Below are 113666 nucleotides of genomic sequence, written 5' to 3'. Positions count from 1 at the left end.
GGTTGCCGTTCTTCTCCTCGGACTGAGCTGCCCGGCAGCATCGCTCCTGGCCGGAGGCGGGTCTCATACCGACCTGATGATATCCGCCGCGCAAGCCGCGGAAGAAACGCCCAAGGATGAGCTCGCTGCACAGATCCGCATACAGGGTTTTGCCTGTGATCAAGCGCTACGCGCGACAAGAGATGCGAAGCGCTCCAGGCCCGATCATGCCGTCTGGGTTCTGAAATGCGGGAACGCGACCTACAGGGTCAGCCGCGCTCCAGATATGGCAGCAAAAGTGCAACGGTTGGAATAGCCGATATGAGCGACGTCCTGGACCGGACACCATCGATCGAGCAACGCGCGAGATGAGCAAGTCCGTATGGGACGCCGCGGCGGCGTGACCGCACGGCAACACGGCGACGCGATTTCCGCAGCTCACTACTTTAGGGCGAGACATCCAGAAGCCCGCTGGTATATTTATTGCGGACGGATAAAGGAGCGGAGCTGATGATGCGCTGCAAATCCGAACGGACGTCTGGTCGTCGGTTGATCTACCCAGCCATCGGCATGGCCATGGCGATGTCCGCGGCCTTGTCCGACACCGCATACGCCGACGAAAGCGGCGTTTCGTATTGGCTCCCCGGACGTTTCAGCAGCCTTGCGGCAACACCCGAGGTGCCGGGATGGTCGATGGCCGAGGTTTACTATCACACCTCCGTATCGGCGTTCGGCGCCGCGGCCGCGTCAAGAGAAATTCAGATCGGCAGATTTCCGGCGGCCGTCAACGTCAGCCTGGATCTGCATCTGAACGCGCAGGCCGATCTGGTGCTGCTCAACCCCACCTACACCTTCGCGACGCCGGTGCTGGGCGGACAATTGGCTGTTGGCGTCACTGGCCTGTTCGGGCGGTCGGCCGCCGACCTGAACGGGACGCTCACAACGGGGTTCGGACCGTTAGCAACAACGCGCATCGGAAGCATCGGCGACTCCGTCACTTCCGTGGGCGACCTCTACCCGCAGGTGACGTTGAAATGGAACCAAGGCGTCCACAACTTCATGACCTATGCGACGGGAGATATTCCCGTCGGGGCCTACGATCCAAACCGCCTGGCCAATCTCGGCATCGGTCACGGCGCCATCGATGGCGGCGGCGGCTATACCTATTTCAACCCGCAGGCGGGACACGAATTTTCGGCGGTCGCTGGATTTACCTACAATTTCAAGAATCCGGACACGCAGTACCAGAGCGGCGTCGACTTCCATGTCGATTGGGGTGCTTCCCAGTTTCTCTCGAAGCAGCTCTTTGTCGGCCTCGTCGGATATGCGTATCAGCAGATCACCGACGATTCCGGGCAGCACCCCATCCTCGGCGGTTTCCGCTCACGTGTCGTTGGCGTCGGTCCGCAGATCGGATTTCTGTTTCCGGTTGGCGACATGCAGGGCTATCTGAATCTGAAAGGATACGGCGAATTCGCTGCGGAAAATCGGCCAGCAGGCTGGAATACCTGGCTGACGTTCTCGATCTCGCCGATGGCGCCTACCAGCACGGTGACGCCAACACGACGGATCGTGACGAAATAGCAGGCCATGGCCCCCGCAAGGGCATGATCCGGAAAAGTGTGCAGCGGTTTTTCCAAAAAGATCATGCTCAAACAACAACCTAAAGCGCGATGACGATTCATCCCAATCTCATCTGGCCTTAAGGGCGGCGAAATTCGAGAACCTCAATCACCGGTGCGCTGCGAGCTGCGGAGCACCGTTCGACGCTGCTGCATCAAATAGTGAAGCCTTTGAGCTGCGAGACCCAGTGCGGCCATCTCGCCATCTGCGCCCTCCCCGCCCGCGCTCCTGGCAAGCTCCTCCCTTAGAATGTCGTCGATCCGCCTTTCCGTTTGCTCCAGCTCGGCCTCGCTCCGCGCATTCCTGATCTCGCTGCCAAGCTCGTAGAGCGGCTCGAGCTTGCTTTTCGACCCGCCCCCGGAGTTCGCGAAGCGCCATGCTGCCAGAATGACTGATATCAGCGACCCCAGCAGCAACGAGCCGTAATAGAGCTTGTCGTCGTATTTATCGAGGAAGCTCTGCTGGTTTCCATTGTAATAGGTGGCGGCTCCCGGATGAATTGGAATCAATGCGTTGGCATCCGTGCTCGGAGCTGCGGCTTGCGCCAGTATCGGGTATTGCGACAACAGATCCCTGCGGACGTCGACGAGGGATTGCGTCAGGTCCGTGATGGTGTCGGCGTCCACCGACTTGTTGGCGACCAGAAAGAATGATACCCGCAGCGACGTCAGGTCGTCCGAAGGAATGGGCGGCGATCCCCGCAAAGTGCCTTTTGGAATATCATAGCTTTCATAATACTGCGCGACATTGGCGACGGCGCCGGCCGATTCGATTTCAATCAGCTTTGGAGCCTCTCCTTTTGCGCCGGCCGGCTGAAAGAATTGCCTGACCTTTGCCAGATACTTCTCGGTAAGAGGCACGACGGCAAGAAGCGCCTGTACCTGTCCGGACGACAGCGCCGCCGCGCCTTCAGTGATCGCAACGTCCTGGAATCGAACCTTGGCGCGGTCGAATTGATAGACCTGCTTCAGGGCATCTACGGTTGGCCGGTTGACGGGTCCCCCGACGACCCCGATTGTCGCGTCGCGAAGGTCGCCAAGACTGTCGGCTCTCGTGGTCGAGGGCGACATGATCAGGACCACGCCATGCGTCAGGAGAAGTACACTTCTTGCATCCGCGAGGCCGCCGGTATCGCCGCGAACGACGGCAAGATCCGCGTTACCCGATGCCAACAATTCCGATGCCTTGGCCGACGTACGGCTATCGACGACCTTCAACCGTGTATGCGCGTTCGATGCCGCCAGGCGCGCCGAGATCGCCGAGATCAGCGACAACGCCTCGCCGTCGAGCGAGCCGGCGGCCACGGTGAGGTAAACGGGCTTGGCAAAATAGCGATAGGCAAGCCATCCGCCGGATATGACGGCGGCAGTTGCGATCCCGACCACCGTTATGCGCAGCCATCGGGGCCACTGATTGACTGCAGGGCTCGGCATCACGTTCTCCCTGGCCTGAAGCGAGCCGGGCGTGCTCGCGCCGTCGCGATTTTACATAGGAGATCGCGCAAGGCGAGCGTAAACTGCGTGGGACTACTCCGATGCCCGGGCCGTCACCTGATGATACGAACAAGCTATTCCGACGTAGGCCGCTAAACCCAGATTAAGAACCGATGTTGCCAGACACTCCAACGGTCAGCCAGCTCGCGCATGTCATCTCTCAGGCCGCTGCACCTGCGTTTCTTCTGGGTGCATTGGCCGCCTTCATCGCCTTGCTGATATCTCGCCAAAACAGAATCGTTGACAGAACAATCTACCTGAACGGAATCGCCGACGACGATGCAGCGAGGTCCAGGCTCAAGGCCGATCTGCCCCGCCTGATGCGACGCGCAGCCATGCTCAACCGCGCGATCTTCTGGTCGGTGCTGGGCAGCATCTCGATCAGCATTCTGATAGTCGTGGCGTTCGTGAGCGCGTTCCTTCAGATTCCGCATGAGCGCGGCGTTGCGATCCTCTTTATTGTCTCCGTTGCAGCCTTCACAGTATCGCTGGTTGATTTTGCACGCGAGGTTCGAATTGCGCTGAGTGAATTCGATCATTACGGCTGACACTCGGCACCGCACCAGCTTCGCACCAGGAACGATCTCGTCGAAGCGTAACGAGCGCGATCGAACGGTGACGGAACGCCGGTAAAATCAACGAAACCGACCGTTATCCCGTCGCTCATAACGGTCTGGTTGCAGGTTCGAGTCCTGCCGGGCCCACCAGCCTTCGCTCGCTTCGCGAGCTTCGGCTTGGCAAGCCGGCGCCACGAACTCCAAGCGAAGTGAGCGAAGGCTGTCACGCCGAAGCCCGCAGGGCGAAGGCGGACTGAGAGCGGGCCACGCCAAGACCGAAGGGCGAAGCGTGTCCGGCGGAGCTGGAGTGCAGCGGAAGCGAAGACGGACTGCTGCCGCGAGCTACGGCTCGGCAGGCCACCGCACCAGAAACGCCCCACTACGATCGAACGGCCCACCAGCAGCCGGCGTGTTTCGAATTACAGTGACTCAATTGGACTGCACCCCTGAAGTGAGACACGGTAATTGCAGTGACAGTGCGACTGCACGAAGCAGTCAAGCGCCGCGTCGGAGCGGTTTGCCGCGGCGAGGCAAATCTGACTCAGTTCCTGAATGTGAAGCGGAAGCAGCGCTGTCTCACTGGGCGTCACGATCCCCTAACGAACGTGTGACCCGGCGCCAGTAAGCCATCTCACATACAGAAAGCCCGAGCGTCGCCTAAATCGGCGAACGTATTCTTCCGTCTATGAACCACTCTCGTCGGCGGTGAAGAATGTTTGGACCAAATTATTTTGGTGAGCCCATGAGCATCGATCGTGCAGCCAACCGCAATGACTTTTCGACCATCTCCAATGCTGGACGCGCTGGATCAAGAGTCACGAAAGGGCTGATTTTCTCCTTGTGTCTGGTGGTCAACTTCATCTCCATGACCGGCGCCGCATCGGCTCATGTGAAGTGGTTCGTGCCATGCGTCGTCTCCGACGATCCGCTGCCCGTTCAGGCGGTATTGACGACGACGTTCTTTCTGTTCGTGGCGCTGTTCCTTGCGCTGTTCTATCTCGCTTGCGCGGCCGAGCAGACCAGGTTCGGCGCCATGGTCTCGAAATTTCTGGATCAATTGACCGAGCCTCTGCGCCATCGCGTCGACGACCTTTTGCGTGCGGCGGCTGCGGTGTTCTTTGCCTTGCTGTGGGCTCATGGAGGGCTCATTCTCACCCCGGAACTCGAAGCAAACAGTGTCTGGCTCTCGGCCATTCAGTTGCTGATCCCGCTTTTCCTGGGCGCGCGGGCCACGCTCCCCGCAGCAGGGGCCGGCATCGTGCTGCTCTATGTCTATGGTGCCGCCAGCTATGGCCTGTTCCACATGCTGGACTACCCGGTCTTTCCAGGGCTCGGGGTCTGGTTCGCGCTATCCTTGTCGCGCAATGCCAAGCTGCTTGCTTTTCGATCCGATTTCCTGCGCTGGACTGTCGCCCTGTCCCTGTTATGGCCGGCGATGGAAAAATTCGTGTACCCGGCCTGGGTCGCGCCGATCGCGGTCGCTCATCCGGAGCTGACCCTGGGCTTCGATGTCCCGACCGTCGTGACCGCCGCAGGGGTCGTGGAATTCGGCCTGGCCTTCGCGCTGTTCTGGACACCGCTGGTCCGGCGTCTCGCCGCCCTCGCCCTGGTGCTGGTGCTGACCGCGGCAACTCTCGATTTTGGCAAGGTGGACGGCATAGGTCATTTGATGATGATCGCCATACTTATCGCGGTGTTCGCCGATCGGGACGACAAGCCTGCCCGGTATCGTCCCGCGCTCGCACCGCTTGTCGGCAGCATGGCTTTGCCGGCCACACTCCTTCTCTATACCGGCGCTCACACGCTCTCCTACACATCCTTGACCACCCCGATCGAGCCGCTCGCGGGCGGCATGGCATTGCTGCTCCTCGTCTTCCTTTGCCTGCGCCGGTTCGCGGAAGGTCCGGGCAACATTCGCCACGAGAGCGGGCAGGACCTCGTGCGCCAAATCCCGCGTCAAGTCCCGCGCCAGATCCCGCGCCAAATCCCGCGTCAGGTCTCGCTCCGCGCAAGCATCCTGGCGGCGTCCTCGGACGCTGCGCCCGAAGTCGCGGTCGGCGGTGTCGCTCTGACGGCTGTCGTGTTGATCGCGTTCCTGGGCCTGCGCGGCCATGAGTTGCAGGTTCCGCCCTCGGCCGCAAGCGCACCACCTCGGCAACAGCACTCCGACATGAGTCCCCCGGGAGTGATCCGGACGACCTAGCCGAGGTTCTGAAGTCTGGCGAGGGATTACGGCCCGGGAGTACGGTGAGAGTGAATTCAATAACTGCATCCGAGTCCTAACGGGCCCACCAGCGAATCAATCAAGACGCGCAATCGCGATTGTCAGGTGGTATCAAATCGACCTTCGGCAGGCGCAACCGAGCTTACGGATTTTCATTGGGCGAGCTGGCCAAGCAAGTTACGCGCAGCAAGCAGATCAACCGTTTCGAAGCCTTCGGTGAACCTGTTGTAAACCGTTTCCAGCAACTCTATCGCCTCCCTTTGGCGGCCGTGATCGGCCTTCAATCTGGCGAGATTCATCGCCGCCCGCAGCTCCCAGGCCAGCGCACCCTGCTTGCGTGCCATCACCGCCGATTGCAGAAAGAGAGTGGCTGCCGCGTCGGCGTCACCATCCGATTGCGCCAACAGTCCTTTCACCCGCAGGACCTCGGCCGTGCACCAATGTTCTCCGTTACGATCCCTGCTTGCCAGCTGCGCCATCAGGGACACAGCATCAACGTATCGGTCCGCCGCAATTGCGGATTCACTGAGGTGAGCCAGGATCAGAGGAACGAACACTTCGTATTGCATTTCGGCCAATAGCCGTAGCCCTTCGGCCGCCAGCGGCATCGCCGCATCGAACTGATTCCGCCTCGTCTGGCACAGCGCCAAAAGGCAATTCCCAATCCCCACCTGGGGCTTGATCGAATGGGTTCTGGCGTGCTCGATCAGTTCGACAATGTCGTGCTCGACGGAATCGATGTCGGTATCGGACAAGTACCGATGGAAGCTGGCCCATGTCATCGCCACGCTGAGCGGCATTGCGAATTGAAGCGGCCTTGCCGCCGCCAGCACGCGCGCCCCCAACAACTGGGCCTGCTCGGGAAACCCCTGCATCCACACCGTGCTCGCGAGATTGCCGAGCGCATCCACGCGACGGTCATAGCCGATCGCGTTGACCTGCGCGAGCCGCGCCTTTTCCGTATCGATGTCGAGCGAGCGCAGGAGATGCGTTCGCGCCTCCGCAAGCTTGCCGAGATGATGCAGCGAATGGCCCAGCATCCATTCCGCCAGAGCTGTCGGACCTGGATCAGACAGCTTCTTCGCATCCTCAGCACAACGTTGAGCAAGCTCGAGCGCCTCATCATAGCGGGTACGGATGCTGCTCCCCCAGGACGCCAGGTAGCGCAGTATCAACTGCCCTTGCGTTTCGCGAACGGTTTTTTCCAGCGTCTTGGTCCAGGCGACCATTGCCTCCACCGAGAAGCTCGTCGTGAACAACTGGGAACTCGCGAGCGCCAGATGGATCACGATCTGCTGATCTGTCGCCTTGCCATCCTCGCGGCCTGGCGCAACCGCGCCGGCCAGGGTCGTCCATTCACGGCATTCGGCAAACAACGCCTTGCTCAGCCAGATCGAGCTCGCATAGCTCGTCAGGTTGACACCGATGCCTGGATCGCCGTCGCGTCCAAACGCCCAATGCAGCGCGGCGCGGATGTCGTCGAGATGCGAGACCAAGGCGCGCCGCTCATCTGTCGGCAAATCCGCCTCATTCGCCATCTTCAACAATGCGCAATAGTATTCGGCGTGCGCGCGCCGGAATTGGCCGAACTCTCCGGCATCGGCCAATTTCAGCGCGGCATAAGTGCGGGTCGTGTCAAGGAGCCGATAGCGCGCTATCGATCCCGTGGTGTCGGCAGAGGCAAGCGATTTCATCAGCAGCCCGCCGACCGCGTCGAACACCTCTTCCGCCCCGACCCCCGGACCTCCGGCGACCTGGTGCGCGGCTTCGAGCGTGAAGCCTGTGACGAATACGGACAGGCGCCGTAGAATCGTGCGCTCGACCTCCGACAACAGGTTGTAACTCCAGTCAAGCGTCGCGCCCAGTGTTTGATGACGCGGCGGAGCAGTCCGCCGTCCGGGCCAACGCAAGGCAAATTCGGTGTCGAGCAGCCTTGCAATCTCTTGCAGACCATAGGCTTCGACGCGCCCCGCCGCCAACTCGATGGCGAGTGCGTTGCCGCCAAGCTTGCGGCAGATGTTGCCGGCGATCTTGACGTCCTGATCCGTCAGATTGATCTGTCCGCCGCTCGTCGTCGCGCGCTGCAAGAAGAGTTTCACGGCCGGGAAGTCGAGCAACTCGGCGGCCGTCAAACTGGGGCCATCAGGCGGAGTCTCGAGGGGAGACAGCCGGTAGACATTTTCGCCGCCGACGCGCAGGACTTCTCGGCTGGTCACGAGCAAATGAAGCTGCGGCAGCTCGGCAAAAAGCCTCTCCGCCAGCACCGCCGCCTCCGAAATAAGATGTTCGGAGCCGTCGAGAATCAGCAGGACCGGCCTGCCACGCAAATGACCGACCAATCCCGGAATCGGGTCGCCGGACTGAACCGGCAGGCCGAACGCGGAGACGACGGCTGGTGCCAGCAGGCGCGGATCGGAGACTGGGCTCAGTTCCACAAAGCAGACGGCACCAAAAAATTCCGGCAGCAATGTATGCGCGACGGAAAGCACGACCGTCGTCTTGCCCAATCCGCCTGGTCCGACGATGGTCACGAACCGCTCGGTTGTCAGCTTGTGACAGATTCCGCTAACGATCTTGTCGCGCCCAACCATTTGTACGAGCAGCGGTGGCAGAGGGTAGTGAGCTTCAGGAAAATCATCGGCAGTCGGCAAACCTGCCGTGTCCCGCGACGTCGGCGCAACGAAGCAATAACCGCGGCCCGGCACATTGGTGAGGTATCGCTCGCCGCCTTCGCCAGTTTCGAGGGCTTTGCGCAAGGCCGTGATATGGACCCGAAGAGTGACCTCTTCGACGAAAACCCCGGGCCAAACCTTGGCGATCAGCTCCCTTTGGCCAACCACTTCCCCTGCATGCTCGACCAGAACAAGCAGGATATCGAACGCACGGCTGCCAAGCTTGACCGCCTCATCGACTTTCTTGAGAACGCGCTCGGAGGGAAACAACTGAAACGGACCGAAGGAGACGACCTCCTGGGTACGTGGGCTGCTCGTTGGAATAGCCGTCTGCAAGCCAAATTCTTCTTCAAGATGAAGCAACGATCGAGTGGAAGGCTAGGTCTTGGCCCGGACCGCCGCGGAGATGGTGCACTTCCCTCGATCTTAATGGCTAAGCCTCAGGGATAAAAGCGGAAAGGCTCAACCTGAGCAGATAACTTCCGCTTCCTATCCGATGGCGAAGCTCCCGATCGCGGCTGAAGATGCACAGACGAGTACCGACACTTGCGCGTGTCATGGGCGCCCCATCTCTCAGGCCAGACCACCCCCTCAACCCAGGACCCCCATCATGGCCAAGCTCGACGGCAAGATCGCTCTCATCAGCGGAGGCACTACCGGCATCGGCGCTGAGACCGCAAAACTCTTTCAATCGCAGGGCGCGACGGTCGTCGTCACCGGCTCCAGCGAGCGCTCGGTGGACGCTGCCAAGGCGGCGCTGCCCGAGATCGAGGTGCTGCTCTCGGACGCCGGCAACGTGGCGGCCACGAAGGCTCTGGTCGACCAGGTCAAGGCCAGGCACGGCCGTATCGACGTGCTGTTCGTCAACGCCGGCATCGCCAAGTTCGCGCCGATCGCGGACGTCGATGAGGCGCTTTACGACAGCCAGTTCAACATCAATGTGAAGGGCGCGTTCTTCCTGATCAAGCATGCCATTCCGATCATTCCGAACGGCGGCGCGATCATTCTGACCGCATCGGTGGCGGGCGCGAACGGCGGCCTGGGAGGCAGCACCATTTACGGCTCGACCAAGGCGGCGCTGCGTTCGTTCGGTCGCACCATCGCCAAGGAGCTGACGCCGCGCGGCATTCGGGTCAACACCATCAGCCCGGGCCCGATCATCACCCCGATCCTGGACAAAGGTGGCCTCGACCCCGCCCAGAAGGACAACTTCATCGAAGGCGCCAAGACGCGCATCCCGCTTGGCCGCACCGGTACGGTCGCCGAAGTGGCCGCAGCCGCCCTCTATCTTGCTGCCGACGCCACCTACACCACCGGTGCCGAGCTGTTCGTCGATGGCGGCCTGGTCGACCTGTAGCGTCCTTGCGAAGGTGCGATGCGGCGCTGCTCGCACACGCCGAGGGATCACTATCGCGCCCCTAAGGTCATCGTCGACCAGCCTTCTTGCGGGGATGGCGGATCACGCGGACTGCGCTGACCGTGCACTCATTGCGAGGGTTCGAAAGCCCATCAATTAAGTGCACTGTCACCGCTGCTCCTGTTTTCGATCAGGCGATCGACTGATGTGACGGGTGGTCCATCGAGATGCGCAGGCCTGCCGTGCCGTTCGGCAGGTTGCGGCTCGCGAGGTCGCGTAAGGACGATGTCGCGGCAATCGAAGCCCAACCTTCGGGCGTGAATGTCTCTTCCTTGAAAACGTGCGGAGAGAGCAAAGGATTGGTGAGAGCATGCGAAAAGGCATCCAGCGCGACCATGCGTCCGATTAGCGGCGGGACCGCCGAACGCTCCGGCGGATCTTCAGCGAAGAGACCGACAAAGAACTCGATCCGCTCGACATCATCCGCGTAGAGGCGCTTCAGGGCGGCGACGACCTGGGGATCCCCACTGATCTGTTCGAAACGGGTCACGCGCGGGTACTGCATTCTTTGGCGGTAGTCGTTGTAGGTCGCCAGGCGGTTGTCGCGCCCCTGCGTCAGGCTGGCGCGCTCGACCGGCCGAAGAAACTCCGCCGTATTGAACAATCCGAGGCGCCAGACCTGCGACTTGCTGGCGCTGTCGAGCGCAATTCCTAGCCCGTCTCGCAACAAGGGCTCATTGCCGAAGCGAGCTTCGCCAATTGGCATGAGAGCGCCTTTCCAGGTCGCGGTCTCCGGCACCAGGCTGTGCCAGCGATAGAGCAGGTTGAACTCGACAGGAATCCTGTTCTCGCGATTCCAGCGAGCCGTGTAGCACGGCGTGGGATCGCTCAGCAGCTTGAACCAGTAGGGCGAGATGTGATTGATGTATTCTTCGACGACAATCTTGATCAACTGAACCACGTTGACGTTTCTGGCCGTCTGAAAGACGCGCTCATCGTCCCACCCGGGGTTCGCGGCCTCGATCAGGCCACACAGGCGATTGTGCTCGCGCAGAAAGAGGGTGTTGATCGATGCCGTGAACAGGGTCGAGTTTGCCCGTTCACCGCCAAATGCAAACAGCGTCGCCTTCCGGTCGGCCGGAAGTTCGTTCGGCATCTTCATGGGCACAGGCAGAGCCTCGAACCTCGGGTTGCGAACGCCCTGTTCGTCAAACAGGCGAGGCGCCCACTCCTCGCCATTACGAATCTCGGAGAGCAACTTACCGCGCTTGCCGGGTTCCTGGTCGAGGAGGCGCAGAGCTTGCTGCACCGTATCGGTAAGTCCGTAGAGCTGACCCAAATCGATCTGATGGCTGGTGGTGGTCCGGCGGGTGTTCGTGGCGGACGTCATCAAGAAGCCGTCGGTGAACCACTGTGCAAAGGTCGGGAACAGCAACGTCGACCGATCAGACAGGCGCGGACCCGATGCCCTGGTCACATAGAGATGATCGAAAGCCTCGACCGGTGGCAGGTTCGGAATGTCTTTGGGCGGCAGGTAGCGGGAGAACCAGCCCCGATCAGTCAGCGACGACCACGAGGCATAGTCATACATCGTGCTCAAAAGCAGCGGCCGAAACGGCGCCTTGCCGACGGCCTGGTTCACGACCACGCGATTGACGATCCTGCTGAGCCAGGGGAGTCGGTTGACGAATCCCCAAAAAGGCCGGCCGTGCGTGAGGACAAAACTCTCAATCTTGTTGCGCAGACCATCTCTGCTCGTATCGCGCTTCGCAATCGTTTCCGGCTCGGATCCCATCCCAGCACCCGTTTGAATGAAGCCTGGTTTGAATGAAGCCTGGTTTGAACAAGCCCGAGGGTAGCTCGGTGAGTGAATAAAAAATGCAAACCATTGTTGCAGCTCTTTACAACCTTGGAAAGGTCCCCTTGATAAAAAAAATCTAAGGGTGCTCTGGCGTCGGATTACGGTGGAGATTCCGGTGCCAGTGCACTCAATAGCTCCGCCCGCGTTCGCGGGTTCGAAGGCTCATGAACTCAAGTGTCTGGTCACCGCAACACCCGCGAGCTCCGCGTCAGCATATCATCGGGTCATCCCCGTGGTCGCAAACGCCATCCGGTTGATCCGAGGGCACTGGCGCGAACGCGTGGTGGGCCGGCACCGCGAACGACCGATCGTGCGCGATGCGAGGGATGGTCGACCCCATGCTCTGTTCGGTTTGCCCATCGCCGGCGCGGCTCTCGCGCGCCTGCAGCGGCGTCGTAAAGATTGCGGTGACGACCAGTCCGGCCAACAAGACTTTGGATAGGACTGGCCCGATCAATTTTCCGAATGTCGTCATCGTGGCGGCTCCTTATCGATTGGGACGATCCCTCGCGAAGCGAGAGATCCGATCCACTATCCTAGACGCGCCTGCCACGCGGCCTGTTACCACATGAAGAAAAGTTTAGTTGGCCGAGAACCAGACATGTCCAATTCGCACGAGGCCAGTCTTTCGAGGCTGCGACAGTGCGATCGAGGCCAGCACATGCGCATGGACCCACCGCGCGTATCAGCCCATACTCCCCAGGCATCACTTTGTTCGACGAGCAAAGGAGCCACCGCATGTACACCAACATTCTCTTGAGCACGGATGGATCTGACGTCGCGAGAAAAGGCGTTGAGCATGGCATTGCCTTGGCGAAGGCCCTGAACGCCAGGCTGACCATCATCACCGTGACGGAAGCGCTGCCGGTCGACTATGGGGGCGGACACACCTCGGGATGGATTCCGACGCAGGAGGAGATCGATAGCTTTGACGCAGCCTGCAAGGCCCGTGCAGGCAAGGTGCTCGATGAAGCGCGCGCCATGTCGGAGAAGATCGGCACGTCTGCAGAATTCCTGCATGTTCCGAATGCGCACCCGGCCACTGCGATCATCGAAACGGCAAAGTCGAGGGGATGCGACCTGATCGTCATGGCCTCTCATGGGCGCCGCGGCCTCAGGAAGCTGTTTTTGGGCAGCCAGACATCCGAGGTGCTGGTCGACGGGAGCATTCCGGTGTTGGTGGTGCCGAAGCCGGCTTAGGTGTAGGGCTTACCCCACGCCGCTCGATTGTTCCGCTGAGCGAACCCAATCCATACAGAGCCCCAGTTGACCGCTCTCGCGGCAGGAGACTTTCATGGTCAGTGAAAAAGGCCCGAACATCAAGAAGAAGCAGAAATGCAAGAATTGCGAGGGCAAAGGTCTGCTCAAGAAGGGCGACAAGGTGGTGAAGTGCCAGCGCTGCAAGGGCACGGGGGTGCGGTGAGGTTGAGCTGATGAACTCTAGAGCACGATGGAGTCAGGTTCGATCGGCGTCCGGGATCACCTCTCCCCGACGGGGAGAGGTCGGATTGCGTAGCAATCCGGGTGAGGGGCTGCGGCAACCAGTGAGAGCAGAACCCCTCACCCGGACCGCATCTTCGATGCGATCCGACCTCTCCCTACGGGAGAGGTGACCTGAGCTCTCGGTCCGCATCGATTCAACCAAAACACACTCCGCTTTAGTGGAAGGCCCACTCACCCTCCATCCACCACGCACTCGGCACCATCGATGACGTAGGCGGCGTGACGAAAATCCCTGATGGTGGCGAGCTTGTCGGCGGACCAGTTCAGCAGCATGAAATATTTCGCCCGCCCGTTCGGCTCGTTCGGATCGAACACCAGGATCGCGGGCCGTCCCTCGACCTGCCCCGTCACCAGGTGCCAGTCGCTGATCTTCGAATAATTGCCGAAGTAATTCGACACCTCGGCCCTGCCTTTCAGCCTGGTGCGGTTGACGAGCTCGAGCCTGACGTCGTCGGCGATCATGGCGCGGATCGCGTCGAAGTCGCGGGCATTGAAATGGCCGACATAGGCGTTGAGCCGCGTGCGATCGGCGTCCGACAAGCCCGGCTGCGGCACATCGTCGGGCTCTCCGGCGAACTCACGCAGCTGCGTGCGCCCGCGATGCAGCGCGGCCTTCACCGCCGGCAGGCTGAAATCCATGATGTCGCAGACCTCGGCCAGCGAGCAGCCGAGCACGTCCATCAGGATCACGCTGGACCGCTGCGTCACCGGCAGCCGCATGAAGGTGCGCAGGCTGGTCGCAGCGATCTGGCGGCTTTCCACTTCATCGAGCTGGTCGGCAATCATCTCCACCTCCTCAGCCGAATGCAGCGCCTCCTGCCGGTTGCGGCGGCGCAGGAAATCCAGCGCGGTGTTGTGCGCGATGCGGAACAGCCAGCCCTCGGGATTGACGATGGGCGCGGCCGATTGCAGCGCTTCCATCGCCTTGATCAGCGCGTCCTGCAGCACATCCTCACCGTCGATGACCGAGCCGACCATGCGGGCGCAGTAGCGATGCAGTTTCGGTCGCAGCCGCGCCAGCAGGGCCTCGATATCGACGGTGGCCAGCGGGTCTGGCGCCATTGCTTCTCCGCCTCGCCTGTTCAGGTCTCGTCCAGCATACGATAGTTGCCGACGATCCTCACGTCACGAACCAGCGGCGGCTCCGCGCAGCGGTCGCGGATGCCGTCCTGGAATGCCTGAAACGCCTTGAGCTTCGGGATCGGGCTCGAGCCGTCCTCGGCCGCGGCCTCGACAAAATGGATGAAGGTGTCGTCCTCCAGCCGCAGCGTCAGATAGCGCACGCCGTCGGGCCCGGCCGCCTTTAATTCGGCAAATACGGCCGAGACCAGCTCGGCATTCCGATCGGCCAGCTCCGGCCTGGTCTTGTACCTGATCAACGTCCTTCTCATCGCGCGCTCCTCAGCTCATGTCGCGACCTGGCTCGCACATCGCGCGCCATTTCCATTCTAGCACGACCTTGGCCGGAAAACCGGTGCCCCGCTTGTCCGGATCAAGGTCGCGCAAACGGCCGCATCACCCCCAGGACGTTTGCCGGCCGGCGAAGGATGCGGCCCGGAACAAATTATTTTTGGGCGCATCCTTTACCGCTCCGGCCTCGTCTCACCCGCAGAACGCGCCGCGACAGGGCGGCCGCGACACACGGAGACAGGGCGATGCAGACCCCGACCAACCGCGCCGCGCAGAACTGGGTGCTCGGCGTCACCGCGCTGGCATCCTTCATGATGGCGCTGGACGCCATGATCATCACGACGGCATTCGCGGCCATCCGCGCCGAATTCGGCAGCCCGGTCGAGACGCTGCAATGGACCGTCAACGCCTTCAACCTGACCTTCGCCGTGCTGCTCCTGACCGGCGCCGCGCTCGGCGACCGCTTCGGTCGCCGCCGCATGTTCGCCGCCGGTATCGCCCTGTTCGTCGTTGCATCGGCGGCCTGCGCGCTCGCAGGCAACGCGACCGCGCTGATCGCCGCCCGCGCGCTCCAGGGCGCCGGCGCCGCGCTGGTGATGCCGCTGGCGATGGCGATCCTGAGCGGCACGTTCGGCCGCGAGGAACGCGCCCGCGCGCTCGGCATTTTCAGCAGCATCACCGGCTGCGCGCTGATCATCGGCCCCGCCATCGGCGGCTTCATCACCGAACATTTCGGCTGGCGCTTTGTGTTCTGGATCAACCTGCCGATCGGCCTGATCGCGATCGCCCTGGTGCTGGCGCGGTTGCGCGAAAGCTTTGGACCTGCTGCCGCATTGGACATCCCCGGCCTTGCGCTCGTGGCGCTCGCGGCGCTGGCGCTGGTCTGGAGCCTGTTGCGCGGCAACGCCGTGGGGTGGGCAAGCGCCGAGGTCATGGCCACGCTGATGTCAGGCCTGGTGTTCACCGCCGGCTTCATGCTGTGGGAGTTGCGCGCGGCAGCACCAATGGTGCCGATGCGGCTGTTTGCATCGCGCGCGCTTGCCTCCGGCATGTCCGCAAGCGTGCTGTTCTACGCCGCGATGTATGGGGTGTTGTTCCTGCTGCCGCAGTTCCTGCAGACCACGCTGGGCTTCGACGCCTTCGGCGCCGGACTTCGCCTGCTCCCCTGGACGGCGACGCTGTTCGTCACCGCCCCGATCGCGGGCTCAGTCGTCAACAGGTTCGGCGAGCGGCCGCTGGTGGTGACGGGATTGCTGATGCAGGCGATCGGCCTTGGCTGGATCGCCGAGATCGTCAGCCCGGCCGTGCCCTACTCCGCACTGGTCGCGCCGCTGGTGCTGGCCGGCGTCGGCGTCTCGATGGCGATGCCGGCTGCGCAGAACGCCATCCTGAGCTCGGTCGCGGTGGCCGAAATGGGCAAGGCGTCCGGCATCTTCAACATGGGCCGCTTCCTCGGCGGCATGTTCGGCATCGCCGCGCTGGTGGCGACCTTCTCAGCCCATGGCGGGGCCTACTCGGCCACGCATTTCGACAGCGGATTTGCCGCGGCGATGAGCCTTGCCGCAACGCTGTCGCTGGCCGGCGCGATTGCGGGGCTTTTCCTGCCGGCACGCCGACGGACCGCCGTCGCAGCCGCGCCGCAAGATGCGTGACGCCGACAATGCGCCCGCTACTTCCGAATTGCTCTCGAACTACAGCATTCAGCAGGGCACGTCGTTTGATCCACCCGATTCGAGCTATCGCGCGTTGTCAGACGCAGGTTCGTCGGTCGATCCCCCGACGCGATCATCGATGTAGCGCCTGAGCGCCGCAGCGGCATTCAACATGTGCGCGCGCATTCTGCGCGCGGCCGTATCGCCATCCCCTTCGGCAATTGCCTGCATGATGGCGTCATGCTCGTCGCGGGATTTGCGAATGCGATCGCCCTGCCGCAACTGGGTGCGGCGGAAGGCGCTCAGCCGCGAGCGGACATCCTGCGCCTGTTCGGCCATGAACGAGTTGTGCGTCGCGCTGTAGATGCCTTCGTGGAACTGGCGGTTGAAGGCATCATAGGCATCGACATCATTGGCCTCGACCATCTTCAGCGAGGCATCATGCAGCTCGATGAGATGGCTGCGCTCGAGCGGGGTCATCCGATAGGTCGCAAGCCGGACGCACATCGCCTCGACCTCGGCGCTGGTCTCGAACATGTCCATGATCCGCTCCGGCGTCATCCGCGCAACGACGAGGCCGCGGCGGCCGCGCACCTCGACGAGGCCGCTGACCACGAGCTGGCGAAGCGCCTCCCGCACCGGTGTGCGGGAAGCGCCGAAAAGATCGGCCAGCTGCTGCTCTTCCAGGGCAGAGCCGGCGACGCGCGCGCCTGAGGCGATCTCGTCGGTCAGCGCGTTCCGGATGCGATCGGACAGCAGTCCCGCATCCTCTTCCGGATCAGTTGCGACCTTGAGCAAACCCGCCATTCAGCCTCCTGTGATCGCACGCACTGCGAAGTAAAGGATGGATGGTGCGACCAGGCATCCTAATCCCGTATGGAATGTCGCAGTCAACGCCCCGTAAGGCACCAGTCGCCGGTCGGTCGCGGCAAGGCCTCCGGAAACACCGCTGACAGTCCCCATCAATCCCCCGAACACCATTGCGCTGCGCGGATTGTCGAGGCCGATCATTTTCGCCACGAAGGGCGTGCCGATCATCACGATCACCGCCTTGAACACACCGGTCGCGATCGAGAGCGCAATGACCGGTGAGGATGCACCGATTGCCGCGCCCGTGACCGGCCCCACAATGTAGGTGACCGCGCCGGCACCGATCGTCGTCAATGATTCGGCATCAGTGTAGCCAAACGCCGCGGCAACGAACACGCCGAGGACGAACGGCACCACCGTTCCCAATCCAAGCGCGACCGCACCGATCAGTCCGGCCTTGCGCGCATGGACGACATCGACCTCGAAAGCCGTGGCCACGATGGCAAAGTCCCGCAGCATCGCGCCTCCCATCAGGCCGATCCCGGTCAGCGCCGGCAGATCGGCGACGCCCTTTTCACCGCCGGTGGCGATGCCGCCGAAAAAGGCCAGCACGAGACCCAGCATGATCGCGATCGCCGAGCCGTGGATGCGTCCGAAGGTAAGGTATTTCGAGATCGCGCCGGAAATCCACATCAGGATTCCGACCGCGGCAAAGGCGGTGATCAGCGAATTTGCAGCGAGAATGTGAGATATCATGGTCATGCGATCCTCCCGGACTTGAAGTGAGGCACGCTCGCCTCGAACGCCTCTCGGGCCTCGATCTCGTCCATGGTCTCGACGGGGCCACTGAACCGGCCGATCAAGGCCACCATCGCGAAACACACCGCGACCGCGCCGGCGCCAGCAATGACGACGATCGGACCGCCTTTTGCCGCGGCGACGACGTTCTGCTGCGCGGCCATGGCGACCACGATCGGGATGTAGAAGCTGCCCCAGAACTCGACGCCGGTATTGAGCCCGCGGCTGAGCAGGCCCCACCGCACCAGCCAGAGCCGGGCCGCGATCAGGAACATCATCGCAATGCCGACGCCGCCGACATTGGCCTTCACACCGAGGGCGACGCCGAGCAGGTCGCCAAGCAGGCTCCCCAGCAGCGTGCAGATCGCGAGGAGCGCTACGCCGGAAATGGTCACGGGCGCCTCCCCTCTTCGAGCGGAGCAAGATCCCCAGGACTTGGATTATCTGCATGCATTCGCATCGTAAATTCCCTCCTGTGTATGCGAATATCCATCGCTTATGGGTTTGCGTATACACTAATTGACTTTTGAAGGCAATACGCATACATTAAACGCCATCGAAGCCCACCCCGCATGCCAAGGAGCCGAAATGAGCGATTGGGGTATGCAAAAGGTCGCCCTCGGCGAGCGCCTGGCGGCCGGCCGACAGCACGCCAGGGGAAAGGTCGTCCCGATCCCGAGCCTGGGCGCGTTTCTGACGGCGGTGATCCGGTCAGGCGACCGGGTCTGCCTGGAGGGCGACAATCAGAAGCAGGCCGACATCCTTGCTTCGGCGCTTGCCAACCTGGACCCCCAGGACGTGCACGACCTGCACATGGTGCAATCGGGCGTGGTGCTGCCCGCCCACCTCGACATCTTCGAGAAGGGCATCGCGCGGCGGCTCGACTTCTCCTATTCGGGCCCGCAAGCGGCGCGCATCGCGAAGATGCTGTTCGGCCGCAAGATCGAGCTCGGGGCGGTTCACACTTATCTCGAGCTGTTCGCGCGCTATTTCGTCGACCTCACGCCGAACGTCGCATTGATCGCGGCGGTCAGCGCCGACAAGGACGGCAATCTCTATACCGGGCCGAACACCGAGGACACGCCGACCGTGGTCGAGGCGACGAGCTACAAGAACGGTCTCGTCGTGGCGCAGGTCACCGAGATCGTCGACAAGGTGCCGCGCGTCGACATCCCCGGCGACCTCGTGCATTTCGTGGTCGAGGCCGGCCGCCCCTTCTATGTCGAGCCGCTGTTTACGCGCGATCCCGCCGCCATCACCGAGACCCAGATCCTTACGGCGATGCTCGCCATCAAGGGCATCTACGCGCCCTATGGCGTGTGCCGGCTCAATCATGGCATCGGTTTCAATACGGCCGCGATCGAGCTGCTGCTGCCGACCTATGGCGAGAAGCTCGGCCTCAAGGGCAAGGTCTGCACGCACTTTGCGCTCAATCCACATCCGACGATGATTCCCGCGATCGAAGCCGGCTGGGTCGAGCAGATCCACTGTTTTGGATCGGAAGTCGGCATGGAGGACTACGTCGCGGCGCGTTCCGATGTGTTCTTCACCGGGCCCGACGGCTCGCTGCGATCGAACCGCGCGTTCTGCCAGACAGCAGGCCTCTATGCCTGCGACATGTTCATCGGATCGACGCTCCAGATCGATCTCGAAGGCCACAGCTCGACGGTGACGACCAGCCGCATCGCCGGCTTCGGCGGCGCGCCCAACATGGGCTCCGATCCGCGCGGCCGTCGTCATCCGAGCGAGCCCTGGCTCAAGGCCGGAGCCGAGGCCGCGCCCGACGCGGCCGCGGCGCTGCGCCGCGGCCGCAAGCTGGTGGTCCAGATCGGCGAGACTTTTGGCGATCGCAACGCCCCGCTGTTCGTCGAGCGGCTGGACGCGCTCGAGCTGGCGCGCGCGCTCAAACTCGATCTCGCGCCGGTGATGGTCTACTCGGACGACGTCACCCACATCGTCACCGAGGAAGGCATCGCCAACCTCCTGATGTGCCGCAGCAAGGACGAGCGCGAGCAGGCGATCCGCGGTGTTGCCGGATACACCGACATCGGCCGCGCGCGTGACGCAAAACTGGTCGAGCAGCTCAGGCAGCGCGGCGTGATCCGGCGCCCCGAGGACCTCGGCATCGATCCGCTCGATGCCGACCGGCGGCTGCTCGCAGCCCGCTCGATCAAGGATCTCATGCTGGCGTCCGGCGGACTCTACCGCCCGCCCAGCCGCTTCCGCAACTGGTGAGGTGTTTTGCATGGAAAAGCTCAGCTTCAGACTGACTGCATCCAGGTCTGCCGGCGGCACCCGCGCGCAGGCGATCGTCGGCGTCGTCGCCTCCGGCAATCTCGAAGTGCTGCTGGAACGCAATCTCCCGGCGGATGTCTGCACCATCGACATCGCAACGGCCGCCCATGGCTTCGGCATGGTGTGGGACGCCGTGGTCCGCGACTTCGTCGCTCGCCGCCCGGCCGGGGGCCTGCGCATCTCCATCAATGACGGCGGCGCCCGGCCCGACACGGTCGCACTGCGCCTCGCGCAAGGCGTCCGCAAGATCGAGGAGCCGGAGAGATGACAGAGGTCGCAGCCAACACTATTTCGCTGAGCTGGTACGAGGCGAGCGCCCGGCAGCGTATCGACGCGCTGGTCGATTCCGGCAGTTTTGCCGAATTCATCGGCCCCGAGTTGCGCGAGATGAGCCCGCATCTGGCGATCTTCGACCTGCCGGAGCAGTTCGACGACGGCATCGTCGTCGGCCACGGCCGGCTCGATGGCTCGCCGGTGCTCGTTGCAGCACAGGAGGGACGCTTCATGGGCGGCGCCTTCGGCGAAGTCCACGGCGCCAAGCTCACCGGGCTGCTGCGCGCAGCGCTCGCGCTCAAGCAAGACATTCTGATCCTGTTCGACACCGGCGGCGTGCGGCTTCAGGAAGCCAATGCCGGCGAGCTCGCGATCGCCGAGATCATGCGCGCGATCATCGAGGCGCGGCGCGCCGGGCTCAACGTCGTCGGCCTGATCGGCGGGCGCGCCGGCTGCTATGGCGGCGGCAGCCTGATCGCCGGCACCTGCTCGCGCCTGATCATCTCCGAACAGGGCCGGCTCAGCGTCAGCGGCCCCGAAGTGATCGAGACCAACAAGGGCATCGAGGAATTCGACTCGCGCGACCGTGCGCTGGTCTGGCGCACCATGGGCGGCAAGCACCGCTACCTCATCGGCGGCGCCGATGCGTTCGTCGACGACGAGGCGCTGGCTTTTCGTGGGGCCGCGATCGACGCGCTCAGGGACGGCAGACGATGCGACGTGGCCGTGCTCGAAGCCGAGCAGACGCGCCTGGAGCGACGGCTTCAGCGTTTCGGCGAGGCCGAGGACGCCGTCGATATCTGGCAGACGCTTGGCATCGACCAGCCGACGGAGATCCCTTCGCTTTCCACGGAGGCATTTCTTCGCGCGGCCAACAACAGGGAGAACGCCGATGACGCTCGATGACATCCTGGCCGGCCTGTTCCCGAACGGCAGCAGGATCGAAACCACCGGCGCGATGATCGCGGGCCAAGCGATCCTGCCTGACGGTGGACCGATCCACGTGCTCGGCATCACCCAGGGACAGCCGCTCGGCGTGGACGAAGCGCTCGTGCTCGCGGGACGCGTCATCGAGATCGTCAAATCGGGTGTTCGCGCGCCGATCCTGATGTTGGTGGATTCCGCCAGCCAGCGCATGAGCAAGCGCGACGAGCTGCTGGGTCTCAGCGAATATCTGTCGCATCTCGCCAAGGCGCTGCTGCTGGCCGAAGCCGAAGGGCACCGCACCGTCGGTCTCCTCTACGGCGGCAGCGCGGCCGGTGCGTTCATCGCAACGGCGCTGGCCACCGGCACGCTGGTGGCGCTGCCCGGCGCCCATCCTGCGGTGATGGATCTGCCGTCGATGGCGCGGGTCACCAAGCTGTCGATCGATGTGTTGAAAGCCAAGGCCGAAGCAACGCCGGTGTTCGCGCCCGGGCTCGACAACATGGTGCTGACCGGCGGCATTGATGTCGTCTGGAATGACAATGCGCCTTTGGCGCCGCAGCTTGCGGCCGTGCTGCAACGGCCGCAAGGACAGGACGATCGCGGCCAGCTCGGCGCCGAGCGTGGCGGCCGGCGCAAGGCCGCCGAGATCGCCGATCGCGTTGTCGCGCTCGCGGCGGCCTCGCATCAGGATGCGCAACATGGCTGACGCCCTCGCCCGCCACAGCATGGTGAAGGTCTCGACCGCCGGTTGGTCCGCGGCGATGGGCCGCTATCCCGAGCTCGCCAGCGAGTCGATCGTCGCAGGCTGGGCGCAGGCCGGCCGTCCCCTCATCGTTCGCCGGCCAACATGCAGCGACGTCGCCGGAATGATTCCGCTCGGCCTGCCACTGCCGCCCAGCCACGGCAAACGACGCATTGCGGTCTCACTCGCCGCGACCGATATCGTCGCATCCGCTCCGCCCCCCTTATTGGCCGATGCTGCTGCCGTGGCGCCTGCGCACTGGCGTGCGACGATCGACCTGCTGCTTCAGCTTCTGCCGGAGACGCGCACGTTCGGCAGTCTGGCCTGGCAGCATCTCACCGGGCTTCGCTATCTTTCGGGCGGTTCGGATCTCGATCTGCTTTGGACGCTGTCGTCGGCAGAGCAGGCGAGAACCCTGCCGTCCGGGATCGCAGCGATTGCGCGGCAGGCGCCGATGCGGCTGGACGGTGAGATCGTCGGTCCGGCAGGAGGCGTTCAATGGCGAGAACTGACCGGCACTGACGAGGACGAAGTCCTTGTGAAGGGCCCGGCCGGCGTCACCAGCGCGACGCGCGCAGCCTTTCTCGCCGGTTACGTGCCATGAACGTTGCACTCCGATGGCAATCACAGCCGGGACGCGCGCTTCATGCGGAACAGCTCGGTCATCTCGCATCGCTTTGCCTGAAGCTCGAGGTCGAGAGCTATCCGAAGCCGGGGCTTGTCAGCCATATCGACAACGGCGCGCATCGCGACATGGACGCCGGCCTCTTGTGCCGCAGCGCCGACGCCTTGACGCCGTTCTTCTGCGATCTCGCGGCCGCGGGTGCCGAAGGCGCCGGCATGAACCGGTTGCGCGCCATCGGCGTTGCCGCGGAGCGCGCGATGCTGGCCGCGACCTTTGGCATCAACACACATCGGGGCGCGATCTTCGGACTGGGTCTGCTTTGCGCCGCGGCCGGATATCGCAACGCCGTCGGCATCCGCAAGTCGCTCGGCAGGCTGGTTTCCGAGCGTTGGGGCGAAGACATCCTGTCAGGCCCCGTATCGCTTCGCAGCCATGGCGCGGTGGCGGCGCGGCGCTACGGCGCCGGCGGCGCCAGAGGGGAAGCCGCCCATGGCTTTCCGTCGGTCTATGATCTCGCCCTGCCCGCACTGCATGCAGCGCGCAAGCTTGCGCCACATGATGAGGAGGCCGTGCGTATTCAGACGTGCATGACGCTGATCGCCGATGTCAACGACACCAATCTCCTGCATCGGGGCGGGTCCGAGGGATTGCGCTTCGCGCAAGCCAGCGCCTCCGCATTCCTCGGCGCCGGAGGCGTCGGATCCCCGGGATGGCGCAGCCGCGCCGCCGACATTCATCAGGCCTTCGTCGCGCGCAATCTCAGCCCCGGCGGCTCCGCCGATCTGCTCGCGATGACCCTGTTCGTCGATCGGCTGGAGGTCTGATGCTGGCCCTGCTCTGCGGCGGACAAGGTACGCTTTCGGACAAGGTCTTCGATCTTGTCGCGGACCAGCCTGCCGCGGAGCCCGTTTTTGCCGCGGCGAGCGCTTGTCTCGGCGAAGACCCGCGGAAGCTCGTCGGAATGCGGAACGCCGATGAATTATCCGTCAACCATGTCAGCCAGATCCTGACCGTCGCATCGGCCCTCACGATCTACGCCTGCATTGCCGATCTCCTCACCGGGACGACAGCCGTGACGGGCTACAGCGCCGGCGAGATGACCGCCTGGAGCATCGCAGGAATATGGACCGCCGACGAAGCCCTGCGACTGACGGCTGTTCGCGCGCGCCTGATGGACAGCGTGGCTGGGCCCGATGGCCGGCTTGGCTATGTCCGCGGGCTCGACCCGGCCGTACTCGAACGCCTGCTCACGAACCATCGCTGCGAAATCGCGATCAGGAACCCCGATCGTCTCGTCGTCGTCGGAGGTGCCGAGCCGGACGTCATCGCTCTCTGCCATGAGGCGGCAACACAAGGTGCCGCGCGCACCGGTCTTCTCGCCGTCAAGATCGCTTCGCACACGTCGCAACTTGAACAGGCCTGCGAGCCTCTGCAACAGGCGATCGAGGCGAGCACGCGAGCGCCCGTCGCAGACCAGCGGATTCTCCTCGCCGGAGGCGACGGCGAGCGCATCTTTTCCGTATCCGATGCGACGGCGAAGCTCGCATGCCAGGTCGCGCGCCCGATCGACTGGGCGGCGACGCTGGAGGCGGTCGCGGAGCTCGGGGTCGATCGCGTGCTGGACCTCGGTCCAGGACATGCGCTGGCCGAGATGATGCAGTCCTTCCTTCCCTCGATCCGTTGCTACGCAGCGGACGGATTTCGGAGTATGGACGGTTTGCGCAATTGGATTGCTTCTCTATAGCGACGGCCCCTGCCTCGCGTGCAGCCGCGCGAATACATGGCGCGCAGGGGAAGCGGCGACGGACAGCCTGCGGCCGCCTCAGCAAATCGCGAATCTTCTTCGCGTCATCGCTGCGGCGCGGTCGCCGGTCCCGGGCGCCAGCCGCGATATTTCGGATGCTCCTTGCCGATCGGCAGCGCCACCGCCGTGCCGGTTTCCGCGGCGTGATAGAGCGCGGTGATCAGCTCCAGCGAACGCCGCGCGTCCTTGAGCGTCACCGGAAACGGCCCGTTGGTTTCCAGCGCCTGATGATAGGCCGCCATCAAGCCTTCGAACCGCGACGGCACGAATTTGAAACCTTCCAGCGCCTTGGCGATACGCGCCTCGGCTTCCGGCGAGGTCGCGATGATCTGCCAGGGATCGTCGCCGGGGGCATAAGGCGCAAGCGAGCTCTCAAAGGTGGCGTGCTCGAAGCACAGCCGAAGGCGGCTGATCTCCTGCGCCGAACCCAGCGTCGCCGCCAACGAGGCCAGCGCGCCGCTTTCCATCACGAGGCTCGCCACCGCGCAATCTTCGACCTCGATTGTGTTCACGCGCGTTGTGGTGCGCGCAAACACCTCAGCGACGTCGCCCATCAGCCAGGTCAGGATGTCGTGGGCGTGGATGGCATGGGTGAGCAGCGCCCCGCCCAATTCGGTCTCGAAGCGGCCGCGCCAGGGCACCGAATAATATTTGGCGCCGCGCAGCCAGGCGGTCTCGACGGTCGCGAGATACGGCTTGCCGGCGAGGCCGAGTTCGATGATGCGCCGCGCCTTCTGCAGGCCGTTGCCGAAACGATACTGAAACACCGGCATGATGCGTCCGCGCGCCCCGGCCTCGGCGGTGGTGAGCTGGTCGATCTCGTGCAGCGAGCCGACCAGCGGCTTTTCGCAGACCACCTGCTTGCCGGCGGCGAGCGCCGCCATGACCTGCGGAAAGTGCAACGTTGGCGGCGTGCAGATATCGACGATGTCGATGTTATCAATGGCCAGCACCTCGTCGAACGAGGTGGTCCGGCGCGCGACCTCGAACTCATCGCCGACGGTAGCAAGGCGCTCCTCGCTGAGGTCGCAGATCACCTGCAGATCGAACCGATCGCGCAAGCGCGCATAGCCCTCGGCGATGTGGCTGCGGCCGATGCCGCAGCCGACAACGGCGACCGTTTTGGGTTTCGACATGGCTTACGCCCTTCCTTCCGCCATCGCCTGCGCGGTGAGCGCCAGCTCCATGGCCTTGAAGCAGCGCGCCTGCGGAATTGCCGTCTCGGTGCGATCGAGCACGTCGGCGATGAGCTGGCGGCCATAGGGCAATTCGACATTGGAACAGTCCATGCGATGGACACCCTTGCGGTCGACCATGATGAGATGGTCGATGCCGGGTTGGCCTGCGACATCGATATATTTGCGCAGCTCCATGTAGCCCTCGGTGCCGAGAATGGTGATGCGGCCGTCACCCCAATTGGGCAGACCGTCGGGGGTGAACCAGTCGACGCGGACGTAGCCGGTGACATCACCGGTCCGCAGCAACATTTCGCCGAAATCCTGCAATTCCGGCCGGTCCGGATTGGCGCGGTTGGCAACGGTCGCGCTGACGACCTTGGCATCGAGCGCGTCGGCGAAAAACAGGAACTGTTCGCATTGATGGGAGGCGATGTCGGTCAAGACGCCGCCGGTGCGTTCGCGCGAATAAAACCAATCGGGTCGCGGCAGGTTTTTCAGTTTGTGCGGGCCGAGGCCAACGGTGTTGATGACCTTGCCGATGGCGCCGGCCGCGATCAGCTCGCCGGCTTTCACGGTGCAGCGGGTCTCGAAATGCTCGGAGTAGCAGATCGAATAGATACGATTCGTCTCGGCCTGGACCCGGCGCACCTCGGCCAATTGCTCCAGCGAGGTCATGCCGGGCTTGTCACTCATATAGTCCTTGCCGTGGCGCATCACCTCGAGGCCGAGCGGCGCGCGGTCGGCCGGGATGCCCGACGAGAGGATCAGTGCGACGGTCTTGTCCTCGAGCAATCTCGCCCGCTCGGCCACGCGCGGCGCTTGCGGATATTTCGCCGCGAAAGCCTGGGCGAGGTCGTCCTCAACGGCATGAAAGCCAACCAGTTCGGCGCCGGCACGCAGCAGGCAATCGACCTGGCCATAGATGTGGGCGTGATTGATGCCGATTGCGGCGAAACGCAGTTTGCTCATGACTTTTTTGTCCTTGGTTGGCAGTCCATGCAGGGATGCGTCCGATGTCGTCAGCCCTTCAACCCGGTGGTGGCGATGCCGTCGATCAAGAGACGCTGGAACAGCAGGAAGAACACGAACAGCGGCAGCAGCGTCAGTGTCGACATGGCGAACAGGGCGCTCCAGTCGGATTTGCCGGTGGAATCGACGAAGCTGCGCAAGCCGAGCTGCACGGTGTAGGAATTCATGTCGTTGAGATAGATCAGCGGCCCGAAGAAATCGTCCCAGGTCCAGATGAAGGTGAAGACCGCGGCCGTGGCAAGCGCCGGTACCGACAGCGGCAGAATCACGATCCAGTAGATGCGCCACGGCCCGCAGCCGTCGATCATCGCGGCCTCGTCGAGCTCGCGCGGGATCGAGCGGAAGAACTGCACCAGCAGGAAGATGAAGAAGGCGTCCACCGCCAGGAATTTCGGCACGATCAGCGGCAGGAAGGTGTCGACCCAGTCGAGATTGAGGAACAGGATGTATTGCGGGATCAATGTCACGTGGTACGGCAGCATCAAGGTGCCGAGCATCAGCGCGAACCAGAATTTTTGGCCGCGAAATTTCAGCCGGGCGAACGCGTAGGCCGCAAGCGAGCACGACATCACATTGCCGACCACGCTGCACAGCGAGACCACGAGCGAGTTCAGGAAGAACTTTCCAAAGGTCACCTGCAGCCCGGACCAGCCGCGCCAGTAGGCGGCGAGGCTGAAATTGCGCGGCCATAGCGAGGTGTTGCCGAAGATGTCGCTGTCCGGCTTGAACGAGCTCGCCAGCATCCACAGCAGCGGATACAGCATGGCAATCGAGGCGAGACACAGCACGACATGGTAGATCAGCGCGCGGCGGCGCCCATCGCGAGGGTGCGGAGCCTCATCCAATGTTGCGAGATCAACCATCGTAGTGCACCCAATAGCGCGATGACAGGAAGGACAGCGCGGTGAAGGCCGCGATGATCACCACCAGCACCCAGGCCAGCGCGGAGGCATAGCCCATGCGGAAATAGGCAAAGGCCTCCTGGTAAAGATAGAGCGTATAGAACAGCGTCGCGTCGATCGGGCCGCCGGTGCCCCCGCTGATGATGAAGGCCGGCGTAAACGCCTTGAAGGCGTCGATGGTTTGCACCACGACGTTGAAGAAAACCACCGGCGTCAGCAGCGGCAGCGTGATCCGCCAGAATTGCTGGTTGCGGCTGGCGCCATCGATCTCGGCAGCCTCATAGACGTCCTTCGGAATCTGGCGCAGGCCGGCGAGAAAGATGATCATCGGCGAACCGAACTGCCACACGCTCAGCGCCACCAGCGTATAGAGGGCGGTGTCGGGATTGGAGATCCAGCTTGGTCCATGAATGCCCACGAGCTTCAGCGCCTGGTTGAGCAGGCCGTCGCCGGCGAACAACTGGCGCCACAGCACCGAGACGGCAACGCTGGCACCGATCAGCGACGGCAAATAGAAGATCGCCCGGTACAGCGGCAGGCCGCGCAGGCCGCGGTTCAGCATCATGGCCACCAGCAGTGCGAAGGCGAGCTTGAGCGGCACCGCCAGTGCCACATAGAGGAAGGTGACGCGCATCGCCGCGCTGAACTTGGGATCGGTGGTGGCGATGCGCACATAGTTGGCGGCGCCGACCCAGCGCGGGTTGCTCAACAGGTCGTAATCCGTGAACGACAGATACAGTGAAACCAGCGCCGGCCCCAGCGTGAGTCCGAAAAACCCGATGAGCCAGGGCGCGAGAAACAGATAGCCCGTCGCATTGTCGCGCCAGGACAATTCAGGCGCTCGTGCGTCTGGCTGGGCCTGCCGGGGCGTCGCAACGTCGATCAGCGTATCCGCCACCGCTTCTATCCGCGGGCCAGCACGGCGGAAGCATCGGCGACAAACTGCTTCGCACCGTCGGCGGGCGTCAGGCGGCCAAAGCCGACCTGCTCATTGACACGCCGAAGCACGCTCTGGATCTCGCCGGCGCCCCGCGGTGGCGGAGGCGGCAATGACCCAACCTTGTCGCTGATCAGGCTGATGTAGTCGACCATGGCGCGGCCGAGGTCGTCGAGCGTCGGCGTCAAGAGGTTGCGCACCGCGGACGACGGCGGCACGCCGCGCTCGACACCGAGCAGCTTGCCGGCCTCAGCGTCGGCAACGAAGTAACTGACCAGCTGAACCGCCGCCTCGGCCTGTTTCGACTGCGCCGAGACGCTCCACATCATGGCCGGCTTCAGATACTGCCCGGGTTTCGCGCCTTTTCCGCCGTCGGGAAACGTGGAGAGGCCGAGCTTGCTCTTGTTGATGGCCTGGAACCCGACCAACTGGTTGGAGTGGGCAAAGGCCATGGCAACCTTGCCGAGCGACAACAGGTTCGAGTCGATCTCGCCGCGGTCGAGCGCCTGGGTATCCGGCGCGGCGCTGGCACCGCGCTTTCGCAGTTCACTCCAGAACGCGAACCACTCGGTCATGTCCTTTTCGTCGTAGCCGACCTTGCCTTCGCCCGTGTAGAGCGACTTGCCGCGTTGGGTGAGCCAGACTTCGAGGACCGGCTCGTTGCTGCCGCCGTCCTCCATGCCCGTAAAGCCGTCGCGCTTGGCGGCCTTGGTGATCTCGGCGGCGAGATCGCCAATCTCGCTCCATGTCATGTTCCAGACCGGCTCTTTCAGGCCAAGACTCTGGATCAGTGCCTTGTCGTAGACCATCGCCGTTGAGTTGAGGCCGAGGCTGACGCCGTAGATCTTGCCGTCGACCTTGCCGCTGTCGATCGCGGCCGGGCTGAAATCCGTGAGGTTGAGGGCTTTCGGCACGTAGTTGTCGAGCGGCAACAGGGCACCCCGGCGGGCGTATTCGAAGATGTAGCGGTAATCCATCTGCAGCACGTCGGCTGCATTGCGACCGGCCGTTTGCGTCGCAAGCCGCGCCCAGTAGTCGGTCCAGCCCAGCGACTCGCCGGCGATCGTCACCTCCGGATGGCTACTCAGGTAGAGCTGATTGACCTTGTCGGTTCGCTCTGCCCGTTCCTTGGCGCCCCACCAGAACATGCGCAGCCGCAACTCCCGCGCCACAGCGGGCAAATCGCCGAGACCAGCCAGTGCTGCACCGCCGATACCGGCTCGAATCAATGAACGACGCGAAAGCGCAAAGCCGCTCATGACTTGTCCTCCCTGACCTCGTGTCGATCAAGGCGCGTGTGACGGCCCGGCCGATGACACCAGTTAACCGCTTGCCAATGCACGAGTTGCGTAACGTGCTTCTTTTTTGCAAGCGACCGAAAGTAGCGGCGCACTGTCGGCTTTGTCAAACCCGAGCTCGCGGGCTCCGACTTGAAGCATGGAATGTTCACCCCGCGCCAGCTTCGCACCAGCCTCGCACCAGAAACTGCCTCAACGGGACCCTCCGATCGCGCTCGGTAGCCCCCTCAAGCACAGCTTTTCCGGTCCCTTCATGAACCGCCAAGAACGCCGGGCCGCGGCCAAACAATCCCAGACCGTCGCGCCGCAGAATATGGCGGTGGCCAAAAGTCTGGAGGCTGCGAAACAGGGCCAGGCGCTGTTCAATCTCGGCCGGTATGCCGAAGCCCTGGACTGCTTCAACGTATTCGCGAAGCTCAATCCGAATGTCGCGCCGCTGTATCAGACGCGCGGGCTCTGCCTGCAGCGGCTGGGCCGGTTGGAGGAGGCGCAGGCCGATTTCGAGAGGTCGATTGCGCTGAACCCCAGCGAGGCCGAGACGCACAAGAACCTCGGCACGCTGCATTCGCGGTTTGGCCGGATGGAGCAGGCCTTCGCGAGCTTCGATCGCGCGCTCGCGCTTCGTCCGAATTTTTCCGCAGCGCTCAACGAAAAGGCGCGGGCGCTGTGGAGCGTGCAACTGCTGGACGAGGCTTTCGCGGCCTTTCGCCAGTCACTGGCGATCGAGCCTAGCAATGCCGACACGATCTGGAATCTCGCGCTGCTGCAGATGCTGACCGGAGATTTCGAGCGCGGCCTGTCGGGGCGCGAGGCGCGCTGGAAGGCGTCGTCTCTCGGCCTCGTCGATCGCGGATTCTCGCAGGCCCTTTGGCTACGTGACCAGCCGCTCGAAGGCAAGACCATCCTGCTTCATGCCGACGAGGCGCTCGGCGACTCCATCCAGTTTGCACGCTATGTGCCCTTCGTGGCCGCGCTCGGGGCCAGGGTCATCCTGGAGGTCAAGCCGGCAGTCCAGCGGCTTCTGGCCGGCGTGCCCGGCGTCGCACATTGCGTCGATCGATCGTCGACGCCGTCGCTGGCGTTCGACCTGCACTGTCCGCTTGGCAGCCTGCCGCTGGCGTTCGGGACGCGGCTCGACACCATCCCGTTCGCGCAAGGTTTTGTTCCCGCGCCGGCGGCGGAGCGCGTGAAGGCGTGGGAGAACCGGCTTGGTCCCCGCACGCGCTTGCGCGTCGGTCTGGTCTGGTCGGGAGATCCCGGCCACAACAACGACCACAACCGGTCGATAGCGCTGCGCGCGCTCGCGCCGCTGCTGGATTGCGACGTCCAGTTCGTCTCCTTGCAAAAGGGTCTCCGGGATCAGGACCGCGCCTTCCTCGACGAGCGTCCTGATATCCTCGACCTGACGGAGCAGCTCACGGATTTCAGCGACACGGCAGCGCTGGTGTCCTGTCTCGATCTGGTGATCTCGGTCGACACCAGCGTCGTTCACCTCACAGGCGCACTTGGCGTGCCGGTCTGGACGATGCTGCCTTTGAACCCGGACTGGCGCTGGCTGCTCAATCGCGACGATAGCCCGTGGTATTCGTCGATGCGGTTGTTCAGGCAGCCGAAGCGAGGCGACTGGGCCAGTGTCGTGGACAGCGTTCGCGGCGAGCTGGAGGCTATGGTTTCGGCATGGCGGGCGGACACACGGCCGCACCGAAGCGAGGCCTTGTCCCTCAAAGAGGATGCGCTCGTCTCGAATTACCTCGGCGATCAGCTCCGGCAACTCAAGCGCACGGACGAGGCTCTGCTGCACTTTCAGCAGGCGCTACAACTGAATCCGCGATATTTCGAGGCCGCGGAGAATTGCGGCAGGCTGCTGCTCGATCTCGGCAGGCCAGCGGAAGCCCTGGACTATCTGGACGCAGCCGAGAGATTGAATCCGAATTCCGCAAGCCTGTATCGGATCCGCGGCATTTGCCTCCAGGAGGCGAACCGGCTCGCGGAGGCGGAGGCCGACTTCGCGAGGTCCATTGCGCTTGCACCCGACGTCGCGGAAACGCACAACAATCTCGGCCTGCTGCATTGGAAGCTTGGCCGAACCGATCAGGCGTTTGCGTGCATCGATCGCGCGATCGCACTTCGTCCGGATTTTGCCGCAGCGCTTGCCAACAAAGCCTGGATGCTGCTGGATCTGCAATTGCTGGATCAGGCGTCCGCGGCCTTCCGCAGATCGCTCGCGATCGACCCGAACCGGGCGTCGACGGTTTTCAGTTTCGCGCTGCTTCAGTTGCTGACCGGAGATTTCGAGCGCGGCTGGGCGGGACGCGAGGCCCGCTGGAAGGCGTCGTCTCTCGGCCTCGCCGATCTCGGCTTTGCCCAACCGCTTTGGCGTGGCGAGCAGCCGATCGAAGGCAAGACCATCTTGCTTTATTGCGACGAGGGATTGGGCGACTCCATCCAGTTTGCGCGCTATGTGCCGATGGTGGCCGCGCTCGGGGCGCGAGTCGTCCTGGGGGTGCGGCCTGCGATCCGAGAGCTTCTGGCTGGGATCGCCGGGGTCGCGGAATGTACCAGCCGGGAAGCTGCGGCATCGCTGGCGTTCGACCTGCACTGCCCGCTTGGCAGCCTGCCGCTGGCGTTCAGGACGCGGCTCGACACCATCCCGCTCGCGCAAGGCTACCTTCCCGCGCTCGCGGCGACGCGCGTGACGGAGTGGGAGAATCGGCTTGGCCCCCGCACGCGCTTCCGCGTCGGTCTGGTCTGGTCGGGGGATCCGGGTCACAAGAACGATTACAACCGGTCGATCGCGCTGCGCGCGCTCGCGCCGCTGCTGGATTGCGACGTCCAGTTCGTCTCCTTGCAAAAGGGTGTCCGGGATCAGGACCGCGCCTTCCTCGACGAGCGTCCTGATATCCTCGACCTGACGGAACAGCTCACGGATTTCAGCGACACGGCAGCGCTGGTGTCCTGTCTCGATCTGGTGATCTCGGTCGACACCAGCGTCGTTCACCTCACAGGCGCACTTGGCGTGCCGGTCTGGACGATGTTGCCCTTCAATCCTGACTGGCGCTGGCTGCTCAATCGCGACGACAGCCCGTGGTATCAGTCGATGAAACTGTTCAGGCAGCCGAAGCGAGGCGACTGGGCCGGCGTCGTGGAGAACGTTCGGCGCGAACTGGGGGCTCTGGTGTCCGCGTGGCGGCAGGGGCAGGAGCCGTCTTTGCTCCTGCCTGCCGAGTGATCGTCACGCTTATTGTCCCGCGGCTTCGAGAATGAGACGCGCGATCTCTTCGGGGTGCGAGATCAGCGCGAGATGGCTCGCCTTTACCTCGATTGTCTTGGCCCCCATGCGCTTGGCCATGAAGCGCTCGAGGTCGGGATTGATGGTGCGGTCTTCGGTCGAAACGGCGTAATAGCTCGGCTTGGACCGCCAGGCGGCGTTGGCGGTCTTGCCCGCCAGCAACGCCTTGTGGAACGGTTCCTGCACCGCGTAGAGCACCTTGGCTTTCGCGGCCGGCAGATCGCCGGCGAAGTCGCGCAGGAAGGCTTCCTCGGAGAGGCGGCCCTCATCGCCGTCGAAGACGATGCCCGCGCTCGCCGGCGGCGTCGGAAAGGTCTTTGCGAGCGCCGTATAATCCTCGCCCGCGTCAGGCGCGCGTGCCGCAACATAAACCAGCGCGGACACGTTCGGATGCACGCCGGCCTCAGTCACGATCATGCCGGAGAAGGAATGGCCGACCAGGACCGTAGGGCCGTCCTGCCGCGCCAGCACGCGCTCGGCGGATGCGACGGCTTCAGGCAGCGTCGTCAGCGGATTCTGCACCGCTGTGACGTTGAGCCCGGCCGCCTGCAGGCGCGGGATCACCTCCGACCAGCAGGAGCCGTCGGCGAACAAGCCGTGCACCAGCACGACGTTGCGTGCCTTGATGGGAGCGGCGACAGCTGCGGACGCGCGTGTCGACATCAGCGAAGCTGTCGCACCGGCAGCGAGGATGGTGGCAAAGGTACGTCTGGTCATGGTCATGGCTGATCTCCTGGTTGAGGGGTCATGGATGGGAAGTGCGGTCGCGTGCGGCTCAATGGGCTTGCAGCAGGGCATCGACCTCGGGCGAACGGACGATGGTGACGTCGCGGGCAAAGACCTCGTGGTTGGCCTCGATGCCGTCGTGGTCATAGAGATGGTTGACCATGATGCCGAAGGATTTCCCGATCCCACGAATAGTTGTGTTGCCGAGCCAATTGATCCGCTCGAGCCGCGCGCCGTTGCCAGGATGAAACCGTGCCAGCCGGGCTGCACGATCCGTTCCCTGTGACCCCACTGACATGTTCGACCTCCTTCACCTGAATGCTCTCTTCGCAACAGAAGGTAGGGTCGGCACATTGATTATATAAACGATATTTTATAGTATGATTGATCGATAAATTGGATCAATCGAATGCTCGATTTCGAACTGCTGCGTGCCTTTGTCACCGTCGCCGATTGCGGCGGCTTCCATCGCGCCGCCGAGCAGCTGCATCTGACGCAATCGACCGTCAGTCAGCAGATCAAGCGGCTGGAGCAGGAAACCAAGCGCCCCTTGTTCCGGCGCACGACCCGCAGCGTGGCGCTGACCGACGACGGCGAGATGCTGCTCGGCGATGCCCGCCGCCTGCTGCAACTCGAGGAGGCTGCGCGCCATCGCCTGACCACACCGCGCCTGTCCGGAATGGTGCGTCTCGGCGTGGTCGAGGAAATTGCCGGCGGCTCGCTGCCTTCGGCACTCGGTCGTTTCGCGGCGCTGCATCCCGGCGTGAAGCTCGAGGTGCAGATCGGGGTCAGCGCGGAATTGATCGCGCAGCTCGATGCAGGCCGGCTCGACGTCGTGTTCGCCAAGCGCCCGCTCGGCACGTCGCGCGGACGGCTGGTGTGGCGCGAGCCGCTGGTCTGGGTCGCGGCCGAGAGTTTCGATCTCGTTCCCGGCGCAACATTGCCGCTCGCGCTTTATCGCGAGAACTCAGTCTCGCGCGAGGCGGCACTTGCTGCGCTCGACCGAAGCGATCTGATCTGGGACATCATCTATACAAGTCCCAGCCTGACGGGCGTGCGCGCGGCTTCGCTTGCGGGTCTTGCGATCACGCCGCTTCCAGTGAGCGCAGTCGTCACAGGCCTGCGCGTTCTGGGATTGGAAGAAGGGCTGCCTCGCCTGCCGGACCTTGAATTCGCGATCTATGAGAAGGCACGGCCCGAAACGGCTGCAGCTGCACTCGCCGCAGCTCTCCTGGCGCTCGGACAATCGCCGGCACGCCCGACGATTTGAGAAAGCACAATCCCGCGTCGGCAACACCGCTGACAGCCGCCAGAACAAGTCCGCTCTAACTCTCGACCCGATACAGCCGCCACCGCGCGGGCACGCCCTTGAGCTGGTGGCTGCCGTGATCCCTGAGGCTGATCTCGGATTGCGCCGCGAGCAGATCCTTCACCGCACGCGAGACCAGGACTTCGCCGGCGCGCGCCTTGGCGGCGACGCGGGTACAGATGTGTAAGGCAAGGCCGACCATCTCGCCGCCGCTGATGGTGTATTCGCCTGCGTGAAGGCCAACCCTGATATCAAGGCCGAGGGTGCGCACTGCCTCGCGAATCGCGGTCGCGCAATTGATGCCGGCGGCCGGCGCTTTGAAGGTCGCGAGCACGCCGTCGCCGGTCGTCACGACTTCCTTGCCGCGCGAAGATTTCAGCTCCTTGCGGACCGCCGCGTAATACAGGCCCATCACCTTGGTCCAGCGCGCATCGCCGAGCTTTGCGGCTTTTGCCGTGGAGCCGACGATGTCGACGATCAGGATCGTCGCCAGCGCCTGCTTGAGGTCGGCACTGCCATTGGCGGATTTGCGCCGGGTCGCAATCGCTCCTCGCAGCGGTTCATAGTCATGGCTGCGCCGGCGAGCGATCGCGGATTTGGTGTAGTCCTGGGCGCGCTGCGCCGTGCCGCAGCGGATCGTTTTCTCCTGCGGTAGGTGCGTCCAGTAAACCTTGCGTCCCTTGCCGGCGCCCTGCACCTCCACGGCACCCCATTTCAGGAACACCGCCGAGCCGACCCGCCGCACGCACCACGCCTTCGACGTGTACCCTGACACGTTCGACTGATGCAGGCCGATGCGAAGAAATTTGGGCATAAACGAGCGGCCAATCGATGGACCATCTGGGCGGACCTGAGATGGAGCGTAATTGGACGTTCCCGTGTTGGCAACAGGACTCCCGATCCAAGACTTGCTGAAGCGAAGACTTGCTGAAGCGAAGACTTGTTCAAGCGAAGGCTTGCCACAGAGAAGTGCGCCTTCGGACGCTTGGCTATCTAGCCGATCCTAGATCGAGCGCCGCGACTGTTGAAATGAGCCGCCAAAAGCCTCTTCCTTGCGCGTTCGATAGATGATGAGGACCTCGCGGCAGGCCTTGACGTTCAACCGGTGGAAATCGAGCTTCAACCGCTCCAGCTCACCCGCGGTGATCCGGAAGTTGGCCGCTCCCAGGAACAGTAGCGCCATCGTGGTCGGCCACGAGAAATCGAGGGATTTGGCCAGAATCAACGCCGGCTCGCGATCCTTCTCGATCAATGCCCGTTCCGCGACATCGGTCGGCAACCCGCAGAGTAACGACAGCGCGACCGTCGTCTCGTTGAACTTGAGAGAATGAGCAAGCTCGAAGATCTTGTCTTCCGTCAGCTCACCTCTCTCGTGCAGCTTCGCGACCGTACGTTTCGCCGTAAAATAATCCTTCGATGTCGGGCCAAACCGGGCGTGAATGGCCCCGGTGATGTCGACGACGACTTTATGGATCTGGGTTTCGATATCCGGGCGTTCCTTCTGGAGCTTCTGCCGCACCTCTTCGGAGGCTTTGGCGATCAGCTGGTGGAAGAGGTGTCGGGGAATGTCCTTTCGAAGCCCCACCGACTCCGCAAGGATCGAATCGCCTTCCGACCGCCGCACCAGATGGAGAAACCCGGATCTTGAAAAATTCGCGCCGGTGTTCGATGCGACCGAGGTGACGACCTCGGGCGATCCGCGCACCACCAGCACATCGGTGACTGCTTCCGGGACCGCCTGCCGTTTGGAGATGGCAAGCAAATGCTGCTGGCTCTTGCCCTTTGCGCACGCGATCAATGTCTCGGTGTCAAGGCGCTGCGACTGACTGAGGACAGGCCATGCGACGTCGATGCAATCATCGCTGGCCATCTGCCGGGTTAGCGCAATGGGCGCGTTCGGGCTGCAGGCGAGCTTGCCGGCGAGCTTCGCGCGCGCGCTCGTCTCGATCTCCTGCGCGAGACGACCGATGACCTCGCCAAAAGTCCAGATCTGTTCCTCGGAATAGGTGCCGGCGATCAGAATGTCTGCCGCATGCCACAGCGCCCGCAGACAGCTCTCGGGATTTCCTCTCTCAACCGCTTCGTCCAACTCGACCAGGAAGGATGCAGTGACAGCCATTGATGCGCTCGCAGCTTGAAAACGATCAAACGACAGAAATAGGACTTCGAAGTAATGGCGCATAACATCACCACAGACTTCAACGCGCGGTAAAACCTCCCTAGTCACGTTGGGACGGACTTAAGGTCCACATAATCAGATCGCTTGGATTTTAGGTATTGACGGAGCCGGCAGAGGCGCGGAGCAAAAGAAGCGCCGGCGAGTCGGGCCAGGCCCCCATCCGCCTCATCCGTGAAACGCGAACAGCTCGATCGGCTCGCTGAAACCGCGCACGGCATGCTGACCGACCCGTTCGAGCTCGAACTCCGGCATCACCAGCTCGGCAAAATCGCGCGACAGCAACACCGGCTTGCCGACCTGCTTGGTGAGCGCCTCGAGCCGCGAGGCCATGTTGACGGCGGGACCGATCACGGTGAAGTCGAGCCGGCTGGTCGAGCCGATATTGCCGTACATGACGTCGCCGACATGGACGCCGATGCCGTAGTTCAGCGGCGCGCGGCCTGTGCCCTTGTTGCGCTCGTTCAGCGCCGCCATGGCCTGGCGCGCCTCGGTCACCGCGCGCAGCAGATTGGCGCAGGCGTTGGGCTGGCTCAGCGGAAAAATGGCGAGCAGTCCGTCGCCGATGAATTTCAGGATCTCGCCGCCATGCCGCGCGATCGGCTCGGACATCGCGTCGAAATAATCGTTGAGGAGATCGATGACGTCGTCGCGCGGCCAGTTGTCGGAGATTTTCGTGAAATCGCGCAGGTCGCAGATCATGATCGCGGCGCGCACCGTCGTGCCGGTGCCGCGACGCGTGGCGCCGGCGAGGATCAGCTCGCCGGCATGGGCGCCGACATAGGTCTCCAGCAGCGTTCGCGCCAGGCGGTTCTTGACACGGATCTCGCTGACCAGCGCCAGCACCGGCAGCACTTTCTTCAACGCGGCGACATGGGCGTCGTCGAAGCCGCCGCGGCGGTCGGTCGAGAACGTGATGAGATGGCGCTTGCCGAGCGTATGATAGAGCGGCCACGCCACATAGTCGGTCAGGCCCTTGGCCCGCATCTCGTCATAGAGCGCGTGCTTGCGACCGAGCGAAGGATCCCGTTCGAGATTCTCACGCACTTCGGTTGCCCCGTCGAACATTTCGTTGGCCGGGCTGCCGATATATTCGGAGCGTCCCATGACATCGAAATCGACCCGCCCGATCTCGGCCTCACGCATGCCGTCGGACCACATGAAACGCGCCCCCAGCCATTGCGGATGCTGGATCCGGACGTGGAGCGTCGACCGCTTGAGCGGAATGCCGGCCTCCTGGAGGCGGATGCACATCTCGGCAAAGATGTTGTCGATGAAGCGCTGGTCGCGCGTGCCGTTGGTCAGCCAGTCGACGACGGCGTCGGCTTGCGTGGCAGCTTGTGTCTTGTCTGGCGCGTTCATATCTTGCCCTGGGCGGCGATCTGCATCTCCGCACATATCGTGTTCCGGCGCGGCCGCGTCAACCTAGCCAGTTGCATGGATTGTGCGCATCCGCGCGATCGCCGTCTAGCCGACGAGCCGGATCGATCCCAACACGGCCAGCCCCGAGACGAACGTCAACCTGGACGTCCCGCTCAGCTCGACCTTCAGCGTGCTGCCACGGGGGATGGCAAATTCCTCGCTATTGAGACGAATGCTGCAATCGCCGGAAACCGCGTAAACCAGATGCGTTCCGGCGGGCAATGGCTGATCGCCGGGCTCCCTGAGCGCGAGGAGCTCGATCTCCGCCGCACCGCGCCGTGCCATCAGGTTGACGACCTCGACCGGGCCGGCCTCGAGCGCGGTGACGATCTCCATTTCGCCGGTGAAACGCACGGTGGTGAACGGCTCGCGCTCGTCGAATTCCTGCCCCTGCGCTTTCAGCACCAGCCCGCGCCCGCTGATCACCATCTGCAGGCGGTCGATGCCCGGCATGTAAGAGAACGGCCCGGGCGCCACAATCGGCGTGGAGGCGAAGCGCCACAGCAGGCTGTCCCAGTCCTTCACCGCCGCATCGGTGCGATGCGCATCCGCGATATCGGTAAAGACGCCGCCGCCGTTCTTCCAGGGCGAGCGGGTGTAGTCTTCGGATTGCAGCAGCGTGGTTTTCATGGGTTTCAGCTCGTCCGGAAAAGGCGCGCAGACCGATATCACAATTGCCGCGGGCCTCAAATCGCGCCATCGTCCAGGTGAAAGCCAGGACGACGTTGGGCAAATGCCGCGCGCCTCACTCGCTCTTGCCGCCGTTCAGCTTCGGCAGCGTCTCGACGATCTTCTGCTTGCCATCGACGATCTCCGCGAGAAAGCTGGCGCGATCGATGTCGCCGTTCTGGTCCCAGCTTGCTTCCATCAGCATGCCCGGCGCCTTGTCGGGCGTCAGCGTCAGGCCTTTCATCGCCGCGCCAAACGCCTTGCTGTCGAACTTGCCGATTTTTTCGGTGACGTATTTCACGAGATAGACCGCGGTGTAGCCCTTGATGCCGTTGTGATCCGGCCGGTACTTGAAACGGTCGCTGAACTTTTTGGTGAACGCGTCGATCGCCGGCACCGGCGCGTCCGCACTTAGGCCAACATGGCCGCGTACGCCGTTGGCGGCGGGGCCGGCGAGCTCGACCACCTTCTGGCTGAGCAGCGTGGTCTCGCCGAACAGCGGCGTCGAGAGGCCCTGGCGCTTGGCTTCGATCAGGAATCGCGCGCTCTCCTCCTCGTTGGTGTAGACGAACACGGCATCCGGCTTGGCGCTCTTGAGCTTGATGACGTCGGAGCCGAAATCGACCTGCCCCTGCTCGGTGGAGATATCGGCCGCGATCTCGATGTTGCGCGTCTTCATCTCCTTCACGAAATTGTCGTGGCCGCCCTTGCCGAAATCATTGTTGACCCAGACCACCGCGACGCTCTTCACCTTCAGCTTATCGAGCAGATAGTTGGCGATCTTCGGCATGGAGAATTGCTGGCCGAAGGCGGTGCGGAACACCCAGGGATTGCCCTGCGTCGTGATGTCGGCGGCCTCGGCGCCGACGATCTGCGGGATCTCGGCCTGTTGCGTCAGAGCCATATTGACCTTGACCGAACCGGAATAGATCGGCCCGAGCACGACATAGGGATCCTTGTCCAAAACCTTCTGCACCTGCGCGCGCGAGATGCCGGGGTTGCTCTGGGTGTCCAGATGCTCGGTCTGGATTTTGCGGCCCAAAATGCCGCCGGCGGCGTTGATCTCGTCGACCGCGAGCGCGACGCCGTCGCGCCAGTTGGTGCCGGAGACGGCGCCGGGGCCGGAGAGCTCGATGACATCGGGGATGTAGACGGTGCTCTGCGCGCGGGCCGCGCCCGTCGAAAGCGATGCCGCCAAGGCAATGACGAGCGTTCCTGCAAGATGCCTCATGATGTCCTCCCCTTACTTTCTTTTTTATGATCCGTCGAAGCCGAGCAGCTTTGCCGGCGTTCGCCACAGCAGGCGATGCCGGTCGCTGGAGTCCGGAAACAGTTTTGTCAGCACCGCCAGCAGCGGCCCGTAGTCGAGCCGTTCAGGTGCGCGCAGGAACGGATAGTCCGAGCCCCAGACGCAGCGATCGAGCGTGAAGGCCTCGACCAGCGCGTCGATGAACGGCCAGCTGTCCTCATAGGGATGCGGCTGCTGCGAGAATTTATAGTAGCCGGAGAGTTTGATATGCGCGTCGCGTTCGCGACCGATCGCGAGCAGCGCCTGGAAGGCCTTGCCTTGCACGCCCTGCGCGACCGAGGGCCGGCCGCAATGGTCGAACACCAGACGTACCGGCGATTTGCCGATCAGCGGCACCAGGTCGAGCAATTGATCCTGCTCGACCTGGATCTGGAGAAACAGGCCGAGGCTCGTCAGCTTCTCCAGCAGCGGCGCGGTGTTGCGATAATAGCCGGCGCCGTGGAACGGTAAGTTGAAGGCGACGCCGATCACGCCGGCCGCCTTCAGACATTCAAGCTCCTTGATGTCGACGTCGTTCTCAACGACAGCAACGCCTCTGAAGCGACCACCGCCCTGCCTCAGCGTATCAAGCAGGATGCGACTGTCGCTGCCATAGCCGGTGTTGGTGGCGACCACGAGCCCGTGACGGACATCGAAGGCGTCGAACACGCGGATGAGCTGCGCGGCCGGTGCGATTTCCTGCCCGCTCGGCCGATACGGCGTATCGGCGCCGTAGGGAAAACGAACGGGATCGAGCGCGTGGATGTGGCAGTCGATCTTGGGGCCAGCCGGCAAGGTCATGGCGCAAAGCTCCCTGCGCGATTCAGAACGTGGCCTCGACGGTCTTGATCAGCTCAGGCGTCACATCGGGCATCACGCCGAACCAGGCCTTGAAGGCAAGCCGCGCCTGATTGAGCAACAGGCCGAGCCCGTTCACGGTGACGCAGCCGCGCGCGCGGGCATCGGCCAGAAACGGCGTCTCGAGCGGCGTGTAGATGAGATCGGCGGTGAGCGTTGAGGGCTTCAACCGCGACAGGTCGATCTCGAGCGCGCTTTTGCCGACCATGCCGCGATCGGTGCAGTTGACGAGCAGCGCGACATCGCCCAGCGCCGCGGCGCGATCGTCCCACGGAACGGTGCTGACGGCGGAGCCGAATTCGGTCGCGATCGCCTGCGCCTTCTCCGCCGTGCGGTTGGTGATGCGGATCTCGCGCGCGCCGTTCTCGAGCAGCGCCACGACCACCGCGCGCGAGGCGCCGCCCGCGCCGAGCAGCAGGATCGGCCCGGCATCGCCGCGCCAGTCGGCCCTGGCGTCGCGCAGGCTCTGGACAAAACCGTTGCCGTCATTGTTGAAGCCGGACAGCGTACCGTCCGCCTCGACGACGATGGTGTTGACGGCGCCGATGCGCCTGGCGGTCTCGTTGACGCGGTCGAGCATCGGCGTCGCCGTCTGCTTGTGCGGCATGGTGACGTTGCAACCGCGGAACCCGAGCGCGATCAGCCCGTCGAGCGCATCCTCGAGCCGCTCGGGCTTCACCGCGAGCGGGACGTAGGAGCCGCGGATGCCGTGCGCCTTCAGCCAGTAATTGTGAATGACCGGCGAGCGCGAATGCGCGACCGGCATGCCGATGACCCCCGCCAGCCCAAAACCATCCCGCGACATACCGCGATTCCCGTCCCTGACACGCGCCCTTCGGCGCGCGACCATGTTATTTGGTCATTTGTCCAAGACAATTAGAGGGAATGGCTAGCCGGTGCAATGTGAATCTGGGGAACGCGAGACGCGGGCCGTCGCTATTTCGATGTCAGTGCCTCTACCGGCCGCCAGCCGGCGTCGGGCGCGGACGCAGCGAGCTGCCGACAACGGTCGCGCATCAGCTCGGCCGGGCGATCGTGGCTGCGCTGCTTCAGCACGGCTTCGAAATCGGCGAGTGCCGCAGCAAACCGGCGATCGCGATAGTTGGCAAGGCCGCGCGCGTAGTCCGCGATCCAGCCGATCGGTTCACCGTCGATTGCGCTTTCGTTCGCGATGCCGATCAGCTCGTGGACGGAGAGCCCCTCCTCCCGTCCGTAAACCGCGATACTGTCGACCTCACGCGTGACGACCGCACCGCGCGCCAGACGTTCGGTCGTCTCACCGATCAGGATTTGCGTTCCATAGGATTTGTTGGCGCCTTCGAGCCGGCTCGCGACGTTCACGGCATCGCCGATCACGGTGTAGTTCAGCCGCAGCTCGGAGCCGATATTGCCGACCAGCATGCGGCCGGAATTGATGCCGATCCGGATCTGCAGCCGCTGGCCGAGATCGTCGGCCAGGCCGGACTGCTCGATCGCCCCGCGGCAGGCGAGTGCCGCGCGGCAGCACCGCACCGCGTGATCCGCCTGCGGCTGCGGCGCCCCCCAAAACGCCATCACGGCATCGCCGATGAACTTGTCGATGGTGCCGCCATTGGCGACGATGATCTCAGAGGTGATGTCGAGATAGCGCGACAGCAGCGGCACGACCCGGTCGCCGAGCCGCTCGGACAATCCGGTGAAGCCGGCGATGTCGATGAACATCACGCTGAGCTCCTGGATGCTTCCGCCGGGTTTTGCCTCCACGCCCTGGCGCAGCAGGGCGCGGACGAGATCGGCCGGGATGAACTTGCGGAAGGCTGACAGTCCGGATGCCATCTCGGCGATCGCGCCCGACAGGCTCGCGATCTCCTTGAGTCGCGACGGATGACGACGGACCAGCTCCAGCGCGAAGGCTTCGACATGACGAAGCTCGCCCACCACGCGCGACAGAGGCGCGGCAATGACCGAACGCGCCAGCGCCGCCGACACCAGCGCCGCGAGCACCGCGCCGATGGCAAGGCCGAGGATCAGGTGCCGCAGCGTGGTCTCGACCGGACCGAGGAATTCGGCCTCGGGGATCACCGTTGCCAGTGACCAGCCGGGAAACGGCAATGGCGTGAGCGCGACTTCATAGGCCGCGCCTTGCGAGGTGAGCCGGCTTCGCCAGGCTTCCTTGCGGCCGGCCTCACCTGCTTTCACGCGCGCCATCCGCGCGAGCGGCAACAGCGCAATGTCGCCCTTGGCGGAATGCAGCTCATCGGCATCCCTGTCCGGTGCGGCGACAAGCTCTCCGCTGTCGTCGAGGATGAAAGCCGTTCCCGTGCGCCCGACTTCGAGCTGCGACAGGAAGCGCGCAAGCCTTGTGTATTCGATGATGACGGCAAGAACGCCCTGCCGCTCCTGATAGACGTCGATCGGTCCCGCAAAGGCGATCGACGGCCGCTGCCCGGTCGGATGATCCATCACCCTGAACCATTGCGGGTCGTCCGCGGTGAGCCCGGCCTTGAACCAGGCCTGATCGGCGACGCGGAATTCCGTCGGCTCGAAGCGGCGATTGGCGAATTCGATATCACCGGGCACGACGTCATATTCGTCGACGCGGCGCTCGCCCGGATGATCGGTCAAAGAAATCTCCATCATCTCCAGGCGCCGGTCGCCGAGCTTGTGCGCGGCGAAGAACGAGCCATCGGGCCAGCCAAAGGCCACCCAGGAGATCGTCGCCTGCGATTGCAGTTGCGACAGGAACACGAATTCGCGCTTGTCCGCTTCGCGGGTGTCGAGCACGTTCTGGAGGAACAGTGTGCGGATCGCGGTGTGCGCGGCGCGCGCCTCGTCGACGATGGCCGCAACCTCCTTGCGGACCGCCGCCACGATCTGCTCGTTGATGGTGGAGGCGAGCTGCCGGCTGGTCGCCTCCGCCGTTCGCCACCACAACAGGCTGGAAAGGGCGGCCGTCAGCAGGATCGCCGTCAGGACCAGTGCGGACACGGCGAGGCGAATGCTGACCGTCAATCTGGCGATCGCCTGAAGCTGCTGCCCGGGTAAGCCCTTCATCGTGGTTTCCGCCCTAGGTCACTGGTCGCTTGATAGCTCTACGGCGCGCGGGCGCCTTCGTTACTGCCTGCAAGGATCGCCTGCCGTCTCCAATGCCCTCCGGCTAACGTCTCGATAGCGCCCAGGCATTGGATTTGCGTCGGCTCTTGCCGCTTTAGTCCCGGCCGAGCGCATCAGTGTATGCGCCTCACCCAACTGTCTCACGGACTCGTGAGCCGCCCAATCGGTAACGTGGGCCGCTCGCGAGGCGAACGGGACAATGCGCCTTCGCTTTGCCAAGCGATGCAATCTTGAAAAGGAGAACTCGATGTCTGCCAAACATGTCGTCACGTCACTCGCTCTCGCCGGCGCCCTCTCGACCGCACTCGCGACCCTTGCCGCCGCCGCTCCCCTGACCAAAGCCGAGGCCGATGCCGCAGTCGCCGCCAAGAAGGAAAAGTGCTTCGGCGTCGCGCTGAAGGGCCAGAACGATTGCGCCGCCGGACCGGGCACCACCTGCCAGGGCACCTCGACCACCGACTTCCAGGGCAATGCGTGGAAGTTCGTCCAAGGCGGCACCTGCGCCAGCATCGACCTGCCCAACGGCAAGAAGGGCTCGCTGAAGCCGGTCTAACGCACTCGAGCCGACACATCACCCACACCAAGGAAGCGGAGCAGCATCATGATCACGGCCACCAAACCAGCCGCCGTGCCGGTCGTGCCGCTCCGCTTTTCGCTGCCAATCGGCGGCGTCGCCGGCACCAGCTTCAAGCACGAGCACCTTGCGGCCATCCTCGCCGCTGGTCCGCAACGCGGCTTCTTCGAGGTCCACGCCGAGAATTACATGGGCGCAGGCGGACCGCCCCACCGCGCGCTCGAAGCAATCCGCCGCGACCATCCGCTCTCGCTACACGGCGTCTGCATGTCGATCGGAGGACCGCAGCCGCTCGACAAGGCGCATCTGGCGCGTTTCCGCAGCCTCGTGGCGCGCTATCAGCCGGCCATGGTGTCCGAGCATCTCGCCTGGTCGACGCATGAGACGAGCTTCTTCAACGATCTTTTGCCGCTGCCTTACACCGAGGCGACGCTGCGCCATGTCTGCGATCACATCGACCAGATGCAGGAGGTGATCCGGCGCCCGATCCTGCTGGAGAATCCGTCGACCTATCTGGCTTTCACCGGAACGACGATCAGCGAGACAGACTTCATCCGCAGTGTTGCGGAGCGCACGGGATGCGGCTTGCTGCTCGACGTCAACAATGTCTTCGTATCCGCGACCAATCACGGCTTTTCGGCGCTCGATTATCTCGCCGATTTTCCGCTGGCGCGCATTGGCGAGATTCATATTGCAGGGCACGACGAGCAGGCGGACGACGACGGCGAACCACTCCTGATCGACAGCCATGACGGCCCGGTCGCGGACGCCGTGTGGAAGCTGTTCGAGATCGTGGTGCAGCGCCGCGGCCCGGTGCCGACGCTGATCGAATGGGACTCCAAAATTCCCGATTGGCCGGTCCTGCAGGCGGAGGCCGCCGCGGCACAGGCCATCCTCGATCGCTGCGGAACCGCCGCGGCTGCGGAGGACCGTCATGCCGCCTGAGCCACTCTCCTTTGCCGCGGCCTTCGCACCGGCGCTGCTGGATCCCCTGCGTGCGGCGCCGGCGGTCGTGACCGGCCCGAACGGCAGGACGGCGGGAAAGCGCTACGATGTCTATCGCAACAACGTTACGGTGAGCCTGATCGACGCGCTCGCCGCAATCTATCCGGCGGTGCAGCGCATCACCGGCGCTGACTTCTTCCGCGCGATGGCGCGCTTCCATGTTCGCGAGAGCCCGCCGGCCTCGCCGCTGCTGTTCGAATATGGCCGTGATTTTCCGGATTTCGTTGCACGGTATGAGCACGCGCAGACCATGCCATGGCTCGCCGATGTCGCCCGGCTGGAGCGAGCCTGGCTCGACGCCTACCACGCACGCGATGCAGCGCCGCTGGCGCCGGCGCAGCTTGCAGCGATCGGGCCGGAGCGGTTGGCCGATCTGGTTTTCACACCGCACCCGGCAGCGCAAATCGTGCGCTCCGACTTTTCCGCGGTGACGATCTTTGCCGCCAACCGTGACGGCGCGCCCGTGGACAGCATCGACGCCTCTACGCCGGAAGACGCGCTGATCACGCGGCCCGGTTTCGACATCATCGTGCAGCACCTGCCTCCCGGCGGCGCCGTCTTCGCGATCTGCCTGACGGAGGGTCGGCCGCTCGGCGAGGCCGCGGCATCCGCGCTGGACGCATCATCCGACTTCGACATCGCCGCCAACATTGCCGGCTTGATCGAGGCCGGCGCATTCACCTCAATTGCCTTCGGAGACGCATGATGATCACGGACCAACGCATGCCGGCAGATGGAAGCCTGCCGCCGCTTAGGCTTCTCGTCGAGAAAGCCGGTCGGCTGGTGCAGACGATCGCCGCTCCCTCGCTGGTCCAGCTCGTGCTGCGGCTGGCGCTGGCCGTGCCGTTCTGGCGCTCCGGCATTCTCAAATGGGGCGGCTTCCTCAAGCTGAACGACACCGCGGTGACCCTGTTCACCGACGAATTCATGTTGCACCTGCCCGGGGGGCCCTATCACTATCCCGCACCGGCAGTGATGGCCTTCCTGTCCGGGTGCGGCGAGATCATGTTTCCAATCCTGCTGGTGCTGGGCCTCGGCACGCGGTTCGCTGCGCTTGGGCTGCTGTTCATGACAGTGATCGTCGAACTCACGGTGCCCGACGGCTGGCCGGTGCATATCACCTGGGCGGCGATGGCTCTGGGCATCATGGCCTATGGACCGGGTCGCGTCTCGCTCGACCATCTGATCGGGCGAGCTTTGTCATCCGAGCGATAGGTGCGCTCCATCCCGGGCTGCGGATCGCCGATTGGACGACGTCGTTCCGTGCTGGTCGATCCGTGCTATTTTGCCCGTGATAGCCAAACCTTCAGCGAGGCAAGCATGTCCAGCACTGACAAGGTTTTCGCAGGCTCGGTCCCAAAACTCTACGACGAATATCTGGTGCCGCTGATCTTTTCGGTCTATGCCGACGACCTTGCCAGGCGCATCGCCGCGCTGTCGCCCTCGGCCCTGCTCGAGATCGCCGCCGGCACCGGCGCCGTCACGCGGGCCGTAGCGGCGCTGCTGCCTGCCGGCGTCCGCTATGTCGCGACCGACCTCAACGAGCCCATGCTCGCGGTGGCGAAGCAGCGTCAGGGCGATGACCCGCGCATGACCTGGCGTCAGGCCGATGCGTTGACGCTGCCCTTCGACGACGCGGCGTTCGACGTCGTCTGCTGCCAGTTCGGCGCGATGTTCTTTCCGGATCGCAGCCAAGGTTATGCGGAAACGAAGCGGGTGTTGCGGCCTGATGGCACGTACCTGTTCAGCGTCTGGGACCATATCGAGGACAACGTATTCGCGAATGACGCGACGATCGCGCTCGGCAAGATGTTTCCCGACAATCCGCCGCTGTTCATGGCGCGGACGCCGCACGGCTATCACGACAAGGCCGTCATCAAGGCCGACCTCGAACGCGCGGGCTTCCGGGACATCTCGATCGAGACGCTGACAGCGATGAGCCGCGGGCCCTCCGCGGACTATGTAGCGACCGCGTACTGCCAGGGAACGCCGCTGCGCGGCGAGATCGAGGCCAGGGATGCGAGCAAGCTTCAGGCCGCAACCGATGCCGTTGCCCAAGCCATCCGGAAACGGCACGGCTCCGGGCCGGTGGAAGCGAAGATTCAGGCCCTGGTGATCACGGCCCGGCCGTAGCGGCAGGAGCCGCTACGCTCCGGCCCCGCGCTTACCAAAAGCTCCGCTGCACCGGCTGCGTCGATTGATAGTACTGGTACTGGCCGCCGCGGCGGCGCGGATTGACCGGCTGCGGAGCGGGATCGCGCTGTCCAAAGAAGAAGAAGCCATTGCCACCAAAACCGCCGCCATTGCCCCAGCCATCGTCGCTGGCCATTTCCACCGGCGGCGCGGTCGGCTTGCGGGTGATGAAGCCGCCTTGCGGATGGTTGCTCAGGACCGCAACGAATTCGGTGCGGTAGTTGGTCTCGGCGCTCAGCGGCTCGTCCGAGATGATGATCGACGAGCGCGGCAATGCCGTCGGCCCGATGCGATCCCACACCTCCTGCGGGATGGTGACGCGGTCGAGCGCGTCCTTGGCGTTGTCGCCCTCGTCGATGGTGACGACGCTCCAGCGCAGGCCCGTGTCGTTCTTCGCCATCGCCGTGAAGATGTGGGTGCCAAGCGGCTGGTCGGGATTGCGGATGGTAACGGGAACTTCGATGCTGGTGTCGAACACCTCACCGCCGCCGTCGGGCGCCGGCTTGTGGGTATTGCGCCGGACATAGAGCTTCTGCGTCGAGCGGCTGACGTAGACCGAGACCGGCTCGGACGCGAGCTTTGCGTCGGTCGCAGCCTTCACGGCTTCGGCCTTCCTGGTCGCGGCCGCCTTGGCGGCGTCCTTTGTCGCGGCCACGGCGTCGCGCTTCGGCTGCGCCGCGGCCTTGGCGGCGTCCAGCTGAGTTGCCGCATCAGCAGCCTTGGTGGCAGCCTTCTGCTTCAGCTCGTCGGCCTTTGCCTTGGCCTGGTCGGTCTTGGCGTTGGCAACCAGCTTGTCGGCATAGGCATTCTCGGCGTCGGCGCGGACCTTCTGCTGCTCGAGCTTGCGCAGCGACGCCGGAAGCGATTGCGCGTCCTTCGCGGCCGCTGCCGCGGCCTTCTTGGCTTCATCAGCCGCGCTCACCGCCACCTCCGCCTCGGCCGAGAGCTTGTCGGCACGCGCGGGCGCCGCCGCGATGGCCTCCTTGCTCGGCACGAACAGCGAGGGATGCGAGAAATCGACCGGAGCGGCGTCGTTCGGCGAGATGATCACCCGCATGCCGATATTGGTCTTGTCGAACAGGCCCTCGGCGAAGGGAAAGGGCATGCGCACGCAGCCATGCGAGGCGGCATAGCCGGGCAGCGGCCCGCCATGCAGCGCGATGCCGTTCCAGGTGATGCGCTGCATGTTCGGCATCCAGGCATCGTCATACATCGAGGAGTGGTGGTCCTTGTCCTTTTCGATGACGGCGAAGACGCCGGCGGGCGTCTCGCGCCCGGTCGTGCCGGTCGAGACCGGCGCACGGAGGATCCAGCCCTCGGAATCGTAGAACGTGACCTGCTGGCTCTTGATCGACACGATCGCCATGATCGGCTCGCCGGCCTCGCGCTGCGCTACCGCCTCGGCGGTCTGGCGCGGCTGCTTGGCGGCAAGGGCTGCGCTCGGGGCGGCCAGCGCGACCGCCGCCGCGAACATCACAATTCCGGAAGCCCCCCAACGCCGCATCACTCCATTAGATTGCGCCGTCGTCATCAGGTCTTTCATGCCATTCCCCGGTTGCCTGTCCGCACTTGCGTCGATCATCGATCAGATTGCGATCTTTGGATTAAGAAATCGCAGCCACCATCTGTTCCGTTTCCGGCGATATTCGGTCCGTTCCGGCGACGAAACTCTCATATACGACGGCCCGCGCGGGCGGAAGGGCGGTCCGCCGCCGGGGCTGGCCTGGAGCTGGCCGGCGCGCTGCGGCAGAATGTCAGCCCTCGGAGGCGGCGGGACGGGATGTGACCGGAATCACAGAGAATTGCGTCAAGCCGCAGGAACGTTGGCGATAAATTCGCCAAACACCGTATCGAAGGATGAACAGGTGTCCTCAAATCTCTCGCAGATTGCGGCGACCGTGGCCGGGCTGGCGCTCCTCGCCACCGGCTTCGTCGTCTTTTCCAAAAGCCCGACCAGGAGTCTGGTTAAAAGCCTCGCGGTCTCGATGTCGCTGGCCGTGCTTGCGGCCGTCCTGATCAGCGTTGCCCGCAATCTCGGATCGTGAGCCCGGCGTTTTTTCAGTTGCTCTGGGCTCCACATCACGTTGCAGCCGAACCAGATGCTTTTCATTTCCATTACATTTTTGTGACATAAACCACAGAGGCTCGCCGGGCGCGCTGCTAGCTTCGCGCCCATGATGAAACATCTCAGGCTCCCGATCGTCCTCACCGCCCTCGTCGTCGCAACGCAGAGCTTCGCTGCCGACACCACGGGCGCAGGTTCAACCTTCGTTTCGCCCGTGATGGCGAAATGGATCGACGCCTACAAGGCGAAGACCGGCAACACCGTGACCTATCAGGCGGTGGGATCGAGCATCGGCATTGGCTTGATCAAGAAGGCTACCGTCGATTTCGGCGCCACCGACATGCCGCTCGATCCCATCGAACTCGAGAAGCTCGGCATGATCCAGTTTCCGATCGTGATCGGCGGCGTCGTTCCGGTCGTCAACATCGACGGCGTCAAGCCCGGCCAGATGCATTTTTCGGGCGAGGTGCTCGCGGGCATCTATCTCGGCAGGATCAAGAGCTGGAACGATCCGGCCATTCGCGCCATCAACCCTGACGTGAGGTTGCCGAACGCGCCGATCACCGTCGTGCATCGCATCGACGGCTCCGGCACGACGTTCAACTGGTCGAACTATCTCTCCAAGGTCAGCCCGCAATGGAAGACATCCGTCGGTGAAGGCACTGCCATCGAATGGCCGGTCGGCCTCGGCGGACGAGGCAATGACGGTGTCGCCTCGCTTGTCGGCCTGGTGCCCGGCTCGATCGGCTACCTCGAATATGCCTACGCGCTGCAACGGCTCGACAAGATCTCGTTCGGCGCGGTGCAGAACAGCGCCGGCAATTTCGTCGTCCCCGACGCCGCGTCGTTCCAGGCGGCGGCTTCGAGCGCGGACTGGACGGCGGACAGGGATTTCCACCTCGTCCTCACCAACGCGCCGGGCGAGGATGCCTATCCGATCACGGCAACGACGTTCGTGGTGATGCCGAAGCAGCCGAAGTCGCCAGAGCGATCGGCTGCGGTCATCGCCTTCGTGCGCTGGTCGCTGGAGAGCGGCAAGACGCAGGCCGAAACGCTCAACTATGTTCCGCTGCCGCAGACCCTGGTCCAGCAGGTCGAAATGTACTGGCAGCAGAGCTTTGGACCGGCGACCATGACCGCGTCGGCCAGCAGCGAGCGATAACACTCCGCGTCAGTTGGCGCGCCAGGTTTACGGCGCGCCGACTGCCTTGTTCGCAACGAGCGTTTCGATCTCGGCATCGCTCAGGCCTGCTTCGCGCAACACCTCGCGCGAATGCTCGCCAAGGCGCGGCGCCATACGATGGATGCCGGCCGGGCTTTCGGAGAACTTTGTCGCGGGGCGGGCCTGGCGGATCCGCCCTTCCGTGGGATGATCGATATCCGCGAACAAGCCGACCGCCGCAAGATGCGGCTGGTCGCCGATCTCGGTGAGCCGGGCAAAGGCGGTGTGCGGCACGTCCAGCCGCAGCAACAGCTCCTCCCACTCCGCCGTGGTGCGGGTCGGCCCGATCTCGCTCATGCGGTCGTAGACCTTGTCGATGTTCTGCGAGCGCAGCACGGGATCGCGCACGCCGAGCTCGTCACTCAATTCGGGGCGGCCGACGGCCTCGAAGAAGGCGCACCAATTGTCGCCCGAATAGGGCAGCATCGTCAGCCAGCCATCCCTGGTCTTCACCGGACGCCGGTTCTTCATCCGCTTGTAGCCGGTCGGGCCGATCGGCGGATCGAACGCGTGGCCGCCGAGCATCTCGATGCTGTTGAAGCCCGCGATCGTCTCCAGCATCGGCACTTCCACCATCTGACCCTGACCGGTGCGCTCGCGCCGGAACAAGGCTGCCGACACCGCGCCAACCATCGCCATGGCGCAGATCTTGTCGCCGATCAGGCTCGGGACGAATTGCGGCTCCTCGTCCGATCCGATCGATGATGCCAGGCCCGACGCCGCCTGGATGATCTCGTCGAAGGCGGGCCGTGCCGCCCACGGGCCGTCCTGGCCAAAACCGGTCGCGGCGGCATAAATGAGCCGCGGATTGAGCCTTGCGCAGTCCCCATAACCGAAGCCGAGCCGCGCCATGGCTGCGGGGCGCACATTGGTGACGAGCGCGTCGACCGTCGGGATCAGCCTGGCCAGCGCCGCCTTGCCGTCCGGATGCTTCAGGTCGAGCGCGAGGCTGCGCTTGTTGCGGTTGACCGCCATGAACTGGCCGCTCATGCCGCGGTTCCGGAACACGCCGGTGTAGCGCCAGGTGTCGCCCGACGGCGGCTCGATCTTGATGACGTCAGCGCCCCAATCACCGAGCATCTGCGCGGCATAGGGTCCGAACAGAACGCTCGTCAGATCGAGAACGCGGGTGCCGCTGAGAGGGCCGGTTGGTGTCGTCATGTCTTCACTGCAGTTGGAGGAAGCGATCACGGTGAGCCTATTCGCCGAGGACGTCGCCGAACAGCTCCCAGGATTTTCCGTTGAAGCGCGCCATCTGCAATTGGCGGATCGGCGTCACCTGCTCGGCCGAGGTGTTGAGCTTGATGCCGGGCAGCAGCATCGGCAGCTCGACATCCTTGAAGGACTGCGCCTGCTTCATCAAATTGGCACGCGTGAGATCATTGCCGGCGCGCTGCAGCACCATCTCCATCATCTGCGCCATGGTGTAGCCGGTGACGTTGAAGATGTCGGCGGGATCAGCGCCGGAATTATAGGTCTTCATCCATTCGCGCCAGGCCTTCATGCCGGCATCGTTCTCCCAGCGCGGATCGCCGGGATCCTTCAGGAAGGCACCGGTGACGATGCCGACGGAATTCTCGAGCCCGGCCGGCGCCAGCACGGAGCCGACGGAATTGGAGACGGCGGGAACGATGATCTGCGGCTTCCAGCCGAGCTCGGCGACCTTCTTGATCGCTTGCGCTGCGAATTTCGGCGTGCACTCGTTGAAGAGAACGTCGGCGCCGGCGGCCTTGAACTGGACGATCTGCGAGTCGACGGTCGCGTCGGTCGTCTCGTACACCGCTTCCGACACGATCTGGTTGACGTGCTCGCCTAAGCCCTCCTTGAAGCCGGCGAGATAGTCGCGGCCGGGATCCTCGTTCGGCGTGATGACGGCAATCCTGGCGTCGGGCTTGTTCGCGAGAATCCACCTGGCGTAGATTCGCCCTTCAGTCCGGTAGGTCGGCTGCGAACCGGTGGTCCAGGGAAAATGCTGCGGATCGTTCCAGCGGCTGGCGCCGCTCGACGGGAACAGCTGCGGGACCTTCTTGACGTTGAGATATTTTTGCGCGGCGATGTTCGGGCCGGTACCGAGCATCGAGAACATCGCCAGGACCTCGTCGCTCTCGACGAGCCGGCGCGTCTGCTCGACCGTCTTCGCCGGCGAATAAGCGTCGTCCATGCTGAGAAGATCGACCTTGCGGCCATTGATGCCGCCCTTCTCGTTGAGCATCTTGAAATAGGCGATTTCGGCGCGGCCGATCGCCGAATAGGCCGAGGCCGGTCCCGAATAGGGCATGGTCTGGCCGAGCGTGATGCCCGTGTCAGTCGCGCCGGTGTCGTAGTTTCCGGCGGTCGCGGCGGAGGCAGCGCCCAGGACGGCAAGCAGAGCGACGGCTCCGCCGATGAACTTGAATGTGTGGCCGGGCATGCGCGGCATCTCCTTCCCTGGCAGAGTGCATCGACGCGCGGTCTCGCGAGGCCCCGGTCAACGTCCTCCACTTCTGTTCTTGGTTATCGTCGGCCGCATCGCTCGCGATGTCGGCGGCCGCGACGATACCTTGATTATCGGGCGTGAGATGTAGCGCAGAATACAGATGCGTATGCGCAGGCCGCAGCCGTCAGACTTCGAGCCATTCCTGCCGTACGGCGGCATTGGCCTTGAGCTCGTCCGGCGTGCCTTCGAACACCACGCGGCCGTGGCCCATGATGTAGACGCGCTTGGAGATGCGCATCGCGATCGACAGTTTTTGCTCGACGAGGAGGATGGCGACTCCGGCTTGCGCGATCCGCGCGATGAGATCGCCGACTTGCTGGACGATCAGCGGCGCGAGGCCTTCGGTGGGCTCGTCGATCATGATCAGATCGGGATCGCCCATCAGCGTCCGGCACGTCGTGAGCATCTGCTTCTCGCCGCCGGACAGCACGCCCGCGGCCGTGTCGGCGCGCGCGGCGAGATTGGGGAACATGTCGAGCATGTCCTGCAGCCGCCATTTGCCGGGACGGCGCGTGTCCTTGATGCCGAGCAGCAGGTTCTGCCGCACCGTCAGACTCGGGAAGATGTCGCGATGCTCGGGCACATAGCCGAGCCCGAGGTGCGCGATCTTGTAGCTGGGCAGGCCTGCGATGTCGTTGCCCTTGAAGCGGATCGTGCCTTGCGGGGCGACCTCGCCCATGATCGCCTTGACCGTGGTCGAGCGGCCGACGCCGTTGCGGCCGAGCAGGCTCACGACCTCGCCGGCGCCGACGTCGAGATCGACGCCCTGGAGGATATGGCTCTTGCCGTAATAAGCGTGGAGATCCCTGACCTCGAGCATCAGTGCGCTTCCTCGCCGAGATAGGCTTCCTTGACCTTCGGATCGCGCCGGATCTCTTCCGGCGTGCCCGAGGCGATGATGTGGCCGTAAACCAGCACCGAGATGCGGTCGGCGAGGCCGAACACGACGCTCATGTCGTGCTCGACGATCACGAGCGTCTTGCCCTCGGTCAAGCGCCGGATCAGCGACACCGCGCGGTCGGTTTCGGCGTGGCTCATGCCGGCGGTGGGCTCATCGAGCATGACGACGGTGGCGCCGCTCGCAATGGTGATGCCGATTTCCAGCTCGCGCTGCTCGGCATAGGTCAGGAGACCCGCCGGAACGTCGCGCCGATGGGTCAGATGGATGTCGTCGAGGATCTGGGCCGTGCGCTCGCGTACCTCGGGCAGGCTGTCGACATTCTTCCAGAACGCGTAGCGATGTCCCGTGGCCCACAGCACGGCACAGCGCACGTTCTCCCAGACGGTCATGCGCGCGAACACGTTGGTGACCTGGAACGAGCGCGACAGGCCGCGTCGGTTGATCTCGAATGGCCGCAGGCCCGAGATCAGGTCGCCATTCAGCTTCACCTCGCCCGAGGTCGGCGCAATGTGGCCGCTGATCAAGTTGAACGTCGTGGATTTGCCGGCGCCGTTCGGGCCGATGATCGCGTGGCGCTCACCCTTGGCGACGCTGAGATTGAGGTCGCGGATGATGCCGACATTGCCAAAACGCTTCTCGACGGCGCGGACTTCGATGGCTGCGGCCTTATTAGAATTCGCTCCGCTCATGCGAGATACCCCCGGTCACGCGCCACCGTGGCGGCGCGGTCCCACGCGTCCGCAATCCGCCGCCAGGTCAGCCGCGCGGCGAAAGCGCCACCGACAACAAGAACCGCGGCCGCGATCCATGTCACCGGCGATGTCGGATTGAAGGCAATGCCGAACAGGTTGATTGCGTCGCCGCCGGAGAAACGCGCGACGGTCTCGATCGTCAGGATCACGCCACAAGCCAGGGCAATCGTCGGCACGATCGCGACGAAATAGGACGGGATCACCGTCCACAGCGTGCCGGCGCGGATCAGCGGGCGATGCATCATCAAGAGGCCGGCAATGCCGCCCGGCGCATACATCACGATGCCGATGAAGATGATGCCGAAATAGAGCTGCCAGGCCGTGGTGAGGTTGGTCAGCCCGAGCTGGAGATAAGTGACAAGGATCGCACCTAAGATCGGGCCGAAGAAAAACGCGGTACCGCCGATGAAGGTGGAGAACAGCACCAAACCGGACTGGATCGCCCCAAGCAGCGCGGAGTTCGCGATCTCGAAATTGATCGCGGTCAGGCCGCCGGCGACGCCAGCGAAAAACCCGGCAAAGCAATAGGCGATGTAACGGACGACGTGAGGATCGTAGCCGATGAACTGGACACGCTCGGGATTGTCGCGGACGGCATTGCTGATCCGTCCCATCGGCGTGCGCGTCAGCGCGTACATCGCGATTGCCGACAGCACCAGCCAGAAGGCGATGAGATAATAGACCTGAAGCTGCGGCCCGAACGACCAGCCAAGCATTTTCGGCAGCGCGGTGCGGTCCGTGGTGATGCCGGACTCGCCGCCAAACACCGAACGCAGGATCAGCGACGAGGACGCCACCAATTCGCCGATGCCGAGCGAGATCATCGCAAACACCGTGCCGGCGCGCTTGGTCATGACCCAGCCGATGATGATCGCAAACACGAGGCCACCGAGGCCGCCGAACAGCGGAATGAACGGCAGCGGGATCGGCCAGCCATGCGAGACCACGGCATTCATCATGTGGCAGGCGGCGAAGCCGCCGAGGCCGTAATGCACGGCGTGCCCGAACGACAGCAGGCCGGTCTGGCCGAGCAGGATGTTGTAGGACAGCGCGAACACGATCGCGATGCCGATCAGGCTGAAGGATGTGAGCGAGCCGCCCGACGAGAAGATCATCGGCAGCACGATCAGCAGGACGATGCCGATCAGCCAGACGCCGTAGAAGCGCAAGGCTCCGCCGGCAGGATCCGCCGCCACCTTGGAGGTCGTTGTCGTCGCCGTGGTCATGATTCGCGCGTCCCCATCAGGCCCATGGGGCGAACGATCAGAATGAGCACCAACAGCATATAGGGCACGATCGGCGCGACCTGGGCGATCGTGACGTTCCAGATGTCGGTGAGGACGGACGGTCCCGTCGACGGATCGAGCGGCCCGAAGGCGCTCGCCAACGAGCCATCGAGCGCCACCGCGAAGGTCTGGACCAATCCGATGACGAGCGACGCGATGAAGGCCCCCGGCAAGGAGCCGAGGCCGCCGAACACGATGACGACGAACAGGATGGGCCCGAGCGAAGCAGCCATGTCGGACTGGGTCACCAAAGCGGGACCTGCAATGACGCCGGCCAGGGCGGCCAGCGCGCTACCGACCCCGAACACCGCCATGAAGACGCGCCCGACATTGTGGCCGAGATGCCCGACCATGTGCGGATGCGTCAGCGCCGCCTGGACGATGAGGCCGACGCGGGTACGTTTCAGCACGATCAGCAGCGCCACGAAAATGATGACCGACACGGCCAGCATGAAGATCTTGTAGGCGGGATAGTTGGTCGAGAAGATCGTGAAGGCCGGGAAATCCAGCAGCGCCGGCACGCGATAATCGAGCGGGCTCTTGCCCCAGATCATCGAGACGATCTCTTCGATCGCAAAAGCAAGACCGAAGGTCAGCAGCAGCTCGGCGACATGGCCGTGCTTGTGGGTGTTGCGCAGACCGTAGCGCTCCACGGCCATGCCGATCGCGCCGACCAGCAGCGGCGCCAGCACCAGCGCCGGCCAGAAGCCGATCCACTTGGTGAGCTGGAAGCCGAAGAAGGCACCGAGCATGTAGAAGCTGGCATGGGCGAAGTTGAGCACGCCCATCATGCTGAAGATGACGGTTAAGCCGCTCGACAGCAGGAAGAGCAGCATGCCGAACAGCACACCGTTCAGGGTCGAAATGACAATGAGTTCAAGCACAGCGCACTCATGAATATCCGGGGCCTGATGGCCCCGGTGAACATCGCCCAATCAAAAAACGTCCGGCTGCCGTCACCCGCGGCCAATGATGGCTACGGGACAACGACAGGCTTCGTGATTACGGCCGCGCCATCTTGCAGGTCGTGGAGACCATGGCCTGCGGCGTGTCGATCCTCGAGACCAGGTGCCAACCCCAGCCGGTGCTCTCCTCGTCGAACGGCTCACTCTCGGTCAGCTTGCCGAAGGAGGAGATGTAGATCGGCTGCAAGAACTGATGATCGTCCTTGCGCATGATGCCCTGGCCACCATCGAGAACCTCGAACTTCAGGTCCTCGAGCGCCGCCGCCACCTTCACGGGGTCGATCGAGTTGGCCTTCTCGGCTGCCGCCTTGAACATCCGCATCTCATTGACCGCGCGCGGATACCACAGCGACAGATTGACCTTGGCGCGGAACGCCTTCTCGTAGTCCATCGCAGCCTTGTTGCCCGAATTCGCAAAGCCTTCGGTGATCTGGAAGACCTGCCCATCGAGACCGGTCTGCTTGATCGCGGTCGGGCCACCGGCGCCGCCGGCATAATAAGTGTACCAGTTGACCTTCAGTCCGGCATCGGCCGCGGCCTTGAGCAGCAGCGCAAAATCCTGGCCCCAATTGCCGGTGACGACGCTGTCGGCGCCGGACGCCTTGATCTTGGCGATGTAGGGCGAGAAGTCCGTGACCTTCAGCAGCGGATGCAGCTCGTCGCCGACGATCTGGATGTCGGGCCGCTTGGCTCCGAGCATCTTGCGCGCATCGGTGCGGACGGACTGACCGAACGAATAGTCCTGGTTGATCAGGTACACCTTCTTGATGGAGGCGGTGTCCTTCATGTAGTTGGTGAGCGCTTCCATCTTGATGTCGGAGCTCGCATCCCAGCGGAAATGCCAATAGCTGCACTTCTCGTTGGTCAGGCTCGGATCGACGGCGGCGTAGTTGAAGTACAGGACTTCCTTGCCGGGATTGCGCGAATTGTTCTTGGTGACGAAATCCGACAGCGCCGCGCCGACCGACGAGCCATTGCCCTGGGTGATGTAGTGAACCCCGGCGTCGATCGCCTTCTGGGCCTGCACCAGGCTCTCCTGCGGATTGGTCTTGTTGTCGAGCGGGACGACCTCGATCTTGTGGCCGAGAATGCCGCCCTTGGCGTTGAGCTCGTCGGCCAGATACTGGAATGTCTTCAAACCACCCTCGCCGACGCTGGCGCCGCCGCCGGAGAGCGGATCGATATAGCCGATCTTGAGAGTGTCCTCGGCCGACGCTGCATGACCGAGCATCGGGGCGATCACGGCAATGGCCAAAGTGAGCTTGCGCATTATGTGTTTCCTCGCTGGCTATCGACTTTAGTCGATGGGCTCTTTTGCGCATGTTGCAGCGCAATTTCAGCCCTCTTATGAGCAGAACGAACTTTGCTTTTCAAGCGCAACAGGACATGGCTCCAGCCGCCGCTATGAAATGTGATGCGGCTGCCCATCTCGTCCGCAGCATTCCGCGACAAGGAATAGAACGCAAGGGGGAATTTTTGCGCGGCGGGTGTTGCCTTACGAGGCGCCTCGTCAGGCGGTCAGACGCCGAGCGCCTTGCGGTTGAACGTCCGCAGGAAGCGCAGCGACAGCGTCCGCACGTTGGCAACATTCAGCAGCCAGGCTGCGGCGACATAGGCGAGGCCGCCCGCAACGCTCACGATGATCAGCGCCACAAACCCGGTGCCGTTGACCTGCGACCGCGCGACAAGGATGGCGCCCGCCATCGCCGCGGCCGACGCCGCAACACCGGCGAGCCGGTTGACGTCGAACGGCACGGGATGGGCACGGTGCATCAGCACGACGGCGACGACGAAGCCGATCGCCTCGGTCGCGAGAGTCGCCAGCGCCGCACCGTAGATGCCGTAGCCCGCGACCAGCGCGAACATCAGCGCCACGCTCACGACCAGCGTGAGGAACGACTGCGCCGCCAGCATGAACGGCCGCTCGGCAAGCTGGAAGCTGATCTGCACGTAGAATTGGTTGGCGATGCCGAAGAAGCGGGCGAGCACCAGCGTCGGCAGCAGCGCCGACACGCCGGCGCGGAAATCGACACCGACAAGCGTGCCGGCGACCTGATCCGCCGCGAGCGCAAGCCAGACCGCGACGGGCGCGACGACGACGAGCAGCAGTTCGAGGCTCTCGGTCAACCGCTCCCGCGTCGTGTCGTTGTTCTTCTCCGACAGCGAGCGGAACACCAGCGGCACGGTGGCCGCGGCAACGCTGCCGGCGATCATGACCATGAACTGACGCGGCAGGTCGGCGGCGACACCGAAAATGCCGGCGGCATCCTTGCCGAGCAGCCAGGCGACCATGAGCCGGTCGCTGGTCGAGTAAAGCGCGACAGAAAGGCCTGCCAGCGTCAGCGGCAGGCCATAGCGCGCGAGTTGCGTGAACTGGCTGCGTGAAAAGCGCGCAATCCTGGTGTGATCGCCGACGAGATTGAGAACGATGCCGGTGAGCGAGCCGAGGCCGAACGCCGCGAGCAGGCCCATGCCGCCCCAGCCGAGCCAGATCCCGAGCAGGCCGAAGCCGACGCTCGACACGCTGCGCACGATCGAGATCGCCGCGAAGCGATAGGGGCGCAGCTTGGCGCGCTCGAACTCCTGGCCGACATCGACCGCATTCGACATGATCGCGACGAACATGCTGGCGAGCACCAGCTCGACACTGACGTCGCTGCGGAACAGGAACACCAGCGGGGTCGCGGCGCACATGGCCACGACCGTCAGCGCGAAGGCGACCATCGCCGTGCCGCGAAAATCGACCTCCGACGACATCGCCTGGTAGCGAGACACCGACAGCTTGATCCAGACGAAGAAGATCGCCCCCAGAATGCCGGCAATGCTGGTGCCGACGACATAGACGCCATACTCCGCCGGCGTCAGCAGCCGCGTGTAGGCGGTGACCGCGAAGAAGCCCACCGCCGCAGGCAGGATATGGGCGACGAGATAGATGGAGAAATGGCGATTCAGCATGCGTGCACGGGACCGGCGGCCTTGAAATCGAACGGCCGTTAATCAGTTGGACCTTGGCTTGACGATCAAAGGCTTGACGTTCAAGGCTTGGCGATCGGACTGCGCCGCAGCATCTCCCAACATAGTCATTTAAGTCTGCAGATCGGCCGCCGAATGGGGCGGGCCCACCGGTTTCGCGCGTTAGCGTTAAATTTGCCCTGTCCTTGAACGGGCCGCCGCGATCACCGAAAAGAAACCATGATTTCAAGACGTCGCCCGACGTTTGGTTAATGCGTGGACGTGACTAAGATGGACGTTGTCGAACGTATAAGGGCCAACCCGAGCTCCCTGCCCCATGGTGGGACGGATGCGTCCCTGGTCCCGGCCGCCCCGGCGGACGGGGGCAAGCGGATGACGCTCAATTTGTTCTTCGAGGAGCGTGACGACCGCTGGTTTCCGGGCGATCGCCACGTCCGGCCGCTGGTGCGGCGGATGTTGCTCGGCAAATCCTGGATCAGCGGCCAGCGCCGCGTGTTCCTCAATCTCTGCGCCGGTTTAGACCGGGTCGGCATCCCTTACCGCGTCAACGATTACGGCTACATCCGCGAGCACCCGGAGGAGCTCGCCTGCATCATCGGGCGCCCGTTCGTGCTCGACTGGTTCGCGTGGAAGAACCCGCTCCTGCTCGGCGTTGTCATGTACAACCATCCGATTGAAGTGCCCGAGCGTCACCGGGACCTGCACGAGAAGACGATCCTGGTGCCCTGCAACTGGTATGCGGAGATGTGCCGGCCATACTGGCCGCATGTCGAGGTCTGGCCGGTCGGCATCGAAACCGATTTGTGGACGCCCACGCCGGCAGCGCAAAAGAGCGTCGACGTGCTGCTCTACGACAAGGTGCGCTGGGAGCATGACCGCTACGCGAGCGAGCTGATCGAACCGATCCGCCGGCATCTCGAAGCGAGCGGCCGCTCGGTCGAAGTGATCCGCTACGGCCATTACAAGGAAGACGACTACAAGGCGGCGCTGGCGCGCTGCCGCAGCATGGTGTTCCTGTGCGAGCACGAGAGCCAGGGCATCGCCTGCCAGCAGGCGCTGTCCAGCGGCGTGCCCGTATTCGCGTGGAATCGCGGCGGGCCGTGGCGGGATCCGGAGTATTTTCCGGACAGGGTGAGATACGAAGGCGGCGTGTCCTCGGTGCCCTATTTCGACGCACGTTGCGGCCGCATGTTCATCGACGCGGCCGGCTTCGTCTCCGGCTGGAGCGACTTCTGGTCGCAGGTCAGCGCGGGCGACTTCGCACCTCGCGATTATGTGATGGACAATCTGACGCTCGAAAAGGGCGCGCTTCACTATTACGGGATCGCTGAAGCGGTGATGCAGCGTCACGCGCGCTGACAAGACGGTTCGCGAAAGTTAACCCAACAGCAGGAAACCGCGGCGTCGCAAGGCGCCGCTTGGTACATTGGCGCGTTGGTTCCGAAAGGACGGCCGCCACGTGATGAAGCTCGACAGACGCGAATTTCTCCTCGGCAGCGCCGCAACGCTCGCAGCGGGCGCATCGGCGTCAGCACTGCCGGCGTCGAAACTTGCGCAGCGCCGTCCTGGCTATGGCGCCGCCGCCACGCTCTGGGACCTGCAGGCTGATCCGCGGCTCGGCGAGGCCATCAGCACCTATTGTACCCAGGTGGTGCCGGTGCTCGAGCTGAAATGGCCGATGCTGCGGCCGGATGCGCACACCTTCGCCTTCGAGCGCGCCGACGCCATCTATGATTTCGCAGTGAAGAATGACCTGACCATGCGCGGACACACGCTCGCCTGGTATCACGACATTCCGGACTGGACCAAGCAGATCAGGGATTCGAAAGGCGTCGAGCGCGCCTATGTCGACCACATCAACACCGTCGTGTCCTATTACAAGGACAAGCTGACCTCGTGGGACGTCGTCAACGAGCCCATTCCTGACAATCCCAAAGGCGTCACCGACCGGCGCGACACGTTCTGGACGCAGCATCTCGGCGATCGCTGGATTCCGCTCGCCTTCCGCACCGCGGCCGCGGCCGATCCGTACGTCAAGCTCGCGATCAACGAATACGACATCGAGTCGGCGAAGGACTCGTTCATCGCCAAGCGCGCCGCCTACCGCAACCTCATCATGAGTCTGCTCGACCAGGGCGTGCCGCTGCACGCGGTCGGACTGCAATCGCACCTGCATGCCGAGCTCGAGATCGATACCCACGGGCTCGCCGAATTCGTCACCGAGCTCCGCGCATGGGGCCTGGAGGTCTACGTCACCGAGCTCGACGTCGACGATCAGAAGCTGACGGGAAGTCCGGCGGAGCGCGATGCCATCGTCGCCAAGCGTGTCGACGATCTCTTGACGGCGATCGCGACCAGCGGACCGGTGCGCTCGATCCTGACCTGGGGCATTTCCGATCGTTACAGCTGGATCAATGGCTTCGTCAAGCGCCCGGACAAGCAGCCGAACCGCCCGCTGCCGCTCGACGGCGAGTTCAAGCCGAAGCCGTTCATGGACGTGATCAGCAAATTCACGAAGGACCTGTGAGGGCTGAGAGCCCTAATCCGACGGCAGCCCCTGCGCGATACCGCGAAAGCGCAGCGGCGCCAGTGACGATGCCCGCTGCCACCAATCGGCGACGCGATCGTCGAGCGCCGTCACCCCGCGGCCCCGGCCGGGAAAGATCCGGATCTGCTGCACAGCTTCGGCCTCGAATCCCTTGCCCTTGCGCGTGATCTTGAGGGCAGCACCTTCGCGGTCCCGCTGCGTCAATGGCACCAGCAAGCGGCCCCGCGCGCGGAGCGATTGAAGCCAGAGCGGATGCGGATGCGAGAATCCGGCATGCACGATGATCACATCGGCCGGCTCGCTGATATCCAGGCAGCCGTCGCCGTTGATGATTTCGACATTCCGATAGGCGCGAAGGTAAGCCGCGGCACGCGCCGCGAGCCGCTCGTCGCATTCGATCGCCTGCACCCTGCCCTTCGGGCCGACGATCTCCGATAGAATCGCCGAGAAATAGCCGAGCCCGGAGCCGATCTGGACCACGCGGTCCTTCTCCCCGACGCCGAGCAGATCGATGAAATGCGCCCACAGGCTCGGCAGTCCAGTATCGAGCTTGCGGCGCGCATCGATCGCGACCAGCACATTGTCATAGAGATGGACGGGGTCGGCGTCAGGAGTCAGACGATAGCTGCGCGCCGCCTCGCTCTTGATACGCCAGGGTCCCTTCGCCAGAAAATTTTCGCGCGGGACGGCTGCGAGCGCTGCAAGCAGACGCTGCGAGGAAAGACGTTCCCGCCTCGCAATCAGCTCGACGTAGCGCCCACGCGCGGCGGGAAGATCGCTCATTTCACCGGATCGGCCTGCTGACGGACGGGCGTGTCCCCACCGATCTCATGCACGAGCTGCATGGCCTGCTTCAGGTCCGGCGTCAAAAATCCCTCGTTGAACTTGCCGACGATCGGCACGAGCAACAGATTGGCGTGTTCGCGCTTGCCGGTTTCGTGCGACAGCCTTGCGAGGCTGACGGCAGTTCTGAGCTCCCAGGACAGCGCACCCTGCTTGCGCGCCGTCTCCAGCGACAGGCCGAACAGATCCTCCGCCTCCTGCACCGAGGCCGGATTGCCGTCCGACAAGGTGATCTCACCCTGCAGGCGATAGACCTCGGCCAGGTAGGAGTGATCGCCTGTCCGTCTTGCGGTCGCGAGCGCACCGTCCAGCGCGCGCAAGGCGGCATCACGCATGCCGACCTTGGCATAGGCCTCCGCCAGCAGGCAGCGGAACCAGCAGCCGGCGAGCCAGGAATCCATCGCCTCGTATTCGTCGAGGCCGAAGCGCATCTGGCTGATGCCTTCGTCAGCCTCGCCGAGCTGCGCCAGCGCCCAACCGCGCAGGATCGCAGCCTGCTGCTTCCAGTGCAGGAAATTGTGCTCGGTGGCGATGATCATGGCGCGGTTGGCGTGGTCGCGCGTGCCCTCGATATCGCGCAGATGCTGGCAGAGGTAGGCGCCGAACACCAACGCGAAGGCGAGCGAGAAAGGATGGCGGATCTTCTCTGCATGCAGGATCGCCTGCTCGCTGTGCTGCCGCGCCGCGTCGGGCTGGCCGAGGAACCAGAGGAGATAGCCGAGATAGGACAGCGAAACGACTCCGGGATCGGTGCCGTGCCGCTCCATCAGGTCGGAGTGCAAATCGGGGCTGTAGAGATTGATGCAGCGGTGCAGATGATGCTGCGCGGCGGCGAAGCGCCCGCGATAGAGCATGGTCATCGCGATCGAGCGGTGCGCCTCGATCAGATAGCCGGTCTGCTGCGCGGGCTGCGCCTGCTCGTTCAGCCGCTCGCGCTTGGCGAATTTCAGCAGCTCGACGCTGAGATCGTGCGCGCGGGTGAGATCGGCGCGGATGAAATGGCAGACCCAGAGCCCGCGGGTGGCGGCAAAGGCCTTTTCGTCGTCGTCGAGCTGCTGGCCAAGCTCGAGGGCGCGGATGTAGTTCTCCTCGACCTCCTGCACGGCATAGCCCTTGGCGGCGATCAGCGCGTTGCCGAGCGCGATCCGCAGCTCGAGCTCCATCTCGTCGGCGCCCTGCATACGCGCATTGGCCTGCACCACGCTCAGGCCCCGGCGCAGATGGCCGATCGCCTCGAGATTGGCGCCGCTCTTGGCCGCCTGCTTGCCGGCCTTGAGCCAAAAGCTCGCCGCGCCCTCGCTCTGGCCGGATTCGGTCAGATGGTGGGCGAGCAACTCCGGCTCGCGCTCGGTCTTCTCCGGATACATCTCGGCGAGCACCTGGGCGATGCTGGCATGCAGCTTGCGCCGCTCGCTGTGCAACAGGCTCGCATGCGCCGCGTTCTGGATCATCACGTGCTTGAAGGAATAGAGCGCGTCCGGCGGATGGCCGCGCCGCATGATCAGGCCCGCCTCCTCAAGGTGCGTCAGCGCCGCCTCGATCTGCTCCGCCGGCGTGTTGGCGACCGCGTGCAGGGTCTCGTAGGAGAACTCGCGGCCGATCGTGGCGCCGATCTGCGCGATCCGCTTGAACGGCCCCATCCGGTCGAGACGCGCCATCAGCGAGTCCGTCAGCGTCGCCGGGATCGCCAGCTGCCGCCACGGGCCCGACAGCACGTAGCGGCCATGCCGCTCGGTCAGGAGGTTGGATTCGAGAACCGTCTTGGTCAGCTCCTCCAGGAACAACGGCACGCCGTCGGTCTTGACGATGATCTCCTCGACGACCTCCTTGGGCAGCTCGCGCCCCGCGACGCGCTCGACCAGCATGGTGCGCAACGGCCGGCTGAGCCGGTTCAGCACGAGGGTGGTGATATGTGAATGTGCGTTCCAGCTCGGCTGGAATTCGGTGCGCGCGGTGATGATGGCGAGGATCGGCCGGTTCTGCACCCGTTCGACCAGAAGATCGACCACCTCGCGGGAGGTCGGATCGATCCAGTGCAGATCCTCAAAGACCATCACCAGCGACATCTCGCGGGCGAGGCCCAGGAAGTGGTTGACCAGCGCTGCGACGGTCGCGTCCTTCTGCTGCTGGGGCGACAAATCGAGCGGCGGATAGCGTTCCCCCGTCGGGATCGACAACAGCGCGGCAAACAGTGGTGCCACCTGCTCGATATCGCCTTGGGCGGCGGCAATCGCATTCTCCAGGCTGGTCAGCGACAGCGCGGACGCGTCTTCGCGGTCGAGACCGAGGGAGAATTTGAGCTGCTCGGAGAACGGATAGAACGCGGTGGAGGTGTAGTAGGGCGAGCACTGGAACGAAACCTGTCCGTGCCGGTCGCCTGCGATCCGCTCGAAGATTTCCTGGGTGATGCGCGACTTGCCGATGCCGGGCTCGCCGAACTTGACGACGACCTGGCCGTCGCCCTCCTTGACCTGCTGCCAGCGCCCCATCAGCAGCGCGATTTCCTCCTCGCGGTTGACGAGCGGGGTCAGCCGCGTGCCCATGGCAGCCGCAAAGCGGGTCTCCACGCGCGTGGCGCGCACCACATGCCAGGCCTGGGTCTTTTCAGAGATGCCCTTCAGCGCATGGGCGCCGAGATTGCGATAATCGAACTTCCCCTTCAGCAGCGATTGCGTCGAGGCGGAGATCACCACGCCATTGGGCGGTGCCAGCGCCTGCAGGCGCGCGGCCAGATTGACGGTCTCGCCGACCGCGGAATCGCGCTCTTCGGTGCCCTGGCCGACGAGATCGCCGACCACGACGAGGCCGGTCGCAATCCCGATGCGGACGGCGGGCGCGTGGCTGAGCGCGCCGCGCGGCTCGATCGCGCGCGCCGTCGACAGCACCCGCACGATCTCTAGCCCTGCGCGCACCGAGCGCTCGGCGTCGTCCTCGTGCGCAGTCGGGTAGCCGAAATAAACCAGAATGCCGTCCCCGACGAAGCGGGCGGCGAAGCCCTCGTAATGCTTGACCACGCGCACGCAGGTCTCGCGGAAGCTTGCGATCATGTCGCGCACGTCTTCCGGATCGAACTGGGCGGAGAGCGCGGTGGAATCGACCATGTCGCAGAACATGGTGGTGAGCTGACGCCGCTCGGCGCCGACCTCCGTGCGGGTCGGCGGGTGCGCCGGCGCGACCGGCGCCTCCGCCGTCTCGGCCTGGAATAGCGCGGCCATCGCCCGCTGCAGCCGCTTGCGATCGCCGAGCGGCAATCCGAGTTCGGCAAGATCAGCCTCGGTCAGGTCTCCCATGACGTCGAGATCGAGGCGGTGCTGCGCGAACAGATCGGTGTAGTGACCTAGACCGATGCCTTCGAGCCAGCGCTTCAACCCGACTTCAGTCCCCGGCTCTTTCTCCAGCATGGTGATCCCGCCCGACACTCCCCCCGCCGAAAGGCTTAAGGTCCCTCAACCACAGATTTTGGGGCCAAAACTTCACCTCAGACTGGACGCGTTCCCTAACTCTTGGGAAGAATAGCCCAATCAGATCAAAAGGGAATGGCGTTGTCGGAGATTGCATCCGAGGCGGGAGAGGGATCGGCAGGCGCGGGCGCCGAAACCAAGACGTTTGCCGATATCGGCGGTCTTCTCGCCTTCCACGCGCGAACGATGCCGGCGGCGCCCGCCCTGCTCGCCCCCGGGCGGCCGCCGCTGACTTACGGCGCGCTCGGCGCTGGGATCGCGCATCTCATCCAAACGCTGCGCGGGCTCGGCATTGCACCTGCCGACCGCATAGCTGTTGCACTGCCGCGCGGTGCCGACAGCGCACTGGCTCTCATCGCGGTCGCATCAAGCTGTGCCTGCGTCCCCGTCAACCCGGACCTGACGGCGGATGAACTGCAACGCTATTTCAGCGAATTGAAGCTGACGGCGCTCGTCACCCGGGCCGACATGAACTCACCAAGTCGTGACGTCGCCAGGACGCTCGATATCGCGGTGATCGACTTCGTGCCCGGACCGGAGACGGACCTTGGCGGCTGCGAGTTCGTGGGCCCGACAATTGGTCCGGCCTGTACGAACGGCGCTGCCCGCGCCGAGGACGACGCGTTCATCCTGTTGACGTCGGGCACGGCGGCGCGACCGAAAATGGTGCCGCTGACGCATCGCAATGTGTGCCTCTCCGCGCAAAATGCCGGCCGCGTGCTGTCGCTCACGTCGCAGGATCGCCTGCTGAATGCCCTGCCGCTGTTTCACGCCCATGGCTTGATCTCCGGACTGCTCACGGCACTGGCCGCCGGCTCCAGCGTGATCGTGACCGGCGGTTTCGACGCACCGTCCTTCTTCGGCTGGATGCGGGATCTGCAGCCGACCTGGTACACGGCGGTGCCGACCATTCATCGCGCGCTGCTGACAGCCGCGGAAGCCAACCCGGAACGCGTCCGCGCGTCATCGCTGCGCGTGATCCGCTCGGCCTCGTCCTCGCTTGCGCCCGCGATCCTGAACGGACTGGAGACGATGTTCGGCGTGCCCGTGCTGGAAACCTACGGCATGACGGAAGCGGCCTCGCAGATTGCCGCCAATCCGTTCGACCTGCGCAAGATCGGATCGGTCGGCCGTGCCGCTGGTCCTGAGATCGCCATCATGGACGAGACCGGCCGCGTGCTTGCAAGCGGCGAGCGTGGCGAGATCATGCTGCGCGGGCCGAACATGAGCCGCGGCTATTATAATGACGAGGCTGCGACGCAGGCCGCATTTCGCGACGGCTGGTTCCGGACCGGCGATCTCGGCTATCTCGATGCCGACGGCTATCTGTTCATCGTCGGCCGCATCAAGGACGTCATCAACCGTGGCGGCCAGAAGGTGTCGCCGCTGGAGGTGGAAGAGGTGCTGCTGGCCCACCCCGCGGTGCTGGAAGCCGGCGTCTTTGCCATTCCCCATGCAAAACTCGGCGAGAACGTCGCCGCCGTCGTGGCGCTGCGGGAAAATTCCGAGGCGACCTCAGATCAGCTGCGCCAGTTCGCACGCAAACGTCTGGCCGCCTACAAGGTGCCAAGCCTGATCCGCAACGTGACGGCGCTGCCGAAAGGTGCCAGCGGCAAGGTCAGGCGCAACGCGCTGGCTGACCTGATTTCAGCGGCTCATGATGACGACGAGACGCAGCTGCCGCGCAACGATCTGGAGACCCAGCTCGCGGAGATTTGGGCCAACCTTCTGGAGCTTCCGAGAATAGGCGTCGATCAGGACGTCTTTGCGCTCGGCGCGGACTCGCTCGCGGTCACGCAGATGCGCTCGCGCCTGCGCGAGCGTTTCAACGTCGATTTCTCGTTCGAGGACATCTTTGATTGCGCCACGGTCGGCGCTCTCGCGGCCCGGCTCGAGACCACGGCGCATCGCGATCCGACGCTGCCGGCATGGCGCCCGGAGGCTTCCGAAGGGGACGCGCCGCTGTCGTTCCAGCAGCAGCGGATGTATGTGCTCTCGCGGCTCGATCCGACGCGCTACAATTATAACGTGGTCGAAGTCGCGCTGCTCAAGGGGCAGGTCGATATCGCTGCGCTACAGGCGAGCTTGGCTTCGATCTGCGCGCGCCACGAGGCGCTGCGCTCGGTCTTCGTCGAACGCGAGGGCGAGCCCGTGCAGCGTGTGCTTCAGGCGCCACCGCAGTTCGAACGGATCAAGCTAAGACCCTGCCCTCCGCACCGACGGGCTGCGGTCGTCAGGCGCGAGGCGCTCAAGCTGGCGCAATATCCGTTTGATCTCGCCCGCGAGCCGCCGCTGAAGGTCACGCTGCTCTCGTTCGACAAATCCAGCCATGCGCTGGTGGTCAACGTCCATCACCTCGTCACCGATGGCTGGTCACAGCGGCTGTTCTGGGAGACGCTCGCCGCGGAATATTCCGCCGCGCGCAAGGGAAGCGTGACGGCGCTGCCTTCGCCCGGCTTCCAGTACCGCGATTTTGCACGCTGGCAGCAGAGCTGGGCGCAAACGCCGGCGGCAAGGGAGCAGCTCGATTATTGGCGAACACAGCTCGACGGCGTCACCACACTACCGCTGCGGACCGACCGGCCACGGCCGGAAGTCTGGAGCGGACACGGCGCCCGTCACTATTTCGAATTCTCAAAGACCCTTTCGGCCGACATGCGCGCGCTGAGCCAGGACCAGGGCGTGACACCGTTCATGGCGCTGCTCGCGGTGTTCCAGTGCCTGCTGTTCCGCCATACCGGGCATGAGGATGTCGCGACGGGCTCGCTGATCGCGAACCGCAACCAGATCGAGAGCGAGCGGCTGATCGGGCTGTTTGCCAATACGCTGATCCTGCGCAACGATTTCGGTGGTGATCCGACCTTTGGCGAGCTGCTGCGGCGGGTGCGCCAGGTCACGCTCGATGCCTATCGCAACCAGGACCTTCCGATCGAGGAAGTCCTGCGCGCGTTGCAAATCGCGCGAAGGAGCGACGGCAATCCGCTGTTCCGGATCATGTTCATCCTCCAGAACGCATCGATCGAGGCCGCGCACTTCCCCGGCCTGTCGACGCGCCGGCTGGAGATCGACCCAGAAGTCGCGCGCTTCGACATTACGCTCGAGCTGGTCGAGGCCGAGGGCCGCTTCAGCGGCTTCTTCGAATACGCGACCGATCTGTTCGACGCAGGTACGATCGAGGGCATGGTGGGTCAGTTCAAGACCCTGCTCAAGGCCGCCATCGCCAATCCCGAGCAGCGCATCTCGCGCCTGCCGCTGCTCACCGACGCCGAACGCCGGCTGCTGCCGACGAAAGGCCGGCCGGCCAATTTCACCACGCGCGGCAATCTCTGCGAACGCTTCGAGCGGCAGGCGAAGAAGACGCCGAACGCCGTGGCGATCTCAGACGGTCGTCTGTCCCTGAGCTATCGCGAACTGGCACGCCGCAGCCAGGCGATCGCGCGCTGGCTCACGCGCGAAGGCGTTGGCGCCGAGAGCGTCGTCGCCTTGTTAGCGGAGCGTGGGCCCGACCTGCTCGCCGCAATGATTGCGGTTCAGCGCGTGGGCGCGGCCTTCCTGAACCTCGATCCCGAGCAGCCACCGGCAAGGCTCGCAACCATCCTCGGATCCAGCTGCGCAACCGTGCTGCTGACAGGGCGCGCGCAGTCCGCCATGGTCGACGCGCTGCTCGAGCCGCTGGTCGCGCGCATCCAGGTCGCCGAGATCGAGGACGCAATCGCGCTGGACTCGACCAAGCCGGCCCGCGCGGCGCGGCGCGCAAGCGCGAGCCTTGCCTATCTCATCTATACGTCCGGCTCTTCCGGCGCGCCGAAGGGCGTCATGATCGAGCAGCGCGGGCTGTCGAACCATCTAGCGTCGCTGATCGCCGAGCTCGGCCTCACGGCCAGGGACGTGATCGCGCAGACCGCTCCGCAGAGCTTCGTGATCTCGGTCTGGCAGTTCCTCGCCGGTCCCATGGTCGGCGCACGCGTCCATGTCTGCGGCAATTCGGTCGTGCAGGACCCTATGCTGCTGGCGCGGGAGATCGACCGCGAGGGCAGCACCGTGCTCGAGATCGTCCCCTCGCTGCTCCGGGTCATCCTCGAACGTCTCGACGAAGCGCCGATACTGCGCGCCTTTGCGAAGTTGCGGCTGCTGATCTCGACCGGCGAGCCGCTGCCGGTCGAGCTCTGCCGCGCCTGGTTTGCCCGCTGTCCGAAGGTGCCGCTGATCAACGCGTATGGCGCCTCGGAATGTTCTGACGACGTCTCCCTGCACCGGCTGACCAGAGCGCCGGACACGGCGACGACCAATGTCCCGATCGGAGCGCCGCTACCCAACACCCAGCTCCATGTGCTCGATCCCAATCTGGAGCCGCAGCCGACCGGCGTGGTCGGCGAGCTCTGCATCGGCGGCGCCGGCGTCGGCCGCGGCTATGTCAACGATCCCGCCCAGAGCCGGCAGCGCTTCATCCCCGATCCGTTCGTACACCGGCAAGGCGCGCGGCTGTACCGCACCGGCGACCTCGCCCGCCGCCGCGCCGACGGGACGATCGAATGCCTCGGCCGCGCCGACCTTCAGGTCAAGGTCCGCGGCTATCGCATCGAGCTCAAGGAGATCGAGGCTGCGCTTGGCGACCACGCAAGCGTGCGCGCCGGCATCGTCGAACCGCGCCGCGACGCCAATGGCGATGTCAGGCTGATCGCCCATGTCATTGCCGGGGCCGATAGCCAGATCAGCGCCAGCGAATTGCGCGACTTCCTCAAGAGCCGGCTGCCTGTTCATGCGATCCCGTCGGCCTTCCTGTTCCTGGATCAGGTCCCGCTCAATGCTCATGGCAAGCTCGATCGCTCCGCGCTGCTGGCGCCCGCGCAACAGGAGACCGCCGGGACGGAGGCCGCCGTGCCGGCCCGCCGCTTCACCGAAAAGGTGCTGTCCGACATCTGGATCGATCTGCTGAAGGTCGAGAGCCTCGGCGTCACCGACAATTTCTTCGACCTCGGCGGCCATTCGCTGCTCGCCGGCCAGGCGATGGCGCGCGTGGCCCGTGCGCTCGGGGTGTCGCTGCCGATCAAGACCATCTTCGAGGCGCCGACGATCGAAGAGCTCGCCCGGCGGGTCGACGAGGCCGTGGCCGCGAAACTGCAAAAGCCCGCGGCCGGCGTGCCACGTCTGGCCGACAGCGGACCGCCCACACTGTCGATCGCGCAGGACCAGATGATGCGGATCGAGCAGAACCTGCCCGATCTGCCGCTGTTCAACCTGCCCTTCGCTTTCCACCTCGAAGGCCCGATTGATCCGCGCATGCTGGCGCAGGCCATCGATGACATTGTGCGCCGCCACGAATCGCTGCGGACGGCGTTCGGCTGGAATGGCGAGGAGCCGGTCAGCCGCATCATCGCGCCCGCCGCGCTCGGTCCGGTCCTGACCGTCGAGACCATCGGCGACGGGCGGCCCCACAACAACAAGCGCCGCAAGGTGCTCGAGCGCAGGAAGATCGAGCTCCTGATCGCGCAGGAGACCTATACCCCGGTCGATGCCGCGCGGGCGCCGCTGCTACGGGCTCGGCTGCTGCGGCTGCACGCCGAGGATCACATCCTGCTGCTGACATTGCATCATGCCATCGCCGATGGCTGGTCGATCGGCGTCCTGTTCGAGGAATTGTCCGCCCGCTACGCCGCGCTGGCGGGCCATCCGTCGGCGCCCCTGCCAAAGATGCCGCTCGCGTTCTCCGACGTCGCACGCTGGCAGCGCTGGTGGTGCGGCACCGAGGCGGCCCGCCGCCAGGCCGCCGACTGGACCGAGACTTTGCGCGGTTCAGCTCCCCTGTTTGACGGCGAAGCGCGGCCGGGCGCTTCGACCGGCCATCATCCGCTCGGCCTGGAGCGCGACCTGGTCGCCCGGCTCACGGCCTATGCGCGACAGCACAACGCCACGCTGTTCATGTGCCTGCTCACCGGCCTCAAGGCTCTGCTGCTGGCGCGGACCGGACGCACGGACATCTCGGTCGCGACCGCCATGGCCAATCGCGCCCAGCCGGACACCGAGGGGATCGTGGGTCCGTTCGAAAACACCGTGATCGTCCGCAGCCGAATCACGCCGGATCTGTCGTTCACGCAGGCCTTGGGCCGCGTGCGCCAAAGCGTGCTCGAGGCGCATGCCCGGCAGGAGCTGCCGTTCAACATCCTGGCCGACCATCTGGAGCAGGAAGGCATCGATCCGGCTTCGCTGCTCCAAGTCTATTTCACTCTGCAAAATCCGCTGCGCCAGCCGCTTGACCTGCCCAATGTCGCGCTGCGATCGATCGGAAACGTCGCGCGCGAGGGCCAGCCGGTGCTGCCGGTCGACCAGACCTGGCTGTCGCTGATGCTCAAGGAGCGCCCGACCGGAATCACAGGTTCGTGCAATTACAAGGGCGAGCTGTTCGACGGAGCCGTGGTCGGCGCGTGGATGGAGGATCTGGTTGCGCTGCTGGGAGCCGCCATGACGCAGCCGAATACGCCGCTCGATCGGCTGCTCGCCCGCCGGGCGGCATGACCCGCTGTACAAGCCGGGCGAACAGGAGTTCGCTCGCCAAAGCTGTGAATGATCAAGTTGCATCTTGATTCTTTGGCGCTTGCCGCGCAAGATTATTCTCGTGTTTTGATTTGGACGATTATTTTCAACCGGGGGAGTGTCATTATGGGTTTCATCAAATTTACCAAGGGTACCTCGCTGAGCGACAAGGACCGCAAGGCCCTGCAAAAGCTTCTCTCCGACGAGAAGAAGAAGCTTCAGGCCGCTCTGAAGGACGTCGACGCCAGCCTTTCGATGCTGGGCGGCAAAAAGGCCAAGAAGAAAAAGTAAGACTCGTCGGCCGGGACGCCGCACGAATCTTCAATTTCATTTCCAAATTTAGGCCGCTCGCCTGTCGAGTTGGGGTCTCGCACAAGCTTGCGCCTGTAAACCGGCCAGCAATCGACAAGAATTTGCCTGGGTGGGCCGCTAGAAGCGGCCTGCTCGGTTGCTTCCTGCTCGGTTGATTCTTCGGTCAGGGTCGGATTTGGCCTCCGCCTGACGCTATGGGCCCAATTGATGGCAAACGACGAAATTGAACTGTTTGTCGGACTGATCGAGAGCATTGACACGCCGGGCGCGGTCGAGGCGTGCCGGCGTCTGCTCTCGGTCGACGAACGAATCCGCGCAGACCGCTTCATGTTCGAGCGGCATCAGCGGCAATATATCTTCGCGCACGCGATGTTGCGCATGGCGCTCTCGCACGCGGCCCCCGAGGTCGAACCGACCGATTGGTCGTTTTCGACCGGCCGCTACGGGCGACCCTTTGTCGCGTTGCCCTCGACTTCGACGGCACTGCATTTCAGCCTGTCCCATGCCGACGGCTGCGTCGCATGCGTCGTGTCGAAGCACGAGACCGTCGGCGTCGACGTCGAAACGGTGTCGCGGCGCGTCGCGCCGCTCTCCACCGCGCTTCGCTTCTTCGCGCCGGAAGAGGTCGAAACGCTCCGCACATTGCCGGAGCCGGCCGCGATCGAGCGCTTCTTCGACTATTGGACGCTGAAGGAGGCCTATCTGAAAGCCAGAGGTTTCGGGCTCAATTTGCCGCTCGACGCATTCGCGATGCAGGTGTCGCGGGAGGCGATCGAGATCAGCTTCAAGCCCGATATCTCCGACGATCCCGCAGGCTGGCGATTCTCGCTGTGCTCGCCCTCGCCCTCGCATCGCCTCGCGATCGCCGACGGCTCCCGCGCGGCCGGCGGACTTCGCATCACCCGCAACGCCTGGCCGCTCCAGGAAGCGGCGGAATGAGTCCGGCGCGGCTGCGCGTCTTTCCCGCGATCTCGCGCAACCGCGATCCCAAAAAATATGTCGGCGAGCTGATGCGGGTTGCGGAGTTCGCCGACCGCAACGGCTTCGAAGGCATCCTGCTGTTCGAAGGCAATGACGTGTTCGTCGAGCCCTGGGCGATGGCTCAGCACATCCTGGCGGCGACGACGCGAAGCTCGCCGCTGATTGCGGTCAATCCGGTCTACATGCACCCGTTCACGGCGGCAAAATTCGTGTCGTCCTTTGCGCAGCTCTACGGCCGCAAGATCTATCTCAACATGATCGCGGGGACCGCGATCAGCGACTTGCAGGGGCTGGGCGACGACAAATCGCATGCCGACCGCTACGTCCGCCTTGGCGAGTTCGTCGCGATCGTGCGCCAATTGCTTTCGAGTTCACGACCAGTGAATGTCGAAGGCCAATTCTATCGCACCAGCAATCTGCAACTGCGGCCGCGCCTGCCGGCCGAGCTGATGCCGGAATTTTTGATCGCAGGCCAGTCGGAGGCGGCGCAGCGCATCGCAGAGGAGACCGGCTGCATCAAGATGCAGATGCTGCCGCCCGATCTCGATCGCGGCCTCAACGCGCCCGGAATGAATTTTGGCATCTTCGCGCGCGAGAGCAGCGAGGAGGCGCGGCAGGCGGCGAAGGTTCGCTTCCGCGACAACCCTGATGACCGCGAGCTGCTCGCGCTGACGGTCGAGAATTCAGATTCCGTCTGGAAGCGACGGCTGTACGAAGGCCAGAGCGGCGAGCTCCAGGACAACGGCTATTGGCTGCTGCCGTACCTGACCTTCCAGGCCGATTGCCCCTATCTCGTCGGCAGCTATGCCGAGATCGGCGCGAAGCTGAAGGAATTTACCGCGAAGGGCCTGACCACGATCATGCTCGACATGGTCGCGGACGAGACCGAGATGCAGCACGTCTGCAAGGCGCTCAAGGCGAGCGGGATGTTCTAGCCACCGAAGACGCGGACCTTGTCATCCGGTCGTCATTGCGAGCGCAGCGAAGCAATCCAGAGTCCCTCCGCGGAAAGATTCTGGATTGCTTCGCTTCGCTCGCAATGACGGAGAATGACGGCGCCTCACCGCGCCTCTTCGAACCCTGCCAGCACCGAAGTCAGGTTCGCACCCAAAATATCCGAGAGATAGCCGCCCTCCTGCACGAACACGGTCGGCAGACGCATCTTCGCGATGGCCTGGCCGATGCGGCGGAAGCCGGGCGTGGTGACGGCGAGGCCCTTCAACGGATCGTGCTCGGAGGCATCGAGGCCGAGTGCGATCACGAGCGCGCCGGGCGCGAAGGATTCGATCGCCTTGCGCGCGACATCCATCGCCTGGATGTAGCCGTCATCGCCCGTGCCGATCGCCAGTGGAATGTTGAGATTGGTGCCGAGGCCGGGGCCCTCGCCGCGCTCATGCGCATAGCCCCATACATAGGGATAATACGCGACCGGGTCGGCGTGGATCGAGATCGTGTAAACGTCCGGCCGCGCGTAGAAGATGCCCTGCGTGCCGTTGCCGTGGTGGACATCGACATCGAGCACCACGACGCGCTCGTGCTTGAGCCGCAGATGTGCCGCGGCAATCGCGCTGTTGTTGAGGAAGCAGAAGCCGCCGGCCATGTCGCGATAGGCGTGATGACCGGGCGGACGGCAGAGCGCGTAGGTCGCATCTTCACCGTCCATCACCATCTGCGCGGCCGTGACCGCAACATCTGTCGCCGCGCAGGCCGCGGCCCAGGTGCCTGGGCCGATCGGCGCGGCGGTATCGGCAGTGTGCCAGCCGAGCTTGCCGACGATATGCGTCGGATAACTTGCGGCATGGCGCACGGGATGGATGTTGCCGATCATCTCCGGACCGGAATCGCCGAGCGCCGTCCAGGCGTCCCAGGCTTCGCTCAGGAACGACAGATATTCCGGGCTGTGGATGCGTGCGCGGGGGCCCTGGCCGAATGTCGTCGGCTCGACCAGTTGATGCTTGCCGTCCTTCACGCCCTTGAGCAGGCGGTCTGCGCGCTCAGGCTGCTCGGTGGTACGCTTGACCACGCCGCGGACCAGGAAGAATTGCGGATCGTGGCTGCGGTGCAGTTCGGTATGGACGGCTTTCACTCAACACTCCGTGGTCGCTTCTTGACGATGCCACAGATGTCTAAATGCCTGCGGTGGCCAGATGCAAGCAAGAAGAATGCCGCCTTCGCGCCGCGGCCCCGCGTCAAGAGCAGAGCGCCTTTGACGAACCTAGCAGCGTCCGCGCTGGAGACAGTGCTCGCGGCCCTGCTGGTCGGTGCGAAAGGATTCGATAAAGCCACCCTGACGCTGGGTAACGAAGACAGTCTTGCCGTCGCTGCCGCCGAAAGCGAGATTGGTTGGCTCTTTGCCCTTCAGCGCGATCTCGCGCTCGACCGCGCCATTGGGCTTCATCAGCGCGATCGTCCCCTTGAGTATACGCGCGACGTAGAGACGGCCGCTGATATCGGTGCGCAGGCCGTCGATGGTGTCGGGCTGGAATGCCTTGACGAGCTTTGCGTCGGTGAGCTCATTGCCGTGGATCGCGTAGGACCAGACCTGGCCATTGTTGGACTCACCGACATAGAGCGTGTTGCCGTCGGGGCTGAGATCGATGCCGTTGGTGGTGCCCATCGCGCGTGGCGCCGACATGATCTGACCCTGCACCGTACCATCGGCGGCTTTCGCAATGCGCCAGATGTGGCCTTCCCGGCCCTTCCAGTTCGGATCGCTCGCATAGATCGTGCCGTCGCGGGCGATGGTGATGTCGTTGGGCTGGTTCATCTCGTCGGAGTGAAACCAGACACCGGGCTCGGAGCTACCCTTGGGGATCGCAAAAATGTTGTGCTTCTTGTAGTCGGCGATGAACATCGTGCCGTTGCGATCGAAGCGGATGGCGTTGCCGACGCTGCCCTCGGGAAGCGCCGTGAAGGCCTCCGACGCCGTACCGCCTGCGGGCAATCGGCCGATGGTGCCGGGCTTGCCGAAATTGACGACGAAGAGGTTGCCGTCGAGATCGGCGGCGGGCCCTTCGATGCCGAAGGTGTATTCGCTGGCGGGCGTAATCTGCACGCTTTCGAACAGTTTTGTTTCGGCTGCCGCCAGCGGCGTCGCGACGACGAGCAGGATGCTACTGCACAGGCACCAAAAATTCCTGCCGGATGAAATAGCCATCGTCGTCGCTGCACTCGCCATTCAAATATGGATCGGCCGGCCGGAAGAAGCGGCTGAAGCCCGGTTTGTCTACAGCGTTCCTTTGTGTCACGACAACGACCTTGGCGACCGGTATTTCGCCGCATTCCTTGTTCGCCTTGCCATAGAACTTGCGCTGCGGCAGGCCGAGCTTGATGCGCATCCGCGTTCCCGGAACCATCCTGGCGACGAGCAGATCCGCAGTCGTGAGCAGAGCCGCATAACCGGGCTCGGTCTTCGGCAGGCTCTCGCCGCCCGGCGGCATCAGCTTCTCCGCGTCAATGCCGCGCAGCCGCGTGCGCAGCTTGCCGGACTGCGGATCGCCTGGATAGATCCAGCCATCCTGCGACAGCATGAAACGGAGCACGGTCGCGTCCTTGTCGGCATCCGACTGCCCCGCCTTGATACCGAAATCGGAGTGACAGCCGACGCAGTGCTTTTCGACGAGGTTTTTGCGCAGCGTGGTGAGCCGGATCTTGTTTTGCGCATCCTTGGCGACGAAGGCGGCAAGCTGGTCGATCAGCGCCTGGCTGCGCGTGTCGCACGGCAGCGGCGGCGGTGGATCGCCGGCGGCCCGATCGATGCGGATGATCGTCTGGTTCTTGTCCTCGACCAGCCAGATAGCACCGTCCTCTGCGACCGTCATGCCGACCGGCGCGCCTTGCGGCCGCGCACCGTTGACGCGGTGCCAGCCGGCGATCAGCTCCTCGAACTGCGCGGCGGCGACATCTCCGGCGTCGGTCTGAAAATTGTGGGTCGGATCGGCTGCACAACTGACGTGGTAGCGGACTGGCGCCGGCGCGGGTTTTGGGAAACCGTGGTCGTCGACTTCGTAGATGACGACGCGGCTGCCGGTCGGGCGATAACCGTGCAGGCCGACCAGCAGCTTGCCTTCGAGCTCCGGAAATTTGGCGCCGTGATAATACAGCATCGCGAGCGGCGCACCGTGGGGCGGCAGCAGCGAGAACGGCTGCTTGTAAAGCGCATTCGCCGTGCAAAGCGATTTATAGATTCCGGATTGCAGCACGAGCTTGAACTCGGGACTCGGCGTCGACAGGTCAAAACAATAGGGCCAGCCGTAATGCCTGCCCTGCTCGATCGCGTTGATCTCCTCGTTCGGCTTGAAGATATCGGGCAGATCGCGGCCGTTCTCGGCTTGCAGGAAGGCGTAGCCGGCATCGGGAAAATTCGGGTGCAGTGCCAATGCCATCGAGTTACGCAAACCCCGCGCGAAAACCGTGTGCGGCGGATCGGGATCGTTCGGCTTCAAGGCCGGAAAGATCCCGCCTGACGGCGGCGTGAATAGCCAGATCGCGGCCATGGCCGAGGCGCCCTCGGCCGCCGCGCAAGGCTTTGTGATCGGCGCCGGCGTGACGCAATCGTCGCTGTGGGCGCCGACATTGACGAACAGCCGGCCGTTCCTGTCGAAGACGAACTGTTTGAGCGGATGCGCGCTCTCGTCGAGCTTCGTCCCGTCCGGCAGCGTGATGCGGCGGCCCGGCATGTGACGAATGATGGTCTCGACCGTGCCGCGCGGATTGTCCGCGAGCGGATCGAAGCGGAAGATGGTCTCGGCGGTCGAAGCGTAGAGCTTCTTGTCCGGACCGATCACGAGTCCGAACGGATATTCGACCCCAGTCAGCAGCTCCTTGAACCGCTGGCCGCTGGCGGCGTGGGGGTCGAGCAGCAGCAGGCGTCCATCGGTATGGCCCCAGCCTCCCATGTCGGCGACCACGAACAGGTCGTGCCCGGGCACTTGGATGATCGACCGCGGAAATTTCAGATGATCCTCTTCGCTGGCGACGAGGCCCGCGCAAAAGCCGGCCTTCATGTCGATCTGGACCTTGGGAAAGGCGAGATCGCCGCTGCCGCAGCTCTCCGTTCGTACCGCGTAGCCGCTTTTCCTCACGGGATCGGACGCGGCCAGTGAGCCAAAGCCGAGCAGGAGCGCCGCGAAGGCAACGACACCTACGCACAAGCTTCGGCATCCAACCTGAAATGTGAGCTGATTCACAGCGGTCTCCCCAGCTTTCGGCCGAAGGTTGTTCCATGCTCGCCAGGCGCCGTCCAGTTGAACATCACCCGCCTGTGATCAAACCCGCAAGGTGCGTGGTGCCGACCAATCTCCGTAGATTCCCTTACCGGGCTCGGCCCGAATATTTTTCCCATCTTTCGGATGGTATCGATATGCCGTCCAAATCGCTTTCCAGAGGAGGCGCGTATGGTTCAGATGTATTTCCACTGCTCGAATGCCGAAGGCACGCTGATCGATCACTACGGCACGGCAGTCGCCAACCTGACCGAAGCGCGCGACCGCGCCGCCCAGATCATGCGCTCGATGATCGAGACGCCCGGCGCCGAGGATTGGCGCGATTGGGTGATCCATATCAGTGACGATGACGGCGAGGAGATCTTCGATCTCCCCTTCACCGCCATGCTCGGCAAGCCGCATTGAGGTGATGCCATGCTGTTCGCTTCCTTGACCCTGTTCCGCCAGCCCTTCACCTTCGTCGCCACCAAATGGCAGAAGCTGGTGCGGATTGCAGGCAACCCCTACCGTCCCGAGCTCCACTACATGCGCGGCCCTGGCCCGAAATGGCACGCCAAATATCAGGCCAGCCGGCTGAACCGCGGGCTGTGAGCGTAGCCCGCTCCTTCTCCCCTACTTCCCCGTAAATTTCGCCTTGCGCTTCTCGACGAAGGCCTTGCGGCCTTCGATCGCATCGGCGCTTGTGCGGATCGTGGCTTGAAGCTCGATCTCGCGGCGGAACTGCGCCCCGTAGCTCGCATGCTCGCTCTCCTCGATCAGCGCACGGGTCGCGACCAGGGCGCGGGTCGGGCCATCGGCGAGACGGCGCGCCAAGGTCAACGCCTCCTCCATCAGCCGCTCATCGTCGACCACCTGCCGCACCAGGCCGATCTCCTGGGCACGCTCGGCCGTGAGCGGCTCGTTCAACAGCATCAGCTCGAGCGCACGCTGCCGGCCGACCAGCCGCGGCAGCAGCCAGGTCGAGCCGAGGTCAGGCACCAGCGCGATGCGGCTGAACACCTGGATGAAGCTCGCCGACCGCGCCGCAACAATGATGTCACCGGCCATCGCGAGGCTGAAACCGCCGCCGGCCGCGACACCGTTGACGGCAACGACGACAGGCACGCGGCATTCGCGCAACGCCTTGAAGGCCGGCCAGTAGAAGCGCATCACGCCGGCTGCGAGGTCCTCGCCCAACGCTCCGGCTGCCTTCAAATTCTGTCCTGAGCAAAAACCACGCCCCGCGCCGGTGAGGACCAGCGCACGGACATCCTCATCCGCACTCATCTCGGCGACGGCGGCAGCGAGCGCGCCGAGCAGGTCCGGCGTCATTGCGTTGAGGCTTGCCGGCTCGTCGAGCGTCAAAATCCCGACGGCGCCATCCCGCGCCTGTTTCACACCTGCCATGCCGCGTCTCCCTTTCGATGTCCACGTTGCCGGCAATGTGCCATTCTTCGCGCGCTCCGCCAATTGCGGAGCTTTGACGTCAGCGCAACGAAGCCAGACAGAGTTCAAGACGACATCATGCCTCATCAGTTCAGCCTCAACCAAACCGTCCGCAAACCCGCCGTCACATCCAAGGGCGGCATTGTCGCCTCACAATCGCGGCGGGCGGCCGAGGTGGGAGCGCAGGTGCTGGCAGCGGGCGGCGATTGCGTCGACGCGATCGTGGCGACCACCTTTGCACTGAACGTTCTGGAGCCCTGGAACAGCGGCATCGGCGGCGGCGGCGCGATGGTGCTCTACCGCGCCAAGGAAAATCGCTACGAGGTGATCGACTACGGCATGTGCGCGCCGCAGAGCATCCGCGCTTCCGATTATCCCATCACCGGAGACCGCACCGCCTCCGACCTGTTTCCGTGGCCGCGTGTCAAGGACGACCGCAACGTTCACGGTCCCGGCGCGATCGCCGTGCCAGGTGTCGTCGCCGGCATGGAGGAGGCGCATCGCCGACACGCGAGGATGCCGTGGAAGGACCTGGTCGAGCCGGCCGCGAAGATCGCCGGCGAAGGCCTGCTGGTCGACTGGTGGACCGAGCTGACGATCGCGGGCTCGGCGGCAGATCTTCGGCGCTATCCCGCGAGCGCGGCAATGTTTTTGAAGGACGGCCTGCCTCCGAGCCCGCCCTGGAGCATCGAGGCCGAGATCCGGCTGCCGCAGCACAATCTGAAGGCGACGCTTTTGCACCTCGCCGCGGCCGGGCCGCGCGATTTCTATCAGGGCGATCTCGCCAAGAGCATCGCGTCCGACATCAGGGCCGATGGCGGCTCGCTGTCGGTCGAGGATCTCGCCGCGTTCCGCAGCCATCTGCGCGAGCCGCTGGCGATCCCCTATCGCGGCGGCAAGGTATATGCCACGCCCGAGCTCACCGCCGGGCCGACCATGGCGCACGCGCTGCGCCTGTTGCAGCAGAACCTGAAGCCGGCAGGCACGCCGGATGCGGCCGCCTATGCCGAATATGCCGTTGCCCTGCAAGCGGCCTATCGCGAGCGGCTCAAGGACATGGGCGATGCCGACGGCAAGCGCTCGCTCGGCGCCGAATATCTGGCGCCGGCCTGCACCACGCATTTCTCCGTGGTCGACCGGGACGGCAATATCGCAGCGGTGACGCAGACGCTGCTCTCGTCCTTTGGCTCGAAATATGTGACGCCGCACACCGGCATTCCCATGAACAACGGCATCATGTGGTTCGATCCGACCCCGGGCACCACCAACTCGCTCGCGCCCGGCAAGCGCTGCCTGACCAACTACACGCCTGTTATCGCCGAGACCAGGGATGGCAAGCGCCTCGCGGTCGGTGCCTCCGGCGGCCGCCGCATCCTGCCTTCGGTGATGCAACTCGTGTCCTTTGCGATGGATTTCGACATGGACCTCGATGCCGCCATCCATCAGCCCCGCATCGATTGCAGTGAAGGCGCGATCGTGCTCGGCGACACGCGGCTGCCGACGGACGCACGCAAGGCGCTTGCCGCACGCTTCGACTACAAGGAAGCGCCGGTGCAGACCCTGCCGATGAAGTTCGCCTGCCCGAGCGTGGTAATGCGCGACGGCGACATCAACTCCGGCGCGGTCGAGATCTTCCAGCCCTGGGCCGACGCGGTCGCGGAGGGCTAGATCCCCAGCCGGTCGCGGACACGGCCGGTGATCACGGCAGTCGTCACCCCGACCGGCCAGAACGCGTGCATCGGGATCGGATTGATGCCAGTGACGGGCATGTCGATCTCGGCCTTGGCGCCGCCGATCAGCCGGCGTGCGAGCTGCGCGCCCATCGCTGTCGAGAGCGCGACGCCGCGGCCGTTGCAGCCGAGCGAGATCAGGACGCTCTCCGCGGGCTCGTGCACGTGCGGATAATGGTCCTTGGTGATGGCGAGCCGGCTGTTCCAGCCATGGGTCCAGGCGACGCCCTCGAGCTGCGGCCACAGCCGTTCGGCGTAGCGAATGAGATAGGCGACGTCGTTCGGTGAGTTGATCCAGCGCATTGGGCCGCGACCGCCCATCAGCAGCCGGTTGTTCTGATCGATGCGGTAATAGACGGTGATGTGGCCGCTTTCGTAGAGGACCGGACGCGTCGGCATGGTCGCGCGCGCGACCTCGTCGGAGAGCGGCGCGGTGGCGGCGATCGAGGAGAATACCGGGACGATGGTGCGGCGAAGCGCTGGCCAGAGATCGTCAGTGAAACCATTGGTGGCGAGCAACACCTTGTCGGCATGCACGACCGCGCGCGGCGTCTCGATGCGCCAGCGGCTGCCGTCGCGCCGGAGCGACAGCGCCGGCGTCTCGCCATGAACTTTCGCGCCGGCGGAGATCGCGGCGCGCGCGAGGCCGCGGGCGTAGCTGAGCGGATGCACGTCGCCGCCGCGGGTATCCAGCATAGCGCCGATGTAGCGATCGGTGCCAGTCATCTCGCGCAACTGCTCGCGGTTCAGATACGACACCGGCATACCGCGGCGGATGCATTGCTGCGCGGTCTTTTCGATCGCGGCGGCGCTGGCCTCGTTATAGGCCGCGCGCAGCGTGCCGTTCTGCCGCGCCTCGCAGGGGATCTGGTAGCGGCGGATCAGATCGTGGGTGAAATTCGTCGTGCCGTAGGAGAACTCGATCATACGGCGGCCGAGTTCGGCGCCGAAATCGGCCTCGATCTGATCGGGATCGTGCTTCAGGCCCGGATTGGTGTGGCCGCCATTGTTGCCCGACGCGCCCCAGCCCGGCTCCTGCGCTTCCAGCACCAGCGCCTCGACCCCCCGCTCCGCCAGATGCAGCGCCGTGGAGAGGCCGGTATAGCCACCGCCGACGATCGCGACGGAGACGGTCTTGTCGGTGTCGAGCGGCGGTGTGGCCACCGGCGCAACGGCGGTGTCGGCATAGAGCGAGGGCGGCAGGGGCAGGCGCGTCATTATAAGAGTCCGGTCAGAGCGGATGCAGCACGCGGCGCAAAAAGTCCTGGGTGCGCGGATGCTGGGGTTGGTTGAGCAAAGCCTTGGCCGGCCCCTGCTCGACGATGATTCCGCCATCGATGAACAGCACGCGATCGGCAACGTCGCGGGCAAAGCCCATCTCGTGGGTGACGACGACCATGGTCATGCCGTCGTCAGCGAGCTTGCGCATCACGCCGAGCACGTCGCCGACGAGCTCGGGATCGAGCGCCGAGGTCGGCTCGTCGAACAGGATGGCCTTGGGCTGCATGGCGAGCGCACGCGCAATCGCGACGCGCTGCTGCTGGCCGCCGGAGAGCTGCGGCGGATGCGCGTCGGCTTTTTCAGCGAGGCCCACCTGGGCAAGCAGCGCGCGGCCGCGCTCGAGCACCTGGGCACGCGGCTCCTTCTTCACGAAGAGCGGTCCCTCGACGACGTTCTCCAGCACCGTGCGATGCGGGAACAGGTTGAAGCGCTGGAACACCATCGAGACCTGGGTGCGGACTTTCACGATGGAGGATGCATCGCGGTCGACCTTCAGGCCCTCGACGCTGATCTCGCCGCGGTCGTAGCTTTCAAGCCCGTTGATACAACGGAGGATCGTCGACTTGCCCGAACCTGAGGGGCCGATGATGCAGACCACCTCGCCCTTTTCGACGTTCGCGGTGATGCCCTTGAGCACCTCGTTCTCGCCAAAGCTCTTGTGAACGTCGTTGAGCTCGATCATTTCTTGCCCGCCCGCTTCTCGAAGTGGCGGACCAGCAGGATCAGCGGGATGCTCATGGTGAGGTACATCAGCGCCACCATCGTGAACACGTTGGTGTTCTTGAACGTCGAGGACGCGATCAGCTTGCCCTGAAGGGCAAGCTCGGCGACCGTGATGGTAGACGCCTGCGAGGAATCCTTCAGCATCATGATCATGACGTTGCCGTAGGGCGGCAGCACGATGCGCACGGCCTGCGGCAGCACCACGCGGCGCATGGTGAGCCACCAGCCCATGCCGATCGACTGCGCCGCTTCGATCTGGCCTTTGTCGATCGCCTCGATGCCGGCGCGGAAGTTTTCGGCCTGATAGGCCGAATAGGCGATGCCGAGCCCGAGGATCGCGGCCTGCAAAGCGCTGAGCGTGACGCCGAGATCGGGCATCACGAAATAGAGGTAGAACAGCAGCACGATGATCGGGATGCCGCGGATCACGTTGATCAGGCTGGCGCTGAGCATCGACAGCACCTTGATGCCGGAGACCCGCATCATCGCCCAGATCAGGCCGAGCACCGTCGAGAGCAGCAGCGAGCCGATGGTGACGATGATCGTCAGCGCGACGCCGCTCATCAGGATCGGGAAGAACTCGGCGGCGTCGTGCCAGAAGCCTTTCATCGGGCAGCCTTCAATGAGCCTCTATCAGCCCTGTGCCTTCTGGCCCCATTTTTCGAGGATCTTGTCGATGGTGCCGTTGGCTTTCAGCTTCGCTAGCGACGCGTTGATCTTGCCGAGCAGCGCACTCTCGCCCTTGCGCACGCCGATGCCGACTGAGCCGACGGTGACGGGCTTGTAGCCGTCGACGAGCCGCACCTCAGGGAAGCCGCCCTGCTTAAGATTATAGGCCAGGATCGGATAATCGGCGTAGCCGGCCTTGAGGCGGCCGGTGTTCACGTCGCGCAGGATATCGGGGATGGTGTCGTAGGCCTTGACGTCGGCGAACAGGCCGGACTTCTTCAACGCATCGACGAAGGCGGTGCCGACCTGTGCGCCGACCGTCTCGCCCTTCAGATCGTCCTGCGTGGCATAAGTCTTGGTGTCGGTCTTCGGCACGACCAGACCTTCGCCATAGGTGTAGATCGGATCGGAGAAATCGACGACCTCCTTGCGCGGCGCGGTGATGAACATCGCGGCCGCGATGATGTCGATCTTGCTGGAGGTCAGCGACGGGATCAGCGCCGAGAACGACATCGGCTCGATCTGCACGCTGAGGCCTGCGTCCTTGCCGATCTCCGTGACGAGATCGACCATGATGCCCTGGATGGTGTTTGTCTTGGTGTCGAGGAAGGTGAAGGGAATGCCGGTCGGCGTCGAGCCGACCTTCAGCACCTGCTGCGCCGAAGCCGGCACGATTGCGGCCAGTGCGAATGCCCCAACCGCGGCCTGGACAAAACGCTTCATCGCATTCCCCTTTGGGTCTGGCCGATGCGGCGCCCGCAAATGTCGTCATCGCAGACGTTGCGGGCCGAGCCGTTTCGGCCTATTTTCACCAATATGAAAATTTGGTCACACTTTCGCGAATGACGCAAGCGGTTTTCATGCACATGAAGGAAGCGGTTTGACGTGAGCGGTGGCAAAAGAATGCGCAAACCGGCCGCCGCAAAGCCGGCCAGGAAGGCCCGCAGCGGCAAGAAGGTGACCCCGAAGCCGACGGAGCCTGCCATGGACGTCGCGGTCGGCCGCCGCATCCGCGATCTCCGGCGCGTCAGGCAATTCTCGCTCGAGGCGGTTGCCGCGCGCACGGATCTGTCGATCGGCTTCCTCAGCCAGATCGAGCGCGGCCTGTCGTCGCCGTCGCTACGCGTGCTGGCCACGCTCGCCGACGTGCTCGGCGTCGGCATCGCTGCGTTGTTCGGCGCAAGCCCGAGCGCCGACGGCGCATCCGATCAGATCGTCACGCGCGGATCGCAACGGCCTGAGCTCAAACTCTGGCGTACCGGCGTCTCAAAACAATTGCTCAGCCCCGCGAGCGCCGACAACAAGCTCAATCTGTTCCTGGTGCATCTGGAGCCCGGCGGCTCCACGGGCGACGAACTCTACACCCATGACGGCGAGGAGGCCGGCCTGGTGCTCGAAGGCGAGATGATGCTGACGGTCGACAGCGAGATATGGTCGCTGAAGACAGGCGACAGCTTTCGGTTCGCGAGCCGAAGGCCGCACCGGTTTTCCAATCCAGCGCAGGATGCGAAGGCTGTGGTGCTGTGGGTGAATTGTGTGACGGCGGCGGGGTGAATTCTTTGCTTCCGTCATTGCGAGCGCAGCGAAGCAATCCAGAAATGCGGCCGCGGAGACAGTCTGGATTGCTTCGTCGCTTCGCTCCTCGCAATGACGAGGGGATAGAGTCTTAGCCAAACCGGTGTTCGTATCGATCTACCGTCAGCGCACTCACATCCACATCCGGCTTCTTGCCCGACAGCATGTCCGCGAGCACGCGGCCGGAACCGCAGGACATGGTCCAGCCGAGCGTGCCGTGACCGGTGTTGAGGTGAAGGTTGGCGTATTGCGTCGGGCCGATCACGGGCGGGCCGTCCGGCGTCATCGGGCGCAGGCCGCTCCAGAACGTGGCCTTGGAGAGATCGCCGCCGCGCGGGAACAGATCGGTCAGGGAGTGATCGAGCGTGGCGCGGCGGGCATCATAAAGCTTGGTCGAGAAGCCCGAGATCTCGGCGGTGCCGCCGACGCGGATACGATTGCCGAGGCGGGTGATCGCGACCTTATAGCTCTCGTCCATCACGGTCGATTCCGGCGCGCCGGAGGCATCCTTGATCGGAACCGTGATCGAATAGCCCTTTACCGGATAGACCGGCAGCGAAATGCCAAGCGGCGCGACGAGCCGCGACGACCAGCTTCCAAGCGCGAGAACATAAGCGTCCGCCTGCAACATCCCGGCGCTGGTCGCGACACCGCTGACGCGCGTGCCATCGGTGACGATGCGGTCGATGCCGGTATTGAACATGAAGCGCACGCCGAGCGCTTCGGCATGTTTGGCCAGCGCCTGCGTGAACATGTGGCAGTCGCCGGTCTCGTCCTGTGGCAGACGAAGCCCGCCGGCGAACTTTTCCTTGACGCCTGCAAGCGCCGGCTCGACCGCGATGCAGCCCTCGCGGCTCAGCGTCTCGTAAGGCACGCCGTACTGCTTGAGCACCGCAACGTCTTCGCCGGTGCCGTCGAGCTGTGCCTGGTAGCGAAACAGCTGGAGCGTGCCCTGCGAGCGCTCGTCATATTGAATGCCGATGTCGCGTCGCAGATCGCGCAGGCAATCGCGACTGTATTCCGCGATCGGGATCATCCGGCTCTTGTTGACCGCATAGCGTGCGCTGGTGCAGTTGCGCAGCATCTTGAGCAGCCAGACCCACATCACGGGGTCGAGCTTCGGCCGGATCACCAGCGGGCCGTGCTTCATCAGCAGCCACTTAACCGCCTTCACCGGCACGCCGGGGCCGGCCCATGGCGAGGAGTAGCCGGGCGACACTTCGCCGGCATTGGCAAAAGAGGTCTCCAGCGCCGGTTCGGGCTGACGGTCGACGACCGTCACCTCGTGGCCGGCACGGGCGAGGTAGTATGCGGAGGTGACACCGATGACACCGCTGCCGAGGATCAAAACTTTCACGCTTGGTCAAACTCCCGCGGCATCACGCTCGCCGCTGCAAGGAAACAACTCGCAACGGCGAGAGCAATTATCAGGCCACCCGCCTGATGGCGTCGCCCAGGATCGACACGATGTCGTCGATGTGGCTCTTCTCGACGATGAGCGGCGGCGACAGTGCGAAGCTATCGCCGCTCATGCGGAAATACAGACCGCGATTGAAGCAGTCGACCATGACGTCATAGCCGCGCGCTCCGACCGCGCCGTCACGCGACGACAATTCGACCGCGCCCATCAGGCCGCAATTGCGGATATCGACGACGTTGGGCAGGCCCTTCAGCGAATGCAGCGCATCGCGCCAGTATTCCGCGATCGACGCACCGCGCGTGAGCAGGCCCTCGTCCTTGTAGATGTCGAGCGTCGCGATACCCGCGGCACAGGCAGTCGGATGCGCGGAATAGGTGTAGCCGTGGAACAGCTCCATCTGGTTCTCCGGACCGACCATCATGCCGTCGTGAATCTTGCGGCTGGCGAACACCGCGCCGCAGGGAATGGTGCCGTTGGTGATGCCCTTGGCCGTCGTCATCAGGTCCGGCGTGACGCCGAAGAAGTCGGCGGCGAACGGCGTGCCGAGGCGACCGAAGCCGGTGATGACCTCGTCGAAGATCAGGAGGATGCCGTGCTTGTCGCAGATCGCGCGCAAGCGCTGCAGATAGCCCTTCGGCGGCGGCAGCACCGCGGTCGAACCCGGCACCGGCTCGACGATGACGGCGGCGATGGTCTCGGCGCCATGCAAGGCCACCAGACGCTCGAGATCGTCGGCAAGCTCGGCGCCATGCTCGGGCTGGTCCTTGGCGAAGGCGTTGCGGCCGAGATCGTGGGTATGGCGAATATGATCGACGCCCGGCAGCAGCGTGGCGAAGGCGCGGCGGTTCGCAACCATGCCGCCGACCGAGGTGCCGCCGAAGCCGACGCCGTGATAGCCGCGCTCGCGGCCGATCAGGCGGGTGCGGCTCGCCTGGCCGTTGGCGCGATGATAGGCGAGCGCGATCTTCAGCGCGGTGTCGACCGATTCAGAGCCGGAATTGGTGAAGAAGACGCGGTCGAGGCCCTTCGGCGCGATCTCGGCGAGACGCTCGGCGAAGTCGAACGCCAGCGGATGGCCCATCTGGAACGACGGCGCGAAATCCAGCGTCATCAGCTGCCGCTCGACCGCAGCCGCAATCTGCTTGCGGCCGTGACCGGCATTGACGCACCAGAGGCCGGCGGACCCGTCGATCACCTTGCGGCCGTCGACGGTGGTGTAATGCATGCCCTCGGCCGAGGAGAACAGGCGCGGCGCCTTCTTGAACTGACGGTTGGCCGTGAACGGCATCCAGAACGAGTCGGTCTTGATAGTGTTCGGAATCTGATGAAGGGTCACGGGCCACGCTCCTTTGCTGACCATATAGCAGAGGCACGGCTTCCGAAGCGCAACAAGTCCTTTTCTGACGACCTGCAAGCCATTGATTTCACTGGGGCTGCCGGTCCATATTTGCGCGATCCGCAACACTTGCAACAGGGATTTGGGCATGAGCGTCGACATCGGTGGACGGCTGCGATTCATCCGGGCGCGCCAGAAGTTGTCGCAGCGGGAACTCGCCAAGCGCTCCGGCGTCACCAATTCGACGATTTCGCTGATCGAATCCAACCAGATGAACCCGTCGGTCGGCGCGCTCAAGCGCATCCTGGACGGCATCCCGATGGGGCTCGCCGAGTTCTTTGCGCTGGAGCCGGAGACGCGGCGCAAGATCTTTTATCGCTCGGAGGAGCTAACCGAGGTCGGCAAGAAGCCGATCTCCTATCGCCAGATCGGCGACAATCTGTTCGGCCGCAGCTTGCAGATCTTGAAAGAGCGCTACGAGCCCGGCAGCGACACCGGGCGCGTGCATCTCGTTCATGACGGCGAGGAAGGCGGCATCGTGATTTCAGGAAAGCTCGAAGTCACCGTCGAGGACGAGCGCCGCATTCTCAATCCAGGCGATGCCTATTATTTCGAGAGTCGCCGCCCGCATCGCTTCCGCTGCGTCGGCGGCAAGCCGTGCGAAGTGATCTCGGCCTGCACGCCGCCGACGTTTTAAAGCGCGGCAAGTTCATCCGGGGTCTTACGGAGTGCCCCGGTGTCTTACGGAGCTTGAGGCATCTCAATTTCCGCGCGTCAGTCCTCTATATGTTGCGAGCCGTAGCCGAGCAGCTGAGCTGCTTCGTAACAGAGCTCGCGATGAGAACCACCCTCGCCAATGCTGAAGCCGCGCTCGATGAAGTTCAGCGCGATACACGAAAGCTCCATTCACGGGAGCTGCGCGAGGTTATCGAAAAATACATCGAAGAGCTGCGAGAGCAGATCAGGGCTCTCCGCCGGATGATGAACTGATCCGGCCGCCAAGGTGGACACGACGCCGAGCGATCTGCTGAACCGGGACGTCGCAACGAGCGACCAAGATCCAGGACGTCCTGTTTCGCGGAGTGCATCACCATGGCGAGCCGCCTTGGCTTGACGGCGCGCCTGATTGGCGCGGTGCTGCTGGCCTGCGTCGCCACCGCTGCGCACGCCGAGAAGCGCGTTGCGCTGGTGTTCGGCAATTCCGCCTACCAGACGGTTGCCAAGCTGCCCAATTCAGCGGCCGACGCCCGACTGATGTCGGATACGCTGCGCTCGCTCGGCTTCTTCGTGGTCGGCGGCGGCGCGCAAATCGATCTCGACAAGGCGGGCTTCGACCGTGCATTGCAAGCTTTCAGCCAGGAACTGATCGGCGCGGACGTGGCGCTGTTCTATTTCGCCGGCCACGGCGTCGAAACGCACGGCCTGAATTATATCGTGCCCGTCGACGCCCATCCGGCGGACGAGGGCGATGCCGGGAGTCGCGTTCGAACAGATCAAGGCGGCTGAAGCGACCGCCGCCTGCAATGACGCCATGCAACGCTACCCGGAAGTCGCACGGTTCGCCTACCAGGCCGGCCGAGCCGTCCCGGAAGCGCTTCGTTTGTACGAGAAGGCTGCGGCCGCGGGCTATCCGACGGCGATGCATAACATCGGCGTGCTTTACGCGACCGGCGAAGGCGTCAAGAAGGACAACGCCGAGGCCATGCGTTGGTACAAGAAGGCATCGGACGCTGGCGATCCCCTCGGGATGCTGGAGCTTGGCTGGCTCTATGCCTTCGGAGAGGGCAACGCCAGGAATTGCCCAGAGGCAGTCAGACTCAACGAGGCCGCGGTCACGGCTGGCGTCGGGGCCGCGATGAACAATCTCGGCCTGCTCTATGTGCGGGGCCGCTGTGTCGAGCGCGATTATGCAGAGGCGCGCCGGCTGTTCGAACAGGGGGCTGCGCTGAACGACGACGCCGCCCTGAACAGCTTTGGTTCGACGTACAACGAGGCCCAGGGCGTGCCGCGCGACACGCGGCTCGCCCGGGAATTGTTTGAGAGGTCAGGCGCGTTAGGCTATGCGCTCGCCAAGCAGAATCTGCGCGACATGGGCCGCTAGCCCCTTCAGCCCTTCGTCAGCAGCTCCTCGATCCTGATCGGGAAGCGGCGCACCCGCACGCCGGTCGCGTGCCAGACGGCATTGGCGACCGCACCGGCGCTGCCGGTGATGCCGATCTCGCCGACGCCCTTAATGCCGAGCGCATTGACGTGCGGATCGTGCTCCTCGACCGTGATCACGTCGAGCGGCGGCACGTCGGCATTCACCGGAATATGGTACTCGCCAAGATTGGCATTCATGATCCGTCCGCTGCGGCGGTCGGTGATGGCCTCCTCGTGCAGCGCAAAGGACATGCCCCAGATCATGCCGCCGAACAGCTGGCTCTTCACCAGATGCGGGTTGACGATGCGCCCCGCAGCGAACGCACCGACCATGCGGGTGACGCGGATCTGGCCGAGCTCGGGATCGACCTTCACCTCCGCAAACACCGCGCCATGGGCGTGCATCGCATACTCTTCCATCGCCGCGGGATTTGGCGCGCCGGTGCCACGGGCCTCGACCTCGGCGACGCCGGCACGTGCGAGGATCTCGGCATAGCTCTCACTGCGACTCTCGTCGTCGCGCCGGATCAGACGGCCGTCGCGCGCGATCACGCCGGCATTGCCGGCGCCAAACAGCGGCGAGCGCTCGTCCTTCGTAGCGAGATCGGCGAGCTTTGCGATCACGGCAGCACCAGCGCTATGGATCGCCGCACCCGCGGTCGCCGTATGCGCCGAGCCGCCGGCGATGCCGGCGTCGGGCAGATCGGATGTGCCGGCCTTGAACGTGACGCGCTCGATATCGAGCCCGACGGCGTCGGCTGCGATCTGTGCGAGTGCCGTCCAGGCACCCTGCCCCATGTCGTGGGCACCAATCTCCATCGCACCCGTGCCGTCACGGCGGATCGCCGCGCGCGCTTCGGCCTGGAACATCAGCGCGGGGAACGTCGCGGTGCCCATCCCCCAGCCGACCAGCAGTCCGGCATCGTCGCGCATCTGTCGCGGCTGAAGCGCGCGCTTCGCCCAGCCGAAACGCGCCGCGCCCTGATCGTAACAGGCACGCAGCGCTTTCGAGGAAAACGGTTTTCCCGTGATCGGCTCGACCTCGGCATAGTTCTTCAGGCGGAAGGCCAGCGGATCCATGCCGCAAGCCCAGGCCAACTCGTCGATCGCGCTTTCCAGCGCAATCGACCCCGTCGCCTCGCCCGGCGCACGCATGAACAATGGCGTGCCGGTATTGACGCGCACGGCATCGTGCGAGGTGCGTATCGCAGGCGCGGCGTAGAGCGTATGCGACGCATCGGCGGCCGGTTCGTAGAAATCGTCGAACGTGCTCGACACGGTGCGCGCATGGTGATCGAGCGCGGTCAGGCGCCCCTCGCCGTCGGCGCCGATGCGCAAGCGCTGACGCGTCGGCGCACGATGGCCGACCGGGCCATACATCTGCTCACGGCGCAGCACGAGCTTGACCGGTCTGCCGACCAGCTTGGCGGCCATCAGGCCGAGCACGGGAGGGCCGGCCATGAGCCCCTTGGAGCCAAAGCCGCCGCCGAGGAACGGGCTGCGGATGTGGATCTTGTCATGCGCGATGCCGAATAATTCGGCGACGCGCGCCAGTGACAGCATGAGACCCTGGGTCGGCATGTCGATCTGCACACTGTCACCATCCCAGTGAGCGACGATCGCGTGCGGCTCCATGGCGTTGTGATATTGCGCCGGGGTCTCGTAAATCGCATCAATCTGCTTGTCGGCCGAGGCAAGGCCAGCCTCGACATCGCCGTGATGGTTTTCGGTGGGATTTCCGACCCCAACGACGGGCGGCACAAAACTTTCGCCGGCATCGAGCCCGACGAGCGCAGGCAGCGTCTCATAGCGCGGCGCCAGCAGTACCGCGCCTTCCGTCGCCGCCTCGAGCGTCTCGGCGATCACGACGGCGATGGGCTGGTTGGCGTAGCGGACCTCATTGCTCTGCAACACCTCCATCCGGAACACGAATGGATTGGTCTTGATCTCCGGATCGATCGCGAGCTGCGGCTTGTGGTCCGGCGTCATGACGTCGACGACGCCGGGATGACGCCTGGCGGCGGCGACATCGAGCGAGGTCACGCGGCCATGTGCGATGCTGGACACCGCCATCACCGCAAACAGCATACCGGGCGGATGATTGTCGGCGGCGTAGGTCGCCTGCCCTTTGACCTTGAGCACGCCGTCGCGGCGGGTCAGCGGCTGGCCGATGCTCGAGCCGTGGCGGAGATGGGCGGGAGCGCTGGTGAGATTGAGCTCAGGCATGGATGGCTCCAGACGTCGAAGCAAAGGGGGATGCCGGCAACGCGGCGATACGCGCGGGCGTACCGGCTGCGGCAAGGGTCAGTGCGCGCACGACGATGCGGCGTGCGAGCTCGATCTTGTAGGCGTTGTCGCCGGACGGTTTTGCGTCGGTCAGCGCGCGCCAGGCGGCTTCCTGGAAGACATTTGCCGTTGGTGCGACGCCTCTCAGCACATCTTCCGCGGCCCGGGCACGCCAGGGCTTTGCGGCGACGCCGCCAAGCGCAAGCCGTGCCTCCGCGACCTTGCCGTTCTCGATCCGCAGCGCTGCCGCGGCCGAGACGATGGCAAACGCGTAGGACGTACGCTCGCGAACCTTGAGATAGCGCGCATGCGCGGCGAAACCACGCGCCGCGGGCGGCAGGCGCACCGCGACGATGAGATCGCCTGGTTCGAGCGCGGATTCGCGTTGGGGCGTATTGCCGGGCAGGCGGTGCAGTTCGTCGAGCGCGATCTCGCGACGACCGTTGCTGCCTTCGATCTCGACGATGGCGTCGAGCGCCACCAGCGGCACGCAGAAGTCGGACGGATGCGTCGCGATGCAGTTCTCGCTCCAGCCAAGCACGGCGTGGGTACGGTTCTCGCCATCGCGGGCATCGCAGCCGCTGCCGGCCTCGCGCTTGTTGCAGCGGCTGGCGGTGTCGTAGAAATAGGCGCAACGGGTCCGCTGCAGCAGATTGCCGCCCACGGTGGCGGCGTTGCGCAGTTGCGCGGAGGCGCCAGAGAGAAGCGCTTCGGCAACGGCCGGGTAGGACTTTGCGAAGTTCGCGTCATGCGCGAGATCGGCGTTGCTGACCAGCGCGCCGATGCGCAACGATCCGTCAGCGAGGGTCTCGATTTGATCTAGTCCATCGAGATGCGTGACGTCGACAAGTCGATCCGGGCGACTGATATTGCCCTTCATCAGATCGAGCAGATTGGTGCCGGCAGCAAGATAAGTGGCGCCCGGCTGGGCGGCGGCGGCAACGGCCTCTGCGACCGTGGCGGGCCTGACATAATCGAACTGTTTCATGCGGAGCGCCTCTGGTTGGACTCGTCGGCACCGGCCTGCGCCTCGAGCACGGCATCGACGATGCCGGCATAGGCGCCGCAGCGGCAGAGATTGCCGCTCATGCATTCGCGGATGCGTTCGGGATCGTTGCCGGCCTGGGCTTCCTGCATCATGCCGATGGCGCTCATGATCTGGCCGGGCGTGCAGAAGCCGCACTGGAATCCGTCATGGGCGATGAAGGCGGCCTGGACGGGGTGAAGCTGGTCGCCGCGCGCAACGCCTTCGATGGTGAGGATATCGACGCCATCATGGCTGACGGCGAGTGCGAGGCAGGAATTGATGCGCTTGCCGTCGACGAGTATGGTGCAGGCCCCGCACTGGCCGCGGTCGCATCCCTTCTTGGTTCCGGTGAGATGGAGGCGCTCACGCAGGAGATCGAGCAGCGTGACGCGCGGATCGTCGAGGACGAAATCGCGCCGCGTGCCGTTCACGGTGAGGCTGATGGAGTGGTTCATATAAGGCTCCGATCAGATATGGACATGGCTCATCGCCCGGCGCGCCACCGCCGTGGCCACCGTCGATCTCGCGCCGCCCGGGACGTGGGTCCAGACCGGCACATGCCAAGATACGGAGGCACCCTCCGCTTAACAAGGGCCGCCGGAAAATAATTGGAATTCGTCAAAAGCCCGTGCGCAGACAACGCGGTGCAGCCCTGCAAGGGTTCAATCTAACCAATTCGTGATCTACATTACCGGCATGGACGACCATACCGACCAGATCCGAAAGCCCCGCGCCGATGCCGTGCGCAATCGGGAGCGCGTGCTCGAGGCGGCCAAGGTCGTGTTCAACGCCGGCGGCCCCGAGGCAAGCCTGGAGGCCGTGGCCAAACGTGCCGGCGTCGGCATCGGCACGCTCTACCGGCATTTCCCGACGCGCGAGGATCTGTTCGAGGCGGTGTACCGTCGTGAGGTCGAGCAGCTCAGCGAGCTTGCCGAGCAGCTCAAGAACGCCAAGGATCCAGTGGACGCGCTCCGGCGCTGGCTGCGTTCCAATGTCGAATTTGTCGCCACGAAAAAGGGCATGTCGGCCGCATTGGCGCTGACGTTCCAGAGTTCTTCGGACCTGGCGGCCTTCTCGATGGACCGTCTGACCAAGGCGATCGGCTCGCTGCTCGACCGCGCGGTCGCGGCAGGCGAAATGCGCGGCGACGTCAGCCCGCACGACCTGCTCAGGGCTCTCGTCGGCATGTGCTACATGCACGACCAGCCCGGCTGGCAATCCTCGGTGCTGCGGATGCTCGACGTGTTTGTCGACGGTCTTCGCGTGCAGCCCGTCGCCGGCAGTAAGGCGCGCACCGCCAAGCGTGCGAAGCCGGCGGTGAAACGGAAGCGATAGCGTCTCCGTATCTCCCATGGTCATGCTAGGATCAGCATCGCCGGGATTTCAACGCGGAGCCAGCCATGCGCATTGCCGCCTTGCTCGTCGTTCTCAGTATTGCTTGCAGTCCCATCTTCGCGCGCGCCGACGATGTCGCGACAGCGCAAGGCGTGATCCGGGCTCAGGAACAAGCTTTTGCGCGCGACGATGCGGCTGCGGCCTATTCCCAGGCCGCGCCGGCGATCAAGGAGATCTTCCCCGCGCCAGACATCTTCATGTCCATGGTGCAGAAGGGCTACGCGCCGGTCTATCGTCACAAGAGTTTCGAGTTCGGCGAGAGCAAGATCGAAGGCAGCTCAATCGCCCAGCGCGTTCACATCATCGATGCCAATGGCGAGGCCTGGGAAGCGCTCTACACGCTCGAGCAGCAGGCGGACGGAAGCTACAAGATCACCGGCTGCTCGCTGCTGAAGGCAGGACAGGCGGTCTAGGTTGCGAAGTTCGGATCCGTCTTGACCCAATTCATCCGCGAGCGGATCAGCAGCGTCAAGACGATGCCGATATTGAGGGCGTTCCACGCCACGCCGTTGGCGAACGCAGCCGCGTAGGAGCCGGTGGCATCGAAGATGATGCCGGACACCCAGCCGCCAAAGGACATGCCGAATACGGAGGCGAAGATCACGATACCGACGCGGGTTGCGGCTTCGCTGGCCGGCATCGCCTCGCGCACGATGATGGCGTAGCTCGGCACGATGCCGCCCTGGAACAGGCCGAACATCGCGGAGATCAGATAGAGCGAAGTGAGGCTGTCGAAGAACAGGTAGAACACCAGCGCAAAGCCCTGCGCCAATGCTCCGATCAGCAGAGTCGGAATGCCGCCGATCTTGTCGGCAAGATAGCCCGAGCCGATGCGGCTGGCGATGCCGCAGGCCATCATCAGCGACAGCATCTCGGCGCCGCGCGCCACGCCATAACCGAGATCGCCGCAATAGGCGACGATATGCACCTGCGGCATCGCCATGGCGACGCAGCAGGAAATGCTGGCGATCGAGAGCAGCACCGTCAGCGTGTTGGTCGAGAGCCTGAGATCTACGCGCGGCGGCGCCGCGTTGGCGTGATTGCGGACCTTGTCGTCCCCCATTTTCGCGCGCAGGACCAGCACCAGGCTCGACATCAACAGCACACACACGAGCGCGATGCCGATATGGGTGGTGCGCCAGCCGATGGTCTCAATGCCCGCGTTCACGAGCGGCGGCCATATCGTGCCGGCGACGTAATTGCCGCTCGCGACGATGGTCACCGCCAGGCCGCGATAGCGCTCAAACCAGTGCGAGGCCTCCGCCATCAGCGGCGCGAAGGTCGCTGATGTGCCGAGCCCGATCAGGAAATAGGCGGCGACGAACTGCCAGAGCTGGGTCGACAGTCCCGCCAGCGTATTGGCGACGCCGAGAAACACAATGCTGATCGCCATCGCCGGCACGATGCCGAACTTGTCGGTGATCTTGCCGGCGATCACGCCACCGAGCCCGAAGCCGAACATCATCAGTGTGAAGGCCAGCGACACCGCGCCGCGCGTGGCGGCGAATTCGGCCTGCACGACGGGAATCACCACGACGACCGCCCACATGCCGACGCCGCCGATCGAGCCGATCAGCAGTGCGAGCAAAAGCCGCACCCAGGCCTGACGGGAGTCAGGGATGAATGAGGCCGGTCTTTGTGGTGGGTGATTTGGTGCATGCACGGCGCGGAAACCTCTCTGCTGCGAGGTCCGCGGTCAAGCAGCGTGGCGCGATAATAGGCATGCGCGGTGCACTGCAATAGAATGCCCTTCCCCGGCACTTTTCCGGCGCCCCTTGTTAACCCTTTGCTAACCATACACCGGGCAAAAATTGCCCAGTGGAGTCGAGTGTCGTCAGCCGGGTAGAACGGGAGTTCCCGTGGACGCCAGTGCGGTGCCTCACTTTCGAAACGGCGGCCCATCGGCCGCCGCGCAGACGTTTGGGGCGCGCGGACGGCAGTCGCGCGGGGGAGCAGCTACCATGGTCGACGTCACCGCGGGACAAGGCGTAGGCGGCACGAACGCCGGCTTCCCGACCGTTTCCGAAATCGTCACCATCCTCAAGCGCGGCGACATCGCGCTCGCGCTCGGCATCCTCACCATCCTTGTGGTGCTGATCCTGCCGCTGCCGGCGATCGTGCTGGACCTGTTCCTGGCGATCTCGATCACGCTGTCGATCCTGATCCTGATGACCTCGCTGTTCATCCAGGCGCCACTGGAATTCTCCGCCTTCCCGACCATCCTGCTGATCTCGACCATGCTGCGGCTGTCGCTCAACATGGCTTCGACCCGCCTGATCCTGTCGCACGGGCACGAGGGCACGGATGCCGCCGGTCACGTCATCGAAGCTTTCGGCAGCTTCGTGATGGGCGGCAATTTCGTCATCGGCATCATCGTCTTCGCCATCCTGATCATCGTCAACTTCGTCGTCATCACCAAGGGTTCGGGCCGTATCGCCGAAGTCGCCGCCCGCTTTCACCTCGACGCCATGCCCGGCAAGCAGATGGCGATCGACGCCGATCTGTCCGCCGGACTGATCGACGAGAAGGTCGCCAAGGAGCGCCGCAAGGCACTGGAGGACGAGAGCGGCTTCTTCGGCGCCATGGACGGTGCCTCGAAGTTCGTCCGCGGCGACGCCATAGCCGGCCTTTTGATCGTCTTCATCAACGTCGTCGGCGGCATGATCATCGGCGTCGCGCAGCAGGGCCTGTCCTTTGCGGACGCCGGGCGCAGCTACACGCTGCTCACCGTCGGTGACGGCCTCGTCACCCAGGTGCCGGCGCTGATCGTCTCGACCGCGGCGGGCCTGCTGGTCTCCAAAGCCGGCGTCTCGGGTGCGGCCGACAAGGCGCTGATGAAGCAATTCTCCGGCTATCCGCAGGCGCTGGCGATGTCATCCGCGGTCATGCTGGTGCTGGCCGCGCTGCCGGGCATTCCGACCATCCCCTTCTTCCTGCTCGGCGCCGGCGCCGGCGCACTGGCCTGGCAGGCCCGCAACCGCAACCGCGCGACGGCCAAGGCCGAAGCCGTTGCAAAGGCTGCCCCTGCTGCCGGGACACCCGGTGCCCCCGGCTCCGCGGCGGCCGAGGAGCCGATCTCGGCGGCGCTCAAGATCGACGACCTCAAGATCGAGCTCGGCTATGCGCTCTTGCCGCTCGTCAACGGTCCCGACGGCACCGATCGCCTCACCGAGCAGATCAAGGCGCTGCGCCGCTCGCTCGCGATCGAGATGGGTTTTGTGATGCCGGCGGTGCGCATCCTCGACAATGTCCAGCTCGAAGCCAACACCTACATCATCAAGATCAAGGAGGTCGACGCCGGCACCGGCAAGATCTGGCCGAACCAGTTCATGGTTATGGACCCCGGCGGCAGCCAGGTGCAGGTGCCCGGCATCCACACCACCGAGCCGACCTTCGGCCTGCCCGCGACCTGGGTCGACGCCAGCCTCAAGGAGGAGGCCTCGCTCAAGGGCTATACCGTCGTCGACGCCGCGACCGTGCTCTCGACCCACCTCACCGAGCTGCTCAAGGCCAACATGTCGGACCTGCTCTCCTATGGCGAGGTGCAGAAGCTGCTCAAGGAGCTGCCGAAGGAGCAGAGCGAGCTGGTCAAGGACATCGTGCCCGCACAGGTCACGGTCTCCGGCATCCAGCGCGTGCTCCAGCTGCTGCTCGCCGAGCGCATCTCGATCCGCGACCTCTCGACCATCCTCGAAGGCATCGCCGACTCGCTCGCCTTCTCGCGCAACCCCGCGACCATGGTCGAGCATGTCCGCGCCCGCCTGGCGCGGCAGATCTGCGCGCAGAATACGTCGTACAACGGCTACCTGCCGCTGATCGCGCTGTCGGCGCGATGGGAGCAGGCTTTTGCCGAATCCATCGTCGGCCAGGGCGAAGAGCGCAGCCTCGCGATGCAGCCCTCGAAACTGTCGGAGTTCATGACCGGCGTGCGCGAGGCCTTCGAGCGCGCCGCCCGCGAAGGCGAGGCGCCGGTGCTGGTGACATCTGCGGCAATTCGTCCCTTCGTCCGCTCCCTGGTCGAGCGGTTCCGGGCCCAGACGACCGTGTTGTCGCAGGCCGAAATCCACCCACGCGCGAGGTTGAAAACGGTCGGAAGCATCTGATTTGCCTTAAGAAGCCGTGTGTTTTTCGGCCACAGGCAAATGGTTTTTGAGTTCCTGGCGCCTTGTCGACCAACTGCTGATAAGGCGCCACCAAAGCACATTACCGCTTTGAAATAATTGCGAAATCGAACGATCAAGATCCATTTTTGATCGCGATCTTTCACGTCCTGTCACGCTCTTGTGATCGCCCCTTGGGAACGAATCCCCCCAATACTAGGTTGTTGGGCACCGGAAGCATGAACCTGCCTGACAAAGGTGGCGACTACTTCGGGTAGATGGCGGCAGGAGCCTTCCATGAACCACTCGATTTACAGCGCAGATCGCTCGACCCACTTGAAGATCGTGGCCGTGGCCCTCGTTGCGGGGATCGCGGTGGCAGGGTTCGGCATCACCGCACGCACTGGTTCGGACGACGGATTGACCCAGACCGCCCGCGTCATCAAGGCCGGCAAGCCGGTTGTGATCACCAGCTCGAACGCATCGCTCGTTCGCTAAGGAGATTTGAGTTTCAGGAATTCACGCGGCTCTTTACCAGCCCCCCAAAGTCGCCACGTGGATATGTAGACGACCCCAACCCCAAGTCGACTACAGAAAGCGCCCGCCCCCCACGGGCGCTTTCTCATGTCTGGGGTAGGTCGCGTCATTGCGGGCACACGCGCCAAATTCATAAAGCCCAGCCTTCCCTTCTCATTTGTCCCGGACGCGCTGCAACGCTCTTGGCGTTGCTGCGCAGAGCCGGGACCCAGGAAGCCACACAGCGCGCTGATACATGGGCCCCGGCTCTGCAGCGCACCGCTGAAGAAGCGCTGCGCAGCGTCCGGGGCACGAGACCTGATCTTCAGCGATAGACATAACTGATCATCCTCGCGGCTCATTTCGCCCGAGCTTTGCTTCAATGCCTTACCCTCAAATGAAAGAGGGCGCAGGGAAGACCGGGTGCCGGCTGGCACCCGCGGTCCACTGTGCGCGGTAACAGTCAGAAGATTTGCACAGCGGCATACAGGTGAAGCCAAAACATCCGGCCTTCCCTGCGCAGCGGTTTGACGGCTTATGTCGTGCTCTCCCCGGGGAGCGATGCACTATTGCCCCCGTCGTCTCGCAGATGACTGATGCGCGCGCCCGGTTGGGCGAGACGCATCACCACGAGACTTGGCGCACAGACCCCGGGCGCCAGGACCACACGATTTTGCCGTACGCTGATCACACCGGTCGTACGCGCGAGGCCTTCGCTCACGGTTGCCCGCCCTGCAAAACCCTTCGCGCCGATGTGGCCTGCGCCCACCACAGTCCGGCCCGCGTCGTGACGATCGCGATACGCCCCTCTTCCTTGGGCCGGGTTGCATGACACATACGCCGTTTCCGAATTTCGGTAAAGTGGAATATTTTTAGTGGCGCGGATTGACCCGCTAATTGACTGTTTTGCCCGTCGGGCAACGCAAGGGCTTGTAGGCGGGCCCACGATAGATGGAGGCAACCTCTGCGTTGTTCAGGTCAGGGGCCGATTTGGCATGCTGCAGGTAGGGTCACCAACCGCGCGTTCTCGCGGTCTATAACAGAGCTTGGAGCAGGTCTTCGTACTCGCCTGCCGTCAGGCGGCCGCTGTTTGCGAGGTCCTTCAGCCTCTCGATAAATTGTGCGGACGCTGCGAGCCGCTCCTCGCCCCGTAGCTCAGCGAGCCACTCGGGATCGTCCCCTTCATACAGCAGCATGTCCGAGATGAGCGGGGTCTTGGCGAGCACATCATGACTGCCGGCCGACCGCGCTTCATAGGCGTCAAGCCGCCGCCACGCTTCTAGACGGCGTTCGAGCCGTGCGCGGAAATCCTCACGCAGTCTCGCCTGGAGCTCGTCCGCCGTATAGGTGCGCCAGCCCAACGAGCGCATGATCTCCTTCATTCGCAAGACATGCTTCGCCGCCTCGGCCTTGGTCGGCGCGCCTCCCGGATACTCGCCGAACTTGAAGTCAAGATAATCCTCGCCCTTGTTGCGAAGGCACGCGAACATATCGTGGAGCCCTTCGAGCAGGCCGATCTCGCGCGCACCGATCCGCATCCAATCAAGATGCGCCAGCATCTGGTGGGCGACGGCCGCGAACTTGTCGTCCGCCAGCGCCTCGACGAACGGCCGGTGCAGGGCGAGGTCGCGTTCGAGCTGAGCATCGCTCTCGCCCCCCGGCGGTTCGTATCTGAGGTCCTGCGAGGCACGATCGACAAAGACGACGTCGGTCGCGCGAATGTCGACATCGCCGATGATCCAGCGCTTGTCGCCCCGGCCTCTACGTCGCCACCAACCTGTGGTCCGGCCCTGGACGTCGCCGCGCGTGCCGTCGGGAAGCAAAGCATTTCGCGCCCAGAGGGGGCTCGTTTTCTGTCCGATGCAACCCCAACGCATGGTCGCAACGCCGTGTTTCGTGCGGCATCCGATCCGGTTCGATTCGATCACGACGGGTGCGTTCGTGTCCGGCGAAAACGCGGCCCATGGTGCGTATTTCCGCTCATGCAGTGGCTCGCCGATCCAACGCCAGACAAGCTTCGAGTGCCACAGGCGATCGCGCCACCTCTTTAGCATCCAAAAGGGACGGTGCAGCACGCTATAGCGAAGCTGCTCGAACAGCGTCAGGTCGAGCTGCAGAAAGCGCTGATAAGGATACCTTCGCATGTCGCCCCCCTCTCGACCTGGCGGCGAACGTGCCGGATCGACCTTAAAACAGTTTTAAACCTTGGGGCCGCCGCAGGAGAAGCCGTTGCAGCGCGGCTTCTCCTTGATGCACCGACTGTCTCAACGACGCGGCGCCCCATAGGTGGGCGGCGGCGCCTGCACCGTCGGCGCGGCCGCAGCAAACAGCTCATCCTTGCTGCCGCTGAGCGGAGGATAGATGCGCTTGCGGTTGATGGTCTGCTTGGTTGCCTTGGCGGCCTGGCCGGTCGTTCGCACCTCGCGGTCCCAGCCTTCCGTGTAGAGTGCGCCCCAATCGCCGAGATCGAGCACGGTGACGTACCAGTCGATCCGCAGCGGCAGCATCGGCTGGCCGACAAGATCAGCCACCACATTGTGACCGGCGAAGCGGCCCATGGGTCGGGCGAACTGGCAGGACATCACGGTCGGATGCAAGCCATCGACCACGCTGGAGGCGACATCGCCGGCGGCGAAGACGCCGGGCAGATCCGCGACCCGCATGAAGGGATCGACCAGAAGGCGCCCGAGGCGATCGCGCGCGCCCGGAAAGTTTTCGGCGAGCCGGCTCGCACGCAGCCCCGCGCACCAGATCACCGTCTGCGTTGCGACGAGCTCGCCTGAGCTCAAGCGAACACCGGCAGCTTCGATCGACGCGACACGCACGCCGAGCCGCGTTTCGACATCGAGCGAGGCCAGCGCCGTCTCGATGACGGGACGCGCCTCCACGCCGATCGTGGCGCCGACCGCGGGATTGGAATCGACCAGGATGATGCGGCGACTGCCGGTGATGCCGGCGCGCACCAGCCGGTCAGGCATTTCGGCGGCAACCTCGATGCCGGTGAAGCCGGCACCCACCACCACGATTGTCGATCGTCCCGGCGACGGCGCGCTGCGCCCGAGCGAGACAAGGTGGTCCTCGAGACGAAGCGCCGCAGCATAGGTATCGACGTCGAACGCATGCTCGGCCAGGCCCGGAATATCGGGACGCATCACTTCGCTGCCGAGTGCAAGCACGAGGCGATCATAGCTCAGCGTCTCCTCGCCGCTGCTCGTGACGAGCGCGATCTGGCGCCGCACCGGATCGACCGCCTCGACCTCGCCGATACCGTGCGTGACGCCGATCGGATCGAGCAGTTGCGGAAGCTGCAACGCGACCTCGCTGAGATCGACCTCGTAATTGCGTACGCGGATGTTGTGGTAGGGATTGCGGTCGATGACGCGGATCTCGATGTCGCGGCCCGCGGCACCGATCTCGTCGCGCATGCGCGCGGCACCGATGGCCGCCCAAAGGCCAGCAAACCCGGCGCCGAGTACCACGATACGCGCCATGTCGTTCCACCACGCTTTGTTACGGACCAAGCGTTCTTGCCACGCGCAAGCTCATATAGCTCATCCGGTTCGGCGGACCAGACCACATTCGCGCAGCCGAGCGGCGGGTCTGCAGGGAACGGCTGGCCGCGCCGCCGCGCAGGACGCGGCCCTTGCAGTCTCCCATGACCCACGCGGAGCCATCCGTCGGAGCGCCGACGTAATTGTCGTGCCAGCAGTCCTCGACCCAATCGTATACGCTGCCATGGACCTCGTAGAGCCCGAAAGGATTGGCGGTCCGGGGCGTCGCCGATATCACCGACGCCATCGCGATGCCGATGTCGGCGATCAGATCGGCTGCCGTCGCCTCGGTCAGCTGTGGATCGAGTCCATCGCCCCACCAGAACGCGGTGGTGGTGCCGGCGCGCGTAACGTATTCGCGCTCGGCTTCGCTCAACAACCGGTAAGTGCGGCCGCTCGTACGCGAGAGCCATTGCACGTAATCCCTCGCCTCCTCCCACAGCACCCCGGTGACGGAATCGCGCGCCTGATCGGCCGCCACCTCGGCCTGGTGGCTGCAGCCTTTCGCCTTCACGCAAGCGTTCCATTCGTCGCACGTCACGGGCGAACGTCCGACGCCAAGGCGCTGCACCGTCACCTGATGCTGCGGCCGCTCGTCCTCCGTGCTGCCCGGCTCGCTCGCGCTCGCGCCCATGGTGAACCTGCCGTCGGGAACGACCACCATCTCCGGACAATGCTGGCACTCCCTGAAGCGATCCTTCGGCCGAAGTGCGGCTTCCTCGCTCCGCGAGAGCGGCTTTGGAAGGCGCATGTCCAGCACCGAGGAATCGGTACTCGCCAAGGCGAGGCCGGGTTGAGAACCCTGCTGCATGGTTTGCGCCGACGCGAGCGGCGCCGAAAAACCGGCAATAAGCAACGCAAACAGGGCAAGCGGCCGGTCAATGAATCTGACCATATGGCCCTCCTGGTCACAGCGTGACGGTCAATGATCTGTTTCAAAAAAGCGCTTCAAAAGACGGGCGCGTCCGCCATCAATGGCAATGTCGCTGCCGCGGAACATGCCGCAGCAGGCTGATCAATCCGGCGATGATGTCGTGTGATTGTTTCAGGCCGGTGTCGCTTCGCACAAGAAACGGTTTCGTGGCGAAGCGTCTTGCGACGATCAGCGCGACAGAACGTCTCGACGTCACGCGCCGGCGCCGATCGGCAAAAGTAGATTGCGGGGCCGGCCGCTCAGGCCTCGCGCAGTTCCGACGGCGTCGCGCTGAATCGCTTGCGGAAGGCGCGATTGAAATAGGACAGGTCCGCGAAGCCCGAGGAATGCGCGATGTCGCTGATCTTGCGCGCCCGCGCGCGGGGATCGCCGAGCAATTTTCGCGCGAGCAGCAAACGCTGCTCCAGCACGAATTCGGTGAAGGTGGTGCCGGCCTGCTCGAACAGCCGCTGCGCCTGGCGCGGGCTCAGCCCTGAGCGGGTGGCGACCTCGGACAGGCAGAGGTCGTTGCGGCCGAGTGCGGCCATCACGTCGGCGCGCATGAGATCGAGACGGGCCGCCGCATGGCCGCGACCGCGCGCGAGCGCCGCGTGCTCGGCATCGGTGCCGAGCAGCAGGCCGACGAGATCGACCATGTGCTGCGCGGTCAGGCGCTGGCCGACGGCGTCGAGATGCGGCGCGTGATGGGCGGCGAGCGCGTGATAGCGGAAGATGGTTTCGGCGACCGCACCGTCCGACAGAACCTGGGACAGCTTCTCCTCGGCGCGCGGATTGATGTCGAGCAGCGCGCGGCGCGGCATGCGGATGGTGGTGAAGCGGTTCTCGTCGGTGTGACCGACGCTGCCGGTGATGCCCATGTCGGCCAGCACCATCTGCGCCGGCGCAAGCTCGACGGTGTGACCGTTCTGCCGGATGCTGACGAGGCCGGCATGCGCGGCGATCAGCACGAGATCGTCGCTGCCGTCGGCGAGACCACTCTGCGTGCGCGAATATTGTGCGGAGGAGCCTTCGGGAATCGCGAGCGCGATATTGTCGACCACGCTGATCTGCAGCCGGCAATCGATGCTGTCGCCCTGGCTCGGTCCGATCTCGAGGCCACAGGACCCCAGGGCCCTGTCGCGCCAATGCTCGAACGCCGGCCCCTGCGGCAGGCCTGCATATTGGTGAACAAAGACGCCCGGCGGCTTGGCTGTATCCATCTGATTTCTAGCCCCTCTCCGGCACCATGATCGGCGATGCCGACTGCGAATTCCGGGCATTTGACGCCTGGAAATGCATGGAGGTTCAAATCACAGGTGAATTCAGCAAGACTTGTCGGATTACGACGACGAAATGGACCCGGGCGACAAATGATAGGCTTGTAGCGGCCGTTTAAAGCCCCGATGCCCCCACGGTCGTCGTCCTGGCGAAACAGGCCGTGCGAGAAGTCGCGCTGGAAGCTGGGACGATTGAGCGGGAGGCAAAAGTACCCCTGTCAGGCCGCAGATGGTGCCAACGCTCCCAGCAAGGCCGGCACGCCGAGGATGTTGGCCACCCGCTTGAGATTGTAGCAGAGGACACCCAGGGCGAGCTCGGCTTTTGCCTTTTTCAACCCCTTCACCAGGAAGCGCGGACCGGCCATCAGCCATTTCATGGTTCCGAACGGATGTTCGACGGTCTCCCGCCGGTGCGTCATCCAGCTCGGATCGGCGACGGCCCGCCGGTGCATCGCTTCACGCTCATCCTCGTAAAAATGACGCACGATCACCCGCCGCGCAGCGTTCGTGCACTGCGCCTTGAGCGCGCAGGCGCCGCACGCCCGGCTGGCGTATTCCTTCTGCTGCTGGGTCTGCGAAGTCTTGAACAGGCTCAGCGTCTCCCCGGCCGGACAACGCCAGGTGTCGCTCTCATGGTCGTAGCTGAACCGATCCCGGCTGAAGTATTGGGGGCCCTTCGGATTGACCACCTCTGGCCGCGGCACGATCGCGGTGATCCTGTCCTGCTCGCAGAGCGCCCCATGTTCGCCGTTCGAATAGCCGGTGTCGGCCACGACCGTGATCTCGTCGGCCTCGACCGCAGCCTTGCCCTGCACCGCCATCGGATGGAGCTGCTGCAGGTCGTTGCCCTCGTTCGTCAGATCGAACGCCACGATCAGCTTGTGCTCGGCATCGACCACGGTCTGCGCATTGTAGGCGACCGCGTGGCCGTGCGGCGTGCGCATCAACCGTGCTTCCGGCTCGGTCATGACCTCCTGCTTGAGCCCGCGCGCCGCCAGATCTTGCGCCTGAGCTTGTAGTTGATCCTTTTGCGCCTTGAGAGCTTCGATCGCAGCCGCAACATCGACAGGCTTGCCGACCGAGCCCGCCTCCGTCCGGTCGGCGTCGTCCATCGACGCCAGATAATCCGCAATCCGGCGGTCGATCGCCGCGTTCATCTTCGCGATACGTTGCGGCGTCACCACCTGCTTGCGGCTCGCCACCGCCGCGATCTTGGTCCCGTCGATCGCCAGCAACTCCGCCCCGAACAGCGACTGCTCCCCGCAGAACCCAATGAAGGCGCGGCATACCTTCACGATCGCTTCTGCATGGTCCTTGCGGAAGTCCGCTATCGTCTTGAACGACGGCGTCAGACGGTTGAGCAGCCACATCACCTGAATGTTGCGCCGCGTCTCGGCCTCCAGCCGACGGCTCGCCCGCACCCGGTGCAAGTACCCATAAATATACAGTTTCAACAGGTCGCCCGGCGCGTAGGGCGGTCGTCCCATCTCCTCCGCAATAGCCTTGGAAAACCCGAGCTGCTCCAACTCGAGCCCCGCGACAAACGCGTCGATCACCCGAACCGGATCGTCCCGGCCCACAGCTTCGTCCAGAACCTCCGGAAAAAGCGTCGTCTGGTATCGCGATTGTCCCGTCACGTGCCCCATCATCGCCTCGAATCAAGCCAAACCCAAAACACCATAACTCGCTGGGTTTTCACACAGCCTGGAAAGCCAGGACGACGATGGAAAGCTACTTCTTCGCGGGAACCTGCGGCTGGGACGGCGGCACGGTCTCGATCAGCTTGCCGGAAAACACCGGCGCCGAGGTCGGCTGGCCGTTGGGCGAGCCGCCCGACTGCTCGACCGTGACGGCATAGGTTGCACCGTTGACGACATCGGCATCGTAGCCGGCGAGCAACCGGCGTGCCGTGAAGTCGCCGCTGCCGATCACGCCCAGCGACCGCGGGCGCGGCAGCCTGTCGGAGATCAGCCAGAGCTCAAAGCTCTTGCCCGGCTCCGGCGTCGCGCCGACCTTGCGCACCGTGAAGTTCTTGGTCGCCCCGTCAATGGTGAGGATGAAGGCGGGACCGCCGCTCTGGCCCTGCAACAGCGCAACATATTGCGCGGGCGAAGACAGCGGCGCGGCCGGTGTCTTAAGCTCGACCGTCTGGATACGCGGTGCGGGCCGCAGCGCGCCCGGCAGCGCATCGGGCAGGAAGATCTGAAGCGACAGCGTCACCAGCAGCGCGGCCGCGAGCGCGCCCACGGCGGAGGCGATCGTGCGCCAGCGCTTCACGCGGCCCTCGAGATAGATCACGTTGCTACCGTCGACGACCGGCGCCTGCGTCACGGGCGCAACGCGCGGGTCGGGCGCATGGGTCTGCGGCACGAACTGCGGCGGGAAAATCGGAATGGCATCGGAGTTGGATTCGGGCGACGTCGACTGCTGCGCGTCCAGCGACGGAGCCTCTGTCGCTGAAGACTCTGTCGTCGAAGACTCTGTCGTCGAAGACTCGGGCGATGGAGGCTCCGGCGAATAGAACTCCGGCAGTGGTGGTGGCGGCGCCTCCGACAGCACCGGCGGCGCCTCGGTCGAATCCTGCGACGAGAGCGTCCGCGCGATCTCGCGCCGGATGTTCTCCCACACGATCGGCCGCGGCTCGATCGTGCCGACCATCTGATTGAGGACGCCGAGCCGGAATTCCCACGCCTGCACGATCGCGGCGAACTCCGGGTCCACCGCCATCATGGTCACGACCTGCGCGCGCTCGTCGGCATCGAGTGTGCCGAGCGCATATTCCGCGGCGAGCGCGATATGGTCCTCGCTGTAGGCCATCAATTTCTTTCACCTCTCCCATGGGGAGAGGTCGATTTGCTCCTGGCGATGCGAAGCATCGTCCAGTGCAAAGCGGGTGAGGGGTTCAGGTCCCAAGAAAGCGCGCAGCCCCTCACCCGGCTTGCATCTTGCGATGCAATCCGACCTCTCCCTATGGGAGAGGTGAAGAAAAGGCCCTGGGCCAGCACCTGCACTCTCATCATCCTCTAAAGTCCGAGGCACTCCCGGATATCCAACATGCTGCGCCGGAGCCACGTCTTCACCGTGTTGACGGGCGCAGCGAATTTCTCCGCCAATTGCTCGCGGCTCCAGCCGTTGTAATAGGCGAGAAGCACGAGCCGCTGACGATCCGGCTCGAGGCGACCAATGCATTCCAAGAGCCGCTTCAACTCCTCGGACATCTCCCGGCGCGCCAGGGGATCGGGACTGTCGGCCGCGACTTCCATCGCCTGCGGCTCCTCCTCGATGGAGGCTTCCGTCTTCTTGCGCACGATGTCGATGGCGCGGTTGCGCGCGATCGACGCCATCCACGTGATCGGCGATGACAACGTCGGATTGAACTGGCCGGCGCTGTTCCAGATCTTGACGTAGGTCTCCTGAATGACCTCCTCTGCGAGATCCTGTCGGCGCAAGATACGGAGGACGACGCCATAGAGTTTCGCGCGCGTGGCGCCGTAGAGGCGCTCGAACGCGGCCTGGTCGCGCTTCGCCACCGCCTCGATCAGCCCAACCAGCTCAGCTGGCGTCAGCATTCAGCCCCCCAACGCGCAGGCCTCGTCGCATCCCGCGCGGACCCCGGCACCCCACTACCATAGCGCGCGGCCGAGCCCCTCACCAAGGGGCGGCGCGCCACGCTGTGGACAGCGCACGCAAAAACCCGGACCTTGCGGGTCCGGGCTCGCACATTCTCTAGCGATTTTGACCGCTGGCTGCCGTCAGGCGACGGCGCCGATGCGGGAGCGCATCAGGCCGATGCTGTCGAGATCGGCCTGCTCGCGGGCGTTTTCCTCGGCGCGCTCGCGGGCCTGGTCACGCTCGTCCAGAAGCTCGACCTTCTTCAGCTCCTCGAAAGCCTCCCCGAGCGCGGCCTTGGCCTCCTCGAGCTGGCCCCTCAGCTCATCGGCCGAGCGGGTCAGGTTCTCGCGGCGCTGGATGGCAGCCTTGGCATAGGTCGGATAGGCGAAATGCGCGGGATCGTTGATCCCGGCGCGGTCCTGCTCGGTCTGGATCTCGCGATCCAGATCGGTCGACATCCGCTGGAAGTCGGCGATCATGGACTCGATCTGGGCGACCCGGCGGCGCTTCTCGTCGACCTGAAACTTCTTCAGGCGGATGAGGGTATCACGTGACTTCATCGACTCGTACTCCCCAGAAGTCCCTTAGCTGCACGTGGGACGACACCGGTCTCCCCACAGGCCCGATTGGGCCAAGACCGGCTCTGCTACTCTGTGGGATCGGATGATGACGGGACAAAGTTAGCGTTCCGTTTCCAAATTACCGAGGATTTGCGCCAACTGGCGGTAACCGTCGGCCAGCGAGGCATTTTCGTCCTTGCGCTGGCGCAGGAAGGCCTCCAGCGGCTCGTGCAGGCGGATCGCCTCGTCGACCTCGGGGCTGGAGCCGGCCCGGTAGGCGCCGAGCCGGATCAGCTCCTCCATGTCGGCGTAGGTCGCCATCACCGCCCGCGCCTTCTGGATGGTCGGCCAGAACTGCGGATCGGCCGATTTCGGCATGGTGCGCGACACCGATTTGAGGATGTTGATGGCGGGATAGCGGCCGCGCTCCGCGATCGAGCGCTGCATCACGATGTGGCCATCGAGGATGCCGCGGACGGCGTCGGCGATCGGCTCGTTGTGATCGTCGCCGTCGACCAGCACGGTGAAGATCGCGGTGATCGCGCCCTCCCCGAGGCCCGGTCCGGCGCGCTCCAGAAGTTTCGGCAGTTCGGTGAAGACGGTCGGCGTGTAGCCCTTGGCGGTCGGCGGCTCGCCCGCGGACAGCCCGATCTCGCGCTGGGCCATGGCGAAACGCGTCACCGAGTCCATCAGGCAGAGAACGTCCTGGCCCTCGTCGCGAAAATATTCGGCGACCGCGAGCGTCAGATACGCGGCCTGCCGCCGCATCAGGGCCGGCTCGTCGGAGGTCGCAACCACCACGACGGAGCGCGCCAGCCCCTCCTCGCCGAGGTCGTCCTGCAGGAATTCCTGGACCTCGCGGCCGCGTTCGCCGATCAGCCCGATGACGCTGACCGCGGCATCGACGTTGCGCGCAAGCATCGAGAGCAGCACGGATTTGCCGACGCCGGAACCCGCGAAGATGCCCATGCGCTGGCCGCGGCAGCAGGTCAGGAAGGTGTTCATCGCGCGCACGCCGAGATCGAGCGGGCTGCCG

The 113666-nt window shown here is 64.3% G+C and carries 99 protein-coding genes and 1 pseudogene (2 of these 100 cut by a window edge); 42 read left to right on the top strand and 58 right to left on the bottom strand.

Annotated elements, in window-relative coordinates; all coding sequences use genetic code 11:
- Together V1280_RS37805 and V1280_RS37800 are read left to right on the top strand one after the other, a co-directional pair.
- A protein-coding gene (locus V1280_RS37805; RefSeq protein WP_334535696.1) for a hypothetical protein crosses the window boundary here: on the top strand, positions 1-295 show its 3' portion. 38 nt of this gene lie to the left of the window's left edge; only the last 295 of its 333 coding nucleotides appear in the window; its start codon lies beyond the left edge, outside the window; it ends in the stop codon at positions 293-295.
- Between the two features lie 194 nt (positions 296-489).
- Positions 490-1563 carry a SphA family protein gene (locus V1280_RS37800; RefSeq protein ID WP_334535695.1) on the top strand — a complete coding sequence of 358 codons (1074 nt, stop codon included), beginning with the start codon at positions 490-492 and terminating at the stop codon, positions 1561-1563.
- 143 nt (positions 1564-1706) lie between these two features.
- On the opposite strand, the gene V1280_RS37795 is transcribed toward V1280_RS37800, so the two are convergent.
- Positions 1707-3035, bottom strand: a complete 1329-nt coding sequence (locus tag V1280_RS37795; protein WP_334535694.1) for a TAXI family TRAP transporter solute-binding subunit — start codon at positions 3033-3035, stop codon at positions 1707-1709.
- Positions 3036-3208: 173 nt separating this feature from the next.
- On the opposite strand from V1280_RS37795, the gene V1280_RS37790 reads away from it, so the two are divergent.
- Together V1280_RS37790 and V1280_RS37785 are read left to right on the top strand one after the other, a co-directional pair.
- Complete coding sequence (locus tag V1280_RS37790; RefSeq protein ID WP_334535693.1) at positions 3209-3643, top strand: DUF2721 domain-containing protein; 435 nt, start codon at positions 3209-3211, stop codon at positions 3641-3643.
- A gap of 751 nt (positions 3644-4394) precedes the next feature.
- Complete coding sequence (locus V1280_RS37785) at positions 4395-5855, top strand: hypothetical protein (protein ID WP_334535692.1); 1461 nt, start codon at positions 4395-4397, stop codon at positions 5853-5855.
- Between the two features lie 173 nt (positions 5856-6028).
- On the opposite strand, the gene V1280_RS37780 is transcribed toward V1280_RS37785, so the two are convergent.
- Positions 6029-8884, bottom strand: coding sequence for an ATP-binding protein (locus V1280_RS37780; RefSeq protein WP_334535691.1), 2856 nt, complete (start codon positions 8882-8884; stop codon positions 6029-6031).
- A 274-nt stretch (positions 8885-9158) separates the two neighbouring features.
- On the opposite strand from V1280_RS37780, the gene V1280_RS37775 reads away from it, so the two are divergent.
- The gene (locus V1280_RS37775; RefSeq protein WP_334535690.1) at positions 9159-9905 is read left to right on the top strand and encodes an SDR family oxidoreductase; all 747 of its coding nucleotides are present in this window, start codon (positions 9159-9161) and stop codon (positions 9903-9905) included.
- Positions 9906-10095: 190 nt separating this feature from the next.
- Here V1280_RS37775 and V1280_RS37770 read toward each other — a convergent pair whose 3' ends face one another.
- Both V1280_RS37770 and V1280_RS37765 read right to left on the bottom strand, forming a co-directional pair.
- A complete protein-coding gene (locus V1280_RS37770) occupies positions 10096-11700 on the bottom strand; it encodes a peroxidase family protein (RefSeq protein ID WP_334535689.1) in 1605 nt (534 codons plus the stop codon).
- Positions 11701-11974: 274 nt separating this feature from the next.
- Positions 11975-12241, bottom strand: coding sequence for a hypothetical protein (locus V1280_RS37765; RefSeq protein ID WP_334535688.1), 267 nt, complete (start codon positions 12239-12241; stop codon positions 11975-11977).
- A gap of 263 nt (positions 12242-12504) precedes the next feature.
- Between V1280_RS37765 and V1280_RS37760 the strand changes: the two genes are divergently transcribed.
- Entirely contained in the window at positions 12505-12966 is a 462-nt protein-coding gene (locus V1280_RS37760) for a universal stress protein (protein ID WP_334535687.1), read from the top strand.
- Positions 12967-13060: 94 nt separating this feature from the next.
- Positions 13061-13189 carry a hypothetical protein gene (locus V1280_RS37755; RefSeq protein WP_256374932.1) on the top strand — a complete coding sequence of 43 codons (129 nt, stop codon included), beginning with the start codon at positions 13061-13063 and terminating at the stop codon, positions 13187-13189.
- 251 nt (positions 13190-13440) lie between these two features.
- Here the strand turns inward: V1280_RS37755 and V1280_RS37750 are convergent, their stop codons facing one another.
- Positions 13441-14331 (bottom strand): sigma-70 family RNA polymerase sigma factor, encoded by an 891-nt coding sequence (locus V1280_RS37750; RefSeq protein ID WP_334535686.1) that lies wholly within the window; start codon positions 14329-14331, stop codon positions 13441-13443.
- 20 nt (positions 14332-14351) lie between these two features.
- Positions 14352-14660, bottom strand: a complete 309-nt coding sequence (locus tag V1280_RS37745; protein ID WP_334535685.1) for a hypothetical protein — start codon at positions 14658-14660, stop codon at positions 14352-14354.
- Between the two features lie 264 nt (positions 14661-14924).
- Here V1280_RS37745 and V1280_RS37740 point away from each other — a divergent pair, with 264 nt between their 5' ends.
- Positions 14925-16331: a DHA2 family efflux MFS transporter permease subunit gene (locus tag V1280_RS37740; protein WP_334535684.1), complete on the top strand. Its 1407-nt coding sequence runs from the start codon at positions 14925-14927 to the stop codon at positions 16329-16331.
- 84 nt (positions 16332-16415) lie between these two features.
- Here V1280_RS37740 and V1280_RS37735 read toward each other — a convergent pair whose 3' ends face one another.
- From V1280_RS37735 to madL, 3 genes are read right to left on the bottom strand one after another with little or no spacing between them, the layout of a single operon-like run.
- On the bottom strand, positions 16416-17138 hold the full coding sequence (locus tag V1280_RS37735) for a GntR family transcriptional regulator (RefSeq protein WP_334535683.1): 723 nt from the start codon (positions 17136-17138) through the stop codon (positions 16416-16418).
- Complete coding sequence (madM, locus tag V1280_RS37730; RefSeq protein ID WP_334535682.1) at positions 17139-17903, bottom strand: malonate transporter subunit MadM; 765 nt, start codon at positions 17901-17903, stop codon at positions 17139-17141.
- On the bottom strand, positions 17900-18334 hold the full coding sequence (gene madL / locus V1280_RS37725; RefSeq protein WP_334535681.1) for a malonate transporter subunit MadL: 435 nt from the start codon (positions 18332-18334) through the stop codon (positions 17900-17902). Before madL ends, madM begins: the two co-directional genes overlap by 4 nt.
- 193 nt (positions 18335-18527) lie before the next feature.
- Here madL and mdcA point away from each other — a divergent pair, with 193 nt between their 5' ends.
- Genes mdcA through V1280_RS37690 form a run of 7 tightly spaced genes read left to right on the top strand, consistent with a single transcriptional unit; the run spans position 18528 to position 24545 of the window.
- Positions 18528-20174 (top strand): malonate decarboxylase subunit alpha, encoded by a 1647-nt coding sequence (gene mdcA, locus V1280_RS37720; RefSeq protein ID WP_334535680.1) that lies wholly within the window; start codon positions 18528-18530, stop codon positions 20172-20174.
- 10 nt (positions 20175-20184) lie between these two features.
- Positions 20185-20502, top strand: a complete 318-nt coding sequence (mdcC, locus tag V1280_RS37715; protein ID WP_334535679.1) for a malonate decarboxylase acyl carrier protein — start codon at positions 20185-20187, stop codon at positions 20500-20502.
- Positions 20499-21413 carry a biotin-independent malonate decarboxylase subunit beta gene (locus V1280_RS37710; RefSeq protein WP_334535678.1) on the top strand — a complete coding sequence of 305 codons (915 nt, stop codon included), beginning with the start codon at positions 20499-20501 and terminating at the stop codon, positions 21411-21413. Before mdcC ends, V1280_RS37710 begins: the two co-directional genes overlap by 4 nt.
- Positions 21400-22140, top strand: a complete 741-nt coding sequence (gene mdcE / locus V1280_RS37705; RefSeq protein WP_334535677.1) for a biotin-independent malonate decarboxylase subunit gamma — start codon at positions 21400-21402, stop codon at positions 22138-22140. Before V1280_RS37710 ends, mdcE begins: the two co-directional genes overlap by 14 nt.
- Positions 22133-22780 (top strand): malonate decarboxylase holo-[acyl-carrier-protein] synthase, encoded by a 648-nt coding sequence (mdcG, locus tag V1280_RS37700; protein WP_334535676.1) that lies wholly within the window; start codon positions 22133-22135, stop codon positions 22778-22780. The genes mdcE and mdcG overlap by 8 nt, the downstream gene beginning before the upstream one ends.
- Positions 22777-23625, top strand: a complete 849-nt coding sequence (gene mdcB, locus V1280_RS37695; RefSeq protein WP_334535675.1) for a triphosphoribosyl-dephospho-CoA synthase MdcB — start codon at positions 22777-22779, stop codon at positions 23623-23625. Before mdcG ends, mdcB begins: the two co-directional genes overlap by 4 nt.
- The gene (locus V1280_RS37690) at positions 23625-24545 is read left to right on the top strand and encodes an acyltransferase domain-containing protein (RefSeq protein WP_334535674.1); all 921 of its coding nucleotides are present in this window, start codon (positions 23625-23627) and stop codon (positions 24543-24545) included. The genes mdcB and V1280_RS37690 overlap by 1 nt, the downstream gene beginning before the upstream one ends.
- Positions 24546-24649: 104 nt before the next feature.
- Here the strand turns inward: V1280_RS37690 and V1280_RS37685 are convergent, their stop codons facing one another.
- The 5 genes and pseudogenes from V1280_RS37685 to V1280_RS37665 form a co-directional block, all read right to left on the bottom strand.
- On the bottom strand, positions 24650-25741 hold the full coding sequence (locus tag V1280_RS37685; protein WP_334535673.1) for a Gfo/Idh/MocA family protein: 1092 nt from the start codon (positions 25739-25741) through the stop codon (positions 24650-24652).
- A 3-nt stretch (positions 25742-25744) separates the two neighbouring features.
- Positions 25745-26752, bottom strand: a complete 1008-nt coding sequence (locus V1280_RS37680) for a Gfo/Idh/MocA family protein (RefSeq protein ID WP_334535672.1) — start codon at positions 26750-26752, stop codon at positions 25745-25747.
- A 50-nt stretch (positions 26753-26802) separates the two neighbouring features.
- Positions 26803-27675 (bottom strand): carbohydrate ABC transporter permease, encoded by an 873-nt coding sequence (locus V1280_RS37675; protein WP_334535671.1) that lies wholly within the window; start codon positions 27673-27675, stop codon positions 26803-26805.
- Positions 27668-28540: pseudogene (locus V1280_RS37670) on the bottom strand (carbohydrate ABC transporter permease); the annotation flags it as partial. The gene V1280_RS37675 and the pseudogene V1280_RS37670, both read right to left, overlap by 8 nt.
- A 77-nt stretch (positions 28541-28617) precedes the next feature.
- Entirely contained in the window at positions 28618-29910 is a 1293-nt protein-coding gene (locus V1280_RS37665; protein WP_334535669.1) for an ABC transporter substrate-binding protein, read from the bottom strand.
- Between the two features lie 358 nt (positions 29911-30268).
- On the opposite strand from V1280_RS37665, the gene V1280_RS37660 reads away from it, so the two are divergent.
- Positions 30269-33178, top strand: coding sequence for a tetratricopeptide repeat protein (locus V1280_RS37660; RefSeq protein ID WP_334535668.1), 2910 nt, complete (start codon positions 30269-30271; stop codon positions 33176-33178).
- A 9-nt stretch (positions 33179-33187) separates the two neighbouring features.
- Here V1280_RS37660 and V1280_RS37655 read toward each other — a convergent pair whose 3' ends face one another.
- Positions 33188-33961 (bottom strand): alpha/beta fold hydrolase, encoded by a 774-nt coding sequence (locus V1280_RS37655; RefSeq protein ID WP_334535667.1) that lies wholly within the window; start codon positions 33959-33961, stop codon positions 33188-33190.
- A gap of 52 nt (positions 33962-34013) precedes the next feature.
- Positions 34014-34262, bottom strand: a complete 249-nt coding sequence (locus V1280_RS37650; protein ID WP_334535666.1) for a malonyl-CoA decarboxylase domain-containing protein — start codon at positions 34260-34262, stop codon at positions 34014-34016.
- A 111-nt stretch (positions 34263-34373) separates the two neighbouring features.
- Here V1280_RS37650 and V1280_RS37645 point away from each other — a divergent pair, with 111 nt between their 5' ends.
- Positions 34374-35234, top strand: a complete 861-nt coding sequence (locus V1280_RS37645; RefSeq protein WP_334535665.1) for a LysR substrate-binding domain-containing protein — start codon at positions 34374-34376, stop codon at positions 35232-35234.
- Between the two features lie 55 nt (positions 35235-35289).
- Here the strand turns inward: V1280_RS37645 and V1280_RS37640 are convergent, their stop codons facing one another.
- From V1280_RS37640 to V1280_RS37605, 8 genes are all read right to left on the bottom strand, one after another.
- A complete protein-coding gene (locus V1280_RS37640) occupies positions 35290-36087 on the bottom strand; it encodes an adenylate/guanylate cyclase domain-containing protein (RefSeq protein ID WP_334535664.1) in 798 nt (265 codons plus the stop codon).
- Positions 36088-36276: 189 nt separating this feature from the next.
- Positions 36277-37392 carry a DUF2336 domain-containing protein gene (locus V1280_RS37635; RefSeq protein WP_334535663.1) on the bottom strand — a complete coding sequence of 372 codons (1116 nt, stop codon included), beginning with the start codon at positions 37390-37392 and terminating at the stop codon, positions 36277-36279.
- Positions 37393-37617: 225 nt separating this feature from the next.
- On the bottom strand, positions 37618-38811 hold the full coding sequence (locus tag V1280_RS37630) for an adenylate/guanylate cyclase domain-containing protein (protein ID WP_334535662.1): 1194 nt from the start codon (positions 38809-38811) through the stop codon (positions 37618-37620).
- A 105-nt stretch (positions 38812-38916) separates the two neighbouring features.
- Positions 38917-39501: a HutD/Ves family protein gene (locus tag V1280_RS37625; protein ID WP_334535661.1), complete on the bottom strand. Its 585-nt coding sequence runs from the start codon at positions 39499-39501 to the stop codon at positions 38917-38919.
- 115 nt (positions 39502-39616) lie between these two features.
- Complete coding sequence (locus tag V1280_RS37620; RefSeq protein ID WP_334535660.1) at positions 39617-40771, bottom strand: ABC transporter substrate-binding protein; 1155 nt, start codon at positions 40769-40771, stop codon at positions 39617-39619.
- 24 nt (positions 40772-40795) lie between these two features.
- The gene (locus tag V1280_RS37615; RefSeq protein ID WP_334535659.1) at positions 40796-41629 is read right to left on the bottom strand and encodes an amidohydrolase family protein; all 834 of its coding nucleotides are present in this window, start codon (positions 41627-41629) and stop codon (positions 40796-40798) included.
- A 22-nt stretch (positions 41630-41651) separates the two neighbouring features.
- Positions 41652-42491, bottom strand: coding sequence for a shikimate dehydrogenase (locus V1280_RS37610; RefSeq protein ID WP_334535658.1), 840 nt, complete (start codon positions 42489-42491; stop codon positions 41652-41654).
- A 131-nt stretch (positions 42492-42622) separates the two neighbouring features.
- Entirely contained in the window at positions 42623-44719 is a 2097-nt protein-coding gene (locus tag V1280_RS37605) for an adenylate/guanylate cyclase domain-containing protein (protein WP_334535657.1), read from the bottom strand.
- Between the two features lie 307 nt (positions 44720-45026).
- Between V1280_RS37605 and V1280_RS37600 the strand changes: the two genes are divergently transcribed.
- The 5 genes from V1280_RS37600 to V1280_RS37580 all read left to right on the top strand — a co-directional run bounded on the left by V1280_RS37600 (position 45027) and on the right by V1280_RS37580 (position 48491).
- Positions 45027-45332 (top strand): BufA1 family periplasmic bufferin-type metallophore, encoded by a 306-nt coding sequence (locus V1280_RS37600; RefSeq protein ID WP_148774152.1) that lies wholly within the window; start codon positions 45027-45029, stop codon positions 45330-45332.
- 48 nt (positions 45333-45380) lie between these two features.
- On the top strand, positions 45381-46298 hold the full coding sequence (gene bufB, locus V1280_RS37595) for an MNIO family bufferin maturase (protein WP_334535656.1): 918 nt from the start codon (positions 45381-45383) through the stop codon (positions 46296-46298).
- The gene (locus V1280_RS37590; protein WP_334535655.1) at positions 46288-47064 is read left to right on the top strand and encodes an HvfC/BufC N-terminal domain-containing protein; all 777 of its coding nucleotides are present in this window, start codon (positions 46288-46290) and stop codon (positions 47062-47064) included. The genes bufB and V1280_RS37590 overlap by 11 nt, the downstream gene beginning before the upstream one ends.
- Positions 47064-47573 carry a DoxX family protein gene (locus V1280_RS37585; protein WP_334538508.1) on the top strand — a complete coding sequence of 170 codons (510 nt, stop codon included), beginning with the start codon at positions 47064-47066 and terminating at the stop codon, positions 47571-47573. Before V1280_RS37590 ends, V1280_RS37585 begins: the two co-directional genes overlap by 1 nt.
- Before the next feature lie 105 nt (positions 47574-47678).
- Positions 47679-48491 carry a class I SAM-dependent methyltransferase gene (locus tag V1280_RS37580; RefSeq protein ID WP_334535654.1) on the top strand — a complete coding sequence of 271 codons (813 nt, stop codon included), beginning with the start codon at positions 47679-47681 and terminating at the stop codon, positions 48489-48491.
- A 31-nt stretch (positions 48492-48522) separates the two neighbouring features.
- Here V1280_RS37580 and V1280_RS37575 read toward each other — a convergent pair whose 3' ends face one another.
- Positions 48523-50094 carry a L,D-transpeptidase gene (locus tag V1280_RS37575; RefSeq protein ID WP_334535653.1) on the bottom strand — a complete coding sequence of 524 codons (1572 nt, stop codon included), beginning with the start codon at positions 50092-50094 and terminating at the stop codon, positions 48523-48525.
- Positions 50095-50416: 322 nt separating this feature from the next.
- Between V1280_RS37575 and V1280_RS37570 the strand changes: the two genes are divergently transcribed.
- Together V1280_RS37570 and pstS are read left to right on the top strand one after the other, a co-directional pair.
- Positions 50417-50596 carry a hypothetical protein gene (locus V1280_RS37570; RefSeq protein WP_334535652.1) on the top strand — a complete coding sequence of 60 codons (180 nt, stop codon included), beginning with the start codon at positions 50417-50419 and terminating at the stop codon, positions 50594-50596.
- A gap of 129 nt (positions 50597-50725) precedes the next feature.
- Positions 50726-51778, top strand: a complete 1053-nt coding sequence (gene pstS / locus V1280_RS37565) for a phosphate ABC transporter substrate-binding protein PstS (protein ID WP_334535651.1) — start codon at positions 50726-50728, stop codon at positions 51776-51778.
- Positions 51779-51805: 27 nt separating this feature from the next.
- Here pstS and V1280_RS37560 read toward each other — a convergent pair whose 3' ends face one another.
- The 8 genes from V1280_RS37560 to V1280_RS37525 form a co-directional block, all read right to left on the bottom strand.
- Positions 51806-52999, bottom strand: coding sequence for a CaiB/BaiF CoA transferase family protein (locus V1280_RS37560; protein ID WP_334535650.1), 1194 nt, complete (start codon positions 52997-52999; stop codon positions 51806-51808).
- Between the two features lie 37 nt (positions 53000-53036).
- On the bottom strand, positions 53037-54248 hold the full coding sequence (locus V1280_RS37555) for an ABC transporter substrate-binding protein (RefSeq protein ID WP_334535649.1): 1212 nt from the start codon (positions 54246-54248) through the stop codon (positions 53037-53039).
- A gap of 190 nt (positions 54249-54438) precedes the next feature.
- Positions 54439-55134: an ABC transporter ATP-binding protein gene (locus V1280_RS37550; protein WP_334535648.1), complete on the bottom strand. Its 696-nt coding sequence runs from the start codon at positions 55132-55134 to the stop codon at positions 54439-54441.
- Positions 55134-55904 (bottom strand): ABC transporter ATP-binding protein, encoded by a 771-nt coding sequence (locus V1280_RS37545; protein WP_334535647.1) that lies wholly within the window; start codon positions 55902-55904, stop codon positions 55134-55136. The genes V1280_RS37550 and V1280_RS37545 overlap by 1 nt, the downstream gene beginning before the upstream one ends.
- A complete protein-coding gene (locus tag V1280_RS37540) occupies positions 55901-57193 on the bottom strand; it encodes a branched-chain amino acid ABC transporter permease (RefSeq protein WP_334535646.1) in 1293 nt (430 codons plus the stop codon). Before V1280_RS37540 ends, V1280_RS37545 begins: the two co-directional genes overlap by 4 nt.
- The gene (locus V1280_RS37535; RefSeq protein ID WP_334535645.1) at positions 57190-58137 is read right to left on the bottom strand and encodes a branched-chain amino acid ABC transporter permease; all 948 of its coding nucleotides are present in this window, start codon (positions 58135-58137) and stop codon (positions 57190-57192) included. The genes V1280_RS37540 and V1280_RS37535 overlap by 4 nt, the downstream gene beginning before the upstream one ends.
- A 118-nt stretch (positions 58138-58255) precedes the next feature.
- On the bottom strand, positions 58256-59488 hold the full coding sequence (locus V1280_RS37530) for a branched-chain amino acid ABC transporter substrate-binding protein (protein WP_334535644.1): 1233 nt from the start codon (positions 59486-59488) through the stop codon (positions 58256-58258).
- Positions 59489-59736: 248 nt separating this feature from the next.
- A complete protein-coding gene (locus V1280_RS37525) occupies positions 59737-61173 on the bottom strand; it encodes a lipopolysaccharide biosynthesis protein (RefSeq protein WP_334535643.1) in 1437 nt (478 codons plus the stop codon).
- A gap of 288 nt (positions 61174-61461) precedes the next feature.
- On the opposite strand from V1280_RS37525, the gene V1280_RS37520 reads away from it, so the two are divergent.
- Positions 61462-62550, top strand: coding sequence for a glycosyltransferase family 1 protein (locus tag V1280_RS37520; RefSeq protein ID WP_334535642.1), 1089 nt, complete (start codon positions 61462-61464; stop codon positions 62548-62550).
- A 100-nt stretch (positions 62551-62650) separates the two neighbouring features.
- Positions 62651-63718, top strand: a complete 1068-nt coding sequence (locus V1280_RS37515) for an endo-1,4-beta-xylanase (protein ID WP_334535641.1) — start codon at positions 62651-62653, stop codon at positions 63716-63718.
- Positions 63719-63730: 12 nt separating this feature from the next.
- On the opposite strand, the gene V1280_RS37510 is transcribed toward V1280_RS37515, so the two are convergent.
- Together V1280_RS37510 and V1280_RS37505 are read right to left on the bottom strand one after the other, a co-directional pair.
- Positions 63731-64522 carry a protein-L-isoaspartate O-methyltransferase family protein gene (locus tag V1280_RS37510; RefSeq protein ID WP_334535640.1) on the bottom strand — a complete coding sequence of 264 codons (792 nt, stop codon included), beginning with the start codon at positions 64520-64522 and terminating at the stop codon, positions 63731-63733.
- Positions 64519-67983, bottom strand: a complete 3465-nt coding sequence (locus tag V1280_RS37505) for an ATP-binding protein (RefSeq protein ID WP_334535639.1) — start codon at positions 67981-67983, stop codon at positions 64519-64521. The genes V1280_RS37510 and V1280_RS37505 overlap by 4 nt, the downstream gene beginning before the upstream one ends.
- A 135-nt stretch (positions 67984-68118) precedes the next feature.
- Between V1280_RS37505 and V1280_RS37500 the strand changes: the two genes are divergently transcribed.
- The 4 genes from V1280_RS37500 to V1280_RS37485 all read left to right on the top strand — a co-directional run bounded on the left by V1280_RS37500 (position 68119) and on the right by V1280_RS37485 (position 76802).
- Complete coding sequence (locus tag V1280_RS37500) at positions 68119-74556, top strand: amino acid adenylation domain-containing protein (RefSeq protein WP_334535638.1); 6438 nt, start codon at positions 68119-68121, stop codon at positions 74554-74556.
- A 48-nt stretch (positions 74557-74604) separates the two neighbouring features.
- Entirely contained in the window at positions 74605-74865 is a 261-nt protein-coding gene (locus V1280_RS37495) for a hypothetical protein (RefSeq protein ID WP_334538663.1), read from the top strand.
- Positions 74866-75093: 228 nt separating this feature from the next.
- Entirely contained in the window at positions 75094-75825 is a 732-nt protein-coding gene (locus V1280_RS37490; protein ID WP_334535637.1) for a 4'-phosphopantetheinyl transferase family protein, read from the top strand.
- Positions 75822-76802: an LLM class flavin-dependent oxidoreductase gene (locus V1280_RS37485; protein WP_334535636.1), complete on the top strand. Its 981-nt coding sequence runs from the start codon at positions 75822-75824 to the stop codon at positions 76800-76802. The genes V1280_RS37490 and V1280_RS37485 overlap by 4 nt, the downstream gene beginning before the upstream one ends.
- Before the next feature lie 125 nt (positions 76803-76927).
- On the opposite strand, the gene V1280_RS37480 is transcribed toward V1280_RS37485, so the two are convergent.
- From V1280_RS37480 to V1280_RS37470, 3 genes are all read right to left on the bottom strand, one after another.
- Positions 76928-77953 (bottom strand): histone deacetylase family protein, encoded by a 1026-nt coding sequence (locus V1280_RS37480; protein ID WP_334535635.1) that lies wholly within the window; start codon positions 77951-77953, stop codon positions 76928-76930.
- A gap of 129 nt (positions 77954-78082) precedes the next feature.
- A complete protein-coding gene (locus tag V1280_RS37475) occupies positions 78083-79024 on the bottom strand; it encodes an SMP-30/gluconolactonase/LRE family protein (RefSeq protein ID WP_334535634.1) in 942 nt (313 codons plus the stop codon).
- Positions 78981-81020, bottom strand: a complete 2040-nt coding sequence (locus V1280_RS37470; protein WP_334535633.1) for a PQQ-dependent sugar dehydrogenase — start codon at positions 81018-81020, stop codon at positions 78981-78983. The genes V1280_RS37475 and V1280_RS37470 overlap by 44 nt, the downstream gene beginning before the upstream one ends.
- Positions 81021-81263: 243 nt before the next feature.
- Between V1280_RS37470 and V1280_RS37465 the strand changes: the two genes are divergently transcribed.
- Both V1280_RS37465 and V1280_RS37460 read left to right on the top strand, forming a co-directional pair.
- On the top strand, positions 81264-81497 hold the full coding sequence (locus tag V1280_RS37465; RefSeq protein WP_334535632.1) for a DUF6894 family protein: 234 nt from the start codon (positions 81264-81266) through the stop codon (positions 81495-81497).
- Positions 81498-81506: 9 nt separating this feature from the next.
- A complete protein-coding gene (locus V1280_RS37460; RefSeq protein WP_334535631.1) occupies positions 81507-81683 on the top strand; it encodes a hypothetical protein in 177 nt (58 codons plus the stop codon).
- 21 nt (positions 81684-81704) lie between these two features.
- Here the strand turns inward: V1280_RS37460 and V1280_RS37455 are convergent, their stop codons facing one another.
- Positions 81705-82478, bottom strand: a complete 774-nt coding sequence (locus V1280_RS37455; protein WP_334535630.1) for an enoyl-CoA hydratase-related protein — start codon at positions 82476-82478, stop codon at positions 81705-81707.
- Positions 82479-82595: 117 nt separating this feature from the next.
- Here V1280_RS37455 and V1280_RS37450 point away from each other — a divergent pair, with 117 nt between their 5' ends.
- On the top strand, positions 82596-84185 hold the full coding sequence (locus V1280_RS37450; protein WP_334535629.1) for a gamma-glutamyltransferase family protein: 1590 nt from the start codon (positions 82596-82598) through the stop codon (positions 84183-84185).
- On the opposite strand, the gene V1280_RS37445 is transcribed toward V1280_RS37450, so the two are convergent.
- The 4 genes from V1280_RS37445 to V1280_RS37430 are packed head-to-tail and all read right to left on the bottom strand — an operon-like array spanning position 84182 to position 87643.
- Entirely contained in the window at positions 84182-85465 is a 1284-nt protein-coding gene (locus V1280_RS37445; RefSeq protein WP_442895186.1) for an NAD(P)/FAD-dependent oxidoreductase, read from the bottom strand. The two genes, V1280_RS37450 and V1280_RS37445, sit on opposite strands and share 4 nt — an antisense overlap.
- A gap of 13 nt (positions 85466-85478) precedes the next feature.
- Positions 85479-86210 carry an amino acid ABC transporter ATP-binding protein gene (locus V1280_RS37440; protein ID WP_334535628.1) on the bottom strand — a complete coding sequence of 244 codons (732 nt, stop codon included), beginning with the start codon at positions 86208-86210 and terminating at the stop codon, positions 85479-85481.
- Complete coding sequence (locus V1280_RS37435) at positions 86207-86860, bottom strand: amino acid ABC transporter permease (RefSeq protein WP_234685746.1); 654 nt, start codon at positions 86858-86860, stop codon at positions 86207-86209. The genes V1280_RS37440 and V1280_RS37435 overlap by 4 nt, the downstream gene beginning before the upstream one ends.
- Positions 86861-86884: 24 nt before the next feature.
- On the bottom strand, positions 86885-87643 hold the full coding sequence (locus tag V1280_RS37430) for an ABC transporter substrate-binding protein (RefSeq protein ID WP_334535627.1): 759 nt from the start codon (positions 87641-87643) through the stop codon (positions 86885-86887).
- 180 nt (positions 87644-87823) lie between these two features.
- On the opposite strand from V1280_RS37430, the gene V1280_RS37425 reads away from it, so the two are divergent.
- Positions 87824-88474, top strand: coding sequence for a helix-turn-helix domain-containing protein (locus V1280_RS37425; RefSeq protein ID WP_334535626.1), 651 nt, complete (start codon positions 87824-87826; stop codon positions 88472-88474).
- A gap of 112 nt (positions 88475-88586) precedes the next feature.
- Here V1280_RS37425 and V1280_RS37420 read toward each other — a convergent pair whose 3' ends face one another.
- Both V1280_RS37420 and V1280_RS37415 read right to left on the bottom strand, forming a co-directional pair.
- Positions 88587-89852 carry a D-amino acid dehydrogenase gene (locus V1280_RS37420; RefSeq protein WP_334535625.1) on the bottom strand — a complete coding sequence of 422 codons (1266 nt, stop codon included), beginning with the start codon at positions 89850-89852 and terminating at the stop codon, positions 88587-88589.
- Between the two features lie 70 nt (positions 89853-89922).
- Positions 89923-91275, bottom strand: coding sequence for an aspartate aminotransferase family protein (locus V1280_RS37415; RefSeq protein WP_334535624.1), 1353 nt, complete (start codon positions 91273-91275; stop codon positions 89923-89925).
- 124 nt (positions 91276-91399) lie between these two features.
- Here V1280_RS37415 and V1280_RS37410 point away from each other — a divergent pair, with 124 nt between their 5' ends.
- From V1280_RS37410 to V1280_RS37395, 4 genes are all read left to right on the top strand, one after another.
- Complete coding sequence (locus tag V1280_RS37410; protein WP_334535623.1) at positions 91400-91948, top strand: cupin domain-containing protein; 549 nt, start codon at positions 91400-91402, stop codon at positions 91946-91948.
- 140 nt (positions 91949-92088) lie between these two features.
- The gene (locus V1280_RS37405) at positions 92089-92241 is read left to right on the top strand and encodes a hypothetical protein (protein WP_334535622.1); all 153 of its coding nucleotides are present in this window, start codon (positions 92089-92091) and stop codon (positions 92239-92241) included.
- A 102-nt stretch (positions 92242-92343) separates the two neighbouring features.
- On the top strand, positions 92344-92757 hold the full coding sequence (locus V1280_RS37400; protein ID WP_334535621.1) for a caspase family protein: 414 nt from the start codon (positions 92344-92346) through the stop codon (positions 92755-92757).
- Positions 92720-93352, top strand: coding sequence for a tetratricopeptide repeat protein (locus V1280_RS37395; RefSeq protein ID WP_334535620.1), 633 nt, complete (start codon positions 92720-92722; stop codon positions 93350-93352). The genes V1280_RS37400 and V1280_RS37395 overlap by 38 nt, the downstream gene beginning before the upstream one ends.
- Before the next feature lie 5 nt (positions 93353-93357).
- Here the strand turns inward: V1280_RS37395 and V1280_RS37390 are convergent, their stop codons facing one another.
- The 3 genes from V1280_RS37390 to V1280_RS37380 are packed head-to-tail and all read right to left on the bottom strand — an operon-like array spanning position 93358 to position 97161.
- Positions 93358-95619 carry a xanthine dehydrogenase family protein molybdopterin-binding subunit gene (locus tag V1280_RS37390; protein ID WP_334535619.1) on the bottom strand — a complete coding sequence of 754 codons (2262 nt, stop codon included), beginning with the start codon at positions 95617-95619 and terminating at the stop codon, positions 93358-93360.
- A complete protein-coding gene (locus V1280_RS37385; RefSeq protein WP_334535618.1) occupies positions 95612-96667 on the bottom strand; it encodes an FAD binding domain-containing protein in 1056 nt (351 codons plus the stop codon). Before V1280_RS37385 ends, V1280_RS37390 begins: the two co-directional genes overlap by 8 nt.
- Entirely contained in the window at positions 96664-97161 is a 498-nt protein-coding gene (locus V1280_RS37380) for a (2Fe-2S)-binding protein (RefSeq protein ID WP_334535617.1), read from the bottom strand. The genes V1280_RS37385 and V1280_RS37380 overlap by 4 nt, the downstream gene beginning before the upstream one ends.
- A gap of 241 nt (positions 97162-97402) precedes the next feature.
- On the opposite strand from V1280_RS37380, the gene V1280_RS37375 reads away from it, so the two are divergent.
- Both V1280_RS37375 and V1280_RS37370 read left to right on the top strand, forming a co-directional pair.
- Positions 97403-98041: a TetR/AcrR family transcriptional regulator gene (locus tag V1280_RS37375; protein ID WP_334538505.1), complete on the top strand. Its 639-nt coding sequence runs from the start codon at positions 97403-97405 to the stop codon at positions 98039-98041.
- Positions 98042-98106: 65 nt separating this feature from the next.
- Positions 98107-98514: a DUF4864 domain-containing protein gene (locus tag V1280_RS37370; RefSeq protein ID WP_334535616.1), complete on the top strand. Its 408-nt coding sequence runs from the start codon at positions 98107-98109 to the stop codon at positions 98512-98514.
- On the opposite strand, the gene V1280_RS37365 is transcribed toward V1280_RS37370, so the two are convergent.
- Complete coding sequence (locus V1280_RS37365; protein ID WP_334538504.1) at positions 98511-99722, bottom strand: MFS transporter; 1212 nt, start codon at positions 99720-99722, stop codon at positions 98511-98513. The two genes, V1280_RS37370 and V1280_RS37365, sit on opposite strands and share 4 nt — an antisense overlap.
- 340 nt (positions 99723-100062) lie before the next feature.
- Between V1280_RS37365 and flhA the strand changes: the two genes are divergently transcribed.
- The gene (gene flhA, locus V1280_RS37360; RefSeq protein ID WP_334535615.1) at positions 100063-102204 is read left to right on the top strand and encodes a flagellar biosynthesis protein FlhA; all 2142 of its coding nucleotides are present in this window, start codon (positions 100063-100065) and stop codon (positions 102202-102204) included.
- A gap of 294 nt (positions 102205-102498) precedes the next feature.
- The gene (locus tag V1280_RS37355) at positions 102499-102699 is read left to right on the top strand and encodes a hypothetical protein (RefSeq protein WP_334535614.1); all 201 of its coding nucleotides are present in this window, start codon (positions 102499-102501) and stop codon (positions 102697-102699) included.
- A 1052-nt stretch (positions 102700-103751) separates the two neighbouring features.
- On the opposite strand, the gene V1280_RS37350 is transcribed toward V1280_RS37355, so the two are convergent.
- From V1280_RS37350 to fliI, 9 genes are all read right to left on the bottom strand, one after another.
- On the bottom strand, positions 103752-104645 hold the full coding sequence (locus tag V1280_RS37350) for a hypothetical protein (protein WP_334535613.1): 894 nt from the start codon (positions 104643-104645) through the stop codon (positions 103752-103754).
- Positions 104646-104981: 336 nt separating this feature from the next.
- Positions 104982-106208: an NAD(P)/FAD-dependent oxidoreductase gene (locus tag V1280_RS37345; RefSeq protein ID WP_334535612.1), complete on the bottom strand. Its 1227-nt coding sequence runs from the start codon at positions 106206-106208 to the stop codon at positions 104982-104984.
- Positions 106209-106227: 19 nt separating this feature from the next.
- A complete protein-coding gene (locus tag V1280_RS37340) occupies positions 106228-107163 on the bottom strand; it encodes a formylglycine-generating enzyme family protein (RefSeq protein WP_334535611.1) in 936 nt (311 codons plus the stop codon).
- A 278-nt stretch (positions 107164-107441) separates the two neighbouring features.
- Positions 107442-108401, bottom strand: coding sequence for a helix-turn-helix transcriptional regulator (locus V1280_RS37335; RefSeq protein ID WP_334535610.1), 960 nt, complete (start codon positions 108399-108401; stop codon positions 107442-107444).
- 275 nt (positions 108402-108676) lie between these two features.
- Positions 108677-110095 carry an IS1182 family transposase gene (locus tag V1280_RS37330; RefSeq protein ID WP_334534338.1) on the bottom strand — a complete coding sequence of 473 codons (1419 nt, stop codon included), beginning with the start codon at positions 110093-110095 and terminating at the stop codon, positions 108677-108679.
- A gap of 94 nt (positions 110096-110189) precedes the next feature.
- Complete coding sequence (locus V1280_RS37325; RefSeq protein ID WP_334535609.1) at positions 110190-111275, bottom strand: anti-sigma factor; 1086 nt, start codon at positions 111273-111275, stop codon at positions 110190-110192.
- Between the two features lie 206 nt (positions 111276-111481).
- Positions 111482-112027 (bottom strand): sigma-70 family RNA polymerase sigma factor, encoded by a 546-nt coding sequence (locus tag V1280_RS37320; RefSeq protein ID WP_195800050.1) that lies wholly within the window; start codon positions 112025-112027, stop codon positions 111482-111484.
- 183 nt (positions 112028-112210) lie between these two features.
- Positions 112211-112630, bottom strand: coding sequence for a flagellar export protein FliJ (fliJ, locus tag V1280_RS37315; protein ID WP_027532755.1), 420 nt, complete (start codon positions 112628-112630; stop codon positions 112211-112213).
- A gap of 120 nt (positions 112631-112750) precedes the next feature.
- Positions 112751-113666 carry the 3' portion of a flagellar protein export ATPase FliI gene (gene fliI, locus V1280_RS37310; RefSeq protein ID WP_334535608.1) on the bottom strand. The gene runs 410 nt beyond the window's last position, so the window shows 916 of its 1326 coding nt (coding positions 411-1326); the start codon falls outside the window, past its right edge; its stop codon occupies positions 112751-112753.

Source organism: Bradyrhizobium sp. AZCC 2230, from assembly GCF_036924495.1.
Lineage (GTDB): Bacteria > Pseudomonadota > Alphaproteobacteria > Rhizobiales > Xanthobacteraceae > Bradyrhizobium > Bradyrhizobium rifense.
Note: the sequence above shows the minus strand (reverse complement) of the source record. Positions and strands in the feature narration are given on the sequence as shown.

What these genes read in the sequence shown, in the direction of transcription:
- V1280_RS37800 (WP_334535695.1), top strand. Translation starts at nt 490, where the DNA reads ATGATGCGCTGCAAATCCGAACGGACGTCTGGTCGTCGGTTGATCTAC.
- V1280_RS37795 (WP_334535694.1), bottom strand. Translation starts at nt 3,035, where the DNA reads ATGCCGAGCCCTGCAGTCAATCAGTGGCCCCGATGGCTGCGCATAACG.
- V1280_RS37790 (WP_334535693.1), top strand. Translation starts at nt 3,209, where the DNA reads ATGTTGCCAGACACTCCAACGGTCAGCCAGCTCGCGCATGTCATCTCT.
- V1280_RS37785 (WP_334535692.1), top strand. Translation starts at nt 4,395, where the DNA reads ATGAGCATCGATCGTGCAGCCAACCGCAATGACTTTTCGACCATCTCC.
- V1280_RS37775 (WP_334535690.1), top strand. Translation starts at nt 9,159, where the DNA reads ATGGCCAAGCTCGACGGCAAGATCGCTCTCATCAGCGGAGGCACTACC.
- V1280_RS37770 (WP_334535689.1), bottom strand. Translation starts at nt 11,700, where the DNA reads ATGGGATCCGAGCCGGAAACGATTGCGAAGCGCGATACGAGCAGAGAT.
- V1280_RS37765 (WP_334535688.1), bottom strand. Translation starts at nt 12,241, where the DNA reads ATGACGACATTCGGAAAATTGATCGGGCCAGTCCTATCCAAAGTCTTG.
- V1280_RS37760 (WP_334535687.1), top strand. Translation starts at nt 12,505, where the DNA reads ATGTACACCAACATTCTCTTGAGCACGGATGGATCTGACGTCGCGAGA.
- V1280_RS37755 (WP_256374932.1), top strand. Translation starts at nt 13,061, where the DNA reads ATGGTCAGTGAAAAAGGCCCGAACATCAAGAAGAAGCAGAAATGCAAG.
- V1280_RS37750 (WP_334535686.1), bottom strand. Translation starts at nt 14,331, where the DNA reads ATGGCGCCAGACCCGCTGGCCACCGTCGATATCGAGGCCCTGCTGGCG.
- V1280_RS37745 (WP_334535685.1), bottom strand. Translation starts at nt 14,660, where the DNA reads ATGAGAAGGACGTTGATCAGGTACAAGACCAGGCCGGAGCTGGCCGAT.
- V1280_RS37740 (WP_334535684.1), top strand. Translation starts at nt 14,925, where the DNA reads ATGCAGACCCCGACCAACCGCGCCGCGCAGAACTGGGTGCTCGGCGTC.
- V1280_RS37735 (WP_334535683.1), bottom strand. Translation starts at nt 17,138, where the DNA reads ATGGCGGGTTTGCTCAAGGTCGCAACTGATCCGGAAGAGGATGCGGGA.
- madM (WP_334535682.1), bottom strand. Translation starts at nt 17,903, where the DNA reads ATGACCATGATATCTCACATTCTCGCTGCAAATTCGCTGATCACCGCC.
- mdcA (WP_334535680.1), top strand. Translation starts at nt 18,528, where the DNA reads ATGAGCGATTGGGGTATGCAAAAGGTCGCCCTCGGCGAGCGCCTGGCG.
- mdcC (WP_334535679.1), top strand. Translation starts at nt 20,185, where the DNA reads ATGGAAAAGCTCAGCTTCAGACTGACTGCATCCAGGTCTGCCGGCGGC.
- V1280_RS37710 (WP_334535678.1), top strand. Translation starts at nt 20,499, where the DNA reads ATGACAGAGGTCGCAGCCAACACTATTTCGCTGAGCTGGTACGAGGCG.
- mdcE (WP_334535677.1), top strand. Translation starts at nt 21,400, where the DNA reads ATGACGCTCGATGACATCCTGGCCGGCCTGTTCCCGAACGGCAGCAGG.
- mdcG (WP_334535676.1), top strand. Translation starts at nt 22,133, where the DNA reads ATGGCTGACGCCCTCGCCCGCCACAGCATGGTGAAGGTCTCGACCGCC.
- mdcB (WP_334535675.1), top strand. Translation starts at nt 22,777, where the DNA reads ATGAACGTTGCACTCCGATGGCAATCACAGCCGGGACGCGCGCTTCAT.
- V1280_RS37690 (WP_334535674.1), top strand. Translation starts at nt 23,625, where the DNA reads ATGCTGGCCCTGCTCTGCGGCGGACAAGGTACGCTTTCGGACAAGGTC.
- V1280_RS37685 (WP_334535673.1), bottom strand. Translation starts at nt 25,741, where the DNA reads ATGTCGAAACCCAAAACGGTCGCCGTTGTCGGCTGCGGCATCGGCCGC.
- V1280_RS37680 (WP_334535672.1), bottom strand. Translation starts at nt 26,752, where the DNA reads ATGAGCAAACTGCGTTTCGCCGCAATCGGCATCAATCACGCCCACATC.
- V1280_RS37675 (WP_334535671.1), bottom strand. Translation starts at nt 27,675, where the DNA reads ATGGTTGATCTCGCAACATTGGATGAGGCTCCGCACCCTCGCGATGGG.
- V1280_RS37665 (WP_334535669.1), bottom strand. Translation starts at nt 29,910, where the DNA reads ATGAGCGGCTTTGCGCTTTCGCGTCGTTCATTGATTCGAGCCGGTATC.
- V1280_RS37655 (WP_334535667.1), bottom strand. Translation starts at nt 33,961, where the DNA reads ATGACCATGACCAGACGTACCTTTGCCACCATCCTCGCTGCCGGTGCG.
- V1280_RS37650 (WP_334535666.1), bottom strand. Translation starts at nt 34,262, where the DNA reads ATGTCAGTGGGGTCACAGGGAACGGATCGTGCAGCCCGGCTGGCACGG.
- V1280_RS37645 (WP_334535665.1), top strand. Translation starts at nt 34,374, where the DNA reads ATGCTCGATTTCGAACTGCTGCGTGCCTTTGTCACCGTCGCCGATTGC.
- V1280_RS37640 (WP_334535664.1), bottom strand. Translation starts at nt 36,087, where the DNA reads ATGCCCAAATTTCTTCGCATCGGCCTGCATCAGTCGAACGTGTCAGGG.
- V1280_RS37635 (WP_334535663.1), bottom strand. Translation starts at nt 37,392, where the DNA reads ATGGCTGTCACTGCATCCTTCCTGGTCGAGTTGGACGAAGCGGTTGAG.
- V1280_RS37630 (WP_334535662.1), bottom strand. Translation starts at nt 38,811, where the DNA reads ATGAACGCGCCAGACAAGACACAAGCTGCCACGCAAGCCGACGCCGTC.
- V1280_RS37625 (WP_334535661.1), bottom strand. Translation starts at nt 39,501, where the DNA reads ATGAAAACCACGCTGCTGCAATCCGAAGACTACACCCGCTCGCCCTGG.
- V1280_RS37620 (WP_334535660.1), bottom strand. Translation starts at nt 40,771, where the DNA reads ATGAGGCATCTTGCAGGAACGCTCGTCATTGCCTTGGCGGCATCGCTT.
- V1280_RS37615 (WP_334535659.1), bottom strand. Translation starts at nt 41,629, where the DNA reads ATGACCTTGCCGGCTGGCCCCAAGATCGACTGCCACATCCACGCGCTC.
- V1280_RS37610 (WP_334535658.1), bottom strand. Translation starts at nt 42,491, where the DNA reads ATGTCGCGGGATGGTTTTGGGCTGGCGGGGGTCATCGGCATGCCGGTC.
- V1280_RS37605 (WP_334535657.1), bottom strand. Translation starts at nt 44,719, where the DNA reads ATGAAGGGCTTACCCGGGCAGCAGCTTCAGGCGATCGCCAGATTGACG.
- V1280_RS37600 (WP_148774152.1), top strand. Translation starts at nt 45,027, where the DNA reads ATGTCTGCCAAACATGTCGTCACGTCACTCGCTCTCGCCGGCGCCCTC.
- bufB (WP_334535656.1), top strand. Translation starts at nt 45,381, where the DNA reads ATGATCACGGCCACCAAACCAGCCGCCGTGCCGGTCGTGCCGCTCCGC.
- V1280_RS37590 (WP_334535655.1), top strand. Translation starts at nt 46,288, where the DNA reads ATGCCGCCTGAGCCACTCTCCTTTGCCGCGGCCTTCGCACCGGCGCTG.
- V1280_RS37585 (WP_334538508.1), top strand. Translation starts at nt 47,064, where the DNA reads ATGATCACGGACCAACGCATGCCGGCAGATGGAAGCCTGCCGCCGCTT.
- V1280_RS37580 (WP_334535654.1), top strand. Translation starts at nt 47,679, where the DNA reads ATGTCCAGCACTGACAAGGTTTTCGCAGGCTCGGTCCCAAAACTCTAC.
- V1280_RS37575 (WP_334535653.1), bottom strand. Translation starts at nt 50,094, where the DNA reads ATGAAAGACCTGATGACGACGGCGCAATCTAATGGAGTGATGCGGCGT.
- pstS (WP_334535651.1), top strand. Translation starts at nt 50,726, where the DNA reads ATGATGAAACATCTCAGGCTCCCGATCGTCCTCACCGCCCTCGTCGTC.
- V1280_RS37560 (WP_334535650.1), bottom strand. Translation starts at nt 52,999, where the DNA reads ATGACGACACCAACCGGCCCTCTCAGCGGCACCCGCGTTCTCGATCTG.
- V1280_RS37555 (WP_334535649.1), bottom strand. Translation starts at nt 54,248, where the DNA reads ATGCCCGGCCACACATTCAAGTTCATCGGCGGAGCCGTCGCTCTGCTT.
- V1280_RS37550 (WP_334535648.1), bottom strand. Translation starts at nt 55,134, where the DNA reads ATGCTCGAGGTCAGGGATCTCCACGCTTATTACGGCAAGAGCCATATC.
- V1280_RS37545 (WP_334535647.1), bottom strand. Translation starts at nt 55,904, where the DNA reads ATGAGCGGAGCGAATTCTAATAAGGCCGCAGCCATCGAAGTCCGCGCC.
- V1280_RS37540 (WP_334535646.1), bottom strand. Translation starts at nt 57,193, where the DNA reads ATGACCACGGCGACGACAACGACCTCCAAGGTGGCGGCGGATCCTGCC.
- V1280_RS37530 (WP_334535644.1), bottom strand. Translation starts at nt 59,488, where the DNA reads ATGCGCAAGCTCACTTTGGCCATTGCCGTGATCGCCCCGATGCTCGGT.
- V1280_RS37525 (WP_334535643.1), bottom strand. Translation starts at nt 61,173, where the DNA reads ATGCTGAATCGCCATTTCTCCATCTATCTCGTCGCCCATATCCTGCCT.
- V1280_RS37520 (WP_334535642.1), top strand. Translation starts at nt 61,462, where the DNA reads ATGGACGTTGTCGAACGTATAAGGGCCAACCCGAGCTCCCTGCCCCAT.
- V1280_RS37510 (WP_334535640.1), bottom strand. Translation starts at nt 64,522, where the DNA reads ATGAGCGATCTTCCCGCCGCGCGTGGGCGCTACGTCGAGCTGATTGCG.
- V1280_RS37505 (WP_334535639.1), bottom strand. Translation starts at nt 67,983, where the DNA reads ATGCTGGAGAAAGAGCCGGGGACTGAAGTCGGGTTGAAGCGCTGGCTC.
- V1280_RS37500 (WP_334535638.1), top strand. Translation starts at nt 68,119, where the DNA reads ATGGCGTTGTCGGAGATTGCATCCGAGGCGGGAGAGGGATCGGCAGGC.
- V1280_RS37495 (WP_334538663.1), top strand. Translation starts at nt 74,605, where the DNA reads ATGATCAAGTTGCATCTTGATTCTTTGGCGCTTGCCGCGCAAGATTAT.
- V1280_RS37490 (WP_334535637.1), top strand. Translation starts at nt 75,094, where the DNA reads ATGGCAAACGACGAAATTGAACTGTTTGTCGGACTGATCGAGAGCATT.
- V1280_RS37485 (WP_334535636.1), top strand. Translation starts at nt 75,822, where the DNA reads ATGAGTCCGGCGCGGCTGCGCGTCTTTCCCGCGATCTCGCGCAACCGC.
- V1280_RS37475 (WP_334535634.1), bottom strand. Translation starts at nt 79,024, where the DNA reads ATGGCTATTTCATCCGGCAGGAATTTTTGGTGCCTGTGCAGTAGCATC.
- V1280_RS37465 (WP_334535632.1), top strand. Translation starts at nt 81,264, where the DNA reads ATGGTTCAGATGTATTTCCACTGCTCGAATGCCGAAGGCACGCTGATC.
- V1280_RS37460 (WP_334535631.1), top strand. Translation starts at nt 81,507, where the DNA reads ATGCTGTTCGCTTCCTTGACCCTGTTCCGCCAGCCCTTCACCTTCGTC.
- V1280_RS37455 (WP_334535630.1), bottom strand. Translation starts at nt 82,478, where the DNA reads ATGGCAGGTGTGAAACAGGCGCGGGATGGCGCCGTCGGGATTTTGACG.
- V1280_RS37450 (WP_334535629.1), top strand. Translation starts at nt 82,596, where the DNA reads ATGCCTCATCAGTTCAGCCTCAACCAAACCGTCCGCAAACCCGCCGTC.
- V1280_RS37445 (WP_442895186.1), bottom strand. Translation starts at nt 85,465, where the DNA reads ATGACGCGCCTGCCCCTGCCGCCCTCGCTCTATGCCGACACCGCCGTT.
- V1280_RS37440 (WP_334535628.1), bottom strand. Translation starts at nt 86,210, where the DNA reads ATGATCGAGCTCAACGACGTTCACAAGAGCTTTGGCGAGAACGAGGTG.
- V1280_RS37435 (WP_234685746.1), bottom strand. Translation starts at nt 86,860, where the DNA reads ATGAAAGGCTTCTGGCACGACGCCGCCGAGTTCTTCCCGATCCTGATG.
- V1280_RS37430 (WP_334535627.1), bottom strand. Translation starts at nt 87,643, where the DNA reads ATGAAGCGTTTTGTCCAGGCCGCGGTTGGGGCATTCGCACTGGCCGCA.
- V1280_RS37425 (WP_334535626.1), top strand. Translation starts at nt 87,824, where the DNA reads ATGCGCAAACCGGCCGCCGCAAAGCCGGCCAGGAAGGCCCGCAGCGGC.
- V1280_RS37415 (WP_334535624.1), bottom strand. Translation starts at nt 91,275, where the DNA reads ATGGTCAGCAAAGGAGCGTGGCCCGTGACCCTTCATCAGATTCCGAAC.
- V1280_RS37410 (WP_334535623.1), top strand. Translation starts at nt 91,400, where the DNA reads ATGAGCGTCGACATCGGTGGACGGCTGCGATTCATCCGGGCGCGCCAG.
- V1280_RS37405 (WP_334535622.1), top strand. Translation starts at nt 92,089, where the DNA reads ATGAGAACCACCCTCGCCAATGCTGAAGCCGCGCTCGATGAAGTTCAG.
- V1280_RS37400 (WP_334535621.1), top strand. Translation starts at nt 92,344, where the DNA reads ATGGCGAGCCGCCTTGGCTTGACGGCGCGCCTGATTGGCGCGGTGCTG.
- V1280_RS37395 (WP_334535620.1), top strand. Translation starts at nt 92,720, where the DNA reads ATGCCGGGAGTCGCGTTCGAACAGATCAAGGCGGCTGAAGCGACCGCC.
- V1280_RS37390 (WP_334535619.1), bottom strand. Translation starts at nt 95,619, where the DNA reads ATGCCTGAGCTCAATCTCACCAGCGCTCCCGCCCATCTCCGCCACGGC.
- V1280_RS37385 (WP_334535618.1), bottom strand. Translation starts at nt 96,667, where the DNA reads ATGAAACAGTTCGATTATGTCAGGCCCGCCACGGTCGCAGAGGCCGTT.
- V1280_RS37380 (WP_334535617.1), bottom strand. Translation starts at nt 97,161, where the DNA reads ATGAACCACTCCATCAGCCTCACCGTGAACGGCACGCGGCGCGATTTC.
- V1280_RS37375 (WP_334538505.1), top strand. Translation starts at nt 97,403, where the DNA reads ATGGACGACCATACCGACCAGATCCGAAAGCCCCGCGCCGATGCCGTG.
- V1280_RS37370 (WP_334535616.1), top strand. Translation starts at nt 98,107, where the DNA reads ATGCGCATTGCCGCCTTGCTCGTCGTTCTCAGTATTGCTTGCAGTCCC.
- flhA (WP_334535615.1), top strand. Translation starts at nt 100,063, where the DNA reads ATGGTCGACGTCACCGCGGGACAAGGCGTAGGCGGCACGAACGCCGGC.
- V1280_RS37355 (WP_334535614.1), top strand. Translation starts at nt 102,499, where the DNA reads ATGAACCACTCGATTTACAGCGCAGATCGCTCGACCCACTTGAAGATC.
- V1280_RS37345 (WP_334535612.1), bottom strand. Translation starts at nt 106,208, where the DNA reads ATGGCGCGTATCGTGGTACTCGGCGCCGGGTTTGCTGGCCTTTGGGCG.
- V1280_RS37340 (WP_334535611.1), bottom strand. Translation starts at nt 107,163, where the DNA reads ATGGTCAGATTCATTGACCGGCCGCTTGCCCTGTTTGCGTTGCTTATT.
- V1280_RS37335 (WP_334535610.1), bottom strand. Translation starts at nt 108,401, where the DNA reads ATGGATACAGCCAAGCCGCCGGGCGTCTTTGTTCACCAATATGCAGGC.
- V1280_RS37325 (WP_334535609.1), bottom strand. Translation starts at nt 111,275, where the DNA reads ATGGCCTACAGCGAGGACCATATCGCGCTCGCCGCGGAATATGCGCTC.
- V1280_RS37320 (WP_195800050.1), bottom strand. Translation starts at nt 112,027, where the DNA reads ATGCTGACGCCAGCTGAGCTGGTTGGGCTGATCGAGGCGGTGGCGAAG.
- fliJ (WP_027532755.1), bottom strand. Translation starts at nt 112,630, where the DNA reads ATGAAGTCACGTGATACCCTCATCCGCCTGAAGAAGTTTCAGGTCGAC.